Source organism: uncultured Mucilaginibacter sp., assembly GCF_913773635.1.
Taxonomy (GTDB): domain Bacteria; phylum Bacteroidota; class Bacteroidia; order Sphingobacteriales; family Sphingobacteriaceae; genus Mucilaginibacter.
Map to the genome: position 1 here is coordinate 1 of NZ_CAJYGQ010000011.1, position 115,343 is coordinate 115,343.

Consider the following 115,343-nt stretch of genomic DNA (forward strand, 5'->3'; position numbering starts at 1 on the left):
ACAAGTTTGGTTTTTGGGATATACCACGTCTACGCCCAGCTTCTCTAGCAATTGCAGGGTAGCAATGGCAGCACCAGGGTAAAACTGATCGACATAACACGGTACAAATAAACCTACACGCATCTATTATTCTTTGATTAATGCTCTATCCAAATGTACATATCCACCGTCAACGTGAATAAGTTGACCTGTTGTATGGCTAGATCTTTCAGATAATAAAAAGCACACCATATTACCTATCTCCTCAGTAGTAGTCATGCGATGCTGGAAAGGAATTCTTGATGTAATTTCTTTCAATTTTAGCTTAGGGTCAGACATCGAATTCACCCAATTTTCATATTGAGGCGTCCAGCACTCTGCTACTATAACAGCGTTGACCCGAATACTGTATTTAAGTAACTCTACAGCCCATTCACGTGTTAGCGCATTACGTCCTCCATTTGCCGCTGCGTATCCAGAAGTTTCTCCTTGACCTGTTTCCGCGGTCTTCGAACTGATATTTACGATAGGACCATTGGTTTTTTTCAACTCAGGTAGGGCGTGATGTGCTAAGAGATAATAATGTATAAGATTGCGATGCAACGAATCTATAAATCCTTGATAACTACCATTCTCAAGGCCTATTCCATCGTTTAGACCGGCATTATTGACTAAGCCGTCTATACGGCCAAAGCGCTGTATTGCAATATTAATCGCATTTTGGCAAGCATCTGGTTTTGTAAGTTCTGCGACAATTTGAAAAGCGTTACCGCCGGTTCTCGCAATTTCCTCTTGTGCCTGAAGGTTATCCTTTTCGCATCTGTCAATAATTACCGGCACGGCACCTTCCTGTGCCAATACTTTGCATATTTCTTTACCTATGCCCTTTGCCCCGCCGCTAACGACAATTATTTTATTTTCTAAAGATAATTTCATCTGAAATTTATTAGGATCAGCTTATCGCTTAAATGCCTGAACAGTTTGTCTTTGTTCGCCCAAGCCTTCAATTCCCAGCTCCACAATATCGCCAGGTTTTAGGTATACAGGCGGATTCATTCCAAGCCCAACACCAGCGGGCGTACCTGTTGATATTATATCACCTGGCAGCAAAGTCATAAACTGGCTAACATAAGAAATGAGATACGGAATTTTAAAGATCAGATTAGCAGTGGTGCCTTTCTGCATCATTTTACCGTTGACGCTTAACCACAACATCAAATTATTGATGTTTTTAATTTGATCGGGCCGCACCAGATAAGGGCCCAAAGGTGCAAAGGTGTCGCAGCCTTTGCCTTTATCCCAGGTTCCGTTACGATCGAGTTGAAACTCCCGCTCAGACACATCGTTATGCAGCATGTAACCGGCTATGCATTGTTCGGCCTGCGCTTCGGTGACATAAGAGGCTTTGCATCCCATGACAACGGCTAACTCTACTTCCCAATCGGTTTTAACTGAGTCTTTGGGTAGCATGATTTCATCGTTAGGACCGGTGATAGCGGTTGTACTTTTCATGAAGATAACCGGCTCGGTTGGTAATGGCGCTCCGGTTTCCTTCGCATGATCGGCATAGTTAAGGCCGATGCATACAATTTTCGACGGCCGTGCCACCGGGCATCCTAAACGCTCCTCGTAACTAACCACAGGCAAGCTTACATGATTGGCTTTAACATATTCTTCAAGGCGTACCAAACCGTCGTTTTCAAAAAATGCCTCGTCGTAGTTAGACGCAAATGCAGAAACATCCAGCCTGTTGCCTCTATAAATAACGCCGGATTTTTCGCTACCGGCTTTCCCGAATCTGATTAATTTCATGCTATTAGTTATTCAATTTTATAAATCCTCCGTCAATAGGATAGTCGCACCCGGAGATGAAAGACGCTTCATCAGAACACAGATACAACGCCAGTGCAGCCACTTCTTCGGGGCGGGCCATACGGCCTATAGGCTGGCTTTTAGACAGCTTTTCGTACATTTCGGCTTCCTTGCCGGCATAGTTATTGGCAATAAACCCATCAACAAAAGGGGTATGCACACGTGCCGGTGAAATGGTATTACTGCGGATGTTATACTCCAGGTAATCGCGGGCAACAGACATGCTCATGGCATGAATGGCACCTTTACTCATTGAGTAAGCAAACCTGTCGGCAATGCCCACCCAAGAGGCAATGGATGCCATACTTACAATAATACCCCCGCCCTGTGCTTTCATGATGGGTACAGCAGCGTAAAAACAATTATAGGCACCTTGTACATTCACGTTAAAGATCCGCTCAAAATCGGCTTCCTGCGTTTTTTCTACGTTGCCTACATGTGCAATACCGGCATTATTAACCAAAATATCTACCCGGCCAATACTGCGCAACGCAGCTTCTACCTGCTCCTGAACAGTAACGTTAACGTCGTAAGCAGCTGCAGCCATATTATCGTTCCTGAGTTCTTCGGCCAGGCTTTCTGCTGCACGTATGTCTGCATCTAAAATGTTCACAACGGCACCTCTTTCGGCAAATAACTTGGTTATGGCACGCCCTATTCCGCTGCCGCCTCCTGTAATAACAGCATGCTTTCCTTGTAAACTAAACATGATTATTAATTTTAAAGTGAAACCCCTCTTTTCCAGGGTATAAAATCGTCCTGACCCAGCATTACCGCCTTGGGCCTTGTCCTGCCGCTGGCTACATCAATCACATAATTTAGTATGCGATGAGCAGTTTCGGGTATAGACTCCTGCCCGTCTATGATAGTGCCGCAATCAATGTCGATAATATCGGGCATTCGTTGGTATAAATTGGTATTGGTTGATAGCTTAACAACAGGGGCAACCGGGTTACCCGTAGGCGTTCCGAGGCCTGTGGTAAACAAAACTATATTAGCGCCCGCCGCCACTTCTGCTGTGGTGCTTTCTACATCGCTACCTGGAGTACATAGTAAATTAAGACCGGCATGTGTAACTTTTTCGGGGTAATCCAGCACGTCTACCACGGGCGAAGAGCCCCCTTTCTTTGCAGCTCCGGCAGATTTTATGGCATCTGTAATTAAGCCATCGCGGATGTTGCCCGGTGAAGGGTTAGCGTAAAATCCCGATCCTGCTGCCTCTGCCTGTGCATTATAGTCGCGCATAAGCTGCATAAATCTATCAGCCAACGGTTCATCTAAACAGCGGTCGCTCAATTCCTGCTCAACTCCGCATAATTCCGGAAATTCTGCTAAGATTACGCTTCCGCCAAGGCTTACCAACATGTCGGACAGGTAGCCTAATGCCGGGTTAGCCGAAATGCCCGAAAAGCCATCAGAGCCTCCGCATTCAAGGCCTATGCACAATTTAGATAAAGGCGCTGGTTGGCGCTCCTGTTGGTTGGCCTGTATTAAACCTGCAAACGTTTGCTTCAGCGCTTCTTCCATAAGTTTGCTTTCTGTACCTATTTGCTGTTGTTCCAACACAATAAGCGGCTTATTAAAACCTGGATCGCGCTTTTGAATTTCTTCTCTCAAGATACTGGCCTGTGCGTGCTGACAACCTAAACTGAGCACCGTGGCCCCGGCCACATTGGGGTGGGTAATGTAACCTGCCAGCAGGCCGCAAAGTGCATCGGAGTCTGCTCTTGTTCCGCCGCAACCCAGTTCATGGTTTAGAAACTTAATACCGTCGATGTTTGCAAAAAGTCTTTCTGTTTCTGCCGGCGTACTTGAATTGCTATGAAAGTTGGCAGATAAAATATCCTGAACGGGCATGCCGTTTTTATACATGCGGATAAGTGAATCTACTTCCTGTTCGTATCCCTTAGGCTTTTCGAATCCTAACTTTGCGTATAAAGCTTCTTTGAGCACGTTAACATTGCGGTTTTCACAGAACACTAATGGAATAACCAACCAATGATTGGCGGTTCCTACAGATCCATCGCTACGGTAAAAGCCCATGAAGGTGCGGTTCTCAAATTCACTGATTGCGGGCTTATCCCACAATGTGTTACGCGTGCCTAATTCAAAGCTTTTTGCTGCATGATAAACGTTATCAATAGTAAGCAGATCACCTTGCTTAATGGGTACAGCGGCTTTTGCCACCAACACACCGTACATGTAAATTTCATCGTCCGTGTTAAGATCTTGGATAGTAAACTTGTGTTTGGCCGGAATTTCAGTTGACAAAGTTATCTTTGCCATTTCATGGTCAATCTGCATCCCGGCTTTGAGATCTTTCAATGCAATCCAGGCATTGTCATCCCTGTGAAGTTGAAGATAGGCTGGCCTATCTGTACTACGATGTTCATCCATAAACATTAGATTGATTATTAAGACGGTTTTGTTGGCTATCTAAGGTTGTACCTACCCGGTTACAGGGCAAATAAAGAACTTTAACCAATTATAACTTTCTATGTAATTGCCTGGTTATTCAACTTAATTAGCAAATTAAAATTAGCTTTGTAACTTTTGTTGTAAATCAAGCATAATTTAACTGAATATGAAGCCGCATCTACTCAGAGTTGCTACCGGACCTGCTCAATCATTCAGCGTCAGACGTGACACCATCCCTTTTTTTAATAATAAATGGCACTATCACTTTGAAATTGAATTAATTTACTTAGAAAAGGGTACAGGAACGCAATTTGTAGGCGACCACATAAGCAACTTTAACCATGGCGATATAGTACTTTTGGGTTCTAACTTACCGCACTACTGGCGGTTTGATGATTCGCAATTTTCTGGCAACCAATCTATCTCAGCGGATATTACAGTAGCACACTTTAAGGAAAACTTTTTGGGGGAGAAGTTTTTGCAACTACCTGAGAGTAAACTGATAAAGGATTTACTGGACAGGGCTAGGCGGGGTGTCAAGATTACAGGTGAAACGAGAAACAAAGTAGCAGCGCTTATGCATATGTTGCTTAAAGCTGAGTCATTGATGCGTATCCTATTACTATTGGAAATACTGGAATGTATTGCTGGAAGCAATGAAACTATTTATTTATCCTCAGTTGGCTTTGCACCTAGTTTGCAGCAGACTGAAAAAGAAAGAATCAATACGATTTACGAGTATTCTATAGCCAATTATATGAATCCTATCACCCTTGATGAAATTGCATCGGTTGCTAATATTAGCCCTCATTCATTTTGCCGGTATTTTAAAACGCATACAGGCAAAACTTATTCCAGCTTTCTGATAGATTTCAAAGTAGGTGTTGCATGTCGTCTGTTAATTGAGAATAAGCTTTCTATTCAGCAAATATGTTTCGAAAGTGGATTCAATAATTTTGCAAACTTTTACAAAGCCTTCAAAAAAATTACAGGCAAAACACCACTGGTTTATCAAAATGATTATATAAGAACTGATCGTATGGCAAATCGGTGAGCGGCCTGAAAGTCAAGTAGGGCAATCACTTAGCTTGAAGAAAATGGGCTAATTGTTGATGGTTTAGATTTTATAGGTCGTGACAAGATGTTAAAAAAAACAATATAATTCGTTCTGTTGCTTCTAATTTAGTAAGAACAGTGTTATTAATTGTTAGTGACTCAAGAATTTGAAAAGAGTCCAAGTAAGCTGGGAATTTATAAAACAACATGCAGGTTGTATTGAAACGTGTCCGGTTTATTATTAAATATTTGATGTGTCGTTGTTAATCAATCTATTGTATTCTTTCTCTAAGAGAACGTTTGATGTTACATTGTTTTGTAGTCCACGCATATACTTACTTTAAACAAAAATTGGATTTGAACCGACTAATCCTTGGAGCAGCTACTGGTAATATGCTAGATCACCAAGTGAAATCTTTGGACCTAACAGCTTCTATTATTTAAACTTTCAATCTTGCCTATAACGTCTTCAGTATCAATTAAAAAGTTCGACTTTTGTCCGCTTTCTTCTACCCAAGAAAGAAAAAGCCTCTTAGAGAAATCTGAGAGGCTTTCTTTGTTTAAAAGTTTTGTCAATTTGAGTTTAGAATTTAGTAATTGTTTCAAAATGCAAACACTCAAATCTGAGTATACGTGATAGCATAACTTTCAATTAAAGCTAAAATCACTTTAATCAACTTTAAAAACGACTGATGTAGAAAGACTTGTCATACCCGGACAAGTAATTTTTAACCCACTGTTAGTTTGCTCCCACTTTAAGTTACCGTCATAACCTAACATACTTACATTTTTTATAGGGCGTCCCAAATGTTTAGCATCTATGCCTAAAGACTTTACGTTTAAAACCGAACCGGCATCAGGAACCATCATACTGAATACGTACAGTGACTTGTTTTTACCAACTGTAAACCGAAAGTCCTGCTCATCAAATTTAAATTCAGCTTGTTTACGTTCCAGTTTTCCACCCGGTAACATTTTAATTTTTCCGTTTGTTTCCTTGCCTTCTCCGGGTATAACCCAGGCACGGCTACCATATACCGCTTCGCCATTTCGTCGCATCCAAACACCAACTTCACTCAGCATCTTTTGACTACCCTCGTCCAAAGATCCGTTGGGTAAGAGAGAGACACAGATAGCAGCATTACCATCCCTGGCAATCGCCTCAATAATATACTTAATCATCATACCCGAATCATATGTAAAGCCCGGTGCATAAAACCAGTCGCCAACAGGAACTTCGGCGATCCAGGGCTGGTCAGTCTTAATATTAGCTGGTATACCAAACTCTTCGGTAGTTACTGTACCATTGGTGTTGTTTCTGAATTTCACCACACTGAAAGTGTTTACTTTGCCACGTTTGGCAAGCGTGCGGTTATAAAAGTCGGCAATTACTGTTTGCATGGCGTTTGCTTTGTAACCTGTGCCGGTACCATCCCCTGTAAACGGACCTTGCACAGTTCCGTCGGTATAAATAAAATCAGGATCATAATTTTGTACTACATCCATCATGCGTAACGCCCAGTTTGTTGCGTACCATTTATCATAAGAGAGATGCCTGGAAAATATACCGGCTGCGGGCGGAGTCCAGGCTGATTTGGCAGCGGCAGCAACCCCTTTATACTGGCGGAGGTCAATACCGTACAAAAGCCGCGGGTCAAGTCCGTCCCACCATTTACCCTTACCATCAGCAAGGGTAAGATTTCCATCATAAGGCACACCTTTTTTAAGGCCTTGGGTGTCGCTGCCAAAGGCGGCTTGCCACCACCACCAGGTATACTCATGATGAAAGGTAACACCAAAACGTATTCCCGAAGCCCTTGCTGCTTTTGACCATTCTCCTATAATATCACGTTTAGGCCCTACGTTAACAGAGTTCCAGGGCTGATATTGAGAGTTCCAAAGGTCGTAATTATCATGATGAACGCCCTGAATCATAAGAAACCGTGCACCTGCGTCTTTATATATTCTGGCTAATTTAGCAGGATCCAATTTTTCGGGGTTCCAATCCTTCAATATATCCTTATAACCAGATTCAGAGGGGTGACCGTATTTTTCCAGATGGTTTTTATAGGCAGTACTTCCCGGAACATACATTCTGCGTGCATACCAATCACCACTTTCGCCCGAAGCCTGCGGGCCAAAATGCACCCAAATACCAAATTTGGCTTCCCTTAACCATTCGGGCTCACCCGGATAATTTTTTTCAATAGACGCCCAGTTTGGCTCAAAGGGGCCTTTTGCAATAGGAATATTTAATTGTTGTTCAGGAAAGGCTTTACTATCGCCCATCTTAATGCTATCCAATGCGAGCGCATAAGGTATTGCGGGAATAGGCTGATGTTTGGACCTGTATTTCTTATTGCCGGATTGCTGTGCATAACTACTGCTTGCGGCAAGCCATAGCATAAGCATTATTGTAGTACTTCTCATTTATTAGCTAATTGGCGCTTAATATTTTCTTGCGATAAAAAAAGTAAATAATCAGGTCAATTAGTTGTTCAAAACAGACTTATATTTAAAATAATCAGAGTAAAAGTTTAAGTCTACGTATCCATAATTACCGTCCTTACACTTATCAATATGATTAATGTTTTTGACTAATACTACATCTCCATCAAACATCATTAAATAGTATTTTTATTGATGAAAGATTAAAAGCTGCAATGTATTATTGCGCTATGAATAAACTTATCCGAATAAAAATTGCTGCGCTTATCATTGTATTTAACTGCTTGCATGTTACTGCGCAAAGTAAGTCAGCACGCAGTTTCAAAGTACTGCTTATAGGCAACAGTTTTTCACAAAACGCATCGAGATATTTGCCGCAAATGGCCAATGAGGCTCAAATTAACTTAATACTTGGCCATGCAGAGATGGGTGGGTGTTCCTTAAAACGCCATTGGGATTCTGTATTAATTAACAATGCTGATTCAACCCGCGGACTTGCATATAATGGTAAGTCATTAAGGCAATTGTTGCGCTCTCAAAAGTGGGATATAGTAACGCTACAGCAGTACTCTTTGCTATCTGGCGACTGGTCTACTTACCAGCCCTATGCACAAAATCTATTACAGCTTATTAAACAATATCAGCCTGATGCAAAAGTTATGATTCACCAAACCTGGGCTTACCGGGCCGACGCCATCAACTGGGGACAAACAGGCGAAGGAAGAAAAGCTAAAAACATGGAAGAAATGTGGCGTAAATCGCGCGCCTCATACCGTAAGTTCGCTAACGAATTAGGCGGTCTGTCCATTATTCCATCCGGAGATGCTTTTTACAAGGTATCAACACATAAAACATGGGCCTTTGTAAAGGATTCGACCTTTATACCCAATAAGGCAATATACCCGCAACTACCAAATGATTTAAACTCCCTTAACGTAGGTTACAACTGGTCAAAAGATCAAAAATTAAACTTTGACCCTAACCATGCCAATGAAGCGGGCTGCTACCTGGCAGGCTTGGTTTGGTACAGATTTGTTTTAAAGCAAAAGCCAACCAGGGTTAAGTTCAAACCTAAACCGGTACCAGATAATTTTGCTGAATTTTTAAGACAAACAGCAGCAAAAATTGATGCCACTTTAAAATAGAAAATAGCTTTAAGGCTGATTTTATTGCCGCAACATTGAGCCAGATAGTTTGTAACTCCTTTTTATTTGAAACTTTAAAAGTTTCAAATAACCCCTTGTCCAATAACTATTAAAAAGGCAATATTTTTAGGGCTTATACTTATATCCCGAATTAAGCTGTTTTAAACATATGGCCAGATATATTTTTTTGTTGTTGTTTTCTTTGGAGGCTGTTTGCTCAATAGCAGCTACCGGTGTTTGGAAAAGCGAGGTAACAGGCGGCACCATCAGCTATATTGCTTCAGAAGCAAAGTTACCTTTGAAAGATTATAGCGGTAATATAACAACGGTGGTTTACCTCGAAAACCTTAACGCAACCAAGATTGGCCGCTACAGTAACAAAAAAAATGTTGCATGGCTATTGGCTCAAGGATACAGGGTAATTGAGCTTAATTACACCGGCAACAAACTTGCTGTATCTCCTTACATTAACAACGACATTGTTGCCATTAATAAGGCTATTGCCAAAGGAAGCTTTTGCGGATATACAGATTGCTCGCACGAACAAATCTATGTGCTATTTGAGGGCTATCGGCTAATGCGTAATGTCCCTTATTTTAAAGATGACCCCTCGGTTTACAATACTCCGGCAGAATATAAAGACGGCGATTTCCTGTGTATGGATATCATCTATCCGGCTAAACCAGTTAAAGCAGTACCGGTTGTATTGTCACTCTCATACAGTAATAGTTATGCACATTTTGATGCCGGCAAAAAGACTTTAACCGACCAGTTCAAAAATCAAAGACTTAAACTGGAATATACCCTGGCGGCTTTCAACGATTCATTTTTAGAGGGATTGCCGGCAAATGGTATGGCTTGGGCAATTGCTGATCATCCTAAATACTGTCCGTGGGGAAAAGGCAAACCTGCTAACGGGCGCGAAGACACATATAAATCTTACGAAACTAACCCTGATGCCGCTCGCAAAGTAAGGTCGGCAGTACGCACACTGCGTGCAGTTGGCAACAAATTAGGCTTATCGGGCAACATTGGCTTGTACGGCTTTTCGCGCGGTTCAACAGCAGGATCAATGGCCATTGGTGATAAAAAAGTAGCAAATATTGATACAGCAGGGTTTAGCCTGGGTACATCTGCACAAATACAGGCCGCCGCGCTAGGCCCGGGTGTATTTGATTATACTCAAATTTATAACTCATTAAACGATGGCGATAGCAATTTAGAAACCCGCTGCATTTGGGCATGGGGAGAGTTAAGCACAAATTACCCGCTATGGCAATCAATGGGCGCCACCCACCTCGTACAATCAACTGCCCCACCGGTATTATTTTTTTATAATACCGATGATGATAAGTACTACCATGACCAGATAATGAGTTTTAAAAACAAGTTGGATGCCTTACAAACACCCACGTCTTTACTTGTAAACTATGGCAAAGGACACTCAGTTCCGCATACTGCAGAATCATTAAACCAACTATATTCTTTTTTTAAAAAGTATCTTAATGCATCTCCCTGACGTAGGATACGATTGCGCTCTTAGCATAATTAAGATTCTAGAGAAAAGGCCTTTCCAAATAGTTGGAAAAGGCCTTTCATCACAACATATATAGAGGATGTTATTTAAGCGAAACTACAATGTTGTAGGCCGAGCTTTTGTCTTTATATGCTATGCTAAAGGTATCATTCGTAAAGTTTGCTAATTGGAAGCGGGTGTTTTTTGTTCCGTCTCCCAATTTTCCTTCAATCATAATTATCCCGTTCTCATTAATAATTTCTTTGATAGAAAATGGTGTCATGTACACATCTGTAGATACATCGCTATCACTAGCCCAAAGCTTACTGCGCCAAGATGTGTTAAAGTCTGTTTTTGACCCGATAAGCTTTTTGAAGGCTTCCAAATCAGGCAGAGAGTTTGAGTATGCAATGCCTGTTAAATTAGTTTCGGCTGATGATCCGCTTTGGAAATAACCACCATACTTATTTCCTTCTGTACGCTGGTTTGTAAGATAAATTATGTTTGCACCTAACATAGCAGCTTGTATTTTAAGCTTACGATATGCACGTTGCTTAACACGTTCCTGATTTGAGATTACTGTAGTTCCTTTAGCTTTTGAAGTAACTTCACCAAGTTTATATAAACCCTGAATTTCGCTTTCAAGGCTACTAATTGTTACATTTTCAAAGTCACTCACCTTAGCTACAGACTTAAAAGATGTTGACTCTGAAAACGTTTGTACCCTGCCACTTTTAAAAACAATTTTTTGTATGCTGTTTTTGTAAGCCGAGTTAACAACGTCTTCTCCAGGAAACGCATATCTTACCGCATCGGGTAAAACCTCTTTAACGTTACAGGCTAGTTTTTGATTATTTAAGTAAATAGTATCCAGCGCTTGAGCCTTAACCTGCTGGTGCAATGTAAGCCCAAGTACTGATAGCGCAATTGTGATGTAAATTTTGGTTTTTGGTGACATAAAAGGTTATTAATGGCCTAAATATATTTATAAAGCTTTAATTAAAAATTGTTGTCACATATATTTCACAAAATATTTTTACTTCTGATGACTAAATAACCAATCAAATAAACCGGGCTCAGCAAACGCACTATCCCAACTGTTATGATTGTCGTTCGGATAAATGGTAAGTTTAGGATCGCCACCATTGGCTTTTATAGCATCAAACATTTGCTGGGAAAACATTGGCGGCACAATGTCATCCTTTGCGCCGTGAAAAATCCACACCGGCACTTTACGCGCGTACTTTTTAGCTGTTTCAGGATGAGCCCCACCACAAATGGCAAAGGCAGCAGCAAATACTTTCGGCTTTCTCCATAAAAGCTCGAAGGTTCCCATGCCACCCATTGAAAGGCCGCCTATATATACTTGTTTAGTATTTACGTAGTCCTCCTTAAGCATGTGCTTTACAAAACTTTCAAGCGCGTGCATGGCAGAGGTAGCTTGCTTGTTGGTTGTAAATACTATAGAGGTAGGTGCATTATTTTTGGCGTTACGGGTAATTATTGCATTAGCCCAAAAACTTTCTTTAGCGCATTGAGGAAAAACTACAATTGCATCATGCTGCTTGCGAAACTTTTCATCCAGAAAAACACGCCCGCCGTTACGTAGCTGCGCTTCATTATCATTACCCCTCTCGCCCGAGCCGTGCAAGAAAAATAATACAGGGTATTTTTTTTGAGGGTTGAAGTTTTCAGGATAGAGGATACGGTAAGCTAACGTATCTTTTGAAGTTTGGTATACTTCTTTTTTGAAATCAGTAAATGATTGTGCGTTTAGCTGGCTGAGGCAGCACGTACAAACCATTAATAAAAGTGCAAAATGTTTTTTGGCCATACAATGATAACTATGCAAAACTGCAAAAGTTTATCAATAATAACCAATGGTTACAAAGGATTTTGACAAGCTATCTAACCATAAGTAAGGCAGTTAGATAGCTTTAAACCTTAGGATAATTATCCTAATAAGCGAGCAGCAATTTGGTCATAGTACGCAAATACAAAAAGTATCAATACTGTTGCCATCATAGCTAGTAAATACAAGCTGTCTGCCTTGCTTTTTGGTTCTAAATTAGGTGCGTTAAATTCGGTAGATAATGTTTTCATGGCTTAAATTATTAAAATAGTAAACAAACCATTTTATTTATACAAAGTAAGCAATAAATACTCTAAAAATATATGATAGTTTTAATCTAAGTTTATTTTTACAATTGTGGCAACGTTAGCAGTTAATAGTAAGTTAATATTGCAAGGTGTTGCTTATCATGGGGCCGTATTTTATAAATATGTGAATAATGAAAATTTTTAAAACAAAAAAGAACTCATTATTAAGAACATTGCCATTAACGAAAAACATTTTAACAAGCAAGTTTATGCATTTCCCTACCGTTAAGACGGCTCAGTCTGTCTTTTAAAACACCACGTGCCCTATGCAATGTTGTGCGTGATAGTAACTCACTTATGCCTAAAGCAGCACCTATCTCTTGGTGCGAATAGCCTTCAATAGCATAAAGGTTAAACACATTACGGTAATTATCAGGCAGCTGCTCTATCATTTTAAGCAGCTCCTTTGCCTCCAGCCCGCTTTCGTTATAGCTTAAGGTAACCCCTTCAGGTAATTCATCAGCCAGTAATACCGGCTTTTGCTTGCGATACCGTGATATAGCGCAATGCACCATAATACGGCGTATCCATCCTTCAAGGCTGCCTTCACCCCTGAATTTACCCATACTGCTAAAAACTTTTATAAAACCTTCCTGCATAATATCCTGTGCCTCATCACGGTCTGATGCGTAACGCATACAGGCGGCCAGCATTCGCGGAGCTAATAGTTTGTATAGCAATTCCTGCTGTTTGCGCTCGTTGTTCAGGCATCCTTCCCATATACGGTTTAAGCTTTGCTCGGTTATCATGGCTTTATCGTTTTATTTGATACACCTATGCCAACTTTAACACCAATTACATAAAGTACTGATTATTAATTATTTATTTTATATCATCATGCAAAAAGCGTACGTAAACGAACGCTTTTTGCATACGTCCGAACACTTTTACACTTAACGCACAATATGTAACTTTGCAGCATCCGGGATAAAAACCCGGCTTAATGAATATGAAAGAAATTGAGATTGTATGTAAGCCCCATGAGCACGAAGATGCAGAAGCCATAAAGCAACTGGCAGCTACAAAGCTCAACGTACCGGTAAAGCATATAACCGATTTAAAAATACGCAAACGTTCAATTGACGCCCGTGGCCGCAATGTGGTTTACCGTATGCATGTGCAGGTGTTTGTTAATGAACCTGCTATCCCTGATGTATACAACATTCAATACCCATCGGTAACCAATAAAAAGCCGGTTATCATTGTAGGCGCCGGACCTGCCGGCATTTTTGCCGCATTGCAATGTATTCTAGATGGCTGCAAACCTATTATTTTGGAGCGTGGCAAAGATGTAAAACAACGCCGCCGCGATTTAGCCAACATCAACAAGCAGGGCTTGGTTAACCCTGAGTCTAATTACTGTTTTGGCGAGGGCGGAGCAGGCACTTATTCTGATGGTAAGCTATATACCCGTTCAACCAAGCGAGGTGATGTTAACCAGGTGCTTAAGATGTTTGTTGAACATGGCGCCGATCAAGATATATTGATTGATGCCCGGCCGCATATTGGCACCAACAAACTTCCCCAAATTATTACTGCCATGCGTGAAACCATACTTAATGCAGGCGGCGAGTTTATATTTGATACCAGGGTAACTGAAGTTTTAACCAGTTTTGATAAAATTACAGGTGTTAAAACAGCCACAGGAGAAGTATTTAGTGCCGATGCTGTTATTTTAGCAACCGGCCATTCGGCGCGTGATGTGTTTGAAATGTTGCACCGGCAAAATATACTGGTTGAGGCTAAACCGTTTGCTCTGGGTGTACGCATCGAACATCCGCAGGAAATTATTGATAAGGCGCAATACCACTGCGATACCCGCGGGCCATACCTCCCTCCTTCCTACTACAGCCTGGTTGAGCAGGTGGATGGACGTGGGGTGTTTTCATTTTGTATGTGCCCTGGCGGCATCATTGCACCATGCGCAACCGAGCCTAACGAAATTGTGGTTAACGGCTGGAGCCCTAGTAAACGTAATAACCCATTTGCAAACTCGGGCACGGTAGTGCAAATAAACCTGGAAGATGTCGCCGGTAATGATAACGATCCGTTTAAGCTTTTACGTTTTCAACAAAGTATTGAGCAGGTTGCTTTTACCGCTGGCGGCGGTAATCTTGTTGCTCCGGGGCAACGAATGATTGATTTTGTTGAGGGGCGGGTTTCTGCCGATATACCTAAAAACTCCTATTTGCCCGGTGTTAAAAGTACCGATTTAAAAGATGTTTTGCCTGCGTGGATACACCAGCGACTCCAAAAGGCCCTTCCTGCTTTTGGCCGAAAAATGAAAGGCTATTACACTAACGAGGCATTGCTTGTTGGTGTTGAATCGCGCACATCATCACCAGTAAAAATACCGCGCGACCGTGATACGCTGCAACACCCGCAGGTAAGAGGATTATACCCTTGCGGCGAGGGTGCCGGTTATGCAGGTGGTATTATTTCGGCAGCTATAGATGGTATGAATTGCGCACAGGAAGCAGCCAAACTTATTGCTTAACACTTAATGAACGGTATTAACACTTTTATCTTCACTATATTGAGTGAGCCGTACGAGCATGTTTTTTGAGCCGTACACGAAACCTTCAACTATTAGCTGTCATTGATATTTGTGTTATGAAAAACATTGCAAATATTAAACTAGGCAACAACGGTCCCATGGTTTCAAAACTTGGCTTGGGCTGTATGCGCATGTCATCAATATGGGGCGGCCCCACTCCTAACGAGGCGGAGAGCATAGCCACCATTAATGAAGCTTTAGACCTTGGTATAAATTTTTTAAACACAGGCGATTTTTATGGTGCCGGCCACAACGAAATGTTGATTGGAAAAGCAATCAAGGGCCGTCGTGATGATGCGTTCATCAGCGTAAAATTTGGCGCCATATTTCATAACGGCCAGTGGCTTGGGCTTGATTTGCGCCCTATAGCTATCAAAAACTTCATCAACTATTCATTAACGCGCTTAGGCATTGAAACCATTGACTTATACCAGCCAAGCCGTATGGATGATAGCGTACCTGTAGAGGATATTATAGGAACAGTTGCCGATTTGGTTAAAGAAGGCAAAGTGCGCCACATTGGTGTATCAGAAATTACGGCCGGTCAACTTCGCAAAGCCCACAGCGTGCACCCTATTAGTGCTCTTGAGATTGGCTATTCACTGGCCGACAGGCAAATTGAAAGCGATTTGTTACCGGCAGCAAAAGAGCTAGGTATTGCCGTGGTTGCTTTTGCAAATACGGCCGAAGGTTTATTAACCGGCGACATGCAGGCACCACTGCCAGAGGGCGATTACCGCGCACACTTCTCACGTTTTGAAGGCAGCAACCTGGTGCATAACCTGCAAAAGGTTGATATTTTGAAGGAGACCGCTCAAGCCAAAAACTGCAGCCCTACACAGCTAGCAATTGCCTGGGTAAATCAACAGGGTGAAAACATTATGCCATTAGTAAGCATGAGCAAACGTGTTCGCCTGCCCGAAAACATGGAGGCCATGAATATTACATTCACAGCCGATGAAATGAATACGCTAAACAATACCTTTGCACAAGGCGCTATACTTGGCGGCACTTACCTGCAACGCTAAAAAATGACCAGTCCACAAGAGATTCTTCCGGGCGTTATATTTTACTCTTATCTCTCTGCCGAGCGCAGAGAGAAAGTTTGTTTTTGGAACCACCATACACTTATACTTCAGGTATCAGGACAATTTACGCTTGAAACTTCAGCGCAAACAATGTCTATTACCGGGGGTCAAATGCTTTTGATTGGTAAAAATCAGGTAGGCGCACTTACTAAAATGCCTTTACCAGGCGCTCATTATGAAACAATAGTAATTTCTCTGCAAGAGAACCTGCTGCGCACCATTGCATTAGAGGAAAAATTTGACGAGCGCCACAAGTATAATGGTCAGCAAAACTTTATAATTCCTTCAAATGAGTTTTTGCAGGGATATTTTCAGTCTATTGTACCCTATGCACGTGCGGCGGGGGCAGCAATGACTGATGAACTTGGCATTTTGAAGGTAAAGGAAGTGGTCAAATTATTATTGCTGGCTCTTCCCACCCTGCGCAGCTTTTTGTTCGACTTTTCTGAACCACATAAAATTGATCTTGAAAAGTTTATGCTCAGTAACTTTCATTTCAACGTGCCGGTTGAAAGGTTTGCTCAACTTACCGGGCGTAGTTTAGCCGGCTTCAAACGCGATTTTCAAAAAACCTTTGGTACGCCACCGCGCCACTGGTTACAAGAAAAAAGGCTGGACACTGCAAAATACCTTATCGAAAGCAAGCGAAAAAAACCTACAGCTATTTATCTTGATCTGGGCTTTAAAAGCCTTTCTCATTTCTCTTTTTCATTTAAAAAGAAATTCGGCTACTCGCCCAATTATGCCGGTAATACTTCCGTATTGCAATAAATTAAACTTAGTACATTCCGAGAGGTATTGGTTTGACTGGTTGAAATTCTGTATTCACTTAATAGCGCCCTGACAAGTAAACACCTAAAAGCAGATAAGCACAGTCACGGTGTTTTACTAAATAAACCCTTACTGTTTGCAACGCCTTAGTTAAATGAGAGTTTACGGTTGGAACGCTTATGCCTAATATACGTCCCGTTTCTTCGTAACTACAACCATCTATCTTACATAAAGTAAATACCTGTTTTTGCTGTGGTGTAAGTTGTTCAACAGCCTGCTGAATAAGATGCCCTACCTGTTTGTTCTGATAAATGTCTTCCCCGTTCAGTTCATCAGTCTCACTTTTATTAAGCAAGGCTTCTATTAGCAGCCGTTCGCTTGCAGCCTTTCTAAAGTAATTGTAAACCAGGTTTTGAGCAATGGTATATAAATAAGCCTGGAAAGACTTATCGGCAGCCAGTGTGCCGCGGTATGACCAAACTTTCAAAAAAAGATCTTGCAATAACTCATCGGCCACATCGGCATCCTTAACAAGGTAAACTATACGTGTATAAATTGGCTTGCTGTAGTGCTTGTAAAGCAAATTGAAGGCAGTTTCGTCATCATTACGCAAACGTTCCACCAGTTCATGCTCAATTATCTCCGTAAGTCGGGCCAACAGTGTTTAAAATTTGGGGTGTTATTAACCAAATTTATTAAAAAAACTTAAAGGATACAGTGCTACACACAAATGTTAGCTTAATGTTTAAATTTTTTTTAATTTTTTATAAAAACACTCATTGCTTTTGCCCGCAAGTGTGTATTAATGCTAAAATACCGTTTAAAATGCCGGCAATTCAAGAATTGTTTACCAAATACCTGAAGAATGAGTGTACGGATGCAGAAATATCTGCGTTGAGGAGCCACTTTGGGCAACCGGAAAACGAACTGCTGTTAAAAAGTATCATTATTACCGAGCTGCAAAAAACTTCAGAACATCTTCCGGAAGCAAATGATACCGACCAACGCCTGGCTGCCGTACAAGAGCGCTTAAACAAAATACTGTTTACTCAAACATCTGTTAAGGCCGGCAAGTCAATATGGAAGATTACCGCAATTGCCGCAGCCATACTTGTAGCCGCAACAACCGGTATTATACTATTTAAAACCCAGGAGCGCCCGGTAGTTGAAGTTGCAAAAGGAAAGGCAGTAAATATAATACCTGGAGTTAACTCAGCTACACTTACGCTTGCAAACGGAAAACGCATAAAGCTATCAGCAGCAGCCAATGGTGTGCTTGCCAAACAAAACGGAATAGAAATTATAAAGAATAAAGAAGGTAAGCTTACATATAAGCTTTCTCAACCATCATTAACCGTGCAAAGCAACAAGCTGATCAACAAGCTAAGCACCGCAAACGGCGAGCAGTTTACCATTGTGTTACCTGATGGCAGTACGGTTACTCTCAATGCCGCAACAAGTATCAGCTATCCCGCAAGCTTTACGGGGCTTCCTCAAAGAAATGTACAACTTACCGGCGAAGCTTATTTCAATGTAGTACATAATGATAAGCAACCGTTTATTGTGAATGCGGCGGGTGTGCAGACCGAAGACGTAGGTACCGAATTTAATATTAATTGCTACGCCGATGAAAGCTCTGTAAAAACCACCCTTATAGCAGGTGCAGCCAGGGTACGTACAGCACAAAAAGAATTGATGCTTAAACCCGCACAACAGGCTGTGGCTACAGGAAGCAACTTAAGCTATCGTGAGGTTGATACGGCCCCTTATATTGCCTGGAAAAACGGCATGTTTGCTTATCATAACACAGCATTAAGTGATGTTATGCGGCAGGTAGCACGTTGGTACAATGTGCAGGTAAGTTATTCTGAAAACAGTTTAAAAAACAAGCGCCTTAGCGGAAGCGTGTCAAGGTATGATAACGTTGAGGGCATACTTAACGCCATTGGCTATACAGCTAAAGTGAAATTTAAAGTAGATGGTACAACTATTACCGTACTACCCGAATAGCAGACTATTAACATACCCTTAAACCCCTGATTACATGAAGCAAGAAACCAAGATTTAAACATTGCAGGGTTCAGATAAAAAAACCAGGGACGTTCGCACCGCACCTGGTTTAAAATGTCTAGAAAAGCCCGCAAACAGAGCGATTAAACCCATTTTCTAAACTTTCACACAGACAATCAAATGTATAAAATTTATACTAAACATTGGGGTGTGCCACCCGGCTACATCCAAAAATTGCTATTGACGATGAAGCTTACGGTAATTATGGTGATGGCAGTGCTACTGCAGGTTAGCGCCGGCACTTACGCCCAAAAACTTACCTTTAAAAAAAATGGTGCTACATTACGTGAGGTTTTTGGTCAAATAAGGGTGCAAACCGGGTATAATGTACTTTACTCGCCCGATTTAATTAACGAAGAATCACGTTTAAATGCCAATTTTTCAAACGCAACGCTCCGCAATGTATTAGATCAGATTATTGACCGCGATGCGCTGAGCTACACCATTGACCGCAAGAACATTCTTATTACCAAGGCAAAAGAAGAATCTTTATTACAAAAGGTAATTGACCTGGTTGAAACCACATCTATTTTAGGAAAGGTATCTGACGAAAACGGCAAGCCGCTGCCAGGGGCAACCATTAGCGTAAAAGGCACCCGTAACTCGGTGGTTGCTGATGCCGAAGGCGCCTTTGCCATAACAGTAAACGAAGCAAAAGATATCCTGGTGATATCATTTATTGGGTATGAGATTAAAGAACTGCCTGCCAAAAATATCAAAAGCCCGCTTTTAATCTCGCTTAAACAATCAACCAGTAATTTGGATCAGGTACAAATAACAGCTTATGGCACCACTACAAAACGTTTAAATACAGGTAACATTACCACTGTTACGGCACAGGAAATTGCAAAAAACCCTGTTAATAACGTAATGGAGGCACTACAAGGTAAAGTACCCGGGCTTTTTATACAACAGGTAACCGGCCAGCCAGGCGGCGCCTTTAATTTGCGCATACGCGGTTCGGCTAACCTTACCACTGGTGCTACTTCACCACTGGTAATTGTTGATGGTGTGCGTTACCCGGCTAGTACGCTTAAACTGTCAGAAAATACATCATACGGCACAAAAGATTTTTTACAAGGCGGTAGCGGTTTAAACTTTATTAATCCCAATGACATCGAAACTATTGACGTGTTGAAGGATATTGATGCCACGGCCATTTACGGCTCATCAGGTGCATATGGCGTAATACTTATTACCACTAAAAAGAACAAGCATGGTTCGCAATCATTTGATGCCAACGTTTATACCGGCGTATCGGTTTACGGCTCAGGCGAGCCGCTGCTAAATACTGAAGAGTACCTGATGCTGCGCCGCGAAGCCTTAAAAAATGATGGCACTACAACCATTCCATCAGGCGACAGCGATTTAAACGGCACCTGGCCGCAAGACCGCTACACCGATTGGCGTAAGCTGTTTATGGGAGGGCATGCAGCCACCACCAATGTTAATCTGTCTTACAATGGCAGCGCCCGTAATACGTCCTATCTTATAAGCGGCAGCTTCAGAGACATTGGCAACATACAACGCCATAAGGGGGCTAACCGTGATGGGTCTCTTCGTTTTGCGCTTAACACAAGTACAAATAATAACAAGTTTAGCCTTTCGCTTACGGGCACCTACCTGGCCTCGGTAAATGACATGGTACCTTATGACTTTTCAACAAGCTCATTACTTGTTCCTAATGCTCCAAATCCTTACAACGCTGATGGGTCTGTGAATTGGGCCGCTATAGGCACCGATGTTAATAGCAGTGCATCATCAAGCAATGCCAACCGTTTGTATAAAAACAACACCAATAACCTGCTGGCAAACGCCACACTTATATATCGCCCAATGAAAAAGCTTACTTTAAGAACAATTTTCGGCTATAGCGATATTACTGGTAAAGAACTTATTGGTTATCCGCTTGCAGTTTTTAACCCAACCAACACAGCTGCCGCAACGCAAACCACTTCAATTTTCCATCACTACAATACGCGCAGCATAACGGTTTCGCCTTACGCTGAATACCGGACAGCATTAGGCTCAAAAGGCAATTTAACTGCAAAAATTGGTGGAGAGATTTCAAATATTGTAACCTATCTTGATGACATTACCGGCACAGGTTTTCCGTCAGATGCTTTGCTTAAAAATCCATCTGCAGGATCATCTGTTGTTACCGACTATAATCTTACCGAATACCGCTCTATTGGCACGTACGGCATATTAAAATACGTTTGGAACAACAAATACATTGTTGACTTAAACGTACGCCGCGATGGATCGACCAAATTCGGATCGGGACGCCGCTTTGGTACATTCGGTTCTGCAGCAGCGGCATGGATATTTACTGAAGAAAAGTTTTTAAAAGACAACAAGATACTAAGCTTTGGTAAGTTGCGGGCAAGCACGGGTACAGTTGGCGGCGATGCCGTAGGTGATTTTAATTACCTGAGTACCTACAACGTTACCGGAGGCTCTTATGACGGTAAAGTTGGACTATCGCCCGGCTCATTATCCAACCCTTACCTTGTTTGGGAAAGAAATACCAAATCAGAGATTGCGCTTGAGCTTGGATTCCTTAAAGACCGCATATTTATAGAGGGCAGTTACTACTACAACAAAGCAGGCAATCAGTTAATTGGAACAAAATTATCCAGCGTAACCGGTTTTGGCTCCTACTCGCTAAACTCTGATGCGGTGATTAGTACCAGCGGCATTGAAGGTATTTTGAGCACTACAAACATCAAGAGCAAAAATTTTCAATGGACCACCCGTGTTAACATTTCAATACCGCGTAGTAAGTTAATCAAAGTACCTACCAATGCCACCCTTGATGCAAACCTGGCTTTAGGCAAACCGGTAACCGGTATTTTTTTGTACAAGTACAATGGTGTTAACCCTGCTACCGGTTATTATAACTTCACTAACGCAAAAGGAGTAGCATCTGATTACCTAAGCGGATTAACTCAGGCTGATAAAACTGAGTTTGTTGACCTGGCTCCTAAATATTTTGGCGGTATACAAAACTCGTTTTCTTACAAGCAACTATCGGTTGATTTTTCTTTCACTGTTACCAGTCGCAAAGGCCGTAATTTTCTAGGACAAACTGTTTTCCCATTTGGTATATATGGCCTCAACGGCTCAGCACAGTGGCTTAAACGCTGGCAAAAACCCGGAGACGAAACTGATTTCCCGAAGCTATCAGCCAACTTGCTTAGCTATTTCAGGCAAACAAACTTTCAGGCCAGTACCGGAGCTTATAGTGATGCTACCTATGCAAGGCTGCAAAACTTAAGCATACGCTATAACTTTAAAGGCAGCTATCTGCAAAAGCTTGGCATAAGTAACCTGTCAGTTTACCTGCAAGGGCAAAATTTACTTACCATATCAAAATTTGGCGGTCTTGACCCTGAAAATCTTGCTGCGGGCGTTATTCCTCCCCTCCGCGTATTTACCGGCGGTTTCAACGTAACATTTTAAAGCTGTAAAACCATGAAAAAAACTATACTAAGTGCAGGCAGCATTTTGCTGGCATTGCTAATAACCACCACAGGTTGCGATAAGTATCTAGACGGAACTCAACTACCTGCCAAAACCATTGATGGCGCCAGTGTATATGAATCTGATGTTACTACCTCAACCGTTATTACCGGAGTTTATATAAACATGACGGGAAGCGGGCCCTTCACCGGTAGCACAGGCGAAAACATGGGCTATACCCTTGGCCTTTATACCGACGAGCTAAAAAGCGTTTTAAGCGGAAACTTTGCCGACAGATTTTATAAAAACACCATCCAAAGTGCCGATAGTAAAGCATGGAGTAATTTGTACAGCAAGTTATTTGCAGTTAATTCGGCTATTGAAGGTATTAACAACAGTACAGCATCACTTACCTATCGTAACCAGTGGTTGGGCGAGAGCTATTTTTTACGGGCATACTTCCATTTGCTGCTAACCGGTTATTATGGCGATATACCTTTAGCTCTTACAACTGATTATACGGTAAACAACACCCTGAGCCGTGCGCCGCAAAAGCAGGTGTACGAGCAAATTATTGCCGACCTTAAACAGGCACAATCACTGTTAACGCCCGATTACCGTAACGGCTACGGCGTAACCACCACTAACCGTTTAAGGCCTAACAAAGCAGTTGCAACCGCATTGCTGGCCCGGGTGTACCTGTACAACAATGATTGGGCTAATGCCGAAGCCCAGGCTACTGAAGTAATTAATAATACGGCAACCTATCAGCTAATACCACCGGCACAGGTGTTTTTGGCAAACAGCCGCGAAACCTTATGGGCACTTGCACCATCAAGCCCAAAACCGGCATTTGGCTTTAACTTTTTTAACAATGGCATGCCTGCAGTAATTGCGTCAAACGCTACACCTGCATCATCATCAGTATTTGCTGCATTAAGTAATTTTGTACTTAACGCCTTTGAACCTAACGATGCCCGTTTTACCAACTGGGTACGCTCATCAACTGTAAGTGCCAGTGCAACGGCACCCGCCACTGTTTACTATTTCCCTAACAAATACAAATCATCAGCAAATAACGCAGAGTATGAAATCATCATGCGCCTTGCCGAACAATATCTTATACGTGCCGAAGCCAGGGCAAGGCAAAACAAGCCGGAGGCCGCCAATGATCTGAACGCAGTACGCACAAGGGCTGGATTGGCAAATACCACCGCCAGCTCACCAGTTGATTTGCTTGCAGCCATAGCTAAAGAAAGGCAAACAGAATTATTTACCGAATCGGGGCACCGCTTTTTTGATTTAAAGAGAACCGGCACTATAGACGCGGTAATGGCAATAGTAGCGCCAACCAAACCAACAACCTGGAGCAGCTACCTGGCGCTATGGCCTATTCCATCTGCCGATATTATACAAAACCCTAATATAAAGCCAAACCCGGGTTACATACAATAACACAACAGCTTATGAAATTATACTCTTTAACTGCCTTTATACTGTTAAGTATTGCAGCCAAAGCACAGGTAACAAGCTACGAGGTAAAAGTAGAACTGCCCAAAGCCAAACCGGGTACAAAGGTTTACCTGATTCATCAGTACGGATGGTCTGATGGTAAAACGCTTGATTCAGCCGCTTTAGTAAACGGAAAATCGACGTTTAAAGGCACCTTATCTATGCCGCAAAATGTTCATCTCGTAGTTGATCATCAGGGAACAATGGGATCGAGATGGAGCAAAGACCGCGATGTAAAGCTCCTATACCTCGAACCGGGAACCATTAAGGTAGCCGGAACTGACTCTGTTGCTAAAGCCCGTATAAGCGAATCGGCGTTGAACGATGAGTATGCACGTTACGAAAAAGCCGTGCTGGCCACCGGGCAGGATATCATGAAAAAGATAAACGATGAGTTTGCCTCAGCACCGGCAGCCCAACAAGCCGACAAAGCTTTTCAGGCAAGGTTAATGGGCAGGTACAGCGCAGCTAACCAGCTTATTGATTCGGTAAAGAAAATATACGTAAAACAACATCCCAATTCTTACTTAAGCTTATTTGCTTTAAACGAACTGGCAGGCAACCAGCCAAAGGTAGCCGAAATCCGTCCGCTTTATGCTGGCTTATCGGGTGAAATCCGCAACTCCGATCTTGGAAAACGGCTGGGCCGGTTCCTTGATGAACGCAGCCTTACAAGCGTTGGCGCACTTGCACCCGACTTTACCCAAAACGACGTAAACGGAAGTGCTGTTAAATTGAGTGATATGCGCGGGAAATATGTTTTGCTTGATTTTTGGGCATCATGGTGCGGACCGTGCCGAGCCGAAAACCCTACTGTTTTAAAAGCTTACAACAAGTATAAAGACCGCAACTTTACTGTGTTGGGAGTATCATTAGATCAGGCTGGTAAGAAGGAGGCATGGCTGGCTGCCATTAAAAAAGATGCATTGCCCTGGACACAGGTGTCTGATTTAAACGGCTGGCAAAATGCAGCAGCCCAATTGTACGGCGTAAAAGCAATTCCTCAAAACTATCTTATTGACCCTAACGGAAAAATCATTGCCACCAATCTTCGTGGCGAAGCTTTAGAAACAGAACTGGCAAAATACATTCACTAAAACATGAAACTCAAATTTAAACTGTTACTTATACTTTTCATTCCGCTTTTAAGCGCAATAAAACTGAATGCGCAAAACCAGCGAAGATGGGAAGATATTGACACCACCGGTTATTATAAAAAAGAACAAATAAGTAAAGACGGATTTACGCTGATCTTTATTAACAAAGACCCTAACCTCAATGCCGCTACAGCAAACAGCCTTAAAGACGCCTTTTGGAAGGTATACCCCAAAATGGTAAAGCACTTCAACAAAAAAGCCATGCATACTATCACCATGATGATAGGTACAGAGTACCGCGGAGTAGCGGCTACACTGAATGGCGTGGTTAAGATTGATCAGGAGTGGATACGAAAGAATCCACAGGATATAGATTTGCTCACCCACGAGTTAATGCACGTGGTACAAACTTATGGCTACAACGTGCCTGATAATTGGCTTACTGATGGAATAGCCGACTACGGCCGCTACGCTTTCGGTATCAACAACGCTGCATCAGGATGGTCGCTTACACCATTTCAACAATCGCACAGTTACAAAAATTCCTACCGCATTGCAGCCAGGTTTTTGGTTTGGGTTGAACAGCATAAAGATAAAAGCATAGTGAAAGCGCTTGATAAAGCGCTCCGCGAGGGTAAGTATCAACCTATAATATGGGAGCGGCTTACAGGCAAATCACTTGATGCGCTTTGGCAGGAATATGCCGCAAATCCGTCAATTAAAGAGCGGGCTTAAATAAAGCATTAAGCAGCAGGACTGCCCTGCTGCTTAAATTAAAGCTTGTACGCTGTTTCGCTTTTAATTTCAGACAGAACAAAGTAACTGGTGATGGTAGTGATATTTGGTAATTCGCCTAAACGTTTGTAAACATCAAGGTAGGCATCCATGTTTTTTGTGACTATACGTAACAAAAAATCACACGAGCCCGACATTTGGAAACACTCCAATACTTCAGGAAAGTTATTTACCTGCCCAGCAAAGGTATCTAACGTAACCGCGGTATGGTCATTCAAAAGCACCTGGCTAAATGCCATTAGTCCTTTGTTAATCTTTTTGCGATCAAGTATAGCTACCGTGCGCTGAATAAAGCCGTCGGCCTTCAGGCGTCTTACCCTTTCATAAATGGTAGGCACCGAACGGTTAATTTTATTGGCAATTTCTTTATGCGGAAGGTCGGCATTATGCTGAAGCAGGTTTAATATTGAGATATCTATATCGTCAAGAAGCCTCATTTGTAGTCAAATTTTAAAAATTGTGCTTTTCATTTTAGTACTGAGCAATTAATTATATAAATATAAAGCAAATCGACTTTTGACAATAATTTTTATTGATTTATAGAGCGAGCATTGATGATTTTATGTTTCATCACGATTTTTAAGATAAAAAGATAAGCTATGATAGCAACTGATAATTCAACGCTTGATACAAAATTGTCATCACTATGGCACATGGTGGGAAACACACCCATGTTAAAGCTTGAATATAATTATAAGGGCCGCCTGGGATTCATTTATGTAAAGTGTGAGCATTACAACCTTACTGGAAGCGTAAAAGACCGCATGGCACTATACATTCTTAAAAAGGCCTATGAAATGGGGATGATTAAGCCTGGCGACACCATTATTGAAGCAACAAGCGGCAACACCGGGATAGCCTTTGCCGCCATTGGCAAAGCCCTTGGCCATAATGTAACCATCATGATGCCTAACTGGCTCAGTAAAGAACGTAAGGATATAATTAAAAGCTTTGGTGCCAATATACACCTGGTAAGCAAAGAGCAGGGCGGCTTTTTAGGCAGCATTGAAATGGCCGAACAGATGTGCAAGGAATCAGACTGTTATTTTTTGCCTCGCCAGTTTGAAAACTGCTTTAACGCCGAAGCACATGAAGCAACAACCGGCCCCGAAATTTGGGAACAGCTATACCAGGAGGGCTTAACGCCCGATGCATTTGTAGCCGGTGTTGGTACAGGCGGCACCGTGATGGGCGTTGGCAACTACCTGCGTAAACAAAATAAATCAGTTAAAATATTTCCGTTGGAACCAGCCGAATCTCCAACGCTAACTACCGGGTACAAAGTAGGTTCACACCGCATTCAAGGTATATCTGATGAGTTCATACCTGCCATAGTGAAATTAAATGAGCTTGAACCTGTAGTACAAGCCAATGATGGTGATGCCATTATTATGGCTCAAAAACTGGCACAACAACTTGGTTTGGCCGTGGGCATATCATCAGGCGCCAATGTTATTGGTGCAATAAAAATTAAAGAGCAACTGGGTGAAAATGCCATTGTTGTTACACTATTGGCCGATAGTAATAAAAAGTACCTGAGCACAGATTTGGTTAAGCCCGAGCCGGTACAACCTGGTTACATTTCAAGCGATATTGACTTTACCGGTTTTAAACCCATAAGCCGTTTAGCCGAGCCAATAATGCGATAAATCCTTTTGAACTAAATGAAGAAGATATTATTTACAGTAACATTTATGCTGGCGTTTGCATGGGCTGCCTGTGCACAAATTTTAAAACCTGTTACCTGGAGCTATGCCGCAAAAAGGTTACCCGGCAACCAAGCAATGTTGTTATTGAGAGCAACCATTGATGAAGGCTGGCACATATACTCACAAACGGTTGCTAATGGCGGACCGGTTAAAACCACCATACAGTTTAATGCTGCAAAAACTTACACGGTGATAGGGAAACCGATAGAGCCCAAGCCAATAACAGAATATGAAAAGGATTTTGACATGAAGGTAAGCTACTTTGAGAAGCAGGTGATATTTCAACAAAAAATTAAGTTGAATGATGCTGGTGCGACAACAATAAAAGGCAGCATTGAATTCATGGCTTGTAATAACAAGCAATGCCTCCCGCCCGAAACCGTGGAATTTAGCATACAGGTAAATTAACAACGCTATGCAATTTACTAAAGCCTTACTGTTTTATGCGGCAATGCTGTTCACCCTGTTGGTTATTACGCGGCCTGCTAACGCACAAGATACTGTTTCAACTAATGATATTGAATTTACCAATGTTGAGCCCGTCAGGCCATCGTCTTTAAAGAAAAGCCTGGTTGCCAAGCCCAATGCAAAGGCACCAAGCGCCTTACAGGCAAAAGCAAATGCAACCGGGCAAAACCAAACGCTTTGGGCACTATTTGGTGCCGGCTTTTTGTGGGGGCTGGCAGCTATTTTTATGCCGTGTATATTCCCTATGCTACCCTTTACGGTGAGCTACTTTACTAAAAAAGCGCAAAGCAGGGCTAAAGGCATTCGCATGGCCCTGATGTACGGTTTAAGTATTATTGTTATTTACGTGGTTTTGGGGCTTGCCATTACCCTGCTGTTTGGCGCCGATACCCTAAACAGCATGGCTACTAATGGGGTATTCAACCTCGTTTTCTTCGCCTTGCTTATTTCGTTTGCAGCTTCATTTTTAGGTGCTTTTGAGATAACGCTGCCAAGTAGCTGGGCAAACAAAATGGATGAAAAGTCAGACAGGGGTGGCTACCTGGGTATTTTCTTTATGGCAGCTACACTGGCTTTGGTATCTTTCAGCTGTACCGGGCCGCTTATAGGAACTTTACTGGTACAGGCAGCTGTTAGCGGTGCAATACTTGCTCCTGCCGCCGGAATGCTCGGATTTTCACTTGCACTGGCAATACCATTTACGCTGTTTGCCATATTTCCGTCAATGCTGCAAACGCTGCCAAAATCAGGCGGATGGTTAAACAGCGTTAAAGTAGTGCTGGGCTTTCTGGAGCTTGCACTTGCATTAAAGTTTTTAAGCAACGTTGATTTAGCCTACCACTGGCATATGCTTGATCGTGAAGTATTCCTTGTATTATGGATTATTATTTTCACGTTACTGGGTTTTTACCTGTTGGGTAAATTGCAATTCAGTCATGATAGTATACTACAGTACTTATCCATACCACGGCTTTTCATAGCCATTCTTACTTTGTCGTTTGCTTTGTACATGGTTCCGGGTTTGTGGGGTGCACCTTTAAAAAGTATCAGCGCCTTTTTACCACCACAGGGTACGCAGGATTTCGATTTATATACATCAACGCTCACAAATAGCAAACCGGCAACAACAGATACCATCACCCGTAAGTACGCTAAGCTTTTCGAAAAGCCTGCAGGGCAAAATCCGTTCTTTGATTACGAACAGGGACTGGTCTATGCAAAAACTGTAAACAAGCCTGTAATACTTGATTTTACAGGCCATGCCTGCGTCAATTGCCGTAAAATGGAAGCCGATGTTTGGACAGATCGTAATGTACTGCCTGTTATAAGAGATGATTACGTACTTATTCAGCTTTATGTTGATGATAAGACAGAATTGCCGTTAAACCAGCAGTACGTATCATCATTCAGCGGCAAAAAAATCACCACCATTGGTAGCCTCAACAGTGATTTTCAGGCAAGCCGGTTTGGAAGTAATTCGCAACCGTTTTACATTTTGCTCAACCCCTCTACTCAAAAAGCACTTGTTGAATCACAAGGCGCAATTTATAACATACCCGAATACATCCAATTTTTACAAAGTGGATTAAGGGCTTATCATACTAAATAATAAAAAAAAGCCTCCGCGTTCTTTGTTAATCAGTTTTTGTTAATAAATGTTAAGTGGCCACTGATGGAGCAGTGGTCACTTTTTTTATCTACTAAGTATTATAACAGCATTTACAATTATATAAACAAATATTTGCAGTAGTAGCATCAAATTCTTTACTTTGAAATAAAAAGTACTTTAGTCAATGTCAGAAGAACAAAAACTGCACGACGACCTGGCATCCATCCGCAGTATGATGGAGCGCTCGTCGAAGTTTATATCCTTAAGCGGCCTATCGGGTGTGCTGGCCGGTGTATATGCGCTTATAGGTGCCTGGCTTGCCTACAGTATACTTTATCCGCGTGGTGACTTTGGCGGGCAGCGCGAGTATCTTACCAATGGCGTTTTTGACCAGGACAGTATTCCCGATCTTCTTTTTACACCTATAATCACTCAATTGATTTTTATAGCTTTGGCGGTTTTAGTGGCATCACTAACAACAGGCCTGGCACTCACCCGCCGCAATGCCAAAAAGAAAGGGCAGCAGCTTTGGGGAAAAACAAGCAAGGCACTGTTATTTCAAATGACGGTTCCGTTATTAACCGGCGGAGCATTCATTGTTGTAATGCTGTTAAAAGGGTACTTCGGCATTGTTTCGCCGGCATGTTTGGCCTTTTATGGTTTGGCCCTAGTTGGCGCAAGTGCTTTTACGTTTAATGACGTAAAGTATTTGGGCATATCCGAAATAATTTTAGCACTGCTTGCGGCTGTAATGCCCGGGTACGGCTTGCTGTTTTGGGCGCTTGGATTTGGTGTTTTGCATATTATTTACGGCGCCGTAATGCATTTTAAATACGATAGGTGAAAGTAGATTTCAGTAAACTAGATAAGGCTTTTGAGAACCGTGTAAGGTTACAAATTATGAGTGTGCTCATGGTAAACGAAAGCTATGACTTTACCTCACTAAAAGATTTGCTGGAAATTACTGACGGCAACCTTGCATCAAACCTTAAAGCACTCGAAAAAGAGGAATACATTACCATACACAAAAGCTTTGTTGGCCGCAAACCCAACACTACTTACCAGGCATCAGCAAAAGGAAAAAAAGCATTTCAGGACCACCTTAATGCCCTTGAGCAACTCATAAAACAGCAAAAAAGTTAACCATAAAAATTCTGCAACACATTAAGCCGGTTATGTAATTGGTATGCATAACCGTATAATAACGTGCAGCTTTAATGTTTTGCTGTTTATACCTACCTTTGCAGCCTGATGAGAAAAGGTAACAGGGCTCCCAACTTAAGGTTCGAAAACGTTGCGGTAATTGATATTGCCGAAGAGGGCAAAGGTGTAGGTAAAACCGAGGATTTTGTATTGTTTATTGAGAAAGCCGTTCCGGGCGATGTGGTAGATGTGGAAGTTTACCGCAAAAAGAAAAATTTTGGTGAAGCCAAAATTACTGCTCTTAAACAGCCTTCAACGCACCGCACTGAGCCTTTTTGCGAGCACTTTGGCACCTGCGGTGGCTGCAAATGGCAGCACATGACGTATGATGCGCAACTACAGTTTAAGCAAAAAGCGGTTACTGATGCACTTACCCGTTTGGCTAAGGTTGATGTAAGCCACGCTCAATATATTGTAGGTTCGCCGGCCGACCGTTACTACCGCAACAAACTGGAGTATACCTTTAGCAACAAACGATGGTTAAACGATGGTGAAAACCGTACCGATGAGGCTGTTGATATGAATGCCCTGGGCTTTCATATTCCTGGCCGTTTTGACAAAATTTTAGATATAAACCACTGCTACCTTCAGGCTGATCCATCAAACGATATACGTTTAAAGATACGTGACTATGCCAAACTACACGGTTTGACGTTTTACGATGTACGCGAGCACACAGGTGCACTACGTAATCTGATTATTCGGACGGCAGTAACCGGCGAGTTAATGGTCATAGTGGTTTTTGCCTATGCTACCCAGGACGAAGTTAACGGCCTTATGAGCTTCGTAGAGCAGGAGTTCCCTGAAATTACGTCATTATTATACATCTTAAACCAAAAGAAAAACGATACCATTTTTGACCAGGATGTACTAGCCTGGAAAGGCCCGGAGTATATCCACGAAAAAATGGATGACATTCAGTTTCGCATCGGCCCTAAGTCGTTTTACCAAACCAATGCCATACAAGCCAAGCGCCTGTATGAAATAGCCCGCGATTTTGCCGGTTTTAAAGGCAATGAACTGGTTTATGACTTATACACAGGTGCCGGCACTATTGCCAACTTTGTGGCAGGGCACGTGCGCGAAGTTATTGGTGTTGAATACGTGCCATCGGCTATTGAAGATGCCAAAGTGAATTCAGCAATAAACAACATACATAATACCAAATTTTATGCTGGTGATATGAAAGATGTGTTGAATGCCGAATTTGTAGCCCAGCACGGCAAACCTGATGTTATCATCACTGATCCACCACGTGCCGGTATGCATGCCGATGTAGTGGAGCGCCTGATGGAGATTGAATCGCCACGAATAGTATATGTTAGCTGTAACGCTGCCACACAAGCCCGTGATTTAATTGTATTGAAAGAGAAATACAATATAGCACAAATACAGCCGGTAGATATGTTTCCGCATACGCAACACGTAGAAAACGTTGTGCTGCTTGAGTTAAAAAGCGAAGAGCAAAGGAACGCTGAAGCCGCTGAACGAGCCGCAACAACAGAAGCTGCAGAGCCGCAAAGTGAATAACAAAAGGCATAACTTTTAAGCTTGCTATACACAGCAATGTTGGGCTAATAGCAAATTGTTTACTTGTTAAAAACAAACATCAATGAACCCGGAAGAACTTTTAAACGAAAATAACAACCGCAAAAACGAGAGTCCGCTGAAAAGCCTTGAAATTGACCTTCGTTTATACAGCGAATCTATCCGCGAAATAGCAGTGGAAATTATGGTTGAAGGGCTTTCCGCCTATCCAATTTTTATTGCACACCAGCATGAAGTATCATTAGGCGAACTTATTTTAAATAAGGAAGAGCTTAACACAGAGTGGAACATCAACGCCTCAACGCTTGAAGAATTTGTTGAAAAAGGTGTTATTAAAAAGGAGTTAAAACAGCGCTTTATTGACAATTACAAAAATGCACACGAGTTTATGTGTGTATTTGCCGTTGTACCTGAAGGTGCCAACTTTATATTTTTCCCGTACGGTAAGGAGTAATTACTTCTTTTTATCAACAAGCAATCCTAAACTTACTCCTGCACAGTAAGCCAGCAAATCAGTCCATAAAAAGCCCTGGCCTAAAATTAACCGGCCGGGCAGCGTTTGGCGTATTTGGTTTATCCAGGGCGCCTGGTATAACTGGCTAAATTCAATGGCAAAGCAAAAAACCAGGCTATAAATGGCTATTGGTTTTATATGTGCCTTAACAAATATGAACCTTGCAATAAGGTAAATCATCAACGCCCACAACGCATCGCCCACATACTGCGGTATAAATGCAATACGCCTTGATAGCAAACCAACAACAATCACTGCTATAATGGCGGCAGCATATTTTAAGCGTGTTTTAATGATTGAATGCATTTAAAAGTACCTTAGGTTACAGATTTAAAAATACTAAATATTAAGTCTTTGAAATTAAGCTGTATTGTTTTAAACAACTCGCGTTAGGGATAGAAACAAAAAGCCCACAACGTAGCATAGCGAAGTGAGGACTTGCAGATAGCCCGGGCCTCAAGGTAACGCCCAATCACTAAACGAAGTCCTATATGCAAGCAATCATTGTTAAAGCTTATTATCAGTTGCCACCTCCCTAATTACACTTCCGCGGTTTTTTCATAAATTTTATACAAGGCAATAAAAAGTACCAAATCCAAAATCAAAAAATTACTTTTGCGAACTTCAAACATTTGGTATTATGCTCAGAACACATACTTGTGGTGAATTAAACATCAGTAATTTAGGCCAAACCGTAACACTTTGCGGTTGGGTACAAAAATCGCGCGATTTAGGCGGCACCACGTTTATTGACGTGCGCGACCGCTATGGTTTAACACAATTGGTATTGAATGTAGACAGTGATGCCAACCTGCGCGAAGCCGGTAAGGGCTTAGGGCGCGAGTTTGTAATAAAAGTTACCGGCAAAGTACTGGAGCGTACCAACAAAAATCCTAAAATTCCAACAGGTGATATTGAAATTGCGGTTGAAGCTTTAGAAGTGTTGAACGAGGCTAAAATTCCTCCGTTTTTAATTGAAGACGAAACCGACGGTGGCGAGGAACTGCGTGCAAAGTACCGTTACCTTGATTTGCGCCGCAACCCGCTGCGTAATAACCTTATCATGCGCCATAAAATTGCGCAGGAAATTCGCCGCTACCTTGATGCCCAAAACTTTATTGAAGTTGAAACTCCGGTACTAATTAAATCTACCCCTGAGGGCGCACGCGACTTTGTGGTGCCAAGCCGTATGAACGCAGGTGAGTTTTACGCGTTGCCGCAGTCGCCGCAAACGTTTAAACAACTGTTAATGGTGAGCGGCTTTGACCGTTATTTCCAAATTGTTAAATGTTTCCGCGATGAGGATTTACGTGCCGATCGCCAGCCTGAATTTACACAAATTGACTGCGAGCTTTCTTTTATTGAGCAGGAAGATATTCTGAATATATTTGAGGGTATGGCCCGCCACCTGTTCAACACCGTTAAAGGTATCGAGCTGGGCAATTTCCCTCGTATGCAATACGCCGATGCGATGCGTTTGTATGGATCAGACAAACCCGACGTACGTTTTGGGATGTCCTTTGTTGAACTGAATGATATAGTAAAAGGTAAAAACTTTGGTGTATTTGACAATGCCGAACTGGTAGTTGGTATTAACGCTAAAGGCGCTGCCGCTTATACCCGCAAGCAAATTGACGAGTTAACTGAATGGTTGAAACGCCCACAAATTGGCGCTACCGGCTTAATTTACATGCGTCATAACGATGATGGCTCTTTAAAATCATCGGTTGATAAATTTTATAACGACGAAGAGCTGCAAAAATGGAGTGCAGCATTTGAAACCCAGCCAGGCGACTTAGTGCTTATACTAGCCGGTGGTACAGACAAGGTGCGCAAGCAAATGAATGAGTTGCGTTTGGAGATGGGTACTCGTTTAGGACTGCGCAGTAAAGACAAATTTGCACCGTTATGGGTAGTTGACTTTCCGTTGCTGGAGTTTGACGAAGAAAGCGGCCGTTACCATGCCATGCACCACCCGTTCACCTCGCCTAAGCCCGAAGATATTGCTCTTTTGGATACTGAGCCGGGTGCAGTTCGCGCTAACGCTTATGACATGGTTATAAACGGCATTGAAGTTGGCGGCGGATCTATCCGTATACACGACCGCGAGGTACAATCGCTAATGTTCAAACACCTGGGCTTTTCGCCCGAAGAAGCTCAAAAACAATTCGGTTTCTTACTGGATGCCTTTGAGTTTGGCGCGCCGCCGCACGGTGGTATTGCCTTAGGTTTCGACAGGTTGTGTTCTATTTTTGCCGGATTGGATTCTATCCGTGATGTGATCGCCTTCCCTAAAAACAACTCTGGCCGCGATGTTATGATTGATTCGCCAAGCGTGATTGCCGATGCGCAGATGGCAGAACTAAATATCAAAACCACAGTTTAACAATTTTTATTTTATTGAAATACGAAAGCCGTCTTGCCATCAAGACGGCTTTTGTTATTTATACGCCTTGCATTTGAGGGTGAGTTGTAGCGTGGCGCTCTTATTAGCTGTACTGTCCTGAATTATTTTGAAGGATATAAATTCAATTGTATTTTTAAAGAAGATTTTTATAAACCAATTAACTTCTGAGTGAGTATGAGAACATTGATGCTGTATTGCAGCTTCATAGTGCTGCTGTTGAGTGCCTGCGGCAAAGATTCAAGTGATGAGTACGCTGCGCAGCAGGCTGAGCTTGATGAGAAGGTTATACAATCATACTTAACTACAAACGCGCTTGATGGAAGGCGCGATGCTTCAGGCTTATATTATGTAATACTGAAAACAGGGACAGGAGCGTTTTTCAATACTTCTTCAACGGTTAACTTTAATTATACCGGTAAGTTTGTTGACAACACCACCTACTATCAAGGCAGCGTAAATACAGTAGTGGGTAACGCTGAGATTAAGGGCTGGCAAATTGGACTTACCAAAATAAATAAAGGCGGCCAAATTATGCTTCTGATACCGTCGGCTTTGGCTTATGGTCCGCAGGGCAAAGGCACTATACCAGCAAACAAAGTCCTTGTTCATATCATAGACATTTTGTAAGCTGCGCCAGGCATTACAAAACACTATTCTAAAAACGAAAGTAAGGCATGCTGGCTGGCGGTATGTAAATCGCGCCAAACCTGGTTTATTTCCGTATCAGGAGAAGCTGCCTGCAGGCCGCAGTACGGGTAAAGATGATCAACACTTTCGCGGGCTGCATGGGCAAGCAAACGGCTTGTGCGGCTTACACGCTGTAATATTTCGCCAGGTATTATTTCCTCACTTAAACCTGCATACCATGATGTATCAACCGCTTCATAAAATTCATTGCGAAGGCTTTGTAAATTATCTTTAACCTTCTGCAAGTCGTTCATTAACGTTACCTTGTTACCCTCGCTCATGCGCTTTGATTCCGCAAGCTTATTTGCAAATGCCACATCACATAAGTCAACAAAATGCAGTGCCATACCTGCTAAATTTGCTGCAAGCGTAGCCTCAGCCAGTTGAAAAAAAGGATAGCGGTATAAAGGGGTATTAACTACCGTAGTATTGGGCGTAATTTCGAAACTTCGGTTAGCGGGCACCCCAACGTTATTAAGCGTAAAAGCATGGCTGCCCGTACCCATCATTCCAATATACTTCCAGGCGGGTACCAATGCAGCAGCATTGGCGTCAATTACAAATGACAGTACCAACGGTGAGCCATCGGCAAGTAGCACGTCCTTTCCGTTTTCCTGAATTATACAGTTTGCTGTAAAGTGTGTAGCATGCTTTACACCGCTTGCATATTTCCAATGTCCGTTAAGTATGAAACCATCATTGGTGCGCTGGGCAGTACCTGTTGATGCGCCACTGCCAGCTAAACAAACCTTTGTATTGGTGAAAATTTCTATGGCTGCAACAGCATCTATAAATCCGCCAAACCAGCATGCTCCTGCACATAAGGTAACTACCCATCCAAAACTTCCATCAGCCCAGCTTAAAGCCTCTTCCATGCGTATTTGTGCAGGTAAATCAAGTTCCAGGCCGCCGTATGCTTTGGGCACCAGCATTTTTAACCATTGTTGCTCATACATCAGCTCCAATTGTTTAGGCTGAAGCATACCGGCATCTTCGGCAGCAAAGGCCTCAGCTCTTATTATTTTTACCCAATCGGGCTGTAATAATGCCGATGGGTGTTGTTCATTTTTCATAAAGATGAGCCTTTTAAAACTTGCCTTTGTTTGTACATACGCTGCCAATCAAAAAAGCCAAAAATAGCCACGATAAACAGGAAGATGGTTAAAGCAGCAAACAAGGCAAGGTTTTTATGAAACAAAAGTGGTATGGCAAACAAGTTTGACAGGTTGAGCACCAACCAGTTTTCAATACGCCTGCGGGCCAGCAACCAGGTACCTGCCCATGCAGTTGATGATACAAAGGCATCCCAAACAGGTACTGTTGAGGTAGTGAAGTGATGTAACAAAAGATAAATTAAGCCCCACCCTCCTACTGCAATAAGTATGGTTACAAGCCACTCATTACGTGTTGCCCAGGCTACTTGCATTGGTGCCTCATTACCGCGCTGTACCCAAATATACCAGCCGTAAATACTCATTATTACATAGTACATACTCAAGGCCGATTCGGCATACAAGCCAACCTTAAGCAAGAGCACAATACTAATTGCCGAACCGCCTATACCAGCCGGGTAAAGCCAAACCTTGTTTTTTCGCGCAAGCAGCACCTCGGTTACCCCAAGCAGCACAGCAAGCCACTCCCAAAAAGTGGTTTGCCGCATTTGCTCAATAAATAGTTGTATCCAGTGCTGCATAGTCGCTACTCTTTAATCCTCCTTTATCAAGGTGAATTTTGTTATATGTATTAAAATTTTAAGCTCAGGGATGCTAAAAAGTTACGTGGTGCCTGTGGGAAGAAATAATTATAGTTATACACGTAATTACCGCTTACCTCTGCATAAGTAGCTCCGTTTGATTCATACTTTGTGCTAAATATATTGTTTACAAGTAGCGTAACGCCAATATTTTTCACGCCCTTAACAGCAAAATTATAGCTAAGCCTTACATCGTTAACAAAATAGCCATTCAAATAACGGTTGGTAGCATAGCGGTTGCCTGCCAATTCAGGATCAATGGTATAACCCACCGGGTTTTGGTTTGATGTGTTATCAAAATACTGACGGCTTACCACTTTGCTCAGTAAAGCAATTTCGGCTCCTTTAACGGGGCGGAAGCTTATCTCGCTACCACCAATAAATGATGGCGAAAACGGCAAATCTGTTTTATCATACTGCTGCTCTACAAACACACCTTTACCTGCCCCCAACACTTGCTTATAATCTTTAACTTTGTTTGTGCTTAATGTGGCATTTGCAGCCCACGATAGTTGTTGTGTTATGTTAACCCGGCCGTCTAACTCAACACCTGCGCGGTAGCTGTTATCAACATTGGTGCGTATGTTTGCGCCAACATCATTAAGTGCACCGGTTAGCACCAGCTGATTTTTGTACAGCATATAAAAGCCGTTTACACCCGCGCTAAAGGTTTTACCTGCAATACGGTAACCAGCTTCGAAATCTTTTAAGTTTTCAGATTTAGGGCGGCTTTGCGGAGTTGAATTAGTAAAGTCGTTACGGTTTGGTTCGTGGTTACCTACCGAAAATGATGCGTATACGTTACTGCTGCTGCTTATATTATAGGTTACACCTGCCTTAGGATTGTAAAAATTCATTACAGCATTTTGCTGCACGTTGTCCCTGTTTCTGTCGAAACCTAAAAACGAGTAATTGATGCGGCGGTACTGCATATCAGCATACAGCAAAAACTCACCTACGTTCCATTCTCCGCGTGTAAAAACGTTTAAATCGGTTTTCTTGGCATCATTGCGGTAGTATTCAAAATCGGGCGTTATACCTGCGGTTTGAGCGGTATAAATTACATTACCAAAGTGATTGCCTTTGTATTCATTATAAGCGCCTCCTAAAATTAAGTTTGTGCTGGTTTCGGGGCGGTAGTTTAATGAGTAGGTCAATCCGTAAAAATCATTGTCTAACCATAGACGGCGGGCCAAATCAGTATTGGTAATTTTTGTGCCGTTCACAATTGCGGGCTCTATACCGTAACCTTCCTTAAGGTCCTGATCTTTTTTATATTCTTCATAATAACCACCGCCTTTGGTATAATGCAGTGCTCCGCTGAATGACAACTTTGAACTTAATATCTGGTCAACCAGTAATTGATAATGGTTTTGCTGATAATTATCTACCTGATCTTTATAAAATAACGCTTTACTGTAGTCATCTCCCGAAATTTGTCCCAGTTCGTTATAACGGCGTACATCTTTCACCCCTATTGAAGCAGCGTAAGCCGGATCGCCGATTATATAGTCGGGTATACCGTTCCAGGCCTGGTAAGTGCGCTCGCGGCCGGCAAAAACATTGGCACGCACTGTGGTTGATTTGCCGTAGTAAGCACCACTTAAATAATATGATTTCAAGTTTGATGCTGCACGGTCAATATAACCATCAGATGCGATGCGTGACAGGCGGGCGTCTACACTAAAATGGTTATTCAATAAACCGGTTCCGACCATTACTGTATTTTTAACCGTACCATATGAGCCGGCAGAGGTATTAATTTCGGCATAAGCACTATCCTGGCGGGTTGTTGTCTGTATATTAAGGCTGGCTCCGAAAGCGCTTGCACCGTTAGTAGATGTTCCTACACCGCGTTGTATCTGGATGTTGTTCACTGATGAGGCAAAATCAGGCAGATTTACGAAGAAGCTTCCCTGACTCTCGGCATCATTAAGCGGAATGCCGTTTACCGTTACGTTGATACGGGTACCGTCTGATCCGCGAATACGCAAACCGGTATAGCCAACTCCAGCGCCAGCGTCTGATGTGGTAACTACCGACGGGGTTTGGTTAAGCAGGTAAGGTAAATCCTGCCCTAGGTTGTTTTTTTGTATATCGGCCTTTTTTAAGTTGGTGAATGCCGTGGGCGATTTGGCTGACGCCCGGGTGGCTATTACCGTTACTTCATCAGCAATAAAATCTGCCGGTACAAGCGCTATATTGATGTTAACATCACCACTCAAGCTAAACGTTTTATTTATAGCCATGTAGCCAACGTAACTAACTTTAAGCGCATAATCACCTGCTTTTAGCTCCTTAAATTCATAATTGCCATTAGCACCGGTAACGGCACTGGGTTTGGCTTGTAAGCTCTGTAAAATAACAGTGGCACCGGCTAAAGGCTTACCGGTAAGCTCATTGGTGATTTTTCCGGATACGGAAAACTGGGCTGCAGCAATAACGGGCAGCAGAAGGGCAACAAATGCCAAAAATAAATTTTTCAAATTTTTGTGAACACAAAACGCGTTAAACCATCTGCCCGTTAAGGGTGTAAATTACGTGCAGTACACTTAACATTTTACCTCGTCCCTACGCCGGCATTACCCGGATCAGGTGCAACTCTTCGCGGTTTATTTGCCGGGAGAACGCTTTTGCGCTACCCCTTAAAGTATCCGGAGAGTTTGGGTATGATCTCAGCCTGTCTTTCAGTTTGATTGCTCAAAGCAAGGCACCCCTTAAGAAATTATGAGGCAAATATAGTCTTTGTGATCAGCAATGCAATTTTTGCGTTCACTTTTTAGCAAATTAACAATTACATGGCCGGGCGGGCATTTGTTATTCCGCTTCCGTTAATAAAAAATGTATTAACTGTTACGGGCAACCTTCCGGCTGCAGTTATTTGCCTGGTTATAACTTTTGTAGCGGCACGCTGCATGCCATCATCCTTTTGATAGCACGCCAATAAGGCACCTGCTTTTTCAATACCCGGCAACGTACCTAAAGTGTATGGGTTAGCAAAAACACTTAAAACTGAGTTTGGGTAAGCTGCCAGTTGTACAATTCCGTTTTTCACATCGGTACCAAAATCAAGCTTACTTTGCGGCCGCAGGCGGTTATCATGCACCCCAATTATTATTTGAGTAAATCCTCTAACATCACTTAAAAGTTTATTTACCTGGGCAGCCGATGCATTTTTTTCGAGGTTGAACTGTACGTTGTTAAGATACGTTTGGGCCAACTGCTGCTGATAAACTGTTTTGGAACCAGACCCGATACTAATGAGCGCAGTACGCTGGTAAGGGCTGTACAATTGCAAAACGTTATCCTGCAATAACGTTACGGCCGCATCACTCAGTTGCTGAACCAGATCTTTGGCATCATTGCGGTTCAGGTCTTGTGGTATATTATTTAAATCGGCAGGTTTGTAAGTAGCCAGCCCGGCAAAGTATTTAGCTGCCAAAACCTTTTTAACCTTGGCATCAAGTTCTTCCTCCTTAATATCGCCATGCCTTACAGCACGTTTTATTTTCCTTATAGCTCTACAAGAGTTTTGTGATAACTCAATTACATCATTGCCAGCCATAAATGCCCTTAAATCAGCCTCACCATCAGGAAAGTATTTTACTACACCTTTCATCTCCATGGCATCAGAGTATATCAGTCCTTTAAAGCCGAGGCTGTCACGCAACAGGCCGGTAACAATAGGTTTTGATAATGATGATGGAAGATTCTTGGTAGCATCTAAAGCCGGGATGCTCATATGCGCCACCATTACACCGCTTATACCTGCTTCAATAGCTTGTTTAAAAGGATATTCTTCAAGGCTGTCTAAACGCTGTTTACTGAAATTGAGCAGGGGCAAATCATAGTGTGAATCAACCTCAGTATCGCCATGTCCCGGAAAATGCTTGGCAGATGTTAACAAACCAGCATCTTGCATTCCCTGCATGTAAGCAATAGACCGCATGGATACCTTGTACTTATCATCGCCAAAAGAGCGATAGTTTATTACCGGGTTATTAGGGTTATTGTTAACATCAACAACAGGAGCAAAATTTATATGCAAGCCCAGGCGTTTGAAATCATACGCAATTTCGCGGCCCATTTGCTTTATGAGTTTTTCATCCTGTATGGCACCAAGTGTCATTTGGTAAGGGTATGAGGTAGTAGAGTCTAAACGCATACCCAAACCCCACTCGCCGTCCATGGCTACCAGCAATGGTATGGGCGATAGTTTTTGATACTCGTTAGTCAGCGCTGCCTGCCTTACCGGCCCGCCCTGAAAAAATACGATGCCGCCGGGTTGCTCCTTTTTAATTACCCTTGCAACCGAATCAGAATAAGCTTTTCCTTTATTAGTGTGAGCACGTATGAAAAACAACTGCGATACCTTATGCTTGCGGTTGAGCTTTTTAAAAACAGAGTCAACCCAATGGTTGGACGCATTTAATGAAGATATATAATCGGGCTGTTGCTGCTGTGCTATAACATTACCGGTTAGCAGCAGGGATAGGCTTGTAAAAATAAGTCGTACTTTGGGTATCATCGTGCCTGTTTGTTAGGTCAAAAATAAATAACCTGCACATCATTAACGCTAAAAAGCAGCAATGTTTAGCTAACTCAAAAAATATTTTCACAACCTGCAATAAACCAAGCCGCATTTTAAGCATCTATAAATCATTGCATATGAATAAAAACTAACACAATGATGAAAAAGATATTTTTTGCCGCTGCCTTTGTACTGCTCATAGCCGGTACGGCCGATGCCCAGCGCCGGGGTTACAGAAAGCAGCGTTCGTCTGATGATTTTTACCAACCCCGCGTTGGTCTTACCGGTGGCTTAAACATTGCTAATACTGTAAGTTCACGCAACTCTGACTTTAGTACCGATACCAAGTTAGGCGCAAATTTTGGTTTGTACATTGATATACCCATTGTTTACCCGCTATCTTTTCAACCCGAAATTTTGTACTCGCAAAAAGGCTATAGGGCTAATACCATATACGGCGATTTTGCCCAGCGCGCCAATTTTATTGACGTTCCTATTTTGGCAAAGCTGAGGTTAGCACCATCATTTAATGTAGTTGTTGGTCCGCAGGTTTCCTTTTTAATGAATACACGCAACACCTATTATGACGGGTTTGACGTAATACAACAAAGCAAGTACACTTACAATGGCGATAAAACGTTTGTTGGCGGCGTTGTAGGCGTAGCGTTAGATTTAAACCGCAATGTTGAGCTGAGAGGCCGCTACACTATAGATTTTCAAGAGAATAACCCCAACGGCACATCGGGTGTGCCAGACTACAGGAACCAGGTTTGGCAAGTGGGTTTAGGATTTAAGTTTTAGCCGTTCCTGTTTTAATTCATCAATTGGGTCGTCCGGTTTTCCGGGCGGCCTTTTTTTTATTTCAATATACTCTTCAACCACCGTTTAAAGCGCTTGCTACGCTTATTATATTTGCGGTGCCGGGCTTCAAGATCAAATTCGTGGCTTAGCGTAAATAAATCTGCCTGTTTTTGAGGAAGTATAAAATCAGGATGTACTATTTCATCTGGTAAAGACTGCAAAGGCGTGTTCGCGAAATCATTTGCAGTATCGGCCGTATGCGTTGCACCCTGCCCGTAACCAATGTTACTAATTAAATTAACGTTAGGAATAACCGAAAGCCCGTTGTTAAAAAAGTTGAGAAAGGTAAGCTGGTAATCCCAGGTATCAATACGCCCTGCTTTTACCTCCTTAAATATCACTTCCCAGCTATCAAGTATTAAATGATCGTCAAATATGTTGGCCAGTTGCTGCCTCACCAAAGCATCATCATAGCGGGTAAGGTTTTTATCATACTCCTGCCAAACCCGGCGCCAACCAGCCCAACCCCATACATGAGTTAAATTAGAGTAATAGTAGGCCCCGTTACCCCAATTGCGGCCTTTTTGCAAGTTACTGCCCCCTATATGTCTTATCCGCGTGTCGTGCCGGTATTTATCGAGCATTACATCGCAAAACTTAAAAAAATCGTTTGCCGGTAAACAGTCGTCTTCTAAAATAATGCCTTCGGCTTCATTTTCAAAAAACCAGGTTATGGCTGTTGATACTGCTTCTTTACAACCTAAATTACTCTCGCTGTAAAGTGTTTCTACTTCGCACGGCCAGTTAATTTCATCAGTAATTTGGCGCACTTGTTTACAAAGAGCTTCCTCTTCAGGCTTGTTGTTCCTGGGGCCATCAGCAGCAACATACAGACGCGGCGGCCTGGCATTCCTTATTTGTTCAAACACTTGCCTTGTGGTGTGGGGCCGGTTAAATACAATAAACAACACGGCTGATTGTGTTTGATAAGTTGCTGTGCTTGTCATCAGCCTTCGGTTTGAAAGGTTTGCATATCAATAAGGCGCTTGTATAATCCGTTTTTTTGAAGCAGTTCATAGTGGGTACCCTGCTCGGCAACATTTCCGCTCTCGATAACTATAATTATATCGGCATTTTGTATAGTGCTTAGTCTATGCGCAATAATAACCGAGGTACGATCTTTCATCAGGTTGTTAAGTGCTTCCTGTACTAACTTTTCCGATTCGGTATCAAGTGCAGAGGTTGCCTCATCAAGCAGCATTACAGGCGGGTTGCTTAAAACAGCACGGGCAATACATATACGCTGTTTTTGTCCGCCCGATAGTTTTGTTCCCCTGTCGCCAATGGAGGTTTGATAGCCCTCCTCGGTATTCATTATGAATTCGTGCGCGTTAGCAATGCGCGCCGCAGCTTCAACCTGCTCGGCCGATGCCCCGGGCTTGCCAAATGCAATGTTGTTGAATATTGTATCATTAAACAATATCGATTCCTGGTTAACCACACCTAATAAAGCACGCAATGATTCCATTGTGATTTGCTTGATGTTTTCCCCGTCAACCAATATCTCACCGCTTTTAACATCAGTAAATCGGGGTATCAAATCCATAATGGTTGACTTACCCCCGCCAGACGGCCCTACCAATGCTACCGTTTTCCCTGCAGGAACCTTGAAAGATATGTTATGCAAAACCTCCCTATCGCCATAAGCGAAAGAAACGTTGTTAAACTCTATAGCACTTTTAAAACCTGTTATAACGCTGGCATTTTCAGCATCGTTAATGGCCGGTTTTTCGTCAATAAGTTCCAGCACACGTTCACCGGCTGCAATACCGGAATGTATGGTGGTAAACGAATCGGATATGGCTTTAGCGGGCCGCATGAGCTGCGAAAAAATGGCTATATAGGCAATAAAGTCTGATGCGGAAAGCGCCGACTGGTGAGTAAGCACCAAATAACCACCATACAACACAATACCGGATACCATTATAATACTCATAGTTTCAGACACCGGTGAGGCCAGTTGCTGCCGACGCGCCATGGCCTTTACTACCTTAGTGTAGCGCTTGTTTTCTTCATGAAACTTTTCTTTGATATGATCAGTGGCATTAAAGGCTTTAACTATTTTAATTCCGGTTAAAGCCTCATCAAGATAACTGATCATGTTGCTGTAAATTTGCTGCGCCATAACGGCCTGTGCCTTCAATTTTTTTACAATGCGTGATATTACAAAACCAGCAACAGGCACTACCAATAATGAAAAAACTGTCAGTTTAAATGACCATGCAAAAAGTGTTACCAAGTAAAATATGAGCTGAAGTGGCTCTTTAAAAATAACCTGCAAGGTACCTGTAACTGAAAACTGAACAGTTTGCACATCTGAAGTTACCTTTGCCATTATATTTCCTTTGCGCTCGTTGTTGAAATATCCCAGGTGCAAGTTCATGACGTTATTAAAAACCGAGCGGCGGATATTCAGTAATGTATGGTTACGCATATTCTCCATAGTGCGCTGAGCAAGATACTTGAACACGTTAGCAAGTATTACTGATACTACTATAACACCGCAAACAAACTGCAAAGCCCCCCATGCACCATAGCGGTGCACAATTAAATCAACATAATAATTGAAGTAGGCACTCAAATCAAGAATAGAAGGCGCACCATTTGTGACAGCCTGACTTGCAGCGGGTCCGCATTTGTCTTTTTCTGAAAATAGTGTTTGAAGCAAGGGAGCTAGAAGCGCTAAGTTCAGCGTGTTAAAGAACACCGCAAAAATGGTGAAGATAATATAGGGTATGGCAAACTTTTCAATGGGTTTGGCAAAGGAAAGTAACCTGAAGTACGTTTTCATTTAAAATATATAAGCCTGCAAAATTAGGTAAATTATATGGCACTTGGTTTCAGGTGCCTTTTAACTAATAGTGCACATTTTAAGAGATAGGGAATCCTTTACTTAAACCTCGCTCCAGGCTTTAATATTGTACCATGCTGTAACAGGGCTAAGCCACTCTGTTTCGGCATGAGTTGAAAAACCGGGTATGGAGCTAATGAGCACTCGCTTAGGATTTGATGCTTTAGCAGGAACTAAGGACGCCTTTAATTTTTTAAACAGTTTTTTGGGCGGCTCACTATTTTTGTGCATCAATTTTAAAAAAGCATAATGATCATTAGGTATTTTGCCTTCCGTAAAATGCCACCAGATATCTTTATCCTCTTTAAGCGTTTTTACTTTGGCGGCGAAGGTCATGGTTGTGGAGCTAACCGTTTTCCAGTGGGTTGAGGAGGTTAAAAGCACATGACTTTCAGCTTCGGTAAATTCGGTAACACCTGCAACCGGGTTGCCATACTTATCAGGATGATCATACAGTGTTACGTAATCAGCTATAGCAAGCCCCTCCTGTAGGGCTCTATCTGAACCGGGCAAATGCAGGTAATCATCTTCTACCAGGTAGACATACGATTCATCTTCAAAATTTTTGATAGCGCTCTCAACCACAAAACGCCATGATTTTGAATTGCCTAAAGCAATTTCAACCGGCTCAACTCCTAAATTACGAATAGCTGCAAGCGTGGCTTCGCTGCAATTATCGGCAAATACGTAAATATTATGCTTAAAAATTTCAATGAAGTTTTGAAGACAATGTAATTTGGTTGCGGTTTGCAGCTTGTTTTTAGGGTTGCTTCCGTCAGATATTCGGTACAAGTACTTGATATCAAAAGCTGTTTCAGCTGCAAAGTTGCTTACAAGTTTTTTAGGCAATAATTCATAGCCAAACTCATCAAACAACGGTGCCCAAAAATCAATATTTCTGTCCCACGCATGGCAACCAAAAGGCAACTGGCCGTTATTTAGTTCGCGTGCGCGTTCAAGCTGTGTTTCCCATCCAAATGAAACAGCCGTTTTATAATCAGGAATATTAAGAAATCTGCTTTTGCGGTTAACTTCAATACTCCAGAAAGCATCTTCACTATATTCGTATATCTTTTGGGCTACAAGATTCAGATAACGATCAATGTCAGCTCTTCGAGTTTCAGTTACCTGTAAAAACTTTTTAACGCGGCGTAACGAAAAACCTCCGTTCCCTACTCTGTTTTCGAATTGTTTTGCACTGGGCACCCCATTTTTTTGCAAATCATACCGGGTATGATAATAATATTGCCAGCGCGACTTTAATGCCTTTATAAAGTCAACATGCCCAATATTACGAAGCCATGGCGAACCAATGTAATCAAAGCCCTGGTTGCACCAGTATAACAGCTGATCACTAAAAACAAAAGCATCCAGCTGATAAATTAAGATGTACTCATAACTTAAAAACTGCTCATAAAATTCAGAGGAGAGCATGAGCCGGTTATACCCTAACGAGCCGGTGAAGTATTGGTCATCAAAATTCTTTACTTCAGTAAAGTTTACAATGCCTGCTTTTTTGGGTAGCGTTAGCCAGTAAGGCTTAATGGCAATTATAGGATGGTCCGATAACAGCTTTTGGCATTGCTGCAAAGCAATTGCCTCATGCTCAGTAATAAGCTCGCGGTAAAATGGTATAACAACAGCTACTTTCTTCAAATGGTGTAAAGGTAATTGCTTAAGCGTGCATAGCCAAACAAAATATTATTTGCAGGGTTGCCTTTTAAAGCAAAGCCAAAATAGTGTCACTATTTGTTTACTCATTGTTAATGAGGCGTTAAAAGCATACCTTTGCGGCAAACAAAAAAGGGCTTCCCGATCCATGAAATTAAATATTGATTATCAGGAGAAATTCCAGGCCAGGCACATTGCTCCCAATGAAACCGATACGGCCAAAATGTTGAAAACAGTAGGTGCCGCATCGTTAGATGAGCTTATCGGTCAAACTGTCCCGCAAAAAATCCGCTTAAAAAACCCGCTAAATTTACCGGCTGCCAAAAGCGAGTTTGATTACCTGAACACGCTGAAGCAAACCGCTTCTAAAAACAAGGTTTTCAAATCATACATTGGTCAGGGTTATTATGATGTGATTGTTCCGGGCGTAATTCAGCGTAATATTTTAGAGAACCCGGGATGGTACACGCAATACACGCCTTACCAGGCCGAAATTGCACAAGGCCGTTTGCAGGCATTGTTAAATTTCCAAACCATGGTATTAGACCTTACCGGTATGGAAATTGCCAATGCATCGCTGCTTGACGAAGGCACCGCTGCTGCTGAGGCTATGTTTATGCAGTACTCGCTGCGTAAAAACCAAAAGGCAAACACCTTTTTTGTATCTGACGAAGTATTCCCGCAAACCATAGATATTTTAAAAACCCGCTCGCAGCCTTACGGCATTGAGCTGGTAATTGGCGATCACCGTACGGTTGAACTAACCGACGATATGTTTGGCGCCATTGTGCAATACCCTGCAAAAGACGGCCAGGTTTACAACTATGCCGATTTCGCTGCCGCTGCTCACGCTAAAAATATTAAGCTAACTGTAGTGGCCGATTTAATGAGCCTTGTACTGTTAACGCCTCCGGGCGAGTGGGGCGCCGACATTGTGGTAGGTACCAGCCAGCGTTTTGGTGTGCCTATGGGTTTTGGTGGACCGCATGCTGCATTTTTTGCCACTAAAGAAGAATATAAACGCTCGATGCCAGGCCGCATTATTGGTGTAACCATTGATAGCGCAGGCAACTACGCACTGCGTATGGCCTTGCAAACCCGCGAGCAGCACATCCGCCGTGATAAAGCAACCTCTAACATTTGTACCGCGCAGGCATTGCTGGCCATTATGGCCGGTATGTATGGCGTATACCACGGCCCCAAAGGCTTAACCCTGATTGCCCAGCGTATACATGGATTAGCTATTTTATTGGCTAAAGCATTAGGCGAGTTAGGTTACGAGCAATTAAACTCATCATACTTTGATACGGTTAAGTTTGAGTTAGGTGTATTGGCTGGCCCGATACATTCTGAAGCATTGAACAACGAAATGAACCTGCATTACAATGGTTCAACTGCAAGCATCGCTTTAGATGAAACAACTTCACCGGAAGATATCAAAACCATTATTCGCTTTTTTGCCAAAGTAAAAGGCAAAACCTTGAACGATGTGAATTTTGATGAGCTCAAAGCTAACCTTGAAACGGTTATTCCTGCTAACTTGCAACGTCAGTCGGAGTTTTTAACCCACAAAATATTCAACTCGCATCATTCAGAGCATGAGATGTTGCGTTACATCAAATCATTGGAGGCTAAAGATCTTTCACTTTGCCATTCCATGATTGCGTTGGGATCGTGTACCATGAAATTAAACGCCACCACCGAAATGATACCGGTAACATGGCCTGAGCTTGGTAAAATGCACCCGTTTGCCCCTGCCGACCAAACCGGCGGCTACATGCAAATATTTGATGAGCTGAATAAATGGTTAAGCGAAATAACCGGCTTCGCCGCCATGAGCTTACAGCCAAATGCCGGAGCACAAGGCGAATACGCCGGCCTGATGGTTATCCGTGCTTATCATTTAGATCGTGGTGATGATCACCGTAATATTGCCTTAATTCCTTCATCAGCACACGGTACCAACCCTGCGTCGGCTGCTATGGCAGGTATGAAGATAGTAGTGGTAAGATGCGACGAGAACGGCAACATTGACGTAGCAGACCTTAAAGCTAAAGCTGAGCAGTACAAAAACGAGCTGAGCTGCTTGATGGTAACTTACCCGTCAACCCACGGTGTGTTTGAGGAGTCGATCATTGAGGTTTGCGAAATTATTCATGCTAACGGCGGCCAGGTTTATATGGACGGCGCCAACATGAATGCACAGGTAGGTTTAACCAGTCCGGCTACCATTGGTGCTGATGTTTGCCACCTTAACTTACATAAAACATTCTGTATTCCGCACGGCGGCGGCGGTCCTGGTATGGGCCCAATTGGTGTAGCCAAGCACCTGGTACCTTACCTGCCCGGTCATGCGGTAGTTAATATCGATCAGGGTAAATCAATCCCTGCTGTTTCGGCAGCGCCATGGGGTTCGGCCTCTATCCTGATTATTTCGCATGCCTACATTGCTATGATGGGCGGCGAAGGCTTAACTAACGCTACCAAATATGCCATTTTAAATGCCAACTACATTAAAACTCGTTTAGAGCAGCACTACCCTGTATTATACACCGGGACACAGGGACGCTGCGCACACGAGATGATTTTAGATTGCCGCGCATTTAAAAACTTTGGCATTGAGGTAACCGACATTGCCAAACGCCTGATGGATTACGGTTTTCATGCGCCAACTGTATCGTTCCCGGTAGCGGGAACGGTTATGGTGGAGCCTACCGAATCAGAACCTAAGCACGAGCTTGACCGTTTTTGCGATGCCATGATTGCCATCCGTAATGAAATTGAGGAAGTTGAAAAAGGCACGTTAGACAAAACCGACAATCCGCTTAAAAATGCGCCTCACACCGCAGCCGTAATTACCGGCAACGAGTGGAGCCATCCGTACAGCCGTCAAAAAGCAGCATTCCCGCTGCCTTACGTAGCCGATTACAAATTCTGGCCGTCAGTAGGTCGCGTAAACGATACTTACGGCGACCGTACGCTTATTTGCTCATGCCCTCCGTTAACCGAGTATGAGTTTGAAGAAAGCGAAGTAACTACACCGGAGTACGGTACGTGATAATTGTCTGAATCAGAAGTTACTGAATTCTATAATTTTCAGAATAAAAAAGAGGCTGTCTCATAATTACGAGACAGCCTCTTTTTTATTCTACCACCAACATGTCTTTGCAATGAGCAGACGGAAATGTGCGTGAGAGCGACGTGGCAATCTCCTCGCGTTCGAACCTTGCATACGGAGATTAATTGTCTGCCTTAGGCAAATCGCAATTACATATTGATGTGTTTGAAATTATTATTAAGACAATCAACACATTAACCAAAATCAAATTCCCCCAAACAATATCACCTCTACAACCCCCGTTTTTTCATTCAGTAATAATCTACCTATGGGGGCATAATTTTTCATATAAAGTACTGCCCCCATAAACCAAACCTAAAATTCAATTTAACATTTACTTTTGCTGTATGGCATACACCTACATAATTAGCGGAGCAGGCAGCGGCATTGGCCGGGCTATGGCACAAAACCTGGCAAATGCAGGTAACCAGTGTATTTTATTGGGCCGCAGTATTGATGCTTTAATTCAAACGCTTGGAAGTTTAAATGGAACCGGTCATCGCATAGTGGTTGCTGATGTACGCAATTCAGATAGCCTCAAAAACGCGGCTACCGAACTAAAAGGCACCCCTATTAACGGCCTGCTGGCCAACGCCGGCATAGGGGGCGAAAACTACTGGGGCGACGCCGACCGCTGGGATGATATTATTGCCACTAACCTTACCGGCACATATAATTTTGTAAATACTTTTTTGCCAAACTTACGCAAAGCTTCAACAACCAAACATATTGTAATAACTTCGTCGGTATTGGCGCGTTTGGGTGTGGCTAACTACTCGGCCTATTGCGCCTCTAAAGCTGGTTTGCTGGGATTGATGCGCTCATGGGCAGTTCAATATGCTCCTGAACAAATACTGGTTAATGCCATTTGCCCGGGCTGGGTTGATACGGAAATGTCTCAAACCGGCATGCAGGGAATAGCAGATAACATTGGTGTTACCAAAGATGAGTTTTATGATATTGCCATGCAAAGCGTGCCATTAAAGCGCATGAGCCAGCCCGAAGAAGTAGCTGGTTTAGCTGCTTATCTGCTAAGTCAGAACAGCATAACCGGCCAAACGCTCGATATAAATTGCGGCGCTGTTATGAACAGTTAACGGCTGTAAGCCGGTATGCCTACCGGGTCGCTCTCGTTCTTTAAACGATCAATTGCCGTAACCATATAAACGTATCGCTTTCCACGCTCGGCTGTTGTGTCTTCGTAACTATTTATAGGGCCGTACTGAATATGTATTATACGCGACGGATCAGCTGTATTCAATTTTTCACCTTCGTAAAAGCGGTAAACTACATAGCCGTACACCAGCTCCTTATCTTTAGCTAATAACGGCGTTTGCCAACTTAACAAAAAGCCCTTTTGCGTTGCCCCAACTGATAGCAGCCTTGGTGCGTTAGGCGCAATTGAATCAAGCCAAAGCATTACCGGCGGCAGTGCTGGCGTTTTGTAATAATTATTTTTGAGCGAATCATTTAACCCGCCGTAGTTTCGTCTTAACGAGGCCGAACTAAAATACACACTTCCTTGTACACGGGGGTTATTGCGTAAATAACGTATTTGCGAAGGTATCTGCGCCGGGTTTTTAAAACCGCTGTTTCGAACTTCGCCTATCCTATACGCAGCCATGCCAACATACAGGTGCCTGTTAAAGCTGTTATTGCTCCACCAGTCGGTCAGCTTCTCAAAAGCTGCAGCCCTGTTGCCAAAGTGCCAGTATATTTGTGGGTTTATATAATCAACCCAGCCTTCTTCAACCCATCTGCGGGTATCGGCAAACTGCTCGTAGTACGATGATCCGCCGTTGGTTTCAGAACCTTCCTCATCCTGGCCAGCATTTTTCCATATACCAAACGGGCTAATGCCAAATTTCATGTGCGGCTTGTATTTGTGTATACTGTCTGAAAGTGCTTGAATCAGCGTGTCAACATTATTACGGCGCCAGTCTTTAATATCTTCCCACTCTGCTTCGCCATATTTCTTCCAGGCCTCCTGGTCATTTATACGCTGCCCGGCAATAGGGTATGGATAAAAATAATCGTCCATGTGTATGCCATCAACGTCGTAGTTCTTCACCACATCGAGTATAACTTGTATAATATACTCGCGTACATCGGGCAGGCCTGGGTTAAATAGTTTTTTGCCTCCGTAAGTAATAAACCAGTCGGGATGTATACGGGTAACGTGCTGTGTACTCACGCTGTTAGGGTTATTATCCATGGTTGCACGGTAAGGGTTAAACCATGCATGCAGCTCCATATTACGCTTGTGAGCCTCATTAACCGCGAACTCAAGCGGATCATAAAATTCAGATGGAGCCACGCCCTGCTGCCCGCTTAACCACTTTGACCATGGCTCGCGCCCCTTGGCATAAAAGGCATCGGCAGCAGGCCTAACCTGAAACATTACAGCATTTATACCGGCCTGCTCATGATAATTTAAAATGTTAAGCATTTCGGCCTTCTGCCTTTCGGCAGGCAGGCGGGGTGTACTCGGCCAGTCAATATTGGTTACAGTGGCCACCCAAACTCCTCTAAACTCGCGTTTTGATGTAGGGTAACGTTGTTTAATAGTATCTATCTGAGCCTGCACCTGCAAGCAACAAAGCCATGCGGCCATCACCAGCACAAATCTTTTAATCATAGGCAGCAAATCACTAATTTTCACGGGGGGCAAAGATACATAACTCCCCTTAAGGTAGTTTAGTATAGCCGTTAAAATACAGGCAAGTTTTGTTTTTTGGTTCAAGAGTAACTATTTTTAGCGCCATCTGCCTAACCTGTTTTTAAACAAATAAGTTTCCGTTTTATGATAATTAATATCACAAAAGCAGTGTTTACTTATTGATTTAATAAACAGCACGTAGTTTAACCTTTGGTTTACAAACATATACAGAGCCGCTCATTTTCAAACAAAAAATGTTTTAGGTTGCTTTATCAGTTTTAAAAGCCAGATACGTTATATAGCTATGTGCCGGTTACGTTTAACTTAATTAAATGAGAATGGAAAACAAATCTGAACAAACTTCAAAGAAAAATTCAAACGTTATATATTTCCTTATTGTGGTAGTGGTGGCACTACTAGGAACTGATGTGTACCTATACCTCCAAAAAAAGAAGGACGTTGCCAAAATCATATACCAGGCTGATGATGAAAAGCACCGTTTACAAACCGAGCTTGACAGCCTGGAGGCGCAAATAGAGCAGGTAAACACGAGCAAAGCCAAGCTATCTTCTGAAATGCAGGCTCGTACTGACTCTTTGCAAAACAAAATTCAGGTTTTAAAACGCGCTCTTTCACGCGGACAATTAACCGTAGGCGAACTTAAAAAAGCCCAGGAAGACATCAAACAACTGCGTTATTTTGTAACCAAGTACACAGCTGATATCGAAGAACTTAAACAGCAAAATGCTTCATTAGCTACAGAGCGCGACACCCTGAAGAACCAGGTGGCATCGGTTTCGCAAAAAGCCAGCACGCTTGAGCAGCAAAATCAGGAGTTAAGCTCAAAGGTAAAAGTTGCATCGGCCTTAAAAATGGGCGCTGCCGAAGTTATCGCTTATAAAATTAAAGGCAGCGGCAAAGAGGTTGACGTAAACCGTGCAGGTCCGGCTAAAAAAATTAAGGTTAATTTTAACATTGTTAGCAATGCGGTAGCCGAAAAAGGCCTTCATGATGTTTATATGCGTATTATAGATCCTGCCGGCAACCTGATGACCACCGGTGAAAGCAGCGTATTTACTGCTGACGAACAGGAACTACAATACACTTATAAAACAGCTATTGACTTTAAAGACGACGGCACCATGTACACTATTGATTGGGTTAACCCTAACAAATTTGTAAAAGGCGTTTATACCGTTTACTTATATGCTGATGGTTATACCATGGGTAAAACAGAATTTAAACTGAAATAAGTAATAGCAACGAATAATGAAATAAACCCCCGGTTGGCACCCAACCGGGGGTTTTTATTTTATAACCTAACCTTTAAAAGAGAACGCCGGCAAAGCGTGTTAATAAATAGTTAAGCTAAATAATTACGTGTTTTTTTAACCTAACTTTGAACTATGAAACTCAGCGTATTGGTATTAATAAATGCCCTGGCTGTTGCCATTGCACTTTCTATAGTAAACTTTTACTTCCAGCATAAATGGTATGATGTTACTGTAACCTTCCTTATCGGCTTCATTACCAGTTACATTGTATTTTATTACCTTATTGAGAAGTATGTATACTCAAAGGTAAAACTCATTTACAAGCTTATACATAATCTTAAACTTGGCCGCGACCTGCGCGATGCGCTTGGCGAATCAACCAGTACCGATCCTATTGGCGATGTTGAACAGGAAGTAAAAGAGTGGGCGCGCGAAAAGAAAACTGAAATTGAGCAACTGCGTAGCCAGGAAAAATTCAGACGTGAGTTTTTATCTAATATATCGCATGAGTTCAAAACACCTTTGTTTGCTATACAGGGCTACCTTGAAGCGGTAATGGAGGATGAATTTTACGATACCGATATGGCAATGCAGTTTTTAAAGAAAGCCGAAAAAAACGTTGACCGCCTCAGCTACCTCATTAAAGACCTGGACGAAATATCGAAGCTCGAATCGGGCGAGATACCAATTAATTATACCAAATTCAAAATAAACGATCTTATTAAAGAGGTTTTTGAGCAGCTTGAACTGAAAGCCAAGCAGCATGACATTAAACTCATCTTCAAGCAAAAATACGACGAAGCCTTCGTGGTATCGGCCGATAGAGACAAAATTTGCCAGGTACTCATCAACCTCATCGATAATTCTTTTAAATACGGTAAACCCGGCGGCAGCACATCAGTGAGCCTTTTTGAACTCCACGACCAGATTTTGGTAGAAATAACCGACGAAGGTCTTGGAATTAATGAGAAACATCTTCCCCGCCTTTTTGAGCGCTTTTTCAGGATAGACAGCCATCGTTCGCGTGAAATTGGCGGTTCGGGACTGGGTTTAGCTATTGTTAAACATATAATTGAAGCGCACCAGCAAACTATTAATGTACGCAGTACCGAGGGCTTGGGTTCAACGTTTGGCTTTACATTGCAGCGTATTATGCCATCGGCTTTAAAGCAGGTTATACCTGTGTTAAAGAGTTAACATTAACTTAACATTGTATATGTACTTTTGCGTAAACTATTGAATAGCAAATGTCATTAAACAGTATATTCCAGTACTTTGTACCTAAAGACAAAAAGGTATTTTTCCCGTTATTTGAGCAGGCTGCAACCAACGTAAAGCAAATGGCCGAGGTTTTGGTTGAGGCTGTAAACTCAAAAAATGATGCCGACCGCCAGGAAGCGTTCAAGCAAATTGATAAGCTGGAAAATAAAGGTGACGATTTAACTCACCAGATTTACCTTGAATTAGGCAAAAACTTTATTACGCCATTTGACCGTGAAGATATACACGCCCTGGCTACTGCTATTGATGATGTGGCCGATTATATTCAGGGTTCGGCTAACCGTATGTTGCTTTATAATATTGAAGAATATACAGAACCTATTTGCAAACTTTCTGAATTGATTTTACAGGGCAGCATTGACCTTGAAAAAGCTGTACGCGAGTTGAAAGACCTTAAAAACGTACGTAATATTGCCGATTCATGCATACGTATTAACAGCGTTGAAAACCAAGCCGATTATGTATTTGACCGCGCCGTTGCCGACTTGTTTTTGTACGAAAAAGATGCTATGCGCCTTATCAAATACAAAGAAATTTTAGCTGCGCTGGAAACAGCAACCGACATGTGCGAAGATGCAGCCAATGTAATGGAGTCAATACTGGTTAAAAACGCTTAATAGCCCAAAACTTACCCACACATGGTTACCTCGCTGCTTGTTGTTGTAGTTTGCCTTGCCCTCATATTCGATTTTATTAACGGATTTCATGACGCAGCCAACTCTATTGCTACCATTGTATCAACCAAGGTTTTAACACCGTTTCAGGCGGTACTTTGGGCTGCCGCTTTCAACTTTTTGGCCTTCTTCCTTATTAAAGAACACAAGGTAGCCAACACCGTTGCCAAAACCGTACATGAGAACTTTATAACCATGGACGTTATACTGGCAGGCCTTATTGCGGCCATTGCCTGGAACTTGCTTACCTGGTGGTTTGGTATTCCATCAAGTTCATCACATACCCTTATTGGTGGTTTTGCCGGAGCAGGTATGACCAACGCAATTTTCATGGGCATTAATCCTCTTACAGCTGTTGATACTGCTTCCATTTTACGCATAGCGGCTTACATATTCCTTGCTCCGTTTATAGGCTTGCTTATTGCCTATGTAATTACCATTATCATATTACACATATTTAAAAACTTCAGACCAGCAGTTGCCGAACGATGGTTTAAAAGTGTACAGTTGATATCATCGGCAGCGTTAAGCTTTGCACACGGCGGCAATGATGCGCAAAAGGTAATGGGTATTATATACGTTGCCTTAGTGGCCGAAAACGTTATTAAACAAGGGCAAACCATGCCCGAGTGGATCCCGTTGGCATGTTACACGGCCATTGCAGCCGGCACCATGAGCGGTGGCTGGAAAATTGTAAAAACCATGGGTAGTAAAATTACCAAGGTAACTCCGCTTGAGGGTGTAAGTGCCGAAACTGCAGGTGCCATTACTCTATTTATGACGGAGCGCCTGGGCATACCTGTATCAACCACGCATACCATTACAGGTTCAATTATTGGTGTGGGCTTAACCAAACGTGTATCAGCAGTGCGCTGGGGCGTTACTATTAACCTGCTTTGGGCATGGATCATTACCATTCCAATTTCGGCTCTGGTAGCTGCGGCTGTTTTTGCAATAATGCATTATTTGTAGTAGTAGCATAGTAAACCTTTTATAAGTAGCTTTGTCAATACACAAATGCTTATGAAACCAATTTTACTTTTGCCGGCACTTGTTTTAACTCTTGCCACTACCACCAGTTGCAATACTTTGCATACCGCTGTTGCAAATAACGGCGGCACCATTTACAGTCCTAATCAAAACAGTGTGCCAAGTACGCTTGAAATGATAAGCGGACTTAAGCAGGCGCTTGAGCAGGGCACTAATAAAAGCGTAAGCCAGTTATCGTCAGCAAACGGTTTTTTTGGCAATGCCGCTATAAAACTATTGTTGCCGCCAGAAGCCCAAAAAGCTGAATCGGCATTGCGTAAGCTTGGCTTTAACAAGCTTTGCGACGATGCCATACTTTCGCTTAACCGCGCTGCTGAAGATGCTGCAGGTAAAGCTGCACCTATATTTGTATCGGCAATAAAGCAACTTACCGTACAGGATGTAACCAATATATTGTTAGGCGGCCAAAAAGATGCGGCTACAAATTTCTTTAAACGTACCACAACAACACAACTTACCGAGCAGTTTAAGCCTGTTATAAACAAAAGCTTATCAAACGTTGGTGCTACCAAATACTATGGTGCCCTGGTAACACAGTACAATAAAATACCGCTGGTATTTAATAAACTTAACCCAAACCTGGATGATTATGTTACTCAAAAAGCTATAGACGGTTTGTTTTACCGTATTGCACAAGAGGAACTGAACATTCGCACCAATTTTTCTTCACGATCAACACCTTTGCTGCAAAAGGTATTTGGCTACGTTCAGAAAAAAACAAGTTGATATACCTTATTCTTGGTTGGAGATAAGGAAAGGGAATAAATCAACGTTTCTTTGTATAGCATGAGAAAGAACATTTTGCTGGCTGTGTTTTCGGGCTTGTTACTGTGGATTGCCTGGCCACCCACACCTTACACCACCTTTTTGCTGTTTGCAGGCCTGGTTCCAATGCTAATGGCCATTGAGAACGTTATTAATTCAAACTCCGCAAAAAAAGGCAGGCTTGTATTTGCAACCACCTTTATAGGCTTTTTTGTTTGGAACTCACTTTGCATATACTGGGTATATAACTCTCTTAAAACTATAGGGCCTGTTGTTGCCGTACCCATAACACTGGTACCATATAGTTTAGGCCCCTTATTAATGGCCGGGGCTTGTTGGCTGTATTATCGCACAAGGATAGTTGCATCTAGAGGATTAGCCCTTATTGCATTGGTTTGCTTTTGGATAGGCTATGAGTACCTGCACCAATCGTGGGATTTGAACTTTCCATGGATGACGTTGGGCAACGGCTTTGCCGTAAGCCATAAATGGATACAGTGGTATGAGTACACTGGTGTATATGGCGGCACTGTTTGGATATGGGCCGTTAACATCATCCTGTTCTTAATCTATACCGGCCTGCGCGAGGCTCAAAACAAAACATTACGCTTAAAGCTGGTAGCCTCGTTTGTGCTGGTACTGCTTGCACCACTAAGTTTTTCGCTTTATCGTTATTATAATTACCAGGAACAAGCCGCGCCATCAAATGTGGTAGTTGTGCAGCCTAACATTGACCCTTATACCAAATTCAACGTCCCGGCTTATGAAGAGGTAAGCACACTTACTCACTTATCCGACTCGCTTGGCAAACCCAACACGGAATTTTTCATATGGCCGGAAACTGCCATTGCCGAAGATGTAAATGAAGACAACTTCTTCTCAACGCCGCAATACAGCCAGGTAAAACAGTTTTTAAGCAAGTTTAAGAACGGTAATATTATAACCGGCATTTCTACCTATAAACTTTATAACGATGCCCACACCCTTACGGCAAAGCCTATGGGCCAGGGCAATCAGTTTTATGATGTTTTCAATACTGCCGTTAACATCGAAAATTCCTCAAAACTGCAGTTTTATCATAAATCCAAATTGGTTCCCGGTGCCGAACTTATGCCGTTTGGCTCTGCCCTAAGTTTTTTGAAACCTGTATTTGAACACCTTGGCGGCTCAACCGGGGGCTACGGCAGCCAGGCAGAGGCCGATGTTTTTTACTCGCAAAGCGGCATTGGGGCGGCACCTGTAATTTGCTATGAAACCATTTGGGGTAACTGGGTTGCACAATCGGTGCGTAAAGGCGCGCAGTTTATTGCTATTATAACTAATGACGGCTGGTGGGAAAATACATCAGGCAAAGACCAGCACCTGGATTACGCCAAGTTGCGGGCTATTGAAAACCGCCGCTGGGTTTGCCGCTCGGCAAATACAGGAATTTCGGGCTTTATTAACCAGCGTGGCGACGTAATACAGCAATCGGGCTGGTGGGTGCGTACTGCCTTAAAGCAAGATATTAACCTTAACTCAGACTTAACCTTTTACACCCTACACGGCGATTACTTACCTTATGCCGGATGCATACTTGCCGTATCAGGTATTTTGTGGGTAATAGTTGGACTAATTAGAAAGGTTAGTTAAAAGGCTTAATTAAGCCTTTTAACTAATTGCTCTTCTACCTTTTTAAACATTTGCAGGGGTTTTAGTCCGCGCCAGCTCATATCATCCAGCTCGCCACCAAAGTTTATGAAGTAGTCGATATTACTTTGTTTAAATTCGCGTATCACATGCTCACGGAAGTTTATACCAGCAATCCAGCCGTCTTCTACTTCCTGGAACCACTCATCATAATAGCAATCATCTGATGAGTGAAAGTTTAAAATGTTCTCTCCTATCAGGATGAATTTATTGATGCCGTTATCCATCATTAATTCCATAATTTCACGCTTAAGCATCATTACGTCATTATTTATGGCATCATTCCACTCGCCAATAAATTCTATAATTACATAGCCGCGGTCATAATCGGCATATAATACTTTTAAGTATAGTGTGTTTGAACCAAACGAATCCCATTGCGGGTGCAACAAATAGTTATACACCTGCTTATCAAACTCAAACTCATTATACACCGTAGCATAAAAAGGCGAATACTCATCCTCTGCCGCAATGTAATCATCCCTCCACCTGTAATATGGTTCTATTTCGTGCATATCTCTTTTAAATGTACAGCTTGTTAAGTTATGCATACATAAGTACGGTGCTAAATCCTACTCATCAACTTTCCATACTCAAGCATATAGCATAGCCTTTACTGCTGTTTTTTACTGTTGTAAGCGTCTACCGCTTTTCTAACGCTGCCATGTTCGTTAAGCAGGGCGGCGGCAGTGGTTTCATCAACACCGGTTTCCTGCATAATCATGCGGTTACCTCGGTCAACCAGCTTATGATTGGTTAACTGCATATCAACCATTTTATTACCTTTTACCCGACCTAATTGAATCATAACTGTGGTGCTCAGCATGTTTAAAACCAATTTTTGCGCGGTGCCGGCTTTCATACGTGTTGAACCAGTTACAAACTCAGGGCCGGTCACCACCTCAACCGGAAACTTAGCCTCGGCAGCAACAGCGCTGCCTGCATTACATACTACGCAACCGGTGGTTATCCCATTTTGATTAGCTGTTTTAAGGCCACCTACAACATAGGGTGTGCGCCCTGAAGCAGCTATGCCAACTACAACGTCTTTTTCATTAATATTATAATGCTGTAAATCCTTCCAGGCCTGTTCGGCGTCATCTTCGGCAAATTCAACTGCTTTACGTATGGCGCTATCGCCACCGGCAATTATACCTACTACCCAATCAAACGGAACACCAAAAGTAGGTGGACATTCAGATGCATCGACCACACCCAAACGACCACTTGTACCCGCGCCTATGTAAAATAGCCTGCCACCGCTCTGTATTTTTTGTGCAACAGCTTCGGCAAGCTTTTCAATTTGCGGAAGTGCCTTTTGCACAGACAGCGCAACCGACTGATCTTCGGTATTTATACCGGCAAGTATTTCACTAACCGACAACTGCTCAAGGTGGTTGTAATGCGAATCTTGTTCGGTGGTGTTTATCATAAATATTCTTACAAATTTGTAACAAAAATCGGTAAAATTCCGTCAACTATAGCAAACCCAAAACGTTTATAAATAGTACTTTTGTTACCAAGGGGATGAAGCAAACTGCCGGATTAATTTTCAGATCGATGATATTGGTGTTGCTGGGCGTGGCCGTTGGCCTGCTTATTAACCGCCGTTCATCAAATGCCCCTGCCGATGACAGCCTTACCGTTTATGACCCCAACGGCAACAAGCTGGAAAAGGTAATGCAAATTGTACGCAAAAAGTATGTTGACTCTATAGACGTTGACAGCGTTGAAGGCGTTACCATTAACAACCTGCTGCAAAAGCTCGATCCTCACTCGGTTTATTTACACAAAAAACAGGCACAATCATTAAGCGAAAAACTTGAGGGCGGCTTTGATGGCATTGGCATCGAATCGCAATTGCTGCGCGATACACTGTTTGTTACCCAGGTGCTGCCCGGCTCACCGGCTTACAAAGCTGGCCTGCCCAATGGTGCACGCATCATTACCCTTAACGGCAAGCCTTTTTCTGGAACACACTTAACCAACGACCGGGTAAACAACGCCTTTTCGGGCAGTAATGATACAGGGCTTTATGTTGGTGTACTTACTGATGATAGTAAAGCTGTTAAAACATTCCGCATTAAGCGCGGGCACGTAAACCTAAGCAGCCTTGATGCGGCTTATATTACATCGCCCGGAGTGGGTTATATTAAAATAAGCAAATTTGGTACTACTACCGATACAGATTTTAAATCCTCGCTTAAACGCCTTAAAGGCCAGGGCATGCAAAAGCTTGTGCTTGATTTACGTGGCAACGGTGGTGGTTACCTTAATACAGCAACTGCCCTGGCTGATGAATTTCTACCTAAAGGCCGGTTAATTGTTTACACCCAAGGCCAGCATGAGCCGCGTACAGATTATTTTGCAACCGATTCGGGTTTGTTTGAGCAGGGTAAGTTAGCTGTTATTATTGATGAGCATTCAGCATCGGCCAGTGAGATATTAGCTGGTGCTTTACAGGATTTAGACCGTGCTGTTATTATAGGCCGCAGGTCTTTTGGAAAGGGTTTGGTGCAGGAGCAATTCAGGTTTGATGATGGTACAGCTTTGAATTTAACCGTTGCGAGGTACTTTACGCCATCGGGCCGCAGCATACAAAAATCATATAAAGCAGGCACAGAAAGTTATAAAAACGATTTGGCCGAGCGTTTGCAAAAAGGTGAGCTTTACACTGCACAGAATAATGTAGACGACAGCACTTTTAATATGGCTGTAACTTACCATACTACTGCCGGTAAAAAAGTGTACGGCGGCGGCGGCATCATGCCCGATATATTTGTACCCGAAGAGGCTGCGGAAAACAGCCGCCTTGTGTTGGATTTGTTGCGCAACCAGGCATTTTCAGGCTATGTTGTGGAGCGCATGCAAAACGTTTTGAAAAACTATCGCACGGCAGACGACTACCTAAACTTCTTTAGTATAAATGATGTAGAGTTTAACCGCTTTGTTAACTACGGCTCGGCTTTAGGTTTAATAAAAGATGCCGACATGCACGAATTAACCGTTAACAAGCCGTACATCAAAACGTTGCTTAAAGCACAGGCCGCCCGTTTTAAATGGGGTAGTGAATGGTTTTACCGTACCCTTAACCAAAATGATGCTGGCATAAGCAAAGCTATTGCCGCCCTCAACCAGTAACTATCGGCTCTGAATTCCAAGCAACTTATCCAGCTGCTTGCATTCATTCTTCTTTAAAAGCTCAACGGTCATGGGCACATCTTTTAGCGGGCGGTCTTTAGCATCTTTAGGTACAGCCGCAATAATGTCAACCATATCAATTCCGCTTACCACCTCGCCATACACAGTATAACCATGATCAAGCTGGGGGGTGCCACCAACAGTGCGATATATGGCACGTTGCCACTCAGGTACGGTATACCCTTTTAACCTGGTTTGCTGCAAAGAATCAATGCGTGCATTTGTAACACGCTTACCTTCTACAATATAAAACTGGCAACCGCTTGATGCCTTTTGAGGGTTATCATCGCGGGCGGCTGCAAGTACGCCGCGCTTATGAAACAAGCTGTCTTTAAACTCAGCGGGTATAGTATATTTAACGTCGCCATCCCCTAAAGCCTGGCCGGCAACTGCCTTTTTTGAGTCGGGGTCGCCGCCTTGTATCATAAAGTTTTGAATTACCCGGTGAAATAGCGTGCCGTTATAAAAACCCTCTTTGGTAAGTTTAATGAAATTGTCGCGATGCTTTGGGGTTTCGTTGTACAAACGAATAATTACCTGACCGTAGGCAGTTTTAATACGCACATATTGATTTTGCGGTGGTTTACTCCAAACAGTTAATGAAAGTAAAATAAAAACAATGGTAAGTACTCTATTCATCGTTTTGCGTATCAAGTTCTTCAAAATAGTTAACTATCAATGATTTCATGAGCATTTCCTGCTCAAGCAAGGTATAAGGCGGAATAGGCTTTATTAGCTTCCAGTGTGGCCAGCCATCTTGGTCGGCGCCTTCAAGTTCATAAAATCCAAGCTGACTAAAAAGCTTACAATTGGCAATGTGCATCAATTCTTCTTTTTGGCGCTTGCTGAATTTACGCGGACCCTGCCCAAGCTCCTGCACGCCAATTAAAAACAACATCACTTTTATATCAGGCAGGTCGGTATCAAAGTCGTGGGCAATTCGCTGCTGCAACACTTTCCACTTTTCGTTTATCTCGGCAGGTTTCATAGCGGTAAATATAGCTTAAATTTAAAAGTAAGCCGTTAAGTACAATTTTGTACGTTGTTGATTTTCTTATCTGCAAGCCTCACTTTCACCTTCCCGTTGTAAACTAAAAAGGGCCGCTAGTAATACTAACAGCCCTTTGCATTAATGTTTTAAAGCTTAATGCTTACCATGGCCTTTGCCATGACCCTTACCTGGCCCTTTACCGTGTCCCGGGCTGTTACCTTTCCAATGACCTTTTGCTTTACCATTTCCTTTGGTTTTGTAAACCACCGTGCGTCTTCCTGGCACGTAGTGGTTCTTATATTTTACGTCTTTACTATTTCTTATAATTACCTGATCATGCCTGCCCTTGTAGCCTGCGTAGCGTGAACGATATACACCTGCACGCTCCCACGGATTTGGTTCATTAATTACAACTTTATAGCTATTGTACGGATTGAAATTGCTGTATCTTGACGGGAGGCTACGGCTGCGTGCCCACCTGTTATTTGAGTAATAGATATACTCATGCGTTGGTACCGAGTAATAAGCATCTATATCGGGCATGTAATAATAGTCAACATAGTCATAACCAACCGGCCCCCAATCAGGCTGACTGCCAATGTTTAAATTAACACTTATCTGAGCTTCGGCTTTGTTATTAATTGCAATACCACTTACTAAAATGGCCACTGCGAGTATCATCTTTTTCATAGCACTTCAAAAATTTGGTATTATGACAATTGATAACTGCTAAAAGTTTAAACAAAGTTATGTATCGGCTTGGTTACAATACATAGTTAACCAAAGGTTATAAAACACAATGGCCCGGATAATACCCGGGCCATTGTACTAAAAGATGTCATTAATTTATTTGGCGTCGCCATCTAACCTGGCTGCCGCCAAGGTGGCTTGTGGTTTACCAATTATACGGTAATTGCCTTCGCCTTTTAGTATTGATGCCAGTAAGGGGCGGTCTTGCAGTGTCTTTATTGCCTGCGCCATCTCCTTGTCGTATTTGAAATTGGCTTCGTACCTGCCTTTTTCATAATAATAACGGGCAGCTATTTCATTTTCCAATACCTGCTTTATCTCAGTTTTGTGTACTTGCAAATCATTCTTTTTAGTGCTTGATAGTTTATTGCGCAACGCTTCGAGCTCGGGCTGCAGTTCGGCGTATTGCTTGTCTTTCGCAGCTTCTGTTTTTAACGCGGTAAGAATCTTTTCGCTGGCTGTACTGTAGGTATAGTTTTTACCTGACAGGTATTTCACAAAATCACCATACTCAGCATCAGTTAAAGTAAATGCTTTTGCCGCCGGAATTTTTTGATGAGCCGCCCTGTAATCATTAGCATAATCATAAATCAACAATTTGCTTATGAGTGTTTGCGTAACATCGGCAAAGCGTTCTTGCTTTACAGGTACATCAGGGAAAACACCGCTACCATCATAAACTGATCTTCCTGAACGGGTTTTAAATTCATGTAATGATGAATCGGCCATTTTTACTACACTGCCATCATCTTTACGGTGCGCATAATCAAGAGCCTGCACACATCTGCCCGAGGGGATGAAGTATTTGGCAATAGTAATTTTAACCAGGCTGCTGTATGGCAGGCTGAAGGTTTGCTGCACCAAGCCTTTACCATAGCTGCGCTGCCCTATAACTACAGCACGGTCAAGATCCTGCAGGGCACCTGCAACAATTTCAGATGCCGATGCCGAACGTCCGTTTACCAATACTACCAGCGGCAAATTGCCTTCAACCGGCTGGGTAACGGTACGATAGGTAAAATTCTTTTCGCGTATTTTGCCCTTTTGCGAAACCACCTCAACATCTTTCTGTACAAAGAGGTTCACTATTTTAACGGCCTCCTGCAAAATACCACCGCCATTAGAGCGCAAGTCAAGCACAATGCCCGTAGGATTGCTTTTCTTTAGGTTAGTTAGTGCATTAGTAACCTCATCAGCAGAGTTTTCAAGAAATTTGTCAAGCTTTATATATCCAATATTACCATCTACAATACCGTAGTATGATACATTGGGCTGCTTTATTTCTTCGCGTACCAGGCTTTTTTCAAACGCAGGAGCATCACCACGTTTAAGCTGTATTTTTATACCGGCACCTTTACTGCCTTTAAGTAGCTGGCTTACCTGTTCATTGTTACGGCTGGTTAATTCAATATCGTTTATTTTAACAATCTGGTCGCCGGGGCGTATATCAGCCTTTTGAGCCGGAAAGCCTTCAAAAACCTCAGATATATACACCTTTCCGTTACGTGTAAAAATACTGGTGCCAATGCCGCCATACTGCGTGCTTACATAATGAAGTTTGTAATCTTCAATTTCCGATTCGGGCACAAACTCGGTGTAAGGATCTAAACCGCTAAGCATGGCATCAACACCGGTTTTAACCATTTTAGCCGAATTTATATCGTCAACGTAATTTAAATTCACCTCTTTATATACCGAAGCAAATACATCCAGATTTTTTGAAATCTGAAATAAATCATCACTAAAGCTCCACAAGCCAACAGCCAAAGCAGCTGCTCCAATCCCTATCCCTGCTTTACGGTATATATTTCTAACACTCATTTTCCTTCAAATCACTGCTTTATAAGGCGATATATCAGTAAAGGCATAAGTATGCCCTGCGGTTTTAAACGGAGAGTAAAAAATTTTGTTACAGGCGATTATTGTCAATGTTAACCAAAGCTTTCTTCAATGTAAACAATACATACTCGGTATTGCGGTTTACACGCTCTGCAAGGGTATTTATCAATTTATCTTCCTGGCCTTCGTTATACTGCAGGTCTTCATCGGTGAGATGATTATATTTGCGCTTAAGTTTAATTTTAACGCGCGGCCAGTCTTTGTTACTTATGTTTATTGATGCCATAATCACAAAAATATAAAAAAAGAGCATCCAAGACGGTTTAGTCAAAAATTCAGTTTTACTATTAAACTTTTACTGCTTAAACGCATCTTAACACATTACAAAACAAAACTAAAACTTATGAAAAAGTACATTTTGAGCTTAGCCATATTGGCTTTTACCGTTGCAGGTGCCAGGGCACAGGCAACCTTAGGTATTAAAGGGGGCATAAATTTTTCTAAAATAAATACCGATAATGTTAGCGAATCATCTGTAGCTGGTTACCAGGCAGGTTTATTTGCACGTGTAGGCAACAGCTGGTATTTACAACCCGAGCTTTATCTTGGTAGCCGTGGCGGTAAGTTTGAAGGCAGTACTGGTGGCAACAGCGCATCAGCCAGCGGAAAGGTAACTTTTACCACACTTAACGTACCTGTACTTATTGGCCGTAAACTGGTGTCAGTAGGCTCACTAAACGTACGCGCAATGGCCGGACCAATTTATTCTTATAACCTGAGCGAAAACAACAAGGTAAACTCAGTTATTGCCGATTTTGGTGAATACAAAAACAGCACCCTGGGTTTCCAGGTTGGCGGCGGTATTGACATTGGCAACATCACTGCCGATTTACGATACGAAGGCGGCTTAACTAAAATTAACGAGCGCTACGGTCAGCGTGCAAACTTATGGGCCCTAAGCATTGGCTTTAAAATTTTGTAATTAACCAATCAGTATATAAATAAGAAGGCCGCCTGCAAATGCAGGCGGCCTTCTTATTTTACAATGCCTGCATACAGCCTTTTATGCTGTAAGCGGCTTTTGATATTGCTCATTATAATTTTATATTTATCTTACCATAATTTATCTGCTACGAAAACACGGGCCCTATGCCGCACTATAAGCATTACTCGTTTGACCTTTGGTTAACGCTCATCAAATCAAATCCGTTGTTTAAACAACGCCGGAGCCTGTATTTTTACGAGAACTATAATTCGTTACAAAAAACGCTGCCAGAGGTTGAAGCCATTTTCAGGCAGGTTGATGTAATGTGCAATTGCATTAATGAGCGTACCGGTAAAAATATTGATGCCGACGAGATGTACCTCATGGTAATAAGCCACCTGCATAACAATCAGGTAAACCTGCATAGCATCAACACCGATGAACTTTACCAAAGAATGGAGGCGCTATTGTTTGAAAATTTGCCGCAAGTATATTGCGATGATACGTTAGCAATATTGGCGACTATAAAAGATAGCGGAGCATCTATTAATATTTTAAGTAACACAGGCTTTATTAAAGGCAGTACGCTGCGCCAGGTATTGCAACAGCTGGGTATTAGCCGGTATATTGATTTTCATTTATACTCTGATGAGTTGGGCATTTCCAAACCTAACCCAAAGTTTTTTCAATTGATGATCGATCAGGCTGCTATTTTAAATAAATCTATAACCTTAAAAGATATAGTACACATAGGCGACAACCCGATTGCCGACGTTGCCGGTGCCGAGGCAATGGGCCTAAACGCCATACTTATTAATTCCAACCAAAAATCTATCACATCTTTATCCAACCATGAATCATCGCATTTATTCCCTTCATAAAATACACAGCAGTACGAATTTTGGCTTCGATGCTGCTGATTACAGCCGTTTTAAATATGGCGATGATGCCGTTGCCGCACGCTACGGTACCGCCCTGGCCGATGGTTTTATACAAGAAGTATTGAGCAAAAACCCACCTACGCAACAATTGGTTGTTATATCAAGCCCTTACTCTTTCATCCCTACTGCAACGTTTGCCCTGAAGAATCATTTTGTGTTCAGGCTTAACCGCTGGCTGGCTCAAAACGGCATACCAGTGGTGCAGGAAGCGAAAGTGCATCGTACTATAACTTACAAAGAAGATTATGGCGCTTTAGATGCCGAGCAGCGCATGAGCCTCATTAGTAATGATTCATTTCATATAGATGCCGGTTTTTTAACCGGTAAGGCGCTCATATTTTTAGATGATATAAAAATAACCGGCAGTCACGAGCGTATGATTTCAAAGATGATCAGGGAGTACGACCTGCGTAATGAAACCTACATGCTTTATTTTGCCGAGTTGGTTAACATGGATATTCCGCCAACCATTGAAAACTACCTCAACTACCATGAGGTTAAAACCATTTTTGATTTAGACCGCGTTATTAACGGCGGCCACTTTATTGTTAACACCCGTATTGTAAAGTACATACTTAATTACGAACATAAAGATTTTTGCATTTTTATAGAATATCAAAGCAAAGGCTTCATAAATCAGTTATATGACATGGCTTTAGGAAATGGTTATCACACTATGGATAATTATTCTATAAATTTGAATTACTTAAGAAACCTTTTATTAGATCACGAAACAAAATTAGTACACCATGGCAATTAACTTGCAAAAAGGACAGCGCGAAACCATCAACGCACCAAAATTTGTTGTTGGCTTAGGCTGGGATACCAACAGTTCTTCCACAGGATCGGCATTTGATTTGGATGCCTCTGTTTTTATCATGGGCGATAACAAAAAAATATTAGCCGATGAGTTTTTTGTGTTTTACAACAATACCACTTCACCGGATGGGGCTGTTGAGCATACCGGCGACAACCTAACCGGCGCTGGCGATGGCGACGACGAACAAATTAAAATCGACCTTTCAAAAATTGATTCGCGCGTTACCGAGATATGCATTGTGATTACCATACATGAGGCCGAAAGCCGCCGCCAGAATTTTGGCCAGGTGCGTAACTCGTTCATCCGCATTTTTGATGCAGCTACCAATACCGATCTGTTAAAATACGAACTGGAAGAAGACTTTTCAATAGAAACAGCCGTTGAATTTGGCCGTATTTACAAACGTAACAACGAGTGGAAATTTGAAGCAGTTGGTGCAGGCATGAAAGGCGGATTACAGGATTACTTAAATAAATACAACTAAACCTAATTATGGCAATTAATCTGGAAAAAGGGCAGCGCATTAGTCTTGAAAAAAGCAATGGCAGCAAGCTGCAAAATATATGTGTAGGCATTAACTGGGGTGCTATTGAAAAAAAAGGTCTGTTTGGCATTGGCGGCAGCAAAGAAGCTGTTGACCTTGATGGCAGCTGCGCCCTGTTTAACGCCAACAAGCAACTGGAAGAAGTAGTATACTTTGGCAACCTGAAATCAAAAAATGGCTCGGTTAAACATAGCGGCGACGACTTAACCGGAGATATGGGCGGCGATGATGGTATTGACAACGAGGTAATAACGCTCGATTTGTCGAAACTGAACGAAAGCACCACATATGTAGCTTTTGTACTCAACAGTTTCCGCGGACATGATTTTGGTAAAATTCCGTTTGCCTCTATACGTATCTACGAAGGTACACCTACACGTGTTAACGAGGTGTTTGCCAAATATGATATTGCCAACGGACCAGGCTTTGCCGGCCACGTAAGTATGGTTATGGGCGTATTTTACAAACGTAACGGCGAGTGGAAGTTTAATGCCATTGGCGAGCCTACTAAAGACAAGAAGCTGCAGGAAACCGTAAACACGGTAATGCAGCAGTATTTGTAATAGCTTGGCTTTAAACCTACATTGTCATTTCGAATGCTAATGAGAAATCCTGTTCCTCGCGACTTTGCATAATTAACAATATTTCTCATTATCGTTCAAGATGGTAACTGATATGGCTTTAAACTTTGAACGATAATCGAGATAATGGATTGCTTGCTGTCCGACTATACTGTAACCATTGTAACACCTATTCTAAACTTCATCCAATAAATAAACATCAACCATGGAAATGGAAAACAACCTGCCACCCGTTCCTGAAACGAGCCTGGTTAGTAATAAAATAGACAAAGAGGGTAACGTAAACCTTGACCAAATCACTACCGACGACGTTAAAAAATATGAGAGCGTTAACAAAGACCTTAACCCGGCCGATGTAAACTCCATACTAAACTACGGTGCCGATGTGCAAGGCTCAATGGAAAAGTACAGTAACCAGTTTTTGTCGTCGGTACGTACGTACAACTCAGGCGAGGTTGGTTTACTGGTAAATGAACTGCTTACCGAGCTTAATTATATTGATGTTGATGAGCTGAACCAAAACGCGTTCAGTCGTTTTATAGCCGGTATACCGTTTCTTAAAAAAATGGTATTTGATGCTAAGAAGCTTTTTCAGAAATACGACACCGTTGTTAATAATATTGACAAAATTACCAACAAGATTAAAGCCGGTCGTGTAAACTCCATTAAAGATAATGCCTCGCTGCAAACCATGTTTGATAGCAATGTAGGCTACATTAAACAAATGGAGGAACTGATTATAGCCGGACAGATCAAATATCAGGAGCTAAGCGAAAAGCTGGCAGTAATGGATGGCAACCCGGCGGCGTATCAGGATTATGAAATTGCCGACATGCGCGATTTTGTGAACCGCCTTGATAAACGCCTGGCCGATATGAAAGTGGTGCGCTTTATTATGCTGCAATCATTAGCGCAAATACGCGTTGTGCAAAGCAACAATACATCAATTGCCGAAAAGGCACAGTCAATAGTTACTACTACCATACCGGTATGGAAAAACCAGCTGACTATTGCCGTGGCCCTGCATCGCCAAAAGCAAAACGTGGAGATGCAGAAAAAGATTTCAGACACTACCAATACCATTTTGCAAAAGAATGCTGAGTTGTTAAAACAAAACAGTATTGACGTTGCCCGCGAAAACGAGAAAACAGTAGTATCAATTGATACATTGAAACGCACAACCCAATCATTAATTGAAACCCTTAACGAGGTTAAGCAAATACATGAGCAAGGCGCTCAAAACCGCAAGGTACTAAATACCGAGCTTGCCACGCTTGAAACAGAACTGAAGAAGGGCGTAACCAACGCCAGCTAACAAACGCTGATGGATGAGAACAGGCGAAATATATTAATTGAATCTACCCGGGCACTAAGCAAGCTGCACCTGCTTGCTGCATTTTTTGCCGATGAGATTGTGATGAAAGTATATGTAAGGAGCCAGGTTATCCATCAGCTATTTGAAAACAATACAGAGCTCGATATTAATAAACTCGAGCTTTTTCATTTACAATTTACGGCTACTGTAACTGAGCTGCTTCGCAAAATCAAAAAAAGCAATGAGCGCAATGTGATGCTCCTGTTTGACGAGATACAGGTTAACGCCGATATGATTAATCGGCTGGAAGCGTCCAGTTATTCAGAAAACGATTACCGTTTAGAAAAACAGCGGCAGGCTCTCAAAATTAATAACTCGTTACGCAAGCTATACGAGGTTTTGAGTCACGATAGCAGCGAATACCCGTTTGCTAAAAACATCAACTCGTTCAGCGCGCGTTTTGCCTCGGGCTTTTACCCAACCGTTGAAGCCGATGTACTGGCTAAACTCACTCAATACGAGCCTAATGAGGTTTACACTAATGCCCACGCTATAATTCAGCGCAAATTAATGGGCTTGTTGTGCAAATATGATTTTAAAAGCGAGTTTTACAGCGGGCTTAAAAGCGGAAGCTTAATTATAGAGGTATTCCGGATTCTGGAAACGGATATTTATTACGTTTTTTACCCGTCACGCAACCTTTTTTTATTGTGCGATGCTGCCGAAATACAGGCTATCAACAGCACCATTGCGCTCGATAAACCCGACACCATGGTACAGGAACTTAAAAACCGTAACGATCAGTTAGAAAGCAGCGTAGCCATTACAAAAACCTTTTTACCCAACGAGGTACGCAGCTTGCTGGCCGATCATTACAAAAAAATTTCCGACATCAACTTCCTGCAAAACATGGCCAACTTTGATACGCAGGCGAACGTGCTAAAGGCTATGTTGAATACAGATATGATGTGATGGTTCCGCACCAGTGTCATCTCGAACGATAGTGAGAGATATCATTCAAAGCAATTGGCTCGTCCGTATTTTTGCAAGTAACAAGATTTCTCCCGATGATTGAAACTATATAAAACGTTAGAATGGTGTTCACAGCCTTCTATCATGAGAGGCCTTCACCATCTCGCAAAGCTTCACTGCTTCCACCGCCTCTTTTACATCATGCACCCTTAAAATATTAGCGCCCTTACTTAAAGCAATCGTATTCAAAACCGTAGTACCATTCAGCGCATCTGCAGCAGTGCCACCTAGCAAACCATAAATCATACGCTTGCGCGAAATGCCTGCCAATATTGGTAGCTCAAGCATATCAAAATTTTGTAAATGGCTCATCAACTCATAGCTGTGCTCAGCTGTTTTGGCAAAGCCAAAACCCGGATCAAGTATTACATCATGCACACCCAGCGCGCGTAATTTTTCATAACGTGAAACCAAATGGTCAAACACTTCGCTAAATACATTTTTATACTGCGCGTGCTGTACCATGGTTTGCGGCGTGCCTTTCATGTGCATTAAAATATAAGGCACTTGCAGGCGGGCCACTGTGTCAAACATATCAGCATCCAAATCGCCGCCACCAATATCATTAATAATGTGTGCCCCTGCATTGATGGCCGCTTCGGCAACCTCGGCACGAAAGGTATCGATGGATAGTACAGCCTCGGGGTGTTGCTTAACAATTGCAGTAACAGCAGGCAGTAGGCGGTCAAGCTCTTCCTGAACGGAAATATCTGTAGCGCCCGGACGAGATGAATAGCCCCCCAAATCCAGCATCGATGCACCATCAGCAAGCATTTTACCAGCTTGCTGCACGGCCAATTCAACATCAGGCTTTCTGCTGCCTTCAAAAAAAGAATCGGGCGTAAGGTTAATAATGCCCATAACCCGCTGTGTGCTTAAATCAATAAGCCTGCCGCCTGCGTTAATGGTTGCCTTTTTATTAAAAACTGTATCTTTAGCCATTTACTAAGGGTTTAACTGCCCGGGTGTAAATATCGTTACAAAAATTAATTTCTACCGTTTTGAGCAATACCGCATCCGAATACGAAGCTGTTATAAATAACTGCCGGTCGCTTTTTATTAAAAAAACAAGCGATTACGGCACTGCATGGCGCATTCTTCGTCCTTCATCTATAACTGATCAAATATTTATAAAAGCGCAGCGCATCCGTACCCTCGAGGAGAAAAAGGTATCTAAAGTAGGTGATGATGTTACCGGCGAATACATTGGCATAATTAACTATTGTATTATTGCCATGATGCAACTGGAACTGGATGCAGATGCACCCTATGAGCTTCCGGTTGAGCAAGTAAGCCAATTATTTGACAGATACGTGAACGAAACGCGCGACCTCATGTTTGCTAAAAATCATGATTACGGCGAGGCATGGCGCGATATGCGCATAAGTTCCCTTACTGATTTGATACTCATGAAAATACTACGCGTAAAACAAATAGAAGATAACCAGGGCCAAACGGTAGCATCAGAAGGCGTAAAAGCTAACTACCAGGATATGCTGAATTATTCTGTTTTCGCATTAATCAAACTCAGCCCCCCAACCCCCTGAAGGGGGAGTTTTTGACACGCTTAAATATATTCCCTTTTATAATGACCTCCGCATCTAAACAATATACATCAACTTCTACTACCCCTTCGGGGGGCTGGGGGGTATGGCTTTGCCGCCTCTTGGTTGGTCTCCTCTTCATTTTTTCGGGCTTAATAAAGGCTAATGACCCTTTGGGTTTTTCTTATAAGCTGGAGGAGTATTTTGAAGTATTTCATGTAACTTTTTTAAATGACCTGGCGCTGAGCCTGTCAATAATTTTGTGTGCGCTGGAAATGATACTTGGGTTTGCGCTGCTTATAGGCATACGTGTTAATGCAATTGTTTGGGGCTTGCTGCTGTTAATTATCTTTTTTGGCTTTCTTACATTTTACTCTGCATTTTTTAAGGTTGTACAAACTTGTGGCTGTTTTGGGGATGCTATTCCGCTTACGCCCTGGGAGTCGTTTGGTAAGGATATGGCATTGCTCGTCCTCGTGCTGGTATTGTTCTTTAACCGCCATCGCATACGTCCGCTGGTAAGCCATAAGGCCGAAGTGCGCTGGTTAGTTGCGGCCGTGATCATTTCACTAGGGGTTGGTTTTTACACTTACAATTTTTTACCCGTTATAGATTTTTTGCCCTATAAAATTGGCAACAACATACCTGATGAAATGAAAACGCCGCCGGGAGCTGTGCCTGATGAATTTGAGTTGACCTACCTGCTTAAAAACAAAAAATCGGGTGCTACGAAAACGGTCAGCGACAAGGAATATCTTAAAAGCGGCATTTGGAAGGATGCCAGCTGGGAAGTACAAGGCGACCCTGAACGCCGCTTGGTGAAAAAAGGTTTCGAACCTAAAATACGCGACCTGGGCATACAAGACGGACAAGGCAACGACTATACGCAGGAACTGCTGAGTAATCCGTTTTATAACCTCATGGTTGTAGCGTATGATTTAAGGCATACTAACGTTGAAGAATTGGGAAGGCTGAATGCTTTGGCTATTAACCTTACCCAAAACTACAATATTCGCACGGTGCTGCTAACAGCAGCGTCACCTGCTGATGCGCAGGCTTTCAGCAAAAAGCACCGTTTGGCATTTGAAATATTTCATGCCGACGGCGTGCCTTTAAAAACCATGGTGAGGGCCAACCCTGGAATTATACTGCTAAAAAACGGCACTGTAATTAACAAATGGCACCACCATACGATGCCCGATTACGATGCACTGGTAAAAAAGTATCTACAAAAACAGTAAAATAATGCTACGCTACCTCATCCGCAAAATTGGTTATAGTGCGGCAGTAATGCTGGGCATTGTGGTAGTGGTATTTTTCCTGTTCAACATTTTACCGGTTGACCCGGCCCGTATGACCCAGGGACAGCGCGCCGATGTACAATCGCTTGAAGCGGTACGTAAAGAGTTTGGCCTGGATAAGCCTTTGCAGGTTCAATTTGCCTATTATTTGAATGATTTATTACCTGTTGGCTTACACGCCAGCACGCTTGAAGAGCGGGAACGTTATGGCTATGTGCAGTTGTTTCCGGTATCAAATACGCATGTAATTGCCCTAAAATGGCCATACCTGCGCCGGTCATACCAAACCCATAAAGATGTTGGTGAGCTATTGCTCGATGTTATACCAAACACGTTGATACTGGCCGTTTTGGCTATGACTATGGCAGTTATACTTGGGGTTTTACTTGGCGTTCTGAGTGCCGTACATCAAAACTCATGGATAGACCGGCTTGCCGTAGGCTTTTCGGTATTGGGTATTTCGGCACCATCATTTTTTGCGGGTATTATAATAGCCTGGTTATTTGGCTTTGTGTTGAGCCACTATACCGGCCTCAACATGACCGGTAGTTTGTACAGCTACGATCCGTTTAAAGGCGAAGTACTGACCTGGAGCAATGTAATTTTACCAGCAGTGACGCTGGGCCTGCGTCCGCTTGCCATTATTGTACAGCTTACACGCAGTTCAATGCTCGAAGTTCTGGCTCAGGATTACATTCGCACCGCAAAAGCAAAAGGCTTGAGCCGGAATGCCATTGTTTATCGCCACGCGTTACCCAATGCTTTAAACCCGGTTATTACTGCTATTGCAACCTGGTTTGCTTCGCTGCTGGCAGGTTCGTTTTTTGTAGAATATGTGTTTGGTTATAACGGCTTGGGCAAGGTAACGGTTGATGCGCTCGAAATGTCAGATTTTCCTGTTATCATCGGTTCTATCCTATTTATTGCTTTTATATTTGTGGTTATAAATATTTTGGTTGATTTACTTTATGTGTGGATTGACCCACGTGTAAAGTTCAACTCGTAACAGCTGCACATAATCAGCTTAATAATTTTCATGGCACGCATTTTTTTAATTGGTTATATGGGCAGCGGCAAAACTACGCTTGGCCGCAAACTGGCAACCCGCCTAAATTATCAGTTCATTGACCTCGACCATGTGCTGGAAGAGCAAGCAGGTATGACCATTGCCGAATACTTTGCCAGTTTTGGCGAAACTGCTTTCCGCGTGGCGGAATCAGAAATATTGAAAAGTACAGCTTATCCCGAAAACGCAGTAATATCAACCGGCGGCGGGCTACCTTGCTTTTTTGATAACATGGAGTGGATGAATGTCAATGGAATTACGCTGTATATTAACCTGACTCCAAAAGCCTTAATAAGCCGTTTGGGCAATAATAAAGACGACCGCCCCATTTTACGAGACAAGCATGGCGACGAACTACTGGCATTTATTACCGAAAAGCTGGAAGAAAGAAATGCATTTTACCTAAAAGCAAACATTATAGCCGATGGCCTCAGCCTCACAGCTGAAAAGGCGGCTGCGTTAGCTGCCGAAAAAACCGAGTTATAGCATTTATTGCTTCAAGAGGTAGCTAAACTAACGTAATTAAGCCCTTTTGCTGTAAACGATTGAGGTAAGTATTTATTTCAGCATCACCCATACCATAAATTGCTTCATCGCGCCAAAAGGCTTCATAAATTCCCTCACGGTTGATTATACCATTCTGGTAAATAAGTAAAAGTTTTTCTTCAATATAATTTAAACCTTGTTCATTCACCTCTAACCTGCGCACCTGTGCTTCAAGGGCAAATTTTAGTTGATGAAGCCCACCCCAAAATGGAGTGCTGTCTATAAAGCGGTCTAACTTATCAGCATTAAATGTATTATAAGCTCGCCAGGCTTCACTAGCTAACTTAAAATCATATTCACCTAGGTGCAGGCGGTTATCGTATAACACTTCAAGTTGCTTGCCGGTCAACTGACCCATTCCTTTGAAGTTTAATACCCCCGGGAAATAATCAGGACAAATAAGGTAAATTTCCGGGCCTGATAGGTCAACTTGCTGTTGCAGCAATTGCATTACACCAAGCATGTTTACCTGGCAATGCAAATCAAAGTCAAACCACAAAGTAATATCGATGTAAGGTTGGTTTAGCTTTTCCAGTTCATACAGTACCTTATGCTCATAACCGTCGGGCGTATCATTAAAAGTAACACTGGTATATTTCTGTCGTTCATGCCAAAAATCTGCATCTAACTTTACTGCTAACGGTCCTTCAGAAAATACCTCGCGCCAAACTAAAACATCGCCATCAATACCGGTATCATTAAATCCTTGCAAGGTGGCATCGCCATTAAGAATATGAAGCTGAGACATGAGCAACAAGTAATTTACCGAATTAGTGAGTGATTGATTTGCCTATTTTCAAATATATAGCAATTGTGGCCACCTAATGTTTTAAATTCAGTCATTCACATCATCACTTCCTCGCTGGTTAATTAAAACTATTAAATTTACCACCAATGAAAAAACTGCTGCCCCTGTTAAGCATGGCTTTGCTGTTTGGTAAAGCCCAAGCCCAGTTAACCCCATTTGAGCAAAGTACCGATAAAAATACTACAGCTACATATGCCGAGGTTATGACTTATTACCCTAAACTGGTGAAGCAGTTTCCGCAGCAGCTAAAGCTTTTTAACTATGGCAGTACCGATGCTGGCAAGCCCTTAACGCTGGTAGTGCTATCAAAGGACGGCAACTTTGACCCGGTCAAAATCAAACAGCAGAATAAAAGGGTTATCGTTATAAATAACGGCATACATCCCGGCGAGCCCGAAGGCATTGATGCCAGTATGATGCTGGTGCGTGATATGCTGAAAAAAAAGCAATTGCCCAATGATGTGGTAGTGTGCTTTATTGCCCTTTACAATATTGACGGCAGCTTAAACCGTGGACAATCTCGTGTGAGCCAAAACGGACCGCGGGCGTATGGTTTCAGGGGAAATTACCGCAATCTTGACCTTAACCGCGATTTTATTAAAGCTGATAGCCGCAACGCACTTGCCTTTTTGCAAATACTGAATACCTGGCAGCCGGATGTCTTTTTAGATAACCATGCCAGCAATGGGGCAGACTACCAGTACGTAATGACGCTTATTGAAACCCAAAAAAATAAGCAGCACTCTATACTGGCAGAATACACAGCCAACACACTATCACCGGAACTTTATAAACGCATGGATAAAAGCGGTTATGAGATGATTCCGTATGTTGAAAGTTTGAAACGCTCGCCCGATTCGGGCATTGTGGCATTTTTAGAAACGCCGCGTTTTTCAACCGGCCATACCGTTCAGCATAATATTATAAGCTATGTAACCGAAACACATATGCTTAAACCCTACGATAAAAAAGTTTATGCCACTTATGAATTTATGCACCACCTGATTGATGTTTGCCAGCGCGATGCTAAACAAATTGGTGAACTTAAGCAGAAAGCCGATGAACAGGTAAAACAGCAAAAAACCTTTGCCCTAACCTGGGCTTTAGATGAGCAGAAGTTTGACAATATTACCTTTAAAGGCTATGAGGCTGGGTATAAAAGTAGTGACATTAGCGGTTTGCCACGCTTGTATTATGACCGAACCAAGCCCTGGACAAAAACCATTAAATACTATAATACTTATAAAGCAACACTTACAGCCGATAAGCCAGTGGCCTACGTTATTCCGCAAGCCTGGGGTAAAATAGTTGATTTGTTCAAACTTAATAAGGTTGCCATGCAGCGCTTGAAGCATGACACTACCCTAAACGTACAAACTTATTATATAACCGATTATAAAACAGTTGCGCGCCCTTATGAAGGCCATTACCTCCACAGCGGCGTACAGCTTAATGTGGTTAACAATAACAAGGTTAAATTTTATGAAGGGGATTATGTGGTATACACAAACCAGGCTATAAACCGGTATATTATAGAAACATTGGAACCGCAAGCCGTTGACTCTTTTTTTGCCTGGAACTTTTTTGATTCGATGCTAAGCCAGAAGGAGCATTACTCCGATTATGTTTTTGAAGACATTGCTGCACAATACCTTAAAGCCCACCCGGAGCTACAGCAAAAACTGGATGAGGAAAAGGCGCGTAACCCGCAGCTTGCTAAAAGCGCCGGGGCGCAGTTGGAATTTGTATATAAAAACTCACCTTTTTACGAAAACACATACCTGCGTTACCCTGTTGCACGTTTAATTACCAACACCAAACTCGATTTACAATAGATGGAACAATATTTACAAGCGGCTCCGGTAGCCTCATTCATATTCATTATTACTATTGCACTTTCATTATGGGCTTTTTCAAACGAGCGCCTTTACGGTGAGTTTATGCTGCACCCTTACAGCGTGGCCCGTGGTCAGCGCGTATGGACCCTTGTTACCAGCGGCTTTATTCACCGAGATTGGGCACACCTGCTGTTTAACATGTGGTCTTATTTTATATTTGCTCCTACCCTTGAAACGCTTATTGGCCATTGGCAATTTGCCCTGCTATACTTTTGCAGCTTAATTTTAAGCGATTTGCCTACGGTTAGCAAGTTTAAAGAAGCGTACAATTATCATAGTCTCGGGGCTTCGGGCGCAATAAGTGCGGTGCTATTCAGCTATATACTTTTCTTTCCAATGAACCGCATTGGTGTTTTCCCAATTCCGTTTGGAATACCTGCAGTTTTATTTGGCGTGCTTTACCTTATTTATTGTGTGTATGCTTCGCGCCAGGCACGGGGCACCATTAATCATGATGCACACTTCTTTGGAGCATTAAGCGGTATCATGATCACCGTTTTGCTTTATAATGACGTGCTGCTGAATTTTGTTGAGCAGATAAGAGCTTCATTTTAAACAATATACTGACTAGCGATGTTACACTAAGATTACACTATTAAATGTTTAAACATATATTTTTGTATAATCTTAATCAGCAACATCATGTCACTTAAAGAAGCTCTAGCGTGGCGATATGCCACTAAAAAATTTGATCCGTCAAAGAAAATAAGTCAGGATACTTTAGACTATATACTAAACACAGTACAGTTAGCACCATCATCATACGGCTTGCACCACTACAGAATTATTGTGGTTGAGGATGCAGCCATACGCCAGCAGCTTAGGGCGGCCGCTTACAACCAACCGCAGGTTACAGATGCTTCACACCTTATTGTGTTTGCAGCCGAAACTAACATAAATGAGGAATATGTGAAACGGTATGTAGATGAAGTTGCCCGCATACGCAGTACCGATCGCTCCGCTCTTGCCGGCTTTGAAGATATGTTGTTAAATAAAGTTTCATCGCTTTCTGCCGAAGAAAGTTTAGTGTGGGCACATAAGCAAGCCTACCTAGGGCTTGGCGTTTTATTGGCTGCTGCATCTGAAGTAAACGTTGATAGCGGCCCGATGGAGGGCTTCGATCCGGCTAAATTTGATGAAATTTTAGGTTTGAAGGAACTTGGTTTAACCACCTCTGTAATATCAGCAATTGGTTACCGTGCAGAAGATGACGAGTACAGTAAATTACCTAAAGTACGTAAATCGGCATCAGACTTGTTTATAAAAATATGAGTGTGATTAAGGCCTCAGTAAAATGAGGCAAAGTTAGTGATGAGTTCTGAATGGGGGATGAAAGCGATATGTGTGAATGAGTCAGCAGGGAGAATTGACTCCCACCTCAGTCAGAACGATCATTAGTGTTTAATAAAGTTGAGGTTGTGAATGCCGGCCAGGGGTGGCCGGCATTTTTTGTTACCAACCTGAGGTTGTTATATTACTGTTAGTTGTGGAAACAAGTTCCCTATGTGAGGTTGTCCTTATACACTCCCAATTTACCTAATGGTTAAATATTGCGTAAAGGGCATAAATACATATGGCACATCAATTGACAATACCTACATATATGACTAAAAACATGTTTAAAAAAATTTTGGTGGTTGAAGATGACCACAAAACGCTATCATCGTTATATACCTTGCTGATGCAGCATGGCTATGAGGTGCAAACTCTAACCGAAGCTGAATATGTTTTTCAGGAGGTTACAGCGTTTAACCCGCACCTTATTTTGCTTGGCGCTTTAAGCCACGGTTCAAACGGCGCTATGATTTGTGCAGCATTGAAATCGGCACCTTCAACAAGTAAAATACCGGTTATATCGGTGCTTGGCAGCAAGCAGTCGTTAGTGAAGCTTTACGAAAACGCCGATTGCTCTCCTGATGATTTTATAATGAAACCTATAAATGCACAGGTGCTGCTTAACAAAATTGAATATCGCTTTATAGCTAATTAAACCTGCTTATAGCAAAAACTATTACCTGCAAAACTATATTGGCGTAAACACCTGCTAATACATCATCCATCATAACTCCCGTTCCTCCTTTCAGGTCTTCCATTTTACGTATGCCCAAAGGCTTCAGCATGTCAAAAAACCTGAACAATATTAAGCCGATAATTAAATTCTGTGTAGTAAGCGAAATAAACAGCAGGGTAACCATTTGTCCGGCAACCTCGTCAATAACAACGCGGTAGCTGTCTTTACCCCAGTCGGGCTCAACCTGGTTACCCACATATATACCTAATAGAGTTATTACTACTGTTGCTAAAGGTAATACCCATACCTGCTGCAACCATAACTGCTCATTTGCAAAATAAATAAGCAGGCAAGTTACTATAGCCGCAATAGTGCCGCCACCTTTAATATATCCTATGCCTCCCCACGAGGCTATGACTTTATTGAGGTTCATACTAATGTTGCGAAGTTAGAAAAAACCAGGTGTTAGCAGCACCATAAACATTACACACCATGCGTTTGTAAATGATTAAACTTATTTTGGCTGATTTAAACATTTTACCCTATTTGCGCCCATGATACAGAAACCGCACGCCCTGATATTTGATATGAACGGAACCATGATTAACGATATGGATTACCATACAAAAGCGTGGCAACGTATATTTAATGAAGAACTTGGCGGCAACTTTACCTGGGATGAGGTTAAAGTGCAGATGTATGGCAAAAACCCCGAAGTTTTAGAGCGTGTATTTGGCGCGCAGCGTTTTACCGAAGATGAAAAAATTGAGTTATCATTAGCTAAAGAAAAACGATACCAGCAGGAGTACCTGCCACAGTTGGCCCTACTGCCCGGCTTAGCCGAATTTTTAGAACGTGCTTATCAACTAAATATTCCCATGGCGATAGCCTCTGCAGCAATTCCTTTTAATATTGACTTCGTACTGGATAACCTCAACATACGCCATTACTTTAAAGCCATTGTAAGCGCTGATGATGTTTTGCTAAGCAAGCCTCACCCCGAAACCTTTTTGAAAGCAGCACAACAACTGCAAATTACCCCCACTAATTGCCTGGTATTTGAAGATGTACCAAAAGGTGCAGAAGCTGCTTTAAACGCCCAAATGCCTGCGGTTATACTAACCACTACGCATAAGCCGTATGAGTTTGCGCACCTGCCAAACATTATTCATTACTCTCCCAATTTTAACGGCAGCTTTTTTTCTGAACTACTGTCTTAAAAAGAAAGCCAAGTAAGTGCTGCAGTTGGTATTACACCAAAAAAACCATTCAAGCGTTTAGTATAGCAATTATATTGTATATTAGTTACACTATTAAACTGACATGGATCTTATCTCTGAACTGGCGGAGCTGGCTTTGGCTACGCGTTTAAAAAGGTTGAGCGACCGTTTGGCGCACGATGTAAATAAAATTTACAAAGAGCTAAATCTTAACTTTGAATCAAAGTGGTTTTTGGTACTTGAGTTACTTAACCGGAGAAAAACCCTGTCAATAGTTGACATTGCCGAAGAACTTAAGCTTACCCATCCGGCCATAGTGCAGTTTGTTGATCAAATGCTGAGCGCTAAGCTTATAAATGCCCATAAAGATAAAACCGACGGCAGGAAACGCCTGGTATCACTGTCGGCAAATGGTAAAAAGCTGTTACGGGAGCTTGCCCCGGTACTTGACGCTATTAAAATTGAAAACGAAAACTGGCTCACCCAGGCCGATAACAATTTACTGGTAACTATAGCACAATTAGAAAAGGCTTTGGAAGAAAAAAACATGTACGAGCGCATAAAAACACGTTTAGAGCCGCCAATGCAAGCCCCGGTTATATAATTGTGCATTATGTGCCTGCCATTTGATGCGTACTTTTTGTTATCAATAAGTCACAACGTTAAGCTATAAGTAATATATTTTCAAATAATTCCGGTTGGTTGTAACCATTTAAACGGTAATGCAGTATAAGTCAATGATTCTTGAAAAGGCCAAATAAAATGGCTTTTAAATCAACAAAACGCTGACTAACTGCATTTTACAAATGAAAATTATTTTTATTGCTGCTTTATACCTTTCATGCTGCTCTTACTTCGTACATGCTCAAACGCAGCCCGTGGCACCGGTTGCCCCAAGAAATAAAATTTCTTTTCAATTGCAGGCGGGTACGCAAGGTATTGGTGGCGATTTGCGTTATGGTTTAACCAACCGCGTTTCGCTAAGGGGCGGCGCCTCTTTTATACCTGTAAAAGCCAATAACGTTTTTACCTTCTCGGGGTTCGACTCAAATAACAGCCTGTCGGTTAAATTCTCTAATGTTCATCTTTGGGCTGATGTTGTTCTATTTAAAAAACTTCAGGGCTTACGCCTGGTAACCGGTGCTGGCTACTTATTTAAGGCCAACGGTAACATTAATGTGCTGCCAACCGGAACTTACTCGGTAGGCAACTATAAAATAACTCCTGCCGATTTAGGATCGCTTAACATTGATATGAGCTGGCGAGGCGTTGCACCTTACCTTGGGCTTGGTTTATTCAAAGGATTTCCTAAAAATCGCTTCAATGTAAACCTTGATTTAGGTACGTACTATTTGTCATCGCCTAAATCAAAAGTTACCGGCACCGAAATGCTGGCCGATAACTACAAACTTGAGCCGCAACTTAACGCCAATATGAAATGTTACCGCTGGCTGCCTGTTGCTCAGCTAAACTTTAACTTCCGTTTACGCTAAAAATCCTGATAAAATTTATACTATGAAATTATTTACCAAATCTGCTTTGGTTGCCGTTGCCTGTGTTGTTTTGATTGGTGCTGAGGCCTGTAAAAAGCCAATTGACGATCTGGACATTATTGTAAATACGGGTACATTATCAACCACACCCATGCTTGTGCAGTTTGTTAACGCCAATACAGCAAGCACAACTAAGCTGCCTGATGCCTTCAAGGTAACCGTAACCGGTACAGGAGCACAGTATTTACAAGTTGATGGCGGCGGAAAGAACTTTACTGCGTTAAAGGGTTACCTGCCTTTAAGTTTAGTAAAAGGTGCAGTACCCACTAAAAACAACCCTATTACTTTTTGCATATCGGCTACGTTACCGGGCTACGCACCTATATCGCAAACTATAACATTAACCAGCACGTCACCATCGGCGCCGGTTATTAAACTGGTTGAGTATGCCAAACCGGTAAACGGCACTACCGCCATCACACGCGAAAACAGTGTTACAGCAGGTACTACTGCTACCATTAATATTAACACACCAACCGGCAATGGCGTAGATGAAGCCAGCCGCATTAATATAACCACCGGCACCAAATTACTTGATGCCGATAACAACCCAATCAACGCCTCTCAGCTATCATCAAAAATAGTTTACTTTGGTACGGGAAATGAAAACGCGGCAGCTGCATTTCCAGGTGGGTTTGATTTGATTAATGCCATTGGCCCTAACGGACAGCCGGTTAACAACGGAGCAACATTTGTTACCGCCGGACTGCTTTCTATTGACATGACCGCAGGCTCAACTGCAGTGAAGGCCTTTTCAAAGCCAGTAAACGTTACCATGGAAATTAACCCTGATCTTATAAACCCGCAAACTAAAAAAGCGGTTAAAGCGGGCGACGCCATACCTGTTTGGAGCCTTAACGAGCAAACCGGCCAGTGGAAGTATGAAAGTAATACTACCATTGCCTATAATAGCAATAACAAGCTTTCGGTAAGTTTTCCAATAACGCACCTATCAGCGTGGAGCGCAAACTGGTACACTGCCAATTGCAGTTCTGATTTAAATGTAAATGTGCATATACCAAATACCGACGAAGATATAAACGGCAATTACCAAATAAGCCTGGTTACAGCAAACGACCAGCCGGTAGCAAGCGCCATTACATCTTCTATAAGAAATGGTTTCAAAGCCGTTTTAAGCAACTTTCCATCAGACGCCGGCGATTTAAAAGTTGTAGTATATGCACAAACAGCTAGCGGCCTTAATAAGTTAGGCGAAACATCGTTTTTTGAGGCTTGCGGCAAGGGATCTGTTGATGTAACGCTTACTGGCATAACTGTTATTGATTATGTACAAACCACAGTTAAAGTAAGCGCGCGTTGTACCAATCAGCGGGTAGTAGCTCAGCCATCAACCTGGTTAACGCTAAAAGACAATACAACCGGCCAAAGCATTAACATTTATATGACTGATGGTGTATCATCGGCCAACCTTATAAACGGACATACTTACAGCATCAGCACTACCTTTGCAGGTAAAAATTACAACTCTGCTTCGTTCAAGCTTGATAAAACGGCAGGTGTTAATATCCCATCAGTTGATGGCCTGAGTGGAACGGCTAACTACGACCAAACCACTGATGCCATTACGGTTGAGGCTAAATTTGTACTGGCAGATTGTAATTAAGCCTATAAATAGTTGTAAACAAAGAAAGCCGATGGTGTCATCGGCTTTCTTTGTTTACATATCATGTTTATTAATGAGCCCAAACGAAACCGGCCGTGGTAAATTCCATTATCTGCAAACCAGATTCGTAAAACTCAGCTTGTATATTCATCTTTTTAGATTTTTTTAAACGGCTTATAAATTTTTTCGTGTTGTCTATAAAAAGTAAATCCGAACTGCTATCAGATGCTTCACTACATTCAAAAGTAACAGGTTTATCATCATCAAACCTTACCATAATGGAAGTACCATCAACGCCTGTATTAAATTGTCCCTTCGAAATGCTAAGCATTACATCGGTTTCCCCATTTTTTTTGCGTATCATAATGCTGCCTGTAGACCCTCCATCATAAGGAAAATCAAAATTAAGCTCATTATTTGCCTCAATGTCGGCAAAATACTTCTTCTTCGACGTCATTTTATCTTCTTCTTCTTTGTAAGTCCATTTTGAAGTATTTTCAGCAGGTTTTTCTTTTGCTTGCGAAGAATCCGTTTCTATTATAGCAGAGGTGTCGACAGTTATAGAATCTGACAATGAAGAAGATGAAGTGCTTGAGCCGCAAGATGAAAACAAGCCGGCCATAAGTAATAAGGTAAAGATTTTTTTCATTTTAAGTGATTTGTTTGCGCTAAAATAATTCTATTTTCAAAAAACAAAAACGTTTTTGCTATTTTTTTTAGCATTTTATTAGGGTGGGTTATATCTTAACATAGCGGCCTAAATAGATTGAGTTGGTTTTAAACAACAAAGGTTGCCTTAAGAAAGGCAACCTTGAATAGAATAGCTAATATTTATCTATTCAACCGTGTTGGTCCTGTTTAGCCTGATTGCCGCCAGCAGGTAGTAAAAAGCCCCAAAGGCCGAATATCCCGCCAGGTTTACAATGCCCATGTTTGGCGAATGTGCCATGGCAATGAAGGAAACTCCGGCCAAAACCGATTGCCCGCCGCTTATGATCATGGGCCATTGCCCACCCAAAGCCCGTCTGCGCTTAATGCCCAGCACCAATTGAATTAGTCCGGTAAGCATGGCCCATACGCCAAATACAATTAATGCTTCGGGAACGCCTTTTTGTATGGCAATAGCCACCGCAATAGTGGTAAGTATGCTTATTACCGTGTTAATGTACTGTGGCAACAGGCTGGTGCCCGCGTTTTTATTGGCGCGGATATCCAGCAAAGTACCTACCACATCCCAGGCGGGATAAATTATTAAAAGCACGGTAGCAAGGCCCGGCGATGATTTAGCCAACAGCGCTACCAGCGTAACCCATATAACCGAAAATATAGTGCGGATAAAATAAAGTGAGCGCAATGCACGTGTAGTTGGCAGCGCATTGGGTAATGTTGTTGTTGTAGTTGACATGGTTCTAACGTTTATGATCTTTGTATGCCACAAAGGTGAAAACTTAAAAACCCGCAAATTTTCACTTAGGTGAAAAATGAGCGGTGTTATTGTCAACCTGAGATAATTTTGCACCAAAGCCCCCTATTGCTTTTGCTGCAAGCGCTTTTTGATACGTGTTAACGATGGGTTTTTTATGCCCAGATACGATGAGATGTGGTAAGCTGCCACCCGGTTCACAATACCAGGGTGCTCTTTCAGCATTTTAAGGTAGCGTTCTTCGGGGGTGTTGAATAAAAACTCTTCTGTACGCGATTGGGAGTAATTGAAGAACAGCTCGGCTATTAAGCGGCCAAACTTTTGCCAGCCGGTTGGCGTGCTGTAAAGGTATTGCAGATCGGTGTAATGGATGGACAGTATTTCCGCATCTTCCAATGCCTCAATAAAGTAGTAACACGGGTACTGGTTAATAAAGCTACGGAACGAAACCAGGAACTGCTGCTCCGAAAAAAAGTACATGTTCTTTTCTTCCTGCGTTTCGGGATGTATAAAGTAAACCCTGAATATCCCGCTAACAATAAGCGCCAGATCGGCACATACAAAGTTCTGCATGTTAAAAAACTCGCCTTTGGCAATTTTGCGGCTACGCCAATAGGTTAAACTTACCGCTACATCATTATCGGTAAGGGCAGCAAAGGGTATGAGTACATCGTTTAAAAACTGTTGTTTGCTGTTCATGTGCCGGGCAAAAATCTAAGATAGTGTTACGGCACCTTACGGGCGTGGCATTCCTGCATATTTTACAGTAACGTGTAGGTTGGTAACATCATCAACACACGGCCAAAATCTCTTTTTTCTTCGTTCGTCATTTTTGTGGTTTATACCTAACTTTGCCCAGCAAAAATTATAGCAAAAACTATGAATTTCAGAACCGAACATGACACCATGGGCGCGGTACAGGTACCGGCCGATAAATACTGGGGCGCACAAACAGAGCGTTCACGCAACAATTTTAAAATTGGCCCAGAAGCTTCAATGCCGAAAGAAATTATTGCTGCCTTTGCCTACCTAAAAAAAGCTGCAGCTTACACCAATACCGATTTAGGCGTATTAGCTGCTGAAAAACGCGACCTGATTGCCCGGGTTTGTGACGAAATTTTGGATAACAAACTTGAAGGTGAGTTTCCGTTAGTAATATGGCAAACTGGTTCGGGTACTCAAAGCAACATGAACGTTAACGAGGTTGTTGCTAACCGTGCGCATGTTTTACAAGGCAACACCCTGGGTGAAGGCAAAACCTTTATTCACCCAAATGATGATGTAAACAAGTCACAATCATCAAACGATACCTACCCTACTGCAATGCACATTGCAGCTTACAAAATATTAATTGACGTTACCATTCCGGGTATCGAAAAATTACGCGACACCTTAAAAGCAAAATCAGAAGCTTTTAAAAGTGTAGTTAAAATTGGCCGTACGCACTTAATGGATGCAACCCCCCTAACCTTAGGACAGGAGTTTTCAGGCTATGTGTCACAATTAGACCATGGTTTAAAAGCGCTGCGTAACACGTTAGATCACCTTTCAGAGCTTGCTTTGGGTGGTACTGCCGTAGGTACGGGCATTAACACGCCAAAAGGTTATGATGTTAAAGTTGCCGAGTACATTGCACAGTTTACCGGCTTACCATTCATCACTGCCGAAAATAAATTTGAGGCATTGGCTGCTCATGACGCTATTGTGGAAACCCACGGTGCACTGAAACAAATTGCAGTAGCTTTAATGAAAATTGCTAACGATATCCGGATGCTGGCTTCTGGTCCGCGCTCAGGTATTGGCGAAATTCATATTCCTGATAATGAGCCAGGCTCATCAATTATGCCGGGTAAAGTTAATCCAACCCAAAATGAGGCTGTTACCATGGTAGCTGCACAAGTTATGGGTAATGATGTTGCCATTTCAATAGGTGGCTCAAACGGTCATTACGAATTAAACGTATTTAAACCGGTTATGGCTGCAAACTTCCTGCAATCGGCTCGTTTAATTGGTGATGCCTGCGTATCATTTAATGACCATTGTGCAGTTGGTATTGAGCCAAACTACGAGGGCATTAAAAAACACCTTGAAAATTCATTAATGCTGGTAACCGCGCTTAATCCGCACATTGGTTACGACAATGCAGCAAAAATTGCTAAAACAGCGTTAAAAGACGGCCTGTCACTTCGCGAAGCTGCCCTTAAACTTGAGTTGTTAACCAACGAACAGTTTGACCAGTGGGTACGCCCCGAAGACATGATTGGAAGTTTAAAATAACTGCTATCCTTAAATCCCTCTCCAATGGAGAGGGACTTTTTTTTGTTTATGCTAAAAAAGCTCTTTATCCTTCCTTATTCGCCCGTACTCTTACTCGTAGCTTTTAGCTGCTGGCTTATAGCATTTACATCTTGCGCGCCTAACGCAAACATGCAGGGCCGTGGCAGCGATGCCATGCAGGGGGAATGGAAACAAGTACCCGAAGCCCTGAACAATCAATTAGTAACTTATACTTTATATAACTTTAAGTTTACCTGCGATTCGTTTTTTGTGGCCATGCAAACCCATAGCCGCGTTAACTACGGTACCGACACCTGCATGAACAAAGGCCAATGGACAGAGTATGTAAAGGGTCGTTATCAGCAAACAAAAGATACGGTTTGGATGAGAGGCTTTTTTTGTAATCCAAACTATAGTCTTAAAAATCCGGGCGGGTGCTTCAGATCAGGAGTTTACGAGGTTTATTTTAAAGTTGAAAACGTAGCAGATACGTTACTCAGGCTTACGCCAACATCAAGCGTTTTGCCTGTAACTTTGCACTTGGTTAAACGCACAAACTGTGTTCCCAAACCACTATAAAACATGAAAACTAATTTGTTAAAGAAACTATTGATTGGAGCTGCCATTATTTATGCTCCACTGCAAAGCATGGCCTGGGGCGATAAGGGGCACCGTATAGTTGGCCAAATAGCTTCGAGCTATTTAACTCCCAAGGCCCGTGCCGCGGTAAAAGCTATTTTAGGTAACGAGAGTATTGCCATGACCAGTACCTGGGCCGATTTTATAAAGTCAGACCCATCTTACAGTTACCTATCATCATGGCATTATATTGATTTTGATAAACCGTTTAACTACCCCGAACTGCAATCTTTTTTAAAGCAGGACACCAGCGTTGATGCTTATACCAAAATGCAGTTTATGATAGGTGAACTTAAGAAAAAATCGCTTCCGCAAGAGAAGAAACTACTTTACCTGCGTATGCTGATTCATGTGGTTGAAGATGTGCATCAACCTATGCATACCGCTCACACCGATGATAAAGGGGGTAATGATTATAAAGTGCAATGGTTTAACGAGCCATCAAACCTGCACTCGGTTTGGGACAGTAAATTAATTGAATTTCAAAACCTGAGTTATACCGAATATGCATCGGCCATTAACTTTACTACAGTTGCGCAACGTACCGAGTGGCAAAAAGAGCCTATAAGCAAATGGTTATTTGACAGCAAGGAAATTGCCGAGAAAATATATGCCGGTACCCAGCGTGATGAAAAGATAGGCTACAAGTATAACTTTCAGTTTGTAGGCATACTGAACCAGCAACTGCTTAAAGGCGGTGTACACTTAGCCGGTTTGCTGAATCAGATATTTGCTTAATATTTGCGCAACCGGTACCTAAAAGCATGAAGATATTGATGATATGCCTTGGCAACATTTGCCGCTCGCCGTTGGCAGAGGGCATTATGCAGCATCTTGTACAGCAACGAGGGCTTGATTGGACGGTTGACTCGGCAGGTACCGGTGGCTGGCATGTTGGGCAATGCCCCGATTACCGGTCTGTAAGTGTTGCAAAAAGTTACGGGGTGGATATAAGCAAACAGGTTTGCCGTCAATTCAGTGTGAGCGATTTTGACAACTTCGACCTGTTGCTTGCTATGGATAAAAACAATTTACGCGATATTTTAAGCCTTGCGCGTAATGACAGAGACAAGGCAAAGGTGCGCCTGTTATTAAACAAGCAGGAGGTGCCCGACCCATATTACGATGACAACTCCTTTGACCCTGTTTACAAGCTGGTAGAGGATGGTTGTAAAAAAATAATTGAAGAGTATAATTAACAAAAAACGCCGGTTAAATAATAGCCGGCGTTTTTGTTGAAATGTTATTTAGCTAATCCTGCTTCGGCAAGTAGTAACAGCAAGGCACGTTGTGTTGCCTGGTATCCTTTATCATCTAAAAACCATTCGCCCAAGGCGTGCGCTCCGCCCGATTTACCTCCACTACCAATGGTTACTGCGGGAATACCTTGTGATATTGGTATGTTGGCATTAGTTGAACTTACCGCCAACATGGGCAATGTTCCAAAGTAGCTGGTTGCTGCAATTGCACGCTGCACAAAGGGAATTGTTGCATCCTCAACGCCGGATGGCCGGTCTCCGGTCATTTTTATGTCTAATGTGAGGTCTGCACCACGCATCTTCATTGCATTTTCTTCATTTAAGGCTCTTTTTACAGCGGCTTGTAAAAGCTTATCAATTGCCGCAACCCTTGCCGGGTCCTCTGAGCGCATGTCAACATCCATCCATGATTCAAACGGAATTGAGTTAACCGATGTACCGCCCCCAATTACGCCAACGTTATAAGTTAAGCGGGCTCCAGGTTGCCTAACCAGTTTATCAGCATCAGTTATCCAGTAATGAATTGCCCGGGCCAGCGCATTATGTGGATTTGCCATGCCAAAGGCACCTGATGAGTGTCCACCCGGCCCTTTATAAGTAATGCGGTAACGGTGCGATCCTAACCCACGATGAACAATGCCATCCATACCTGTACCATCTACTGCAATATAGGTATCAATTTTGCCGGGGCCTTTGTCACTAAACAGATTTTTCACCCCGCGTAAATCACCCGGTCCTTCCTCACCAACAGCACCTATAAACAGTACATCAGCCTCAGTTTCTAAGCTGTTTTTCTCCATGGCTTTAAGTACCGTTAGTACTACGGCTAATGCGCGCGTATCATCAGCAATGCCGGGAGCATATAGCGTATCAGCCTTATGTTTTACCTTAACATCTGTACCTTCAGGGAAAACAGTGTCGAGGTGGCCTTCCAGTACAACTACCTTTTTACCGGTTTTACCCTTTCGTTTGGCTATCACATTTCCAACGTTATCAATCCAAACCGAGTCGGCTCCTGCAATTTTTAACAGTTCGGCATACTTCTTTGCACGTTCCGTTTCTTTAAATGGAGGTGCAGGTACTTCTGTAAGCAATATATGATCTTTAAGCGTTTCGGGTTGCAAGTCAACTATGGTTTGAAAAGCCTTTTTCACTAGCGGCTTACCCGCTATATCGTTAATTTGCCTGGTGTACGTTTTATTTGCAACGGCCACCCTGGGCTTTTGCGTTACGTCTTCTTGTGCAAATAAGGCTTTACTGCTGAATGTTGCAGCCAGTAAAAAAATGGTTTTAAGTAAGTGTTTCTTCATGCTTGTGGCGGTTGCGTACTGTTACTGTATTGAAAAGTATAAATTATAAAATCAAAAAGCAGGTTTATAATAACATTGTTATGTTTTTACCGCCAACAGGCCGGTAAACTGTTAACTTTGAATTTTTATTTATGCACGGAATTGTAACCAAATCAACAGGCAGCTGGTACCAGGTGCAAACGGCTGATGGCAAACGCTATGACTGCCGTATAAAAGGAAAATTCCGTATTAAAGGGCTTACAACCACTAACCCGGTTGCAGTTGGTGACAAGGTTGACTTTGACCTTGAACCTGATCAGGATCAGGGCGTTATTACCAAACTTTATGATCGCAGGAATTACATTATACGCAAATCAATAAACCTTAGCAAGCAGGCACAAATAATTGCGGCTAACCTTGATCAGGCTTTTTTGGTGGTTACTCTGGCGTCGCCACGTACATCACTGGGGTTTATTGATCGTTTTTTGGTGACTGCAGAAGCATATGACATACCAGCATCATTGGTTTTTAATAAGCTGGATATGTTTAGTGACGAGGGCCTGGAAATTTTGTCTGAGTATAAAGCAATGTACGAAAACCTAGGCTATCCCTGCCACCAGGTTTCGGCACTTGAAGGTACTAATATACCAAACTTAACCGGCCTGCTTAAGGATAAAATCACTCTATTTTCGGGTCACTCGGGTGTCGGAAAGTCAAGTTTAATGAATGCAATACTTCCTGATTTACAGCTGCGTACAACTGAAATATCAGACTGGAGCGACAAGGGGATGCACACTACAACTTTTGCCGAAATGTATGACCTGCCCGGCGGTGGCAACATTATTGACACGCCGGGTATACGCGAGTTAGGCATCATAGACATTGAACAACAAGAGCTTAGTCACTTTTTCCCTGAAATGCGTAAGCGAATGCATGATTGCCGCTTTAACAATTGCCGCCACATAAATGAGCCCGGCTGTGCAGTTTTGGAAGCATTAGAAAACGGCGAAATTGAACCTTCAAGATACGAGAGCTATTTAAGCATTTATCATGGTAACGATACCCGTAGCTAAATTAACGTTGCACTTAATTTTATAGTTATCGGCTTGGGTCTGATAAGCTTTGTCTTATAACGTTTAGCTCCCAAAGTCAAGTTCTACATCATCTGTAACGGCATAACCAGTACAAGTAAGCACCCAGCCCTGGCTAAGCTCAGCATCTGTAAGTACCTCGTTTTTAACAACAGTTACCTTACCGCGGGTACATTTTACAGCACATGCCGCACACACACCTGCGCCACAGCTGTATGGCAAATGAAGGTTATTTTGCAGTGCAGCCTGTAGTATGGTTTGATTTTCGCCCTGTTGCAAATCATGCAGCTTGTTTTGAAAGTTTATCAGTAGTTTTTGAGGGGCAAACGCAACGCCCGATGTAATTACCGGCACCGTTTCAAGCACATAGTTTTCCTTGTGAATTTTCCCAGAGTCAATGCCCATGTAAAGCAGCGTAAGGCGTACCATACGCATGTATGCAAACGGACCGCACAGGTAATAATCAGCTTCAGTAAAGTTTTGTGCCAGATATTGTTTTACTAGTTTTTCAACTACCAAATTATTAAGTCGTTTCCCTTCGTCACTTACCAGGTTAATTATAGTTAATTGGCTTGGGTAACGTTCACTTAGCTTATTCAGCTCGTTTTTGAAAATGATCGATTGCTGGGTTAAATTGCTATACACAAGAATAATACGAGTTAAAGGCTGATGCTTCAGAACGTGTTTGATGTGTGCATAAACAGGAGAAATACCACTGCCAGCCGCAAAGTAAAAAAGTGTTTTGCCTTGTAAATTTTCGGGCAATACAAAGCGGCCGGCCGGTTCAACAGCATTCCAAGCATCACCGGGTTTGCTGTAAGTATGCAAGTAGCGTGTTACTTCGCCGTTTGGAATGCGTTTTATGGTTACAGAAAGCAAGTCCTCATCAGGCGATGAACTGAGAGAGTAAGATCTCCGTATCTCCTCACCATGATGATTAATAACCAGTGTTATAAACTGGCCCGCCTTGTAAATTACCTTGTTGCCCGATACATCGCTTAAATAAAATGTACGGGTATCAGGCGTTTCCTGCTTTATATGCTCAACCTTAAGCTGCATTGTTAAACCGTTATTACCAGTTTACCAAATTGAGACGAGCTACCCATTTTCTCTACTGCCTGCTGCGTTTGTGTTAATGGAAATAGCTCATCAACTACCGGAACAATTTTGTGCGTGTTAATGAATTCGAGCATATTGATAAAATCATCGGGCGAGCCCATCATGGTACCTAATAGTTGTATTTGTTTAGAAAACAGCGTACGCGGATTAAGCTCAGGTATTGAGCCTGCAGTTGCACCAAAAAACACAATGCGCGCTCCTGGATTACAAAGGTCGGGTATTTTAGCAAAATCTTTGCCCAGGGCACTGTCAATTACCACGTCGAAACCGCCGCACATATGCTTTAATTCTTCGGCCCAGTCCTGCGCTTTATAATTTACACCCGCAGCTGCACCTAATTGCCGGGCGCGTTCAATTTTTTGGCCCGAGCCCGAGGTAACAAACACCTGGCAACCTGCTGCAACAGCAAATTGCACCGCATATGTACCCGTACCAGCCCCCGCTCCAACAACCAACACTTTGCTACCGGCTGTTATACCGCCTTTTGTGAACAATGCACGATACGCCGTTAAACCTGCTAGAGGTATGGCTGCAGCCTGTTCGAAGGTAAGATGAGCCGGCTTGGGATGAAGATATTCAACATTTACCTTTACATACTCTGCAAGTGTTCCATCATCAGGCAAACCTAGTATTTTGAAATCTGCACCCTGGTATTGATCATCGTTACCCCAGTTATGTCCGGGATTAATAATTACTTCTTTATTGAGCCATTGCCTGCCGGCTTCGTCTATAGCCTCAACCACTACGCCTGCACCGTCTGACCCTAATATGGTTGGGTATTTGATGCCTGCATATTTCCCTATGGTTATCCAGTAATCACGACGGTTAAGTGCCGCCGCTTTTATTTGTACTAAAACCTCGTTTTGTTGTAAAACGGGCTTTTCTACATCTTTATATGCAAGAGGCTCATCAGGCTCCGTTAATACCATTGCTTTCATAAATTCGAACTACGGCCAAGTTTTAAAGCCTGTTATCAATAAACAGCGCAATGCCACGGCCGACTGATAAATTAACTTTTAAAGTGCTTATAAGTTTGGGGCATTAACCGCTGCCTGCCAATAAATGGGCCATACGTTAAAAAGTTCCCTTTTAACCGAACAGTAACCCAAATACTTCTTCAATACGGCTTACGGCTTTGATTTCAATTTTGTAGTGTGATAAGTCCAACTGGTTTTTGTCGGCCTTGCCTGACGGTAAATTATATTTTGATATAAATATTTGCTCAAAGCCTAGTTTTTGTGCTTCGGCAATACGTTGCTCAACACGGTTTACGGCACGTACTTCTCCTGAAAGGCCCAGCTCTGCAGCAAAACACGTTTTTGAGGAAATAGGCATATCCTCATGTGAAGAAATAATGGCCGCAGCCAAACCCAGATCAATAGCCGGATCTTCTACCTTAATGCCACCGGTAATATTCAGGAAAACGTCCTGCGTACCCAAGCGGAAACCGCAACGCTTTTCGAGCACAGCCAGCAGCATGTTCATACGGCGCGTATCAAAGCCCGTAGCCGAACGTTGAGGCGTACCATAAGCCGAAGTGCTTACCAACGCCTGCGTTTCAATAAGCATAGGTCTTAACCCTTCTAGCGTTACACTAATAGTTATACCGCTTAAAGCTTCATCGCGCTGCGAGAGCAATATTTCTGATGGATTTGATACCTCGCGTAAGCCGGCGCCCTTCATTTCATAAATACCCAGCTCCGATGCCGAACCGAACCGATTTTTAATGGCGCGCAAAATACGGTATACATGATGCCTGTCTCCCTCAAACTGCAGCACAGTATCAACCATATGTTCCAGTATTTTAGGGCCAGCTATCATACCGTCTTTGGTAATGTGGCCTATCAGAAAAACAGGGGTTGAGCTTTCTTTGGCAAACCTCAGCAATTCGGCTGTACACTCTCGTACCTGCGATACACTGCCCGGTGTAGATTCAATATGTGCCGAATATAGCGTTTGAATCGAGTCTACAATCACCATATCGGGTTGAAGCTGCTCAATTTGCTTAAATATATTCTGGGTTGATGTCTCGGTCAGTACAAAACAGCCTGTGCCGCTGTATCCGCTTACTCTCCCCTCAGGTGGCAGAGGGGTAATCCGTTCCGCCCTCATTTTAATTTGACGGTCGCTCTCCTCGCCCGATACGTAAAGTATTTTAGCTGCAGGCATACTCAACGCCAACTGTAGCATCAGTGTGGATTTACCAATACCAGGCTCACCACCAATGAGTACCAGTGAACCCGGCACAATGCCTCCACCCAAAACCCGGTTAAGTTCCTTATCTGGAGTATAAATGCGGTGTTCTTCAGTAAATGTAATGCTTGATACAGGCACGGCTTTATTTGCCCGCTGCATAGAGGTTGAGCCACTGCCGGGTGCCTTCCAATCAGGAATAGCTGAATTAGGTTTTTCAATTATTTCCTCTACAAAAGTATTCCATTGCTGGCAGGCAGGGCATTTACCCAACCATTTTGGCGATTCGTAGCCACAGCTTTGGCAGAAATATGCTGATTTGGTTTTAGCCATTTTTTTTGATCTCGGAAGTCAGATATTCATTTTCCGATTTGATTGTAAAGGTATAAATTTACTAATAATATTAGCTTAAAAGATAGTAGCTAAAACAAGAAAAGGCTCCAATATGGAGCCTTTTCTTGTTTTCTAAAATCCAAATCGAACATTCGACTTTCGGACTTATAATTTAATTTCCTCATCCTTGGCATTCATAAAGCGGAACTCCGTGATTTGGTAAGAAGGGTTACTTTTTACTTTAATCCATTGTCCGTACTTAAAATACCATTTCATTTGGCGGCTTACGATGCCCTTTTTAATATAAGCTTCAATGTACGGGTGTACACAAAGCGTAATACCTTTTTCGTTCTGTTCTACCAGAATGTAATTGAAATTATTTTCAATATCATCCATTAACAAAACAGTTGGCCTTATGGTGCCAGTACCATGACAGCTAGGGCAAACCTCGCTGGTTACAATATTCATTTCGGGCCTTACACGCTGACGTGTAATTTGCACCAAGCCAAATTTGCTTGGCGGCAAAATAGTGTGCTTGGCCCTGTCATGTGACATTTGCTCGCGCAGGTAGTCAAACAAATCCTTGCGGTTGGTTGGCTTGTGCATGTCAATAAAATCAACAACCACAATACCGCCCATATCGCGCAGGCGCAGCTGGCGGGCAATTTCGCGCGCAGCCTCTTTGTTTACCTGCAGGGCATTGTCTTCCTGGTTTTCTTTGTTAGCCGTGCGGTTACCGCTATTTACGTCAATAACGTGCAGGGCTTCAGTGTGTTCTATTACCAGATAAGCTCCACCGGCCAAATTTACGGTTTTACCGAAGGCCGATTTAATTTGCTTTTCAATGCCGTAATGCTCAAATATAGGGTCGCGGTGCTTATGCAGGCGAACGATGCTCTCCAAATCAGGCGATATTTCATGCACGTACGATTTTACTTCCTCAAATATTGAGTTTTCATTTACGTATATGTGCTGAAAATCGGCGTTTAATATATCGCGCAACAAAGTTGATGTGCGGTCTATTTCGCCTAATATCTTTTTTGAAGGTTCTGTTGCAGGTAAACGCGTCATGAAAGATTCCCACTTTGATATTAAATCAAGCAGGTCTTTTTGCATTTCGGTTACACCCTTACCCTCTGATACGGTACGGATAATTACACCAAAGTTTGCCGGTTTTATCCCTTCTACAATTTTGCGCAGGCGCGTACGCTCTGTGTTGCTCTTTATCTTTTTTGAGATAGAGATTACATCAGAAAACGGCACCAGCACTACATAGCGGCCGGCAATTGACAGGTCGGAACTCAGCCTCGGGCCTTTTGTTGATATAGGCTCTTTAGCAATTTGCACCGGTATAAGCTGGTTTTTAGTTAACACCTCGGATATTTTACCCGCTTTGTTAATATCGGTTTCCAGCTTTAAATCATCTAATAACTTGGTTTGGTAACTACCCCCACGTACCTGTTTGGTTAATTTGAGCAGGCTTTGCACCTGCGGACCTAAATCCAGGTAGTGCAAAAAAGCATCCTTCTCGTATCCAACATCAATAAAGGCAGCATTAAGCCCGGGCATAATTTTTTTAACACGGCCCAGGTAAATGTCACCAACAGTATAATTGTTAGTTATTTGCTCTTTATGAAGTTCAACGAGTTGTTTATCCTGTAACAGGGCAATAGTTGCCCCGTTAGGGGATGAATCGATAATTAATTCTTTTACCAACTGCTACTCCATTTCTTCAAATTGCGGCTAAAAAGCCGCGTATAATATGAGGATAAAAACTTCAATAAAAAAATTGCCTGCCACTACCTTTAAGCAGCCGCAGGCAAACTACCGTAGTAACGGCTTATTTCTTTTTATGTCTGTTTTTTCTTAAACGTTTTTTACGTTTATGAGTAGCCATTTTATGTCTTTTACGTTTTTTACCGCTTGGCATAATAATAATTTTTTAAGGGTTAATTTTTTAATTCGTTAATATAGTTGTCAATGGTTTGACCCATGGTTGGGTCGCCCATTAATTCCTTACATTTAAGGTAAGCCTCAATGGCTTCTTTTTTGCGGCCCAGCTGCTTATAGCTTTCGGCCAGGTAAAAGTAAGGCTCAACCTTACTTCTTTGCGCACTTTCGGGCATAGCCACCATTTTGCTAAAACGGTCAACTGCTTTTTGGTACTGGCCCGATTTCATGGCAAACTGCCCCAGGTTGAGGTTAGCTTTCCAGTTGTCAGGCTCTTTGGCTACTACATCAAGCAACAAGGTAATACCCTGCATCGGGCTTCCGCCTTCTGCATCAGTAATACCCAGGCTGGTTTGGTTTACATAAGCTATGCCTAAGCCGGTTTGTGCTTCGAGGTCGGCTGGTTTAATTGCTTTTGCTGCTTTAAATGCCTCAATAGCATTTTTAACCATTGCCGGTTGTACTGCAGTATCTTGTGTAAACTTGTAGGCATCGTTAAAACGGTTACCTGCATTTACCCAGTTTTCAAAGCTGTTATTGCTTTGGGCAAGTGCCTTATAATAGAAAGCAGCAGGAGCTTGCTGATGTGCAGCATCCCATGCTTTAGCCAGTTCTAACTGTAATTTTTGTTTTTGCGCCGGAGCCGAGGCTTTTACAAGCTCGGCCTCCATTGCAGTAATTTTTTCAGAAGCTTCGCCGCCAATAGCAGCTTTGGCAGGTTGCGATACGGTAGTTACATCAACCACGGCAGTTTCATGATCATGATCATGGCCTTCGTGCTCATCCTGTCCGGCTTTACCAGGTGCGGTACGTTCTTCTTTTGGCTTAATTAACCCTTTTACGGGCTGCGCATACAAATAGCCCATAACCGCAATAACGGCCACCATTGTAACTATTTGTTTTGCTTTCATATACTTAATGTATTAAGCTTTTGCTGTTTTAGTTTTGTTACCTGTTTTTACTTTTTCAACAAATGTTTTTGCTGGTTTAAAGCTGGGCACAAAGTGCTCAGGTATAATGATAGCTGTATTTTTTGAAATGTTACGCGCGGTTTTCTTAGCTCTCTTTTTAACAACAAAGCTGCCGAAGCCTCTAACATATACATTTTCGCCACTTACCATTGACGATTTAACTACTTTAAAAAACGCCTCAACAGTTTCCTGAACATCAACTTTCTCAATCCCGGTCTTAGTTGATATTTCAGCTATAATTTCCGCCTTAGTCATATCTGTTTTCTGTTAATAATTTTATGTAAATACTTAACTGTTTTGGGGTTGCAAAAGTATGGCTTTAATTGGAAAGTTTGAAATAAATGTGCTTTTTTTTACAATGTGTTATAACACCTATATAAACTACTACTACTAATAGCAATTGCAACTGCCTTATGCTTAATTTTGAATTTCATGAATTTTGCAAACCAACTGGTACAATGGTACCATGTAAATAAACGCGATTTACCGTGGCGGCATACAACCAACGCCTATATTATATGGCTGTCTGAGGTTATACTTCAGCAAACCCGTGTTGAACAGGGTTTACCCTACTTTAACCGCTTTTTAGCAGCCTACCCAACAGTAACCGATTTTGCCAACGCCAGTGAAGATGAGATATTAAAGCTTTGGCAGGGACTTGGCTATTACTCGCGTGGCCGCAACATGCTTAAAACCGCACGTCTGGTGCGTGATGAGTATAAGGGAAACTTTCCTGAATCATACCAGGAGCTTATCAAACTTAAAGGTATTGGCGAGTATACGGCGGCGGCTATATCATCATTTGCAGTAAATGAGGCCAGGGCGGTTGTTGACGGAAATGTTTACCGTGTACTTGCCCGCTATTTTGGTGTAGATGAACCTATAAACAGCACAAAAGGTAAAAAGCTTTTTCAGCAGCTGGCAGATGAGGTACTTGATAAAGAGCAACCCGGCATACACAATCAGGCTATGATGGAATTTGGTGCCGTGTTGTGTAAACCCAAAAACCCTGCCTGTGGCATATGTATGGTACGGTTGGGCTGCGAAGCTTTTAAAACCAACGCAACCACTCAACTGCCTGTAAAGCTAAAAACGGTAAAAGTAAAGGAGCGCTTTTTTAACTATTTCTTAATAATAGATAGCAGCCGTATTTTAATGAATAAACGAACCGGCAACGACATTTGGACAGGTCTTTACGATTTACCATTAGTTGAAACTTCAACCTTGACAGAAACCAATGAAATTGTTACATTACCTGAAGTAAAGGCATATTTCGGCCCTACGCTGGAAATTGAAGAGGCTTTTGGCTTGCAAAAACACGTGCTTACGCACCAAAGGTTAATTATACGTTTCGTTAAAGTTAAAGGCAAACCGGTGCATTTTGAACCTGATTGGTTCTATGTTGACATAGAAGAGCTCCATAAACTCGCACTTCCCAAAATCATTTTTAAATTTCTAACTAATTTTTTTAAATTTGAAAACAATTCTCTTTTTTCTAACTAAAACATGTCTGGAATAAATAAAGTAATTTTGGTAGGGCACTTAGGCAAGGATCCCGAGATACGTTACCTGGAAGGCAATGTATCAGTTGTAAGCTTTCCGCTGGCTACTTCGGAGACCTTTAGTAAGGATGGGCGCAAAATTGAACAAACCGAGTGGCACAACATAGTTATGTGGCGCGGATTGGCCGACGTTGCCGCCAAATATTTACAAAAGGGCAAGTTAGTTTACATTGAAGGTAAACTACGTACCCGCTCATTTGAAGACAAAACAGGCATTAAAAAATATACCACAGAAATTGTTGCTGAAAACTTTACGCTTTTAGGCCGTAAAAGCGACTTTGACAATGAAAATCGCCAGGTTGTACGCACTGAAGATGCTGATGCCGGTTATGACCATAATAGCGAGGCTGATAACCTGCCGTTTTAAATTGCACGATACTGTTAAAGTAAGCTTCTTGTATTGCAAGGGGCTTTTTTTTTACCCATTTGTCAGCTTAAGTACATAAATTAAGTTGTACCAGCGGCCTGTGGAACTTTTAAAATCAGTTTGTGTTGTTATCAAAAAACACAAACAAAATGTCTGAAACAGAAAAATCATTAACTTATAAACTTGGCGGCGATATTGAAATTAACCGTTTGGGTTATGGAGCCATGCAACTTACCGGCAACGGTGTGTTTGGAGAGGTAAGCGATAGAGATAACGCTATTGAAGTGCTCAAAGCAGCTGTAGAAAGCGGTGTTAACTTTATTGATACTGCCGAGGCTTATGGCCCTAAATTTAATGAAAGCCTTATTGCCGATGCCCTGCATCCTTATAAACAAGGTTTGGTAATTGCTACAAAGGGTGGCTTTAACCGCCCGGGGCCTAATCAATGGGTTCCAAATGGCAATGCCGACTACATAAAGTCAAATATTGAAGGCAGCCTTGAACGTTTGAAGGTTGATACAATTGACCTATGGCAACTACACCGCATTGACCCTAATGTTGATGTTGAGGAAACTTTAAAGCCGGTTATGGAAGCTGTTGATGCGGGTAAAATAAAATACGTTGGCCTTTCGGAAGTTGATGTGGAGCAAATTGAGCGCGTACGCAAACTTCTTCCAATTGTATCGGTACAAAACCTTTATAACCTGGGCGAGCGTAAGTGGGAAGATGTACTTGATTACACCGCCGAGCAAGGCCTGGCGTTTATACCATGGTACCCTCTTGCATCAGGCCCTGATAAAATGGCCGAAAAAATACAGCACATTGCTCAAAAACATGAAGCCACCACAGCGCAAATTGCATTGGCTTGGCTGCTAAGGCGTTCTGATAATATATTGCTTATACCGGGTACCAAATCTGTAACCCACCTGCATGAAAATCTGGCTGCTGCAAACATTACTTTGAGTGATGATGAGTTTGAAGCTTTATCGAAGTAATAGTTAAAAGCTGTTCATTAATTATAAAAGGCCATTGCTTAAGCAACGGCCTTTTATGTACATCTATACTTTTTCACTTAACGCCTCATATAAAGCAATATATCAGGTTACAGCTTAAAAATCACCGGAATCAGGTATTGTAAACAACTACGCCATGCTACATTTTTGTAATTAAGTTAATAGTGTTCCTAAATAGAAGTAGTAGATCCCTTTAGGAAAAATAGCATGTTAACAACAGGTATAGGAGCACAGATAGCAGCGAGTGTTTATCATGTGCTTCTTTTTTTGCCCGTTTAAACCAAAAAGCTTCCCTTTATTTTTTTGATTAGCGCATTAATTTGCACTACTTTGCCACTTTAACGTATCAGAAATTTCTGATTGAATACTATTTGCTATGACTTACTGCTTAGGCATTAAAGTGAAAGAGGGACTGGTTGCCATTGCCGATACACGCATTACCTCAGGTACTGATGTTACCATCAAGAAGAAACTAACCACGCTGCAAAAGCAAGATTGCTCATTGTTTATTATGACCAGCGGACTTCGCTCTGTACGCGATAAAGCCATCGTTTATTTTGATGAATTGCTGGAAGGTAATGTTGATGAATACAATAAGCTTTACAAAGTAGTAAATGCCTTTGGCGAGCAGGTTAAACGTGTAGGCGAAGAAGACCGGGAAACACTTGAAAAATCGGGCTTTAAATTTAACCTCAATACCATAATTGGCGGGCAAATGAAAGATGATGAAGAGCATAAGCTGTTTTTGCTTTACCCTGAAGGTAACTGGGTTGAACTGGGTAATGGGGCACCATATGTTATTATTGGCAACGCCGCGCAGGGTAAAGCTATACTTAACCGCATACTCAACGAGAATACAAGCATGAAACTGGCTCTCAAAGCCGGCTTCCTTTCTTTTGATTCTACACGCATAAGTGCTGCTGATGTTGATTTTCCTATTGATGTTGCTTTGTATAAAAACGGTAGCTTTGACATGATTGAACAGCACTACGAACAAAAAGATCTTGCAGCGGTATCGGCCAGGTGGGATAAGGAATTGAAAACAGCGCTCAAAAACATACCAAACCAATGGATGGATACCGTGTTGGAGAAAATGAGCAAAACATCAAAAAAACGAAAGAAAGCATGAAGCTAAAGGTTGCCGGCACATTGGGTTACGAGGTTATTACACCAACAACGTTTATTTTAAACATACATGCCCTGCGTACTCCGGCACAGGCGGTACTCGAAGAGAACTTTACTGTTGAGCCATATTTTAAGTTTGAAGAACTGGCGCCGCAACATAATGAAAGCCGTTTTATACGCCTTGAAGTGCCTGAGCCTGCAAAGGTTAACATTAGCTACAGCGCAATAATTGATACCTCGTTTAAGCAAACACCTTGTAACCAGCTAAACCATGTGCCTGTTGCTGCTATGGATGCTTCGGTATTGCCATACCTGTTTCCAAGCCGCTATTGCCAGTCAGACAAGTTGTACCGCTTTGCGCATAGCAAATTTGGCAAAATTGATAATGCCTTTGAAAAAGTATTAACCCTTACCAACTGGATACATGATAATGTTGAGTACTTAAGCGGCTCAACAAATTCACAAACCTCGGCTTATGATACCGTTGCCGAGCTTGCCGGTGTATGCCGCGATTTTGCGCACCTGGGCATAACCCTTTGCCGTGCGCTCGATATTCCGGCAAGATATTTTACCGGTTATGCCTATCAGCTTAACCCACCTGATTTTCATGCGTGCTTTGAAGCCTTTATTGGCAACGAATGGATTATATTTGACGCTACGCGGCTTGTACCGCTTAATGGCTTGGTTAAAATAGCAACAGGCCGTGATGCTGCTGACGCCGCCATTGCCAGTATTTTTGGCGAGGTTAATTTTATGGGTATATCAGCATCATGCCAATTGGCCGATGACAATTTTGATCCTGTGTTTTACAACGGGAATGATAGCCATGGCCTAACCTATCTTTAATTCGCTGCCATCCACTTATTCATGCTTTCAACCTGCTGTGCGTTGGCCGCTACCCATGCTGCAGCTCTTTTATCATTTGCCTGACTAATGTAAAAGGCAAATGCCTGCATATGGGGAGATTGACTGAGCTTGTAGTATGTTGAAGCAAGCTGCGTGCGGAAATAACGATTACCCGATTGCTTTTGCGCAAGTGTGCCCACAGCAGTAAATATAGCTTTAAGCTGATCGGAAAACTTTTCGGCATACTTGTATGGCTTTTTACTTTCTACCCCAGCAACCGCGTTGGTTATAGCCTGGTTCAATGCCAATGCTTCTGCACTCGGTTGCGGTGCTTTTTGCCCCGGTTCGGTTTTTAAAACGCCTCCTTGAATTATACTTTGAATATTACTGTAGGCTTCATCGGCCCGGTTGCCTTTAGGGTCGAGGTATAAAAAGCTGCAAAGGCTCAACAACGCCGGAGCTCGTTCATTTTGATGAAAAGTTACCAAGCCGTATAATCTTAAGCTGGCAGGCTGCCTCGAATTCAATCTTAGAGCATTTACGGCCCGTTGTTCTGCCTCCACATATTGCTTATTCCTGAAATAGGCCAAGCCCAGGCCGTAATTTAAATCATAGCTTGCCGAATCTAATTCAATAGCTGTTTTGTAAGCACTTATTGCTTTGGCTGCCTGCCCGCTACGGTCATAAATCCCCGCCATTAGCGTATAAGAACTCAATAGCACAGGCGCCGTTGGGGCGGCGTTAACCACATCTTGTAAATAAGGTAATGCTTCGGTTCCCCTGCCTGCGGTATTTAAAGCAAACGCCAGCTGATACTTTGCTGTAACGTTAGCCGGATCGGCAGCCAAGGCCGCTTTGTATTTTTCAATGGCAGCCGTATAATTTTTGCTTTTCTGCAGTTCGGAGCCCTCCCTAAGCAAATCGGGTACATTTTGGGCTGCTGCAAAAAAGGCTGGCAGCAGCAACAACAGCAACAGGCTATTTCTAAGTGTTTTAATCATTTTCCACTAAGCTAACATTCAACATCTTTTGTAAAATCAAGGATAAGGTTATAACTATTAAGGCACTTCTTACCGTATAAGTACGCATTGATCGCTGAAATTAAAATAAATTAAAAATTTTATCACTTAAGCAATTTTTATGAAAAACACCGACCTTACAGCCAGAACGTCTGTTGCAATCTCGGTTTCGGAAGCTATCAGGCGCACAACTAACTGGCGCGAATTTATGAACGTAAATTTGCAAGGCACAAATGAAAGCATGGTGCCTAAGGCCGTTTACATGTCTCGCGCTGATATTTTGGCTATGGCCGATGCCTTAAAAGATCCATCTGTAGTGGGCGCACGTGCTTATTTTAGCTTAGACAGCACTAAGGCCGAAGCTGAAAAGAATGTTGTTACCTTTTGCATGGTGATGGTAAGATCATCCGATGACAAACGATGCGGTAAAGATGTTATATATTTGCCTAACAGCACCGACGGTGAAAACGGCAGTATTGACGACTCAGGTATATATGACTATACAAGGCCATGCCCTGACTTTTGCGACATCGATAGTCCGTTGTACCGCGGTGAACACCCCTAACTATTGATTATTGTTTATGAAGGCTTTCTGGCTTTTTTTTATGACTTACATTGTGCCTGCGAGCACGCTATTACCCTTAGGAGCCGGACTGCTTTACTATAAACAAATTAATAAACCACTGCGCACGCTGCTTTTGTACTTGGGCATGGCCCTTATAATGAATATTATAGGTATAACTCTGGCAAGCTTTAAAATAAATAACCTGCCGGGCCTGCATGTGTACACCATTTTAGAGGTGGTAACCTTAATGTTGTATTTTAAACATGCTTTTGAAAGTGAGCGTGCAAACAAATGGATTAACGTAATTTTAATAGCGTTCCCACTGCTTTGTATTGTTAATTTCTCGTTTTTTCAAAGTATTTACGAGTTTAATACCTACACAAGGCCGCTGGGGGCGCTCTTTGTAATTGTAGCAAGCATACTTTACCTTGCCGTTCAAAGCGATTTTAAGCGCACCGACCTTATAACTACATCGGGTAGGATTGTTGCCGCCGGCTTTCTCATATACTTCTGCAGTTCGTTATTCCAGTTTATTTTTTCGAACGTGGTAAGCCATCACGTATCTAAAGATGTAAAGAAAACAATATGGATTTTGCATGCCATCCTGGTTGTAATTATGTACCTGTTTTTTTTGGCTGCTATATTAAATGAACGAAGTAAGCGACAACATTGAGGTACTGGTTATAACGGCAATGATGTGTTCATTCACCATTGTTGTTTGCTTTTTAATTGTTTTAAATCGGAAGCAGCTTGATGCGCTGCGCCAAAAGAAAGCCAACCAGGCTAAAAGTGTTTTTCTGGCCACCATGAGTCATGAAATACGCACACCAATGAACGGTGTGCTTGGTATGGCAGCCTTGCTTAAAGAAACCGAACTTACCACCGAGCAGCGCGAATTCACCCAGTCCATTATTCAAAGCGGTGAAGCCTTATTGAGCGTTATTAATGATATACTCGATTTCTCCAAAATAGAATCGGGGCGCATGGAGATTGATTTGCACGAATTTAATCTTCGTACCTGCATTGAGGACGTGCTTGATCTGTTTGCTCCAAAGCTTTCCAAACTACCGGTTGAGCTGTTTTATGAAATGGATGATGCAGTGCCTGAACTAATTGTAGCTGATAGCTCACGCCTGCGGCAAGTATTGGTAAACCTGGTTGGAAACGCCGTAAAATTTACCAGGGAAGGCCAAATTGTGCTGATGGTAACACAAGAGCAGCAACAGGCAGAAAAACCACAATTAAAGTTTAGTGTAAGCGATACCGGAATTGGCATTGCTACCGAAAACCTACCCAGGCTTTTTGAAGAGTTTACCCAGGCCAATGCTTCTACGTATCGCAAATATGGAGGATCTGGGCTTGGCTTGCTCATCAGCAAAAAACTGGTGCAGCTCATGGGTGGTGAAATTACAGTGGTAAGTGAACCAAATGTTGGTTCATGTTTCAGTTTTGGCATTGAGTATCAATTAACACGCCAGCCTGATAAAGCCATCGATCTTTCGGTACTAAGCGGTAAAAGCGCGCTGGTTATTTACCCTAACCAACAATTTAATAAGGCATTAAGCCAACGCTTAATGAGGTGCGGCCTCAATGTTATGTCCGCCTTAAGCATTGCACAAGCTGAAAGCAACCTTTGCAGCGCTCCTAATATTGACTTATTCATCATTGATTATTCGCTTCCGCAACCTGATCAAATTAAGCTGGCTGCATTAGTTAACGCACGACACCCACATGCCGCAATCATATTACTTAGTAAAGCAGGTTTTGAAATGCTCTCTAATCAGCACTATCCTGCTTTTGGTGTTTTACCGCTACCCGTTAAGCAAAACCATTTAATACGCGAACTGCTCAAGGCTTTTAAACAAACGCATTTAAATGCGGGTATGAGTAAAACAGATGCCTTGTTAAAAGAAGAATTTGCCGCCATGCATCCCTTAAGTATTTTAGTAGCCGAAGACAACCAAATGAATCAGTTGGTTATTTTAAAGGTGCTTAAACGCCTTGGCTACTCACCTACCCTGGCTTGTAACGGAAAAGAAACGGTTGATGCATTGGCTCAAAAATATTTTGATGTTGTTTTGATGGACGTGCAAATGCCGGAGATGGATGGGCTTGAAGCAACGCGGTATATACGTAAGCACCACCGGCACCAACCACATATTGTTGCCATGACGGCCAATGCAATGGTTGAAGACAGGCAGGAATGCTATGATGCCGGTATGAATAACTTTTTAACCAAGCCCATAAAGCTTGAAGCGCTGATGTCGGTATTGGAAAATATTCCGGTATAGGCTATTAATAATCTCCTGTTGATAGCATAACCAGCGTACAGGCCGATAGTGTTTCAATTCCGCGTTCACGGGCCAGGCTGCGCAATTCGGGGTTTTCCGTACCAGGATTAAATATGATACGCTTCGGGTTAGTAGCCAAGATGTAATCATATAACGGCGGTTGATTTTGAGGACCAACGTACAATGTTATCGTATCAATATCCGCGTGTATCTCTTCTGCCTTTTCAATGGCAACGCCTGCTACTTCTCCTTTTTTTATGCCCACGTTTACTATGGGGTGCCCGGTGCGCACCAGCCTGTTGGCGGCAAGGTAGGCATAACGGCTTGAGTCGGGCGTGGCTCCTAATATGAGTGTTTTCTTTTGGCTAGTAAGCATGGTTAATACGGTTTAATAATGCAATTTGGCCAGCATGATAAACCTGGTGCTCTATTAGCCCGCAAACCAAGTCTTTATACGTAGTAACGGGTTCGCCCATGTTGCGTTTATCGTTAATTAAATCATTCCATTTCTCATCAGGAAATGCCTGCAATGTTTTAATTAAATTGCTGTTGGCTTCATCTAAATCAATAACCAACTGCTGCCAGTTTTGTTCAGATGCTTCTCCCGGTTCGGGCCAATCGCCACGCTGAGGTAACTGCGCCTCATTTCCTTTTAACCGGCTAATGGTTTCCTCTGTCCAGGTGGTCATATGCAGTACAATGTGAGCAATACTATGCACAGAACCATGCGGCTTGTTGAAGGCCGCCATCCAGCTACCCTCGGTTACAATAGTGCTAATGGGCGTACCGTACCAAGGCTGGCCAACAAAAACGGTTTCTAATTGGTGCTGCAGTTTACCGGCAATATTCATAGTATTCCAATAGTAGTGTTTATGTACAACTGTTTAATAATCAAGCTCGGTGGCTGGGTCCCAGTAAACGGTTTTAAAGTTTTGCACCTTGTCACCTATTACCATTACACCCTCAGCCGCCAGCAGGGCTTTACGGTGTTCAATGCCAGCCGTATCGCCGGTTAAGCGGCCCTGACTGTTTACCACCCGTTGAAAAGGAACGGGCGGTGTAACACCATCAAGCAATCCCATTGCCTTACCCACCTTGCGCGACCAGTTGCCCGCACCTAAGAACCGGGCAATGGCACCGTATGAAGTTACCCTTCCCGGCGGAACCTGGCGGGCAACTTCAAAAACGTGGTTGTTAAAGTTTGCATCGGCGGCACACATATATTACTCAAACGAAAATTTAAGATAGTTGATGTTCTTATTATCCTTCAAATACTTTTTTTCGTAGTAAGTTTTAATATTCAGCACCTCATCTGCATACAGGGAGTGATAAAGGTCTTCTGTTTTTACATGCAACCTCAGGCCTAACTCTTCTATTTTTTCGGCAGTGTAAGCATGGAGTCCGTCGTTATCAGTTTTAAGGTTAATAAAACCTCCCGGTTTAAGCAGCTGCTTATATTTTTCGAGGAAACGAGGAGCGGTTAACCGCTTTTTCTCGCGGCTTATTTGCGGCTGCGGATCGGGGAAGGTAATCCATATTTCATCAACTTCTCCGGGGGCAAAAAAATCAGTAAGGTTTTCTATTTGGATACGCAAAAAGCCAACGTTGGTAATACCTTCTTCAAGCGCAGTTTTGGCACCCCGCCATATGCGGTTACCTTTATAATCTACCCCAATAAAGTTTTTTTGCGCAAATAGCTGTGCAAGGTTCACGGTGTATTCGCCCTTACCGCAGGCAAGCTCAAGTACTACAGGCTGGTCATTTTTAAAAAACTCAGCAGCCCAATTGCCTTTATAAGGTATACCTGCATCTAACTGTACCACATTGCTGAATGTGTCAACCTCGGCAAAACGTTTTAGTTTATCTTTTCCCACTTGTGTTTAAAAACGTCAAAAATACAAAGAATATAGCAAGCGCAAACATTGCATTGCCAGCAAAGCCGGCTAAACGTTAAAACAGCCTGCATGTTAAAAATTATTACATTTGCCGCATGGCTTCTGTTAAACCCTCAGTACCTAAAGGCATGCGCGATTTCTCGCCGGCCGAAATGGTAAAACGCAATTATATTTTCGACACCATAAAATCAGTTTTCCGCAAATTTGGCTATCAGCAGATAGAAACTCCGACTATGGAAAACTCGGCCACGCTGATGGGAAAATATGGCGATGAGGGCGACAGGTTGATATTTAAAGTTCTTAACAGCGGCGATTATTTAAGCAAAGCACAGCCCGAATGGCTGGGCAGTACTAATGCCAAGCTTACCAATCATATATCAGAAAAAGCACTGCGGTACGACCTTACCGTGCCTTTTGCCCGCTATGTAGTGCAGCACCAAAATGATATTACGTTCCCTTTTAAACGCTTTCAGGTGCAGCCGGTTTGGCGCGCCGACCGTCCGCAAAAAGGTCGTTACCGCGAGTTTTACCAGTGCGACGCTGATGTTGTAGGATCAAACTCGTTATTAAATGAGGCAGAGTTTATTTTGATTTATGATGAGGCGTTAAGCAAGCTTGGACTTACTAATTTCACCATTAAAATTAACAACCGTAAAATACTGGCCGGTATTGCCGAAATTATAGGCAAGCCCGAGCTTATAGTTGACATGACGGTAGCCATTGATAAGCTTGATAAAATTGGACTTGATGGCGTGGTGAATGAGCTACTGACAAAAGGATTTACCCGGGAAGATATTGACCGTTTAGAACCGGTAATATTACTACAGGGTGCCAATGCCGAAAAGCTTGAGAAACTAAAAACCATTCTTTCGGCATCTGAAACAGGGCTTAAGGGCATTGCCGAATTAGAAACCATACTTAGCTACCTGCAAAGCTTTACCCTGATTAAAGCCACTGTTGAGGTTGATATTACTCTTGCCCGCGGATTGAACTATTATACAGGAGCTATTTTTGAGGTCAAAACTAACGAAACCGTTATGGGCAGCATTGGCGGCGGCGGCCGTTATGATGATCTTACCGGCATGTTTGGCCTGAAAGGATTAACAGGCGCAGGCATCTCTTTTGGCGCCGACCGTATATATGACGTATTAGAAGAACTCAAACTTTTTCCCGAAGCCAGCAACCAAACCACCCGCGTTTTAATTTGCCCGTTTGATGCAGCAGGTGAAACTTATGCACTGCCTTTGCTGCAACAATTGCGCACTGCCAGTATTAATGCCGAACTATATCCTGCGGGTGCAAAAATTAAAAAGCAGCTTGATTATGCCAATAACAAAAACATACCGTACGTAGTGGTTATAGGCAGTGATGAAGTGCAAAGCGGACAGCTTACGCTTAAAAACATGCAAACCGGCGAGCAACAAAAGTTATCGGCTGATAATATATTGGCTGTTGTAAAATAACATTTGTCACCTCGAAGGATAGTAAGGGATATTTTCAACTGGACAATCTGATTGCTTTGATAAGATCGCTCGCTCTGGGAAATGACAATATGTTTGATTGATAATTAAACAGCACTACTCGTCCACCTGTTCTTTTAAATATTCCAGCGCCTTTTTTAAATCAGCTTTGGTTTTGTGAATATCTTTCCAAGGGTCGTCAATATTTTTAAGCCTGTCGGGCATGGTGTAAATGGTATAATCGGCAAGAGAAAGCTTATTATTTACCTCCTCCCAGTGCAGCGGCGTTGACACCGTTGCACCAGGCTTGGGCCGTACCGAATAAGGGGCAGCAATGGTTTGTCCGCGGCGGTTCTGCAAAAAATCAATGTATGTTTTGTTAGGCCGCTTAGCCGGACTACGTTCTATGCTGGTAATATCGGGCAGCTCGGCATGTACCAGCGTCGCTGCGTATTCGGCAAACATCTTTACAAAATCATAATCGTATTTAGCACCCAGGTAACAGTAAATATGCAGCCCTTTTGAGCCTGATGTTTTGATAAACGTTTCAAGCTTCATGCGTTTAAATACTTCCCTGGATTTAAGGGCCACCTCTACCGCATCAGTAAAAGGTACGTCGTGCGGGTCAACATCAATTACTACATAATCGGGCTTATCGGGTGTTTGATAGCTGCTTAGCCATGGGTTAATCTCTATGCTGCCTAAGTTCACTACATACAGTAATGTAGCCTCATCATGGCCAACAATGTAGTTTATGTTTTTATCATTACTTTCCGAGTAAAGCTTTTCGGTTTTTATCCATGAAGGCAAGTGCGTTTCATCCACATCTTTTTGAAAAAATCCGGGATCATCAATGCCGTTAGGCTGCCTGCGCATTGATAAGGCTTTGTTTTTAAGATAAGGCAGCATATAAGGTGCTATGTCACGGTAATAGTTTAAAAGCTCTCCTTTGCTTATGCCTTCCTTTTTCCAGTACAGCTTATTTTGGTTAGTTAACTTAACTTTTTTGCGTCCGTAAGTCACGGTTGTTTCGTCGGCCAGTTGTTTGTCGGGTGTTTCCTGTAAAACGTTGCCAGCTTCTTTGTCCATACGCAAACCTTTAAACACCGGGTGGCGCATGCTTCCATCTTCCGTCCACTCCGAATAAAAAACTTCACACACCAATTCAGGCTTTACCCAGGTAACCTTGCCGTGATAATTAATCTTGTCGACAAAAGGCCGCTCATCGGTTACTAAAGGTTCAAGTTTTTCATATAAGTCCTTCAAGCTTTCACTATTGAAACCGGTACCGCAATTGCCAATGTATCTTAATTCTTCCCCTTGCTGCAAACCTAATACCAGCGAGCCTAAATGCTTACGGCTTCCCTTTGGCTCGGTAAACCCGCATATAATTGCCTCCTGCGAGTTTTGTAACTTAAACTTCAACCACCGGTCAGAACGGCGACCACCGTCATATGCGCTCTGCGTGTCTTTACCTATCACGCCTTCCCAGCCTTGCTTTTGGGCTTTCATCAGCATGTCTTTACCCTTGCCTATGGTATGCTCCATATAAAAAATGGAAGTATCATCAGGAAAGGTATCAACAAAAGCCTTTAACAGTTCCTTGCGCTTTATTAAAGGCAATTCGCGCAAATCATGACCATCCAGCCGCAATAAATCAAATACATAGTATTTAAGCGTGCGCTTGTTTTTCTGGCTGTCGTAGTTTTGCAGGTCCTGAAAAACGCTGCGGCCATTGCTGTCTTCCAATACAATTTCGCCATCCAGCACGGCTCCTTTTGGCAAAGCCTTTATGTCGTCATAAACCTTTTCATA

Annotated in this window: 111 protein-coding genes and 1 riboswitch (1 of these 112 running past the window's edge); of the genes, 63 read left to right on the forward strand and 48 right to left on the reverse strand. The window is 42.5% G+C overall.

Features of this window, described 5'->3' with window-relative positions; genetic code table 11:
• The 5 genes from QZ407_RS13360 to QZ407_RS13380 form a co-directional block, all read right to left on the reverse strand.
• Window positions 1–123, reverse strand: a 123-nt coding sequence (locus tag QZ407_RS13360; RefSeq protein ID WP_295768368.1) for a (Fe-S)-binding protein, incomplete at its 3' end; no start/stop codon positions are given.
• 3 nt (window positions 124–126) lie between these two features.
• On the reverse strand, window positions 127–915 hold the full coding sequence (locus QZ407_RS13365; RefSeq protein WP_295771911.1) for an SDR family oxidoreductase: 789 nt from the start codon (window positions 913–915) through the stop codon (window positions 127–129).
• Window positions 916–936: 21 nt separating this feature from the next.
• On the reverse strand, window positions 937–1,791 hold the full coding sequence (locus QZ407_RS13370; RefSeq protein WP_295771913.1) for a fumarylacetoacetate hydrolase family protein: 855 nt from the start codon (window positions 1,789–1,791) through the stop codon (window positions 937–939).
• A 4-nt stretch (window positions 1,792–1,795) separates the two neighbouring features.
• Window positions 1,796–2,560, reverse strand: coding sequence for an SDR family oxidoreductase (locus QZ407_RS13375; protein WP_295771914.1), 765 nt, complete (start codon window positions 2,558–2,560; stop codon window positions 1,796–1,798).
• Between the two features lie 11 nt (window positions 2,561–2,571).
• Window positions 2,572–4,248: an altronate dehydratase family protein gene (locus QZ407_RS13380; RefSeq protein WP_295771916.1), complete on the reverse strand. Its 1,677-nt coding sequence runs from the start codon at window positions 4,246–4,248 to the stop codon at window positions 2,572–2,574.
• A 187-nt stretch (window positions 4,249–4,435) separates the two neighbouring features.
• Here QZ407_RS13380 and QZ407_RS13385 point away from each other — a divergent pair, with 187 nt between their 5' ends.
• Window positions 4,436–5,323, forward strand: a complete 888-nt coding sequence (locus tag QZ407_RS13385) for an AraC family transcriptional regulator (protein WP_295771918.1) — start codon at window positions 4,436–4,438, stop codon at window positions 5,321–5,323.
• A 671-nt stretch (window positions 5,324–5,994) separates the two neighbouring features.
• Here QZ407_RS13385 and QZ407_RS13390 read toward each other — a convergent pair.
• Window positions 5,995–7,755, reverse strand: coding sequence for an alpha-L-fucosidase (locus tag QZ407_RS13390; protein WP_295771920.1), 1,761 nt, complete (start codon window positions 7,753–7,755; stop codon window positions 5,995–5,997).
• A 248-nt stretch (window positions 7,756–8,003) separates the two neighbouring features.
• On the opposite strand from QZ407_RS13390, the gene QZ407_RS13395 reads away from it, so the two are divergent.
• Together QZ407_RS13395 and QZ407_RS13400 are read left to right on the forward strand one after the other, a co-directional pair.
• Window positions 8,004–8,918, forward strand: a complete 915-nt coding sequence (locus QZ407_RS13395) for a DUF4886 domain-containing protein (RefSeq protein WP_295771922.1) — start codon at window positions 8,004–8,006, stop codon at window positions 8,916–8,918.
• 169 nt (window positions 8,919–9,087) lie between these two features.
• Window positions 9,088–10,437 carry a hypothetical protein gene (locus QZ407_RS13400; RefSeq protein WP_295771924.1) on the forward strand — a complete coding sequence of 450 codons (1,350 nt, stop codon included), beginning with the start codon at window positions 9,088–9,090 and terminating at the stop codon, window positions 10,435–10,437.
• A 100-nt stretch (window positions 10,438–10,537) separates the two neighbouring features.
• Here QZ407_RS13400 and QZ407_RS13405 read toward each other — a convergent pair whose 3' ends face one another.
• The 4 genes from QZ407_RS13405 to QZ407_RS13420 all read right to left on the reverse strand — a co-directional run bounded on the left by QZ407_RS13405 (window position 10,538) and on the right by QZ407_RS13420 (window position 13,343).
• A complete protein-coding gene (locus QZ407_RS13405) occupies window positions 10,538–11,392 on the reverse strand; it encodes a DUF4156 domain-containing protein (RefSeq protein WP_295771926.1) in 855 nt (284 codons plus the stop codon).
• 78 nt (window positions 11,393–11,470) lie between these two features.
• Complete coding sequence (locus QZ407_RS13410) at window positions 11,471–12,268, reverse strand: prolyl oligopeptidase family serine peptidase (protein WP_295771928.1); 798 nt, start codon at window positions 12,266–12,268, stop codon at window positions 11,471–11,473.
• Between the two features lie 119 nt (window positions 12,269–12,387).
• Window positions 12,388–12,537: a hypothetical protein gene (locus tag QZ407_RS13415; protein WP_295771930.1), complete on the reverse strand. Its 150-nt coding sequence runs from the start codon at window positions 12,535–12,537 to the stop codon at window positions 12,388–12,390.
• Window positions 12,538–12,788: 251 nt separating this feature from the next.
• Window positions 12,789–13,343 carry an RNA polymerase sigma factor gene (locus tag QZ407_RS13420; protein ID WP_295771932.1) on the reverse strand — a complete coding sequence of 185 codons (555 nt, stop codon included), beginning with the start codon at window positions 13,341–13,343 and terminating at the stop codon, window positions 12,789–12,791.
• A gap of 200 nt (window positions 13,344–13,543) precedes the next feature.
• Between QZ407_RS13420 and QZ407_RS13425 the strand changes: the two genes are divergently transcribed.
• The 3 genes from QZ407_RS13425 (at window position 13,544) to QZ407_RS13435 (ending at window position 17,010) form a co-directional block, all read left to right on the forward strand.
• Window positions 13,544–15,091 carry an FAD-dependent oxidoreductase gene (locus QZ407_RS13425; RefSeq protein ID WP_295771934.1) on the forward strand — a complete coding sequence of 516 codons (1,548 nt, stop codon included), beginning with the start codon at window positions 13,544–13,546 and terminating at the stop codon, window positions 15,089–15,091.
• A 116-nt stretch (window positions 15,092–15,207) separates the two neighbouring features.
• A complete protein-coding gene (locus tag QZ407_RS13430) occupies window positions 15,208–16,179 on the forward strand; it encodes an aldo/keto reductase (RefSeq protein WP_295771936.1) in 972 nt (323 codons plus the stop codon).
• A 3-nt stretch (window positions 16,180–16,182) separates the two neighbouring features.
• Window positions 16,183–17,010 (forward strand): AraC family transcriptional regulator, encoded by an 828-nt coding sequence (locus QZ407_RS13435; RefSeq protein WP_295771938.1) that lies wholly within the window; start codon window positions 16,183–16,185, stop codon window positions 17,008–17,010.
• A gap of 58 nt (window positions 17,011–17,068) precedes the next feature.
• Here the strand turns inward: QZ407_RS13435 and QZ407_RS13440 are convergent, their stop codons facing one another.
• Window positions 17,069–17,668 (reverse strand): RNA polymerase sigma-70 factor, encoded by a 600-nt coding sequence (locus QZ407_RS13440; protein ID WP_295771940.1) that lies wholly within the window; start codon window positions 17,666–17,668, stop codon window positions 17,069–17,071.
• A 167-nt stretch (window positions 17,669–17,835) separates the two neighbouring features.
• Here QZ407_RS13440 and QZ407_RS13445 point away from each other — a divergent pair, with 167 nt between their 5' ends.
• From QZ407_RS13445 to QZ407_RS13465, 5 genes are all read left to right on the forward strand, one after another.
• Complete coding sequence (locus QZ407_RS13445) at window positions 17,836–19,020, forward strand: FecR domain-containing protein (protein ID WP_295771942.1); 1,185 nt, start codon at window positions 17,836–17,838, stop codon at window positions 19,018–19,020.
• Between the two features lie 246 nt (window positions 19,021–19,266).
• Window positions 19,267–22,545, forward strand: coding sequence for a SusC/RagA family TonB-linked outer membrane protein (locus QZ407_RS13450; protein ID WP_295771944.1), 3,279 nt, complete (start codon window positions 19,267–19,269; stop codon window positions 22,543–22,545).
• 12 nt (window positions 22,546–22,557) lie between these two features.
• A complete protein-coding gene (locus QZ407_RS13455; protein WP_295771946.1) occupies window positions 22,558–24,000 on the forward strand; it encodes a RagB/SusD family nutrient uptake outer membrane protein in 1,443 nt (480 codons plus the stop codon).
• Window positions 24,001–24,011: 11 nt separating this feature from the next.
• Entirely contained in the window at window positions 24,012–25,154 is a 1,143-nt protein-coding gene (locus QZ407_RS13460) for a TlpA disulfide reductase family protein (RefSeq protein WP_295771948.1), read from the forward strand.
• A 3-nt stretch (window positions 25,155–25,157) separates the two neighbouring features.
• Window positions 25,158–25,889, forward strand: coding sequence for a basic secretory protein-like protein (locus QZ407_RS13465; protein ID WP_295771950.1), 732 nt, complete (start codon window positions 25,158–25,160; stop codon window positions 25,887–25,889).
• A 38-nt stretch (window positions 25,890–25,927) separates the two neighbouring features.
• On the opposite strand, the gene QZ407_RS13470 is transcribed toward QZ407_RS13465, so the two are convergent.
• Window positions 25,928–26,386, reverse strand: coding sequence for an Lrp/AsnC family transcriptional regulator (locus QZ407_RS13470; protein ID WP_295771952.1), 459 nt, complete (start codon window positions 26,384–26,386; stop codon window positions 25,928–25,930).
• Between the two features lie 162 nt (window positions 26,387–26,548).
• Between QZ407_RS13470 and QZ407_RS13475 the strand changes: the two genes are divergently transcribed.
• From QZ407_RS13475 to QZ407_RS13505, 7 genes are all read left to right on the forward strand, one after another.
• Window positions 26,549–27,598: a cysteine synthase family protein gene (locus tag QZ407_RS13475; RefSeq protein ID WP_295771953.1), complete on the forward strand. Its 1,050-nt coding sequence runs from the start codon at window positions 26,549–26,551 to the stop codon at window positions 27,596–27,598.
• Between the two features lie 15 nt (window positions 27,599–27,613).
• The gene (locus QZ407_RS13480) at window positions 27,614–28,066 is read left to right on the forward strand and encodes a protein-disulfide reductase DsbD N-terminal domain-containing protein (protein WP_295771955.1); all 453 of its coding nucleotides are present in this window, start codon (window positions 27,614–27,616) and stop codon (window positions 28,064–28,066) included.
• 7 nt (window positions 28,067–28,073) lie between these two features.
• Window positions 28,074–29,735, forward strand: coding sequence for a cytochrome c biogenesis protein CcdA (locus QZ407_RS13485; RefSeq protein ID WP_295771957.1), 1,662 nt, complete (start codon window positions 28,074–28,076; stop codon window positions 29,733–29,735).
• Window positions 29,736–29,919: 184 nt separating this feature from the next.
• Window positions 29,920–30,579: a hypothetical protein gene (locus QZ407_RS13490; RefSeq protein WP_295771959.1), complete on the forward strand. Its 660-nt coding sequence runs from the start codon at window positions 29,920–29,922 to the stop codon at window positions 30,577–30,579.
• On the forward strand, window positions 30,576–30,878 hold the full coding sequence (locus tag QZ407_RS13495) for a transcriptional regulator (protein WP_295771961.1): 303 nt from the start codon (window positions 30,576–30,578) through the stop codon (window positions 30,876–30,878). Before QZ407_RS13490 ends, QZ407_RS13495 begins: the two co-directional genes overlap by 4 nt.
• 108 nt (window positions 30,879–30,986) lie before the next feature.
• Window positions 30,987–32,468, forward strand: a complete 1,482-nt coding sequence (gene rlmD / locus QZ407_RS13500) for a 23S rRNA (uracil(1939)-C(5))-methyltransferase RlmD (RefSeq protein ID WP_295771963.1) — start codon at window positions 30,987–30,989, stop codon at window positions 32,466–32,468.
• An 82-nt stretch (window positions 32,469–32,550) separates the two neighbouring features.
• Window positions 32,551–32,940 carry a hypothetical protein gene (locus QZ407_RS13505; protein ID WP_295771965.1) on the forward strand — a complete coding sequence of 130 codons (390 nt, stop codon included), beginning with the start codon at window positions 32,551–32,553 and terminating at the stop codon, window positions 32,938–32,940.
• Here the strand turns inward: QZ407_RS13505 and QZ407_RS13510 are convergent, their stop codons facing one another.
• Window positions 32,941–33,306 (reverse strand): DUF2809 domain-containing protein, encoded by a 366-nt coding sequence (locus QZ407_RS13510; RefSeq protein ID WP_295771969.1) that lies wholly within the window; start codon window positions 33,304–33,306, stop codon window positions 32,941–32,943.
• 334 nt (window positions 33,307–33,640) lie between these two features.
• Here QZ407_RS13510 and aspS point away from each other — a divergent pair, with 334 nt between their 5' ends.
• A complete protein-coding gene (gene aspS / locus QZ407_RS13515; protein WP_295771971.1) occupies window positions 33,641–35,386 on the forward strand; it encodes an aspartate--tRNA ligase in 1,746 nt (581 codons plus the stop codon).
• A gap of 195 nt (window positions 35,387–35,581) precedes the next feature.
• Window positions 35,582–36,034 carry an FKBP-type peptidyl-prolyl cis-trans isomerase gene (locus tag QZ407_RS13520; protein ID WP_295771973.1) on the forward strand — a complete coding sequence of 151 codons (453 nt, stop codon included), beginning with the start codon at window positions 35,582–35,584 and terminating at the stop codon, window positions 36,032–36,034.
• Window positions 36,035–36,057: 23 nt separating this feature from the next.
• On the opposite strand, the gene QZ407_RS13525 is transcribed toward QZ407_RS13520, so the two are convergent.
• The 4 genes from QZ407_RS13525 to QZ407_RS13540 all read right to left on the reverse strand — a co-directional run bounded on the left by QZ407_RS13525 (window position 36,058) and on the right by QZ407_RS13540 (window position 42,375).
• Window positions 36,058–37,167, reverse strand: a complete 1,110-nt coding sequence (locus QZ407_RS13525) for an acyl-CoA dehydrogenase family protein (RefSeq protein ID WP_295771974.1) — start codon at window positions 37,165–37,167, stop codon at window positions 36,058–36,060.
• Window positions 37,164–37,787, reverse strand: coding sequence for a nicotinamide riboside transporter PnuC (pnuC, locus tag QZ407_RS13530; RefSeq protein WP_295771976.1), 624 nt, complete (start codon window positions 37,785–37,787; stop codon window positions 37,164–37,166). Before pnuC ends, QZ407_RS13525 begins: the two co-directional genes overlap by 4 nt.
• A gap of 50 nt (window positions 37,788–37,837) precedes the next feature.
• Window positions 37,838–40,333 (reverse strand): TonB-dependent receptor, encoded by a 2,496-nt coding sequence (locus QZ407_RS13535; RefSeq protein WP_295771977.1) that lies wholly within the window; start codon window positions 40,331–40,333, stop codon window positions 37,838–37,840.
• Window positions 40,334–40,398: 65 nt separating this feature from the next.
• Window positions 40,399–40,563, reverse strand: a riboswitch (TPP riboswitch).
• 78 nt (window positions 40,564–40,641) lie between these two features.
• Complete coding sequence (locus QZ407_RS13540) at window positions 40,642–42,375, reverse strand: glycoside hydrolase family 3 N-terminal domain-containing protein (RefSeq protein ID WP_295771979.1); 1,734 nt, start codon at window positions 42,373–42,375, stop codon at window positions 40,642–40,644.
• A gap of 159 nt (window positions 42,376–42,534) precedes the next feature.
• Between QZ407_RS13540 and QZ407_RS13545 the strand changes: the two genes are divergently transcribed.
• Window positions 42,535–43,179: a porin family protein gene (locus QZ407_RS13545; RefSeq protein ID WP_295771981.1), complete on the forward strand. Its 645-nt coding sequence runs from the start codon at window positions 42,535–42,537 to the stop codon at window positions 43,177–43,179.
• A gap of 56 nt (window positions 43,180–43,235) precedes the next feature.
• Here QZ407_RS13545 and QZ407_RS13550 read toward each other — a convergent pair whose 3' ends face one another.
• The 3 genes from QZ407_RS13550 to QZ407_RS13560 all read right to left on the reverse strand — a co-directional run bounded on the left by QZ407_RS13550 (window position 43,236) and on the right by QZ407_RS13560 (window position 47,746).
• Window positions 43,236–44,186 carry a nucleotide-diphospho-sugar transferase gene (locus tag QZ407_RS13550; protein ID WP_295771983.1) on the reverse strand — a complete coding sequence of 317 codons (951 nt, stop codon included), beginning with the start codon at window positions 44,184–44,186 and terminating at the stop codon, window positions 43,236–43,238.
• The gene (locus QZ407_RS13555; protein ID WP_295771985.1) at window positions 44,186–46,030 is read right to left on the reverse strand and encodes an ABC transporter ATP-binding protein; all 1,845 of its coding nucleotides are present in this window, start codon (window positions 46,028–46,030) and stop codon (window positions 44,186–44,188) included. Before QZ407_RS13555 ends, QZ407_RS13550 begins: the two co-directional genes overlap by 1 nt.
• Window positions 46,031–46,132: 102 nt before the next feature.
• Entirely contained in the window at window positions 46,133–47,746 is a 1,614-nt protein-coding gene (locus QZ407_RS13560; protein ID WP_295771987.1) for a DUF5672 family protein, read from the reverse strand.
• A 163-nt stretch (window positions 47,747–47,909) separates the two neighbouring features.
• Between QZ407_RS13560 and gcvP the strand changes: the two genes are divergently transcribed.
• Both gcvP and QZ407_RS13570 read left to right on the forward strand, forming a co-directional pair.
• Window positions 47,910–50,819 carry an aminomethyl-transferring glycine dehydrogenase gene (gene gcvP / locus QZ407_RS13565; RefSeq protein WP_295771989.1) on the forward strand — a complete coding sequence of 970 codons (2,910 nt, stop codon included), beginning with the start codon at window positions 47,910–47,912 and terminating at the stop codon, window positions 50,817–50,819.
• A 407-nt stretch (window positions 50,820–51,226) separates the two neighbouring features.
• Window positions 51,227–51,976 (forward strand): SDR family oxidoreductase, encoded by a 750-nt coding sequence (locus tag QZ407_RS13570; protein WP_295771991.1) that lies wholly within the window; start codon window positions 51,227–51,229, stop codon window positions 51,974–51,976.
• Here the strand turns inward: QZ407_RS13570 and QZ407_RS13575 are convergent.
• Complete coding sequence (locus QZ407_RS13575; protein ID WP_295771993.1) at window positions 51,973–53,517, reverse strand: family 10 glycosylhydrolase; 1,545 nt, start codon at window positions 53,515–53,517, stop codon at window positions 51,973–51,975. The two genes, QZ407_RS13570 and QZ407_RS13575, sit on opposite strands and share 4 nt — an antisense overlap.
• Before the next feature lie 359 nt (window positions 53,518–53,876).
• Here QZ407_RS13575 and QZ407_RS13580 point away from each other — a divergent pair, with 359 nt between their 5' ends.
• From QZ407_RS13580 to lnt, 6 genes are all read left to right on the forward strand, one after another.
• The gene (locus QZ407_RS13580; protein ID WP_295771995.1) at window positions 53,877–54,791 is read left to right on the forward strand and encodes a hypothetical protein; all 915 of its coding nucleotides are present in this window, start codon (window positions 53,877–53,879) and stop codon (window positions 54,789–54,791) included.
• 153 nt (window positions 54,792–54,944) lie between these two features.
• Window positions 54,945–56,009: an ATP-binding protein gene (locus QZ407_RS13585; RefSeq protein ID WP_295771997.1), complete on the forward strand. Its 1,065-nt coding sequence runs from the start codon at window positions 54,945–54,947 to the stop codon at window positions 56,007–56,009.
• Between the two features lie 50 nt (window positions 56,010–56,059).
• Complete coding sequence (locus QZ407_RS13590; protein WP_157540202.1) at window positions 56,060–56,710, forward strand: DUF47 family protein; 651 nt, start codon at window positions 56,060–56,062, stop codon at window positions 56,708–56,710.
• 21 nt (window positions 56,711–56,731) lie between these two features.
• On the forward strand, window positions 56,732–57,739 hold the full coding sequence (locus tag QZ407_RS13595) for an inorganic phosphate transporter (protein ID WP_157540203.1): 1,008 nt from the start codon (window positions 56,732–56,734) through the stop codon (window positions 57,737–57,739).
• Between the two features lie 51 nt (window positions 57,740–57,790).
• Window positions 57,791–58,543: a DUF4197 domain-containing protein gene (locus QZ407_RS13600; protein ID WP_295772001.1), complete on the forward strand. Its 753-nt coding sequence runs from the start codon at window positions 57,791–57,793 to the stop codon at window positions 58,541–58,543.
• A 60-nt stretch (window positions 58,544–58,603) separates the two neighbouring features.
• On the forward strand, window positions 58,604–60,214 hold the full coding sequence (gene lnt / locus QZ407_RS13605; protein WP_295772003.1) for an apolipoprotein N-acyltransferase: 1,611 nt from the start codon (window positions 58,604–58,606) through the stop codon (window positions 60,212–60,214).
• 5 nt (window positions 60,215–60,219) lie between these two features.
• On the opposite strand, the gene QZ407_RS13610 is transcribed toward lnt, so the two are convergent.
• Together QZ407_RS13610 and murQ are read right to left on the reverse strand one after the other, a co-directional pair.
• Window positions 60,220–60,786 (reverse strand): hypothetical protein, encoded by a 567-nt coding sequence (locus tag QZ407_RS13610; RefSeq protein WP_295772005.1) that lies wholly within the window; start codon window positions 60,784–60,786, stop codon window positions 60,220–60,222.
• 98 nt (window positions 60,787–60,884) lie between these two features.
• Complete coding sequence (gene murQ, locus QZ407_RS13615; protein WP_295772007.1) at window positions 60,885–61,703, reverse strand: N-acetylmuramic acid 6-phosphate etherase; 819 nt, start codon at window positions 61,701–61,703, stop codon at window positions 60,885–60,887.
• Window positions 61,704–61,798: 95 nt separating this feature from the next.
• Here murQ and QZ407_RS13620 point away from each other — a divergent pair, with 95 nt between their 5' ends.
• Window positions 61,799–63,412, forward strand: a complete 1,614-nt coding sequence (locus tag QZ407_RS13620) for a S41 family peptidase (RefSeq protein ID WP_295772009.1) — start codon at window positions 61,799–61,801, stop codon at window positions 63,410–63,412.
• Here QZ407_RS13620 and QZ407_RS13625 read toward each other — a convergent pair whose 3' ends face one another.
• The 5 genes from QZ407_RS13625 to QZ407_RS13645 form a co-directional block, all read right to left on the reverse strand.
• Window positions 63,413–64,111 carry a peptidylprolyl isomerase gene (locus tag QZ407_RS13625; protein ID WP_295772010.1) on the reverse strand — a complete coding sequence of 233 codons (699 nt, stop codon included), beginning with the start codon at window positions 64,109–64,111 and terminating at the stop codon, window positions 63,413–63,415.
• The gene (locus QZ407_RS13630; protein WP_295772012.1) at window positions 64,104–64,460 is read right to left on the reverse strand and encodes a hypothetical protein; all 357 of its coding nucleotides are present in this window, start codon (window positions 64,458–64,460) and stop codon (window positions 64,104–64,106) included. The genes QZ407_RS13625 and QZ407_RS13630 overlap by 8 nt, the downstream gene beginning before the upstream one ends.
• 156 nt (window positions 64,461–64,616) lie before the next feature.
• The gene (locus QZ407_RS13635) at window positions 64,617–65,153 is read right to left on the reverse strand and encodes a hypothetical protein (protein WP_295772014.1); all 537 of its coding nucleotides are present in this window, start codon (window positions 65,151–65,153) and stop codon (window positions 64,617–64,619) included.
• A gap of 156 nt (window positions 65,154–65,309) precedes the next feature.
• Window positions 65,310–67,034 carry a S41 family peptidase gene (locus QZ407_RS13640; protein ID WP_295772016.1) on the reverse strand — a complete coding sequence of 575 codons (1,725 nt, stop codon included), beginning with the start codon at window positions 67,032–67,034 and terminating at the stop codon, window positions 65,310–65,312.
• Window positions 67,035–67,122: 88 nt separating this feature from the next.
• Complete coding sequence (locus QZ407_RS13645) at window positions 67,123–67,338, reverse strand: hypothetical protein (protein ID WP_157540213.1); 216 nt, start codon at window positions 67,336–67,338, stop codon at window positions 67,123–67,125.
• A gap of 117 nt (window positions 67,339–67,455) precedes the next feature.
• Here QZ407_RS13645 and QZ407_RS13650 point away from each other — a divergent pair, with 117 nt between their 5' ends.
• The 7 genes from QZ407_RS13650 (at window position 67,456) to QZ407_RS13680 (ending at window position 73,210) form a co-directional block, all read left to right on the forward strand.
• Window positions 67,456–68,034: a porin family protein gene (locus QZ407_RS13650; RefSeq protein WP_295772018.1), complete on the forward strand. Its 579-nt coding sequence runs from the start codon at window positions 67,456–67,458 to the stop codon at window positions 68,032–68,034.
• Window positions 68,035–68,201: 167 nt separating this feature from the next.
• A complete protein-coding gene (locus QZ407_RS13655; RefSeq protein ID WP_295772020.1) occupies window positions 68,202–68,918 on the forward strand; it encodes an HAD family hydrolase in 717 nt (238 codons plus the stop codon).
• On the forward strand, window positions 68,890–69,738 hold the full coding sequence (locus tag QZ407_RS13660; RefSeq protein ID WP_295772022.1) for a phosphoribosyltransferase family protein: 849 nt from the start codon (window positions 68,890–68,892) through the stop codon (window positions 69,736–69,738). The genes QZ407_RS13655 and QZ407_RS13660 overlap by 29 nt, the downstream gene beginning before the upstream one ends.
• Window positions 69,728–70,282, forward strand: a complete 555-nt coding sequence (locus QZ407_RS13665; RefSeq protein WP_295772038.1) for a TerD family protein — start codon at window positions 69,728–69,730, stop codon at window positions 70,280–70,282. The genes QZ407_RS13660 and QZ407_RS13665 overlap by 11 nt, the downstream gene beginning before the upstream one ends.
• 8 nt (window positions 70,283–70,290) lie before the next feature.
• Window positions 70,291–70,905, forward strand: a complete 615-nt coding sequence (locus QZ407_RS13670; RefSeq protein ID WP_157540218.1) for a TerD family protein — start codon at window positions 70,291–70,293, stop codon at window positions 70,903–70,905.
• Between the two features lie 223 nt (window positions 70,906–71,128).
• Window positions 71,129–72,238 carry a toxic anion resistance protein gene (locus QZ407_RS13675; protein ID WP_295772041.1) on the forward strand — a complete coding sequence of 370 codons (1,110 nt, stop codon included), beginning with the start codon at window positions 71,129–71,131 and terminating at the stop codon, window positions 72,236–72,238.
• Window positions 72,239–72,247: 9 nt separating this feature from the next.
• Window positions 72,248–73,210, forward strand: a complete 963-nt coding sequence (locus QZ407_RS13680; protein WP_295772043.1) for a hypothetical protein — start codon at window positions 72,248–72,250, stop codon at window positions 73,208–73,210.
• 129 nt (window positions 73,211–73,339) lie between these two features.
• On the opposite strand, the gene folP is transcribed toward QZ407_RS13680, so the two are convergent.
• Entirely contained in the window at window positions 73,340–74,212 is an 873-nt protein-coding gene (folP, locus tag QZ407_RS13685; protein ID WP_295772046.1) for a dihydropteroate synthase, read from the reverse strand.
• Between the two features lie 59 nt (window positions 74,213–74,271).
• On the opposite strand from folP, the gene QZ407_RS13690 reads away from it, so the two are divergent.
• From QZ407_RS13690 to QZ407_RS13705, 4 genes are read left to right on the forward strand one after another with little or no spacing between them, the layout of a single operon-like run.
• Complete coding sequence (locus QZ407_RS13690) at window positions 74,272–74,817, forward strand: DUF1599 domain-containing protein (RefSeq protein ID WP_295772047.1); 546 nt, start codon at window positions 74,272–74,274, stop codon at window positions 74,815–74,817.
• Window positions 74,818–74,858: 41 nt separating this feature from the next.
• The gene (locus QZ407_RS13695; RefSeq protein WP_295772049.1) at window positions 74,859–76,055 is read left to right on the forward strand and encodes a BT_3928 family protein; all 1,197 of its coding nucleotides are present in this window, start codon (window positions 74,859–74,861) and stop codon (window positions 76,053–76,055) included.
• Between the two features lie 4 nt (window positions 76,056–76,059).
• Window positions 76,060–77,121 (forward strand): ABC transporter permease, encoded by a 1,062-nt coding sequence (locus QZ407_RS13700; protein WP_295772051.1) that lies wholly within the window; start codon window positions 76,060–76,062, stop codon window positions 77,119–77,121.
• Between the two features lie 30 nt (window positions 77,122–77,151).
• A complete protein-coding gene (locus QZ407_RS13705; protein WP_295772053.1) occupies window positions 77,152–77,667 on the forward strand; it encodes a shikimate kinase in 516 nt (171 codons plus the stop codon).
• A 22-nt stretch (window positions 77,668–77,689) separates the two neighbouring features.
• Here QZ407_RS13705 and QZ407_RS13710 read toward each other — a convergent pair whose 3' ends face one another.
• On the reverse strand, window positions 77,690–78,475 hold the full coding sequence (locus QZ407_RS13710; RefSeq protein ID WP_295772055.1) for a DUF1835 domain-containing protein: 786 nt from the start codon (window positions 78,473–78,475) through the stop codon (window positions 77,690–77,692).
• Window positions 78,476–78,621: 146 nt separating this feature from the next.
• Here QZ407_RS13710 and QZ407_RS13715 point away from each other — a divergent pair, with 146 nt between their 5' ends.
• The 4 genes from QZ407_RS13715 (at window position 78,622) to QZ407_RS13730 (ending at window position 82,423) form a co-directional block, all read left to right on the forward strand.
• Window positions 78,622–80,370: a M14 family zinc carboxypeptidase gene (locus QZ407_RS13715; RefSeq protein ID WP_295772057.1), complete on the forward strand. Its 1,749-nt coding sequence runs from the start codon at window positions 78,622–78,624 to the stop codon at window positions 80,368–80,370.
• A complete protein-coding gene (locus QZ407_RS13720) occupies window positions 80,371–80,988 on the forward strand; it encodes a rhomboid family intramembrane serine protease (protein ID WP_295772060.1) in 618 nt (205 codons plus the stop codon).
• Window positions 80,989–81,075: 87 nt separating this feature from the next.
• The gene (locus tag QZ407_RS13725; RefSeq protein ID WP_295772062.1) at window positions 81,076–81,705 is read left to right on the forward strand and encodes an NAD(P)H-dependent oxidoreductase; all 630 of its coding nucleotides are present in this window, start codon (window positions 81,076–81,078) and stop codon (window positions 81,703–81,705) included.
• 331 nt (window positions 81,706–82,036) lie between these two features.
• Entirely contained in the window at window positions 82,037–82,423 is a 387-nt protein-coding gene (locus QZ407_RS13730; RefSeq protein ID WP_295772063.1) for a response regulator, read from the forward strand.
• On the opposite strand, the gene QZ407_RS13735 is transcribed toward QZ407_RS13730, so the two are convergent.
• Window positions 82,416–82,877, reverse strand: a complete 462-nt coding sequence (locus QZ407_RS13735; protein ID WP_295772066.1) for a phosphatidylglycerophosphatase A — start codon at window positions 82,875–82,877, stop codon at window positions 82,416–82,418. The genes QZ407_RS13730 and QZ407_RS13735 overlap by 8 nt on opposite strands.
• A gap of 121 nt (window positions 82,878–82,998) precedes the next feature.
• On the opposite strand from QZ407_RS13735, the gene QZ407_RS13740 reads away from it, so the two are divergent.
• From QZ407_RS13740 to QZ407_RS13755, 4 genes are all read left to right on the forward strand, one after another.
• Entirely contained in the window at window positions 82,999–83,664 is a 666-nt protein-coding gene (locus tag QZ407_RS13740) for an HAD family phosphatase (RefSeq protein ID WP_295772068.1), read from the forward strand.
• A 103-nt stretch (window positions 83,665–83,767) separates the two neighbouring features.
• The gene (locus QZ407_RS13745) at window positions 83,768–84,268 is read left to right on the forward strand and encodes a MarR family transcriptional regulator (protein WP_295772070.1); all 501 of its coding nucleotides are present in this window, start codon (window positions 83,768–83,770) and stop codon (window positions 84,266–84,268) included.
• 202 nt (window positions 84,269–84,470) lie between these two features.
• Complete coding sequence (locus tag QZ407_RS13750) at window positions 84,471–85,157, forward strand: hypothetical protein (RefSeq protein WP_295772072.1); 687 nt, start codon at window positions 84,471–84,473, stop codon at window positions 85,155–85,157.
• A 22-nt stretch (window positions 85,158–85,179) separates the two neighbouring features.
• Window positions 85,180–86,841: a hypothetical protein gene (locus QZ407_RS13755; protein ID WP_295772073.1), complete on the forward strand. Its 1,662-nt coding sequence runs from the start codon at window positions 85,180–85,182 to the stop codon at window positions 86,839–86,841.
• Between the two features lie 70 nt (window positions 86,842–86,911).
• Here the strand turns inward: QZ407_RS13755 and QZ407_RS13760 are convergent, their stop codons facing one another.
• From QZ407_RS13760 to QZ407_RS13770, 3 genes are all read right to left on the reverse strand, one after another.
• Window positions 86,912–87,490, reverse strand: coding sequence for a hypothetical protein (locus tag QZ407_RS13760; protein ID WP_295772075.1), 579 nt, complete (start codon window positions 87,488–87,490; stop codon window positions 86,912–86,914).
• Window positions 87,491–87,676: 186 nt separating this feature from the next.
• Window positions 87,677–88,246 (reverse strand): DUF308 domain-containing protein, encoded by a 570-nt coding sequence (locus QZ407_RS13765; RefSeq protein ID WP_295772078.1) that lies wholly within the window; start codon window positions 88,244–88,246, stop codon window positions 87,677–87,679.
• Between the two features lie 123 nt (window positions 88,247–88,369).
• Window positions 88,370–88,963 carry a Crp/Fnr family transcriptional regulator gene (locus QZ407_RS13770; RefSeq protein ID WP_295772080.1) on the reverse strand — a complete coding sequence of 198 codons (594 nt, stop codon included), beginning with the start codon at window positions 88,961–88,963 and terminating at the stop codon, window positions 88,370–88,372.
• Between the two features lie 180 nt (window positions 88,964–89,143).
• Between QZ407_RS13770 and fumC the strand changes: the two genes are divergently transcribed.
• The 4 genes from fumC to QZ407_RS13790 are packed head-to-tail and all read left to right on the forward strand — an operon-like array spanning window position 89,144 to window position 92,379.
• Window positions 89,144–90,541, forward strand: a complete 1,398-nt coding sequence (gene fumC / locus QZ407_RS13775; protein WP_295772082.1) for a class II fumarate hydratase — start codon at window positions 89,144–89,146, stop codon at window positions 90,539–90,541.
• A 48-nt stretch (window positions 90,542–90,589) separates the two neighbouring features.
• Window positions 90,590–91,120 carry a fumarate hydratase gene (locus QZ407_RS13780; protein ID WP_295772085.1) on the forward strand — a complete coding sequence of 177 codons (531 nt, stop codon included), beginning with the start codon at window positions 90,590–90,592 and terminating at the stop codon, window positions 91,118–91,120.
• A gap of 3 nt (window positions 91,121–91,123) precedes the next feature.
• The gene (locus QZ407_RS13785; RefSeq protein ID WP_157540238.1) at window positions 91,124–91,918 is read left to right on the forward strand and encodes a S1/P1 nuclease; all 795 of its coding nucleotides are present in this window, start codon (window positions 91,124–91,126) and stop codon (window positions 91,916–91,918) included.
• Between the two features lie 26 nt (window positions 91,919–91,944).
• Complete coding sequence (locus QZ407_RS13790; protein ID WP_295772089.1) at window positions 91,945–92,379, forward strand: low molecular weight protein-tyrosine-phosphatase; 435 nt, start codon at window positions 91,945–91,947, stop codon at window positions 92,377–92,379.
• 44 nt (window positions 92,380–92,423) lie between these two features.
• Here the strand turns inward: QZ407_RS13790 and QZ407_RS13795 are convergent, their stop codons facing one another.
• Entirely contained in the window at window positions 92,424–93,749 is a 1,326-nt protein-coding gene (locus tag QZ407_RS13795; protein ID WP_295772091.1) for a M20/M25/M40 family metallo-hydrolase, read from the reverse strand.
• Window positions 93,750–93,880: 131 nt separating this feature from the next.
• On the opposite strand from QZ407_RS13795, the gene rsgA reads away from it, so the two are divergent.
• Entirely contained in the window at window positions 93,881–94,801 is a 921-nt protein-coding gene (gene rsgA / locus QZ407_RS13800) for a ribosome small subunit-dependent GTPase A (RefSeq protein WP_295772093.1), read from the forward strand.
• 63 nt (window positions 94,802–94,864) lie between these two features.
• Here the strand turns inward: rsgA and QZ407_RS13805 are convergent, their stop codons facing one another.
• The 7 genes from QZ407_RS13805 to QZ407_RS13830 all read right to left on the reverse strand — a co-directional run bounded on the left by QZ407_RS13805 (window position 94,865) and on the right by QZ407_RS13830 (window position 101,640).
• Window positions 94,865–95,878: a ferredoxin--NADP reductase gene (locus tag QZ407_RS13805; protein WP_295772095.1), complete on the reverse strand. Its 1,014-nt coding sequence runs from the start codon at window positions 95,876–95,878 to the stop codon at window positions 94,865–94,867.
• Between the two features lie 2 nt (window positions 95,879–95,880).
• Window positions 95,881–96,876: a zinc-binding dehydrogenase gene (locus QZ407_RS13810; protein ID WP_295772096.1), complete on the reverse strand. Its 996-nt coding sequence runs from the start codon at window positions 96,874–96,876 to the stop codon at window positions 95,881–95,883.
• Window positions 96,877–97,027: 151 nt separating this feature from the next.
• Complete coding sequence (gene radA, locus QZ407_RS13815; RefSeq protein ID WP_295772098.1) at window positions 97,028–98,464, reverse strand: DNA repair protein RadA; 1,437 nt, start codon at window positions 98,462–98,464, stop codon at window positions 97,028–97,030.
• Window positions 98,465–98,629: 165 nt separating this feature from the next.
• Entirely contained in the window at window positions 98,630–100,180 is a 1,551-nt protein-coding gene (locus QZ407_RS13820) for an Rne/Rng family ribonuclease (RefSeq protein WP_295772100.1), read from the reverse strand.
• A gap of 124 nt (window positions 100,181–100,304) precedes the next feature.
• Window positions 100,305–100,394 carry a hypothetical protein gene (locus QZ407_RS17555; protein WP_008506795.1) on the reverse strand — a complete coding sequence of 30 codons (90 nt, stop codon included), beginning with the start codon at window positions 100,392–100,394 and terminating at the stop codon, window positions 100,305–100,307.
• A 19-nt stretch (window positions 100,395–100,413) separates the two neighbouring features.
• The gene (locus QZ407_RS13825; protein ID WP_295772102.1) at window positions 100,414–101,325 is read right to left on the reverse strand and encodes a tetratricopeptide repeat protein; all 912 of its coding nucleotides are present in this window, start codon (window positions 101,323–101,325) and stop codon (window positions 100,414–100,416) included.
• A gap of 12 nt (window positions 101,326–101,337) precedes the next feature.
• Window positions 101,338–101,640, reverse strand: a complete 303-nt coding sequence (locus tag QZ407_RS13830; RefSeq protein WP_157540247.1) for an HU family DNA-binding protein — start codon at window positions 101,638–101,640, stop codon at window positions 101,338–101,340.
• 177 nt (window positions 101,641–101,817) lie between these two features.
• Here QZ407_RS13830 and mutY point away from each other — a divergent pair, with 177 nt between their 5' ends.
• The 5 genes from mutY (at window position 101,818) to QZ407_RS13855 (ending at window position 106,298) form a co-directional block, all read left to right on the forward strand.
• Window positions 101,818–102,888: an A/G-specific adenine glycosylase gene (gene mutY, locus QZ407_RS13835; protein ID WP_295772106.1), complete on the forward strand. Its 1,071-nt coding sequence runs from the start codon at window positions 101,818–101,820 to the stop codon at window positions 102,886–102,888.
• 3 nt (window positions 102,889–102,891) lie between these two features.
• Window positions 102,892–103,314, forward strand: coding sequence for a single-stranded DNA-binding protein (gene ssb, locus QZ407_RS13840; protein WP_295772107.1), 423 nt, complete (start codon window positions 102,892–102,894; stop codon window positions 103,312–103,314).
• 149 nt (window positions 103,315–103,463) lie between these two features.
• The gene (locus tag QZ407_RS13845; RefSeq protein WP_295772109.1) at window positions 103,464–104,309 is read left to right on the forward strand and encodes an aldo/keto reductase; all 846 of its coding nucleotides are present in this window, start codon (window positions 103,464–103,466) and stop codon (window positions 104,307–104,309) included.
• Between the two features lie 394 nt (window positions 104,310–104,703).
• Entirely contained in the window at window positions 104,704–105,456 is a 753-nt protein-coding gene (locus QZ407_RS13850; protein ID WP_295772110.1) for a peptidase, read from the forward strand.
• Window positions 105,396–106,298, forward strand: coding sequence for a transglutaminase family protein (locus tag QZ407_RS13855; protein ID WP_295772111.1), 903 nt, complete (start codon window positions 105,396–105,398; stop codon window positions 106,296–106,298). The genes QZ407_RS13850 and QZ407_RS13855 overlap by 61 nt, the downstream gene beginning before the upstream one ends.
• Here the strand turns inward: QZ407_RS13855 and QZ407_RS13860 are convergent.
• Window positions 106,295–107,299: a tetratricopeptide repeat protein gene (locus QZ407_RS13860; RefSeq protein ID WP_295772113.1), complete on the reverse strand. Its 1,005-nt coding sequence runs from the start codon at window positions 107,297–107,299 to the stop codon at window positions 106,295–106,297. The genes QZ407_RS13855 and QZ407_RS13860 overlap by 4 nt on opposite strands.
• Window positions 107,300–107,438: 139 nt before the next feature.
• On the opposite strand from QZ407_RS13860, the gene QZ407_RS13865 reads away from it, so the two are divergent.
• Genes QZ407_RS13865 through QZ407_RS13875 form a run of 3 tightly spaced genes read left to right on the forward strand, consistent with a single transcriptional unit; the run spans window position 107,439 to window position 110,173 of the window.
• Window positions 107,439–107,882 (forward strand): hypothetical protein, encoded by a 444-nt coding sequence (locus QZ407_RS13865; RefSeq protein WP_295772115.1) that lies wholly within the window; start codon window positions 107,439–107,441, stop codon window positions 107,880–107,882.
• A 16-nt stretch (window positions 107,883–107,898) separates the two neighbouring features.
• Complete coding sequence (locus QZ407_RS13870) at window positions 107,899–108,555, forward strand: hypothetical protein (protein WP_295772117.1); 657 nt, start codon at window positions 107,899–107,901, stop codon at window positions 108,553–108,555.
• A complete protein-coding gene (locus QZ407_RS13875; protein WP_295772119.1) occupies window positions 108,530–110,173 on the forward strand; it encodes a response regulator in 1,644 nt (547 codons plus the stop codon). Before QZ407_RS13870 ends, QZ407_RS13875 begins: the two co-directional genes overlap by 26 nt.
• Before the next feature lie 4 nt (window positions 110,174–110,177).
• Here the strand turns inward: QZ407_RS13875 and QZ407_RS13880 are convergent, their stop codons facing one another.
• Genes QZ407_RS13880 through trmB form a run of 4 tightly spaced genes read right to left on the reverse strand, consistent with a single transcriptional unit; the run spans window position 110,178 to window position 112,047 of the window.
• On the reverse strand, window positions 110,178–110,549 hold the full coding sequence (locus QZ407_RS13880) for a CoA-binding protein (protein WP_157540256.1): 372 nt from the start codon (window positions 110,547–110,549) through the stop codon (window positions 110,178–110,180).
• On the reverse strand, window positions 110,539–111,024 hold the full coding sequence (locus tag QZ407_RS13885) for a DinB family protein (RefSeq protein WP_295772121.1): 486 nt from the start codon (window positions 111,022–111,024) through the stop codon (window positions 110,539–110,541). The genes QZ407_RS13880 and QZ407_RS13885 overlap by 11 nt, the downstream gene beginning before the upstream one ends.
• Before the next feature lie 33 nt (window positions 111,025–111,057).
• Window positions 111,058–111,393 carry an MGMT family protein gene (locus QZ407_RS13890; RefSeq protein WP_295772123.1) on the reverse strand — a complete coding sequence of 112 codons (336 nt, stop codon included), beginning with the start codon at window positions 111,391–111,393 and terminating at the stop codon, window positions 111,058–111,060.
• Between the two features lie 3 nt (window positions 111,394–111,396).
• Window positions 111,397–112,047, reverse strand: a complete 651-nt coding sequence (gene trmB / locus QZ407_RS13895) for a tRNA (guanosine(46)-N7)-methyltransferase TrmB (protein WP_295772124.1) — start codon at window positions 112,045–112,047, stop codon at window positions 111,397–111,399.
• Between the two features lie 116 nt (window positions 112,048–112,163).
• On the opposite strand from trmB, the gene hisS reads away from it, so the two are divergent.
• Window positions 112,164–113,531: a histidine--tRNA ligase gene (gene hisS, locus QZ407_RS13900; protein ID WP_295772126.1), complete on the forward strand. Its 1,368-nt coding sequence runs from the start codon at window positions 112,164–112,166 to the stop codon at window positions 113,529–113,531.
• 114 nt (window positions 113,532–113,645) lie between these two features.
• Here the strand turns inward: hisS and ligD are convergent, their stop codons facing one another.
• On the reverse strand, window positions 113,646–115,343 hold the 3' portion of the coding sequence (gene ligD, locus QZ407_RS13905; protein ID WP_295772127.1) for a DNA ligase D. It continues 855 nt past the right edge of the window; the window shows 1,698 of its 2,553 coding nt (coding positions 856–2,553); the start codon falls outside the window, past its right edge — the gene reads right to left on this strand; it ends in the stop codon at window positions 113,646–113,648.

Excerpts from the sequence above, each read along its gene's own strand:
- QZ407_RS13770 (WP_295772080.1), bottom strand. The coding sequence starts at position 88,963 with ATGAACAGCAAACAACAGTTTTTAAACGATGTACTCATACCCTTTGCT.
- QZ407_RS13510 (WP_295771969.1), bottom strand. The coding sequence starts at position 33,306 with ATGCATTCAATCATTAAAACACGCTTAAAATATGCTGCCGCCATTATA.
- QZ407_RS13460 (WP_295771948.1), top strand. The coding sequence starts at position 24,012 with ATGAAATTATACTCTTTAACTGCCTTTATACTGTTAAGTATTGCAGCC.
- QZ407_RS13885 (WP_295772121.1), bottom strand. The coding sequence starts at position 111,024 with ATGAATATTGCCGGTAAACTGCAGCACCAATTAGAAACCGTTTTTGTT.
- QZ407_RS13375 (WP_295771914.1), bottom strand. The coding sequence starts at position 2,560 with ATGTTTAGTTTACAAGGAAAGCATGCTGTTATTACAGGAGGCGGCAGC.
- QZ407_RS13600 (WP_295772001.1), top strand. The coding sequence starts at position 57,791 with ATGAAACCAATTTTACTTTTGCCGGCACTTGTTTTAACTCTTGCCACT.
- QZ407_RS13660 (WP_295772022.1), top strand. The coding sequence starts at position 68,890 with ATGAATCATCGCATTTATTCCCTTCATAAAATACACAGCAGTACGAAT.
- QZ407_RS13875 (WP_295772119.1), top strand. The coding sequence starts at position 108,530 with ATGAACGAAGTAAGCGACAACATTGAGGTACTGGTTATAACGGCAATG.
- QZ407_RS13395 (WP_295771922.1), top strand. The coding sequence starts at position 8,004 with ATGAATAAACTTATCCGAATAAAAATTGCTGCGCTTATCATTGTATTT.
- QZ407_RS13850 (WP_295772110.1), top strand. The coding sequence starts at position 104,704 with ATGACTTACTGCTTAGGCATTAAAGTGAAAGAGGGACTGGTTGCCATT.
- QZ407_RS13390 (WP_295771920.1), bottom strand. The coding sequence starts at position 7,755 with ATGAGAAGTACTACAATAATGCTTATGCTATGGCTTGCCGCAAGCAGT.
- QZ407_RS13755 (WP_295772073.1), top strand. The coding sequence starts at position 85,180 with ATGAAATTATTTACCAAATCTGCTTTGGTTGCCGTTGCCTGTGTTGTT.
- QZ407_RS13735 (WP_295772066.1), bottom strand. The coding sequence starts at position 82,877 with ATGAACCTCAATAAAGTCATAGCCTCGTGGGGAGGCATAGGATATATT.
- QZ407_RS13625 (WP_295772010.1), bottom strand. The coding sequence starts at position 64,111 with ATGAATAGAGTACTTACCATTGTTTTTATTTTACTTTCATTAACTGTT.
- QZ407_RS13620 (WP_295772009.1), top strand. The coding sequence starts at position 61,799 with ATGAAGCAAACTGCCGGATTAATTTTCAGATCGATGATATTGGTGTTG.
- QZ407_RS13665 (WP_295772038.1), top strand. The coding sequence starts at position 69,728 with ATGGCAATTAACTTGCAAAAAGGACAGCGCGAAACCATCAACGCACCA.
- QZ407_RS13695 (WP_295772049.1), top strand. The coding sequence starts at position 74,859 with ATGACCTCCGCATCTAAACAATATACATCAACTTCTACTACCCCTTCG.
- QZ407_RS13795 (WP_295772091.1), bottom strand. The coding sequence starts at position 93,749 with ATGAAGAAACACTTACTTAAAACCATTTTTTTACTGGCTGCAACATTC.
- QZ407_RS13700 (WP_295772051.1), top strand. The coding sequence starts at position 76,060 with ATGCTACGCTACCTCATCCGCAAAATTGGTTATAGTGCGGCAGTAATG.
- rsgA (WP_295772093.1), top strand. The coding sequence starts at position 93,881 with ATGCACGGAATTGTAACCAAATCAACAGGCAGCTGGTACCAGGTGCAA.
- QZ407_RS13760 (WP_295772075.1), bottom strand. The coding sequence starts at position 87,490 with ATGAAAAAAATCTTTACCTTATTACTTATGGCCGGCTTGTTTTCATCT.
- QZ407_RS13725 (WP_295772062.1), top strand. The coding sequence starts at position 81,076 with ATGTCACTTAAAGAAGCTCTAGCGTGGCGATATGCCACTAAAAAATTT.
- QZ407_RS13435 (WP_295771938.1), top strand. The coding sequence starts at position 16,183 with ATGACCAGTCCACAAGAGATTCTTCCGGGCGTTATATTTTACTCTTAT.
- QZ407_RS13445 (WP_295771942.1), top strand. The coding sequence starts at position 17,836 with ATGCCGGCAATTCAAGAATTGTTTACCAAATACCTGAAGAATGAGTGT.
- QZ407_RS13790 (WP_295772089.1), top strand. The coding sequence starts at position 91,945 with ATGAAGATATTGATGATATGCCTTGGCAACATTTGCCGCTCGCCGTTG.
- QZ407_RS13640 (WP_295772016.1), bottom strand. The coding sequence starts at position 67,034 with ATGAGTGTTAGAAATATATACCGTAAAGCAGGGATAGGGATTGGAGCA.
- QZ407_RS13450 (WP_295771944.1), top strand. The coding sequence starts at position 19,267 with ATGAAGCTTACGGTAATTATGGTGATGGCAGTGCTACTGCAGGTTAGC.
- QZ407_RS13870 (WP_295772117.1), top strand. The coding sequence starts at position 107,899 with ATGAAGGCTTTCTGGCTTTTTTTTATGACTTACATTGTGCCTGCGAGC.
- QZ407_RS13720 (WP_295772060.1), top strand. The coding sequence starts at position 80,371 with ATGGAACAATATTTACAAGCGGCTCCGGTAGCCTCATTCATATTCATT.
- QZ407_RS13630 (WP_295772012.1), bottom strand. The coding sequence starts at position 64,460 with ATGAAACCTGCCGAGATAAACGAAAAGTGGAAAGTGTTGCAGCAGCGA.
- QZ407_RS13370 (WP_295771913.1), bottom strand. The coding sequence starts at position 1,791 with ATGAAATTAATCAGATTCGGGAAAGCCGGTAGCGAAAAATCCGGCGTT.
- QZ407_RS13650 (WP_295772018.1), top strand. The coding sequence starts at position 67,456 with ATGAAAAAGTACATTTTGAGCTTAGCCATATTGGCTTTTACCGTTGCA.
- hisS (WP_295772126.1), top strand. The coding sequence starts at position 112,164 with ATGGCTTCTGTTAAACCCTCAGTACCTAAAGGCATGCGCGATTTCTCG.
- QZ407_RS13860 (WP_295772113.1), bottom strand. The coding sequence starts at position 107,299 with ATGATTAAAACACTTAGAAATAGCCTGTTGCTGTTGTTGCTGCTGCCA.
- QZ407_RS13365 (WP_295771911.1), bottom strand. The coding sequence starts at position 915 with ATGAAATTATCTTTAGAAAATAAAATAATTGTCGTTAGCGGCGGGGCA.
- QZ407_RS13410 (WP_295771928.1), bottom strand. The coding sequence starts at position 12,268 with ATGGCCAAAAAACATTTTGCACTTTTATTAATGGTTTGTACGTGCTGC.
- QZ407_RS13545 (WP_295771981.1), top strand. The coding sequence starts at position 42,535 with ATGATGAAAAAGATATTTTTTGCCGCTGCCTTTGTACTGCTCATAGCC.
- QZ407_RS13420 (WP_295771932.1), bottom strand. The coding sequence starts at position 13,343 with ATGATAACCGAGCAAAGCTTAAACCGTATATGGGAAGGATGCCTGAAC.
- mutY (WP_295772106.1), top strand. The coding sequence starts at position 101,818 with ATGAATTTTGCAAACCAACTGGTACAATGGTACCATGTAAATAAACGC.
- QZ407_RS13475 (WP_295771953.1), top strand. The coding sequence starts at position 26,549 with ATGATAGCAACTGATAATTCAACGCTTGATACAAAATTGTCATCACTA.
- folP (WP_295772046.1), bottom strand. The coding sequence starts at position 74,212 with ATGGCTAAAGATACAGTTTTTAATAAAAAGGCAACCATTAACGCAGGC.
- QZ407_RS13480 (WP_295771955.1), top strand. The coding sequence starts at position 27,614 with ATGAAGAAGATATTATTTACAGTAACATTTATGCTGGCGTTTGCATGG.
- QZ407_RS13385 (WP_295771918.1), top strand. The coding sequence starts at position 4,436 with ATGAAGCCGCATCTACTCAGAGTTGCTACCGGACCTGCTCAATCATTC.
- gcvP (WP_295771989.1), top strand. The coding sequence starts at position 47,910 with ATGAAATTAAATATTGATTATCAGGAGAAATTCCAGGCCAGGCACATT.
- QZ407_RS13680 (WP_295772043.1), top strand. The coding sequence starts at position 72,248 with ATGGATGAGAACAGGCGAAATATATTAATTGAATCTACCCGGGCACTA.
- QZ407_RS13470 (WP_295771952.1), bottom strand. The coding sequence starts at position 26,386 with ATGAGGCTTCTTGACGATATAGATATCTCAATATTAAACCTGCTTCAG.
- QZ407_RS13730 (WP_295772063.1), top strand. The coding sequence starts at position 82,037 with ATGACTAAAAACATGTTTAAAAAAATTTTGGTGGTTGAAGATGACCAC.
- QZ407_RS13710 (WP_295772055.1), bottom strand. The coding sequence starts at position 78,475 with ATGTCTCAGCTTCATATTCTTAATGGCGATGCCACCTTGCAAGGATTT.
- QZ407_RS13610 (WP_295772005.1), bottom strand. The coding sequence starts at position 60,786 with ATGCACGAAATAGAACCATATTACAGGTGGAGGGATGATTACATTGCG.
- lnt (WP_295772003.1), top strand. The coding sequence starts at position 58,604 with ATGAGAAAGAACATTTTGCTGGCTGTGTTTTCGGGCTTGTTACTGTGG.
- QZ407_RS13780 (WP_295772085.1), top strand. The coding sequence starts at position 90,590 with ATGCTAAAAAAGCTCTTTATCCTTCCTTATTCGCCCGTACTCTTACTC.
- QZ407_RS13555 (WP_295771985.1), bottom strand. The coding sequence starts at position 46,030 with ATGAAAACGTACTTCAGGTTACTTTCCTTTGCCAAACCCATTGAAAAG.
- QZ407_RS13540 (WP_295771979.1), bottom strand. The coding sequence starts at position 42,375 with ATGATACCCAAAGTACGACTTATTTTTACAAGCCTATCCCTGCTGCTA.
- QZ407_RS13425 (WP_295771934.1), top strand. The coding sequence starts at position 13,544 with ATGAAAGAAATTGAGATTGTATGTAAGCCCCATGAGCACGAAGATGCA.
- QZ407_RS13890 (WP_295772123.1), bottom strand. The coding sequence starts at position 111,393 with ATGTGTGCCGCCGATGCAAACTTTAACAACCACGTTTTTGAAGTTGCC.
- QZ407_RS13505 (WP_295771965.1), top strand. The coding sequence starts at position 32,551 with ATGAACCCGGAAGAACTTTTAAACGAAAATAACAACCGCAAAAACGAG.
- QZ407_RS13525 (WP_295771974.1), bottom strand. The coding sequence starts at position 37,167 with ATGAAAAATGAACAACACCCATCGGCATTATTACAGCCCGATTGGGTA.
- QZ407_RS13465 (WP_295771950.1), top strand. The coding sequence starts at position 25,158 with ATGAAACTCAAATTTAAACTGTTACTTATACTTTTCATTCCGCTTTTA.
- QZ407_RS13455 (WP_295771946.1), top strand. The coding sequence starts at position 22,558 with ATGAAAAAAACTATACTAAGTGCAGGCAGCATTTTGCTGGCATTGCTA.
- murQ (WP_295772007.1), bottom strand. The coding sequence starts at position 61,703 with ATGATAAACACCACCGAACAAGATTCGCATTACAACCACCTTGAGCAG.
- QZ407_RS13765 (WP_295772078.1), bottom strand. The coding sequence starts at position 88,246 with ATGTCAACTACAACAACAACATTACCCAATGCGCTGCCAACTACACGT.
- QZ407_RS13750 (WP_295772072.1), top strand. The coding sequence starts at position 84,471 with ATGAAAATTATTTTTATTGCTGCTTTATACCTTTCATGCTGCTCTTAC.
- QZ407_RS13845 (WP_295772109.1), top strand. The coding sequence starts at position 103,464 with ATGTCTGAAACAGAAAAATCATTAACTTATAAACTTGGCGGCGATATT.
- QZ407_RS13380 (WP_295771916.1), bottom strand. The coding sequence starts at position 4,248 with ATGGATGAACATCGTAGTACAGATAGGCCAGCCTATCTTCAACTTCAC.
- QZ407_RS17555 (WP_008506795.1), bottom strand. The coding sequence starts at position 100,394 with ATGCCAAGCGGTAAAAAACGTAAAAGACATAAAATGGCTACTCATAAA.
- QZ407_RS13705 (WP_295772053.1), top strand. The coding sequence starts at position 77,152 with ATGGCACGCATTTTTTTAATTGGTTATATGGGCAGCGGCAAAACTACG.
- QZ407_RS13580 (WP_295771995.1), top strand. The coding sequence starts at position 53,877 with ATGGAAAACAAATCTGAACAAACTTCAAAGAAAAATTCAAACGTTATA.
- QZ407_RS13485 (WP_295771957.1), top strand. The coding sequence starts at position 28,074 with ATGCAATTTACTAAAGCCTTACTGTTTTATGCGGCAATGCTGTTCACC.
- QZ407_RS13645 (WP_157540213.1), bottom strand. The coding sequence starts at position 67,338 with ATGGCATCAATAAACATAAGTAACAAAGACTGGCCGCGCGTTAAAATT.
- QZ407_RS13715 (WP_295772057.1), top strand. The coding sequence starts at position 78,622 with ATGAAAAAACTGCTGCCCCTGTTAAGCATGGCTTTGCTGTTTGGTAAA.
- QZ407_RS13595 (WP_157540203.1), top strand. The coding sequence starts at position 56,732 with ATGGTTACCTCGCTGCTTGTTGTTGTAGTTTGCCTTGCCCTCATATTC.
- radA (WP_295772098.1), bottom strand. The coding sequence starts at position 98,464 with ATGGCTAAAACCAAATCAGCATATTTCTGCCAAAGCTGTGGCTACGAA.
- QZ407_RS13825 (WP_295772102.1), bottom strand. The coding sequence starts at position 101,325 with ATGAAAGCAAAACAAATAGTTACAATGGTGGCCGTTATTGCGGTTATG.
- QZ407_RS13590 (WP_157540202.1), top strand. The coding sequence starts at position 56,060 with ATGTCATTAAACAGTATATTCCAGTACTTTGTACCTAAAGACAAAAAG.
- QZ407_RS13400 (WP_295771924.1), top strand. The coding sequence starts at position 9,088 with ATGGCCAGATATATTTTTTTGTTGTTGTTTTCTTTGGAGGCTGTTTGC.
- QZ407_RS13740 (WP_295772068.1), top strand. The coding sequence starts at position 82,999 with ATGATACAGAAACCGCACGCCCTGATATTTGATATGAACGGAACCATG.
- QZ407_RS13550 (WP_295771983.1), bottom strand. The coding sequence starts at position 44,186 with ATGACAAGCACAGCAACTTATCAAACACAATCAGCCGTGTTGTTTATT.
- QZ407_RS13520 (WP_295771973.1), top strand. The coding sequence starts at position 35,582 with ATGAGAACATTGATGCTGTATTGCAGCTTCATAGTGCTGCTGTTGAGT.
- QZ407_RS13430 (WP_295771936.1), top strand. The coding sequence starts at position 15,208 with ATGAAAAACATTGCAAATATTAAACTAGGCAACAACGGTCCCATGGTT.
- QZ407_RS13655 (WP_295772020.1), top strand. The coding sequence starts at position 68,202 with ATGCCGCACTATAAGCATTACTCGTTTGACCTTTGGTTAACGCTCATC.
- QZ407_RS13675 (WP_295772041.1), top strand. The coding sequence starts at position 71,129 with ATGGAAATGGAAAACAACCTGCCACCCGTTCCTGAAACGAGCCTGGTT.
- QZ407_RS13785 (WP_157540238.1), top strand. The coding sequence starts at position 91,124 with ATGAAAACTAATTTGTTAAAGAAACTATTGATTGGAGCTGCCATTATT.
- aspS (WP_295771971.1), top strand. The coding sequence starts at position 33,641 with ATGCTCAGAACACATACTTGTGGTGAATTAAACATCAGTAATTTAGGC.
- pnuC (WP_295771976.1), bottom strand. The coding sequence starts at position 37,787 with ATGCAGCACTGGATACAACTATTTATTGAGCAAATGCGGCAAACCACT.
- QZ407_RS13855 (WP_295772111.1), top strand. The coding sequence starts at position 105,396 with ATGGATGGATACCGTGTTGGAGAAAATGAGCAAAACATCAAAAAAACG.
- QZ407_RS13810 (WP_295772096.1), bottom strand. The coding sequence starts at position 96,876 with ATGAAAGCAATGGTATTAACGGAGCCTGATGAGCCTCTTGCATATAAA.
- ssb (WP_295772107.1), top strand. The coding sequence starts at position 102,892 with ATGTCTGGAATAAATAAAGTAATTTTGGTAGGGCACTTAGGCAAGGAT.
- QZ407_RS13830 (WP_157540247.1), bottom strand. The coding sequence starts at position 101,640 with ATGACTAAGGCGGAAATTATAGCTGAAATATCAACTAAGACCGGGATT.
- fumC (WP_295772082.1), top strand. The coding sequence starts at position 89,144 with ATGAATTTCAGAACCGAACATGACACCATGGGCGCGGTACAGGTACCG.
- QZ407_RS13405 (WP_295771926.1), bottom strand. The coding sequence starts at position 11,392 with ATGTCACCAAAAACCAAAATTTACATCACAATTGCGCTATCAGTACTT.
- QZ407_RS13575 (WP_295771993.1), bottom strand. The coding sequence starts at position 53,517 with ATGATTAAAAGATTTGTGCTGGTGATGGCCGCATGGCTTTGTTGCTTG.
- QZ407_RS13490 (WP_295771959.1), top strand. The coding sequence starts at position 29,920 with ATGTCAGAAGAACAAAAACTGCACGACGACCTGGCATCCATCCGCAGT.
- QZ407_RS13745 (WP_295772070.1), top strand. The coding sequence starts at position 83,768 with ATGGATCTTATCTCTGAACTGGCGGAGCTGGCTTTGGCTACGCGTTTA.
- QZ407_RS13805 (WP_295772095.1), bottom strand. The coding sequence starts at position 95,878 with ATGCAGCTTAAGGTTGAGCATATAAAGCAGGAAACGCCTGATACCCGT.
- QZ407_RS13865 (WP_295772115.1), top strand. The coding sequence starts at position 107,439 with ATGAAAAACACCGACCTTACAGCCAGAACGTCTGTTGCAATCTCGGTT.
- QZ407_RS13880 (WP_157540256.1), bottom strand. The coding sequence starts at position 110,549 with ATGCTTACTAGCCAAAAGAAAACACTCATATTAGGAGCCACGCCCGAC.
- QZ407_RS13670 (WP_157540218.1), top strand. The coding sequence starts at position 70,291 with ATGGCAATTAATCTGGAAAAAGGGCAGCGCATTAGTCTTGAAAAAAGC.
- QZ407_RS13570 (WP_295771991.1), top strand. The coding sequence starts at position 51,227 with ATGGCATACACCTACATAATTAGCGGAGCAGGCAGCGGCATTGGCCGG.
- rlmD (WP_295771963.1), top strand. The coding sequence starts at position 30,987 with ATGAGAAAAGGTAACAGGGCTCCCAACTTAAGGTTCGAAAACGTTGCG.
- QZ407_RS13635 (WP_295772014.1), bottom strand. The coding sequence starts at position 65,153 with ATGAAAAAGATGATACTCGCAGTGGCCATTTTAGTAAGTGGTATTGCA.
- QZ407_RS13585 (WP_295771997.1), top strand. The coding sequence starts at position 54,945 with ATGAAACTCAGCGTATTGGTATTAATAAATGCCCTGGCTGTTGCCATT.
- QZ407_RS13415 (WP_295771930.1), bottom strand. The coding sequence starts at position 12,537 with ATGAAAACATTATCTACCGAATTTAACGCACCTAATTTAGAACCAAAA.